Annotated in this window: 97 protein-coding genes, 1 tRNA gene and 2 pseudogenes; 44 read left to right on the forward strand and 56 right to left on the reverse strand. The window is 58.3% G+C overall.

What is annotated here, in order from left to right; translation table 11 throughout:
- Window positions 1-3: 3 nt before the first annotated feature.
- Both EN738_RS00005 and EN738_RS00010 read right to left on the reverse strand, forming a co-directional pair.
- On the reverse strand, window positions 4-357 hold the full coding sequence (locus tag EN738_RS00005; RefSeq protein ID WP_127281895.1) for a DUF6499 domain-containing protein: 354 nt from the start codon (window positions 355-357) through the stop codon (window positions 4-6).
- A 141-nt stretch (window positions 358-498) separates the two neighbouring features.
- Complete coding sequence (locus EN738_RS00010) at window positions 499-777, reverse strand: DUF2285 domain-containing protein (protein ID WP_127281896.1); 279 nt, start codon at window positions 775-777, stop codon at window positions 499-501.
- A gap of 119 nt (window positions 778-896) precedes the next feature.
- On the opposite strand from EN738_RS00010, the gene EN738_RS00015 reads away from it, so the two are divergent.
- Entirely contained in the window at window positions 897-1,157 is a 261-nt protein-coding gene (locus tag EN738_RS00015; RefSeq protein WP_127281897.1) for a helix-turn-helix transcriptional regulator, read from the forward strand.
- 169 nt (window positions 1,158-1,326) lie between these two features.
- Here EN738_RS00015 and EN738_RS00020 read toward each other — a convergent pair whose 3' ends face one another.
- Entirely contained in the window at window positions 1,327-2,535 is a 1,209-nt protein-coding gene (locus tag EN738_RS00020; protein WP_127281898.1) for a DUF932 domain-containing protein, read from the reverse strand.
- 407 nt (window positions 2,536-2,942) lie between these two features.
- Here EN738_RS00020 and EN738_RS00025 point away from each other — a divergent pair, with 407 nt between their 5' ends.
- Complete coding sequence (locus EN738_RS00025; protein WP_127281983.1) at window positions 2,943-3,470, forward strand: MucR family transcriptional regulator; 528 nt, start codon at window positions 2,943-2,945, stop codon at window positions 3,468-3,470.
- Window positions 3,471-3,564: 94 nt separating this feature from the next.
- Here EN738_RS00025 and EN738_RS00030 read toward each other — a convergent pair whose 3' ends face one another.
- Window positions 3,565-3,876 (reverse strand): DUF736 domain-containing protein, encoded by a 312-nt coding sequence (locus tag EN738_RS00030; protein WP_127281899.1) that lies wholly within the window; start codon window positions 3,874-3,876, stop codon window positions 3,565-3,567.
- A gap of 832 nt (window positions 3,877-4,708) precedes the next feature.
- Between EN738_RS00030 and EN738_RS00035 the strand changes: the two genes are divergently transcribed.
- Window positions 4,709-4,993 carry an HU family DNA-binding protein gene (locus tag EN738_RS00035; protein ID WP_127281900.1) on the forward strand — a complete coding sequence of 95 codons (285 nt, stop codon included), beginning with the start codon at window positions 4,709-4,711 and terminating at the stop codon, window positions 4,991-4,993.
- 234 nt (window positions 4,994-5,227) lie between these two features.
- Here the strand turns inward: EN738_RS00035 and EN738_RS00040 are convergent, their stop codons facing one another.
- Window positions 5,228-7,396, reverse strand: a complete 2,169-nt coding sequence (locus tag EN738_RS00040) for a ParB/RepB/Spo0J family partition protein (RefSeq protein WP_127281901.1) — start codon at window positions 7,394-7,396, stop codon at window positions 5,228-5,230.
- Window positions 7,397-7,755: 359 nt separating this feature from the next.
- Window positions 7,756-8,154, reverse strand: coding sequence for a hypothetical protein (locus EN738_RS00045; protein WP_127281902.1), 399 nt, complete (start codon window positions 8,152-8,154; stop codon window positions 7,756-7,758).
- Window positions 8,155-8,503: 349 nt separating this feature from the next.
- Between EN738_RS00045 and EN738_RS00050 the strand changes: the two genes are divergently transcribed.
- From EN738_RS00050 to EN738_RS00100, 11 genes are all read left to right on the forward strand, one after another.
- Window positions 8,504-9,640, forward strand: coding sequence for a cysteine desulfurase family protein (locus EN738_RS00050; protein ID WP_189605665.1), 1,137 nt, complete (start codon window positions 8,504-8,506; stop codon window positions 9,638-9,640).
- Window positions 9,641-9,677: 37 nt separating this feature from the next.
- Window positions 9,678-10,607 (forward strand): DUF4007 family protein, encoded by a 930-nt coding sequence (locus EN738_RS00055; RefSeq protein ID WP_127281904.1) that lies wholly within the window; start codon window positions 9,678-9,680, stop codon window positions 10,605-10,607.
- Window positions 10,604-13,933 (forward strand): ATP-binding protein, encoded by a 3,330-nt coding sequence (locus tag EN738_RS00060; RefSeq protein ID WP_127281905.1) that lies wholly within the window; start codon window positions 10,604-10,606, stop codon window positions 13,931-13,933. The genes EN738_RS00055 and EN738_RS00060 overlap by 4 nt, the downstream gene beginning before the upstream one ends.
- Window positions 13,930-14,775, forward strand: coding sequence for a phosphoadenosine phosphosulfate reductase family protein (locus tag EN738_RS00065; protein WP_127281906.1), 846 nt, complete (start codon window positions 13,930-13,932; stop codon window positions 14,773-14,775). The genes EN738_RS00060 and EN738_RS00065 overlap by 4 nt, the downstream gene beginning before the upstream one ends.
- A 168-nt stretch (window positions 14,776-14,943) precedes the next feature.
- Window positions 14,944-17,091 carry a DEAD/DEAH box helicase family protein gene (locus EN738_RS00070; RefSeq protein WP_127281907.1) on the forward strand — a complete coding sequence of 716 codons (2,148 nt, stop codon included), beginning with the start codon at window positions 14,944-14,946 and terminating at the stop codon, window positions 17,089-17,091.
- A 52-nt stretch (window positions 17,092-17,143) separates the two neighbouring features.
- Window positions 17,144-17,332, forward strand: coding sequence for a hypothetical protein (locus EN738_RS00075; RefSeq protein WP_127281908.1), 189 nt, complete (start codon window positions 17,144-17,146; stop codon window positions 17,330-17,332).
- Window positions 17,329-19,458 carry an AAA family ATPase gene (locus EN738_RS00080; protein WP_127281909.1) on the forward strand — a complete coding sequence of 710 codons (2,130 nt, stop codon included), beginning with the start codon at window positions 17,329-17,331 and terminating at the stop codon, window positions 19,456-19,458. Before EN738_RS00075 ends, EN738_RS00080 begins: the two co-directional genes overlap by 4 nt.
- A gap of 2 nt (window positions 19,459-19,460) precedes the next feature.
- A complete protein-coding gene (locus tag EN738_RS00085; RefSeq protein WP_127281910.1) occupies window positions 19,461-19,916 on the forward strand; it encodes a hypothetical protein in 456 nt (151 codons plus the stop codon).
- Between the two features lie 51 nt (window positions 19,917-19,967).
- Entirely contained in the window at window positions 19,968-20,474 is a 507-nt protein-coding gene (locus EN738_RS00090) for a hypothetical protein (protein WP_127281911.1), read from the forward strand.
- Window positions 20,474-21,727, forward strand: coding sequence for a DGQHR domain-containing protein (locus EN738_RS00095; RefSeq protein ID WP_127281912.1), 1,254 nt, complete (start codon window positions 20,474-20,476; stop codon window positions 21,725-21,727). The genes EN738_RS00090 and EN738_RS00095 overlap by 1 nt, the downstream gene beginning before the upstream one ends.
- Window positions 21,728-22,099: 372 nt before the next feature.
- Window positions 22,100-22,390 carry a hypothetical protein gene (locus EN738_RS00100; RefSeq protein WP_127281913.1) on the forward strand — a complete coding sequence of 97 codons (291 nt, stop codon included), beginning with the start codon at window positions 22,100-22,102 and terminating at the stop codon, window positions 22,388-22,390.
- A 735-nt stretch (window positions 22,391-23,125) separates the two neighbouring features.
- Here EN738_RS00100 and EN738_RS00105 read toward each other — a convergent pair.
- Entirely contained in the window at window positions 23,126-23,425 is a 300-nt protein-coding gene (locus EN738_RS00105) for a hypothetical protein (RefSeq protein WP_127281914.1), read from the reverse strand.
- Between the two features lie 192 nt (window positions 23,426-23,617).
- Between EN738_RS00105 and EN738_RS00110 the strand changes: the two genes are divergently transcribed.
- Both EN738_RS00110 and EN738_RS00115 read left to right on the forward strand, forming a co-directional pair.
- The gene (locus EN738_RS00110; protein ID WP_127281915.1) at window positions 23,618-24,106 is read left to right on the forward strand and encodes a hypothetical protein; all 489 of its coding nucleotides are present in this window, start codon (window positions 23,618-23,620) and stop codon (window positions 24,104-24,106) included.
- Complete coding sequence (locus EN738_RS00115; RefSeq protein ID WP_127281916.1) at window positions 24,103-24,543, forward strand: hypothetical protein; 441 nt, start codon at window positions 24,103-24,105, stop codon at window positions 24,541-24,543. Before EN738_RS00110 ends, EN738_RS00115 begins: the two co-directional genes overlap by 4 nt.
- A gap of 168 nt (window positions 24,544-24,711) precedes the next feature.
- On the opposite strand, the gene EN738_RS00120 is transcribed toward EN738_RS00115, so the two are convergent.
- The gene (locus EN738_RS00120) at window positions 24,712-28,077 is read right to left on the reverse strand and encodes a TM0106 family RecB-like putative nuclease (protein WP_348629066.1); all 3,366 of its coding nucleotides are present in this window, start codon (window positions 28,075-28,077) and stop codon (window positions 24,712-24,714) included.
- Window positions 28,078-28,434: 357 nt separating this feature from the next.
- Here EN738_RS00120 and EN738_RS00125 point away from each other — a divergent pair, with 357 nt between their 5' ends.
- A complete protein-coding gene (locus EN738_RS00125) occupies window positions 28,435-31,140 on the forward strand; it encodes an ATP-binding domain-containing protein (protein WP_127281918.1) in 2,706 nt (901 codons plus the stop codon).
- A gap of 231 nt (window positions 31,141-31,371) precedes the next feature.
- On the opposite strand, the gene EN738_RS00130 is transcribed toward EN738_RS00125, so the two are convergent.
- From EN738_RS00130 to EN738_RS00145, 3 genes are all read right to left on the reverse strand, one after another.
- Window positions 31,372-33,963 (reverse strand): UvrD-helicase domain-containing protein, encoded by a 2,592-nt coding sequence (locus EN738_RS00130; protein WP_189605667.1) that lies wholly within the window; start codon window positions 33,961-33,963, stop codon window positions 31,372-31,374.
- 446 nt (window positions 33,964-34,409) lie between these two features.
- Window positions 34,410-35,156 carry a hypothetical protein gene (locus EN738_RS00135; RefSeq protein WP_127281920.1) on the reverse strand — a complete coding sequence of 249 codons (747 nt, stop codon included), beginning with the start codon at window positions 35,154-35,156 and terminating at the stop codon, window positions 34,410-34,412.
- A 1,256-nt stretch (window positions 35,157-36,412) separates the two neighbouring features.
- Window positions 36,413-36,850, reverse strand: coding sequence for a hypothetical protein (locus tag EN738_RS00145; RefSeq protein ID WP_127281921.1), 438 nt, complete (start codon window positions 36,848-36,850; stop codon window positions 36,413-36,415).
- Between the two features lie 1,179 nt (window positions 36,851-38,029).
- On the opposite strand from EN738_RS00145, the gene EN738_RS35245 reads away from it, so the two are divergent.
- Window positions 38,030-38,182: a hypothetical protein gene (locus EN738_RS35245; protein ID WP_189605671.1), complete on the forward strand. Its 153-nt coding sequence runs from the start codon at window positions 38,030-38,032 to the stop codon at window positions 38,180-38,182.
- A 675-nt stretch (window positions 38,183-38,857) separates the two neighbouring features.
- On the opposite strand, the gene EN738_RS00150 is transcribed toward EN738_RS35245, so the two are convergent.
- The 8 genes from EN738_RS00150 to EN738_RS00185 all read right to left on the reverse strand — a co-directional run bounded on the left by EN738_RS00150 (window position 38,858) and on the right by EN738_RS00185 (window position 46,283).
- On the reverse strand, window positions 38,858-39,949 hold the full coding sequence (locus EN738_RS00150; protein ID WP_127281922.1) for a S1/P1 nuclease: 1,092 nt from the start codon (window positions 39,947-39,949) through the stop codon (window positions 38,858-38,860).
- A gap of 123 nt (window positions 39,950-40,072) precedes the next feature.
- Window positions 40,073-40,264 (reverse strand): hypothetical protein, encoded by a 192-nt coding sequence (locus EN738_RS00155; protein ID WP_127281923.1) that lies wholly within the window; start codon window positions 40,262-40,264, stop codon window positions 40,073-40,075.
- 66 nt (window positions 40,265-40,330) lie between these two features.
- Window positions 40,331-40,846, reverse strand: coding sequence for an SRPBCC family protein (locus EN738_RS00160; RefSeq protein WP_127281924.1), 516 nt, complete (start codon window positions 40,844-40,846; stop codon window positions 40,331-40,333).
- Window positions 40,847-40,894: 48 nt separating this feature from the next.
- Window positions 40,895-41,911 (reverse strand): ferritin-like protein, encoded by a 1,017-nt coding sequence (locus EN738_RS00165; protein ID WP_127281925.1) that lies wholly within the window; start codon window positions 41,909-41,911, stop codon window positions 40,895-40,897.
- Window positions 41,908-43,887 (reverse strand): GMC family oxidoreductase, encoded by a 1,980-nt coding sequence (locus EN738_RS00170; protein WP_127281926.1) that lies wholly within the window; start codon window positions 43,885-43,887, stop codon window positions 41,908-41,910. The genes EN738_RS00165 and EN738_RS00170 overlap by 4 nt, the downstream gene beginning before the upstream one ends.
- On the reverse strand, window positions 43,887-44,396 hold the full coding sequence (locus EN738_RS00175; protein WP_127281927.1) for a hypothetical protein: 510 nt from the start codon (window positions 44,394-44,396) through the stop codon (window positions 43,887-43,889). Before EN738_RS00175 ends, EN738_RS00170 begins: the two co-directional genes overlap by 1 nt.
- A 46-nt stretch (window positions 44,397-44,442) precedes the next feature.
- Complete coding sequence (locus EN738_RS00180; RefSeq protein ID WP_127281928.1) at window positions 44,443-45,888, reverse strand: FAD-binding oxidoreductase; 1,446 nt, start codon at window positions 45,886-45,888, stop codon at window positions 44,443-44,445.
- Window positions 45,889-45,944: 56 nt separating this feature from the next.
- On the reverse strand, window positions 45,945-46,283 hold the full coding sequence (locus tag EN738_RS00185; RefSeq protein ID WP_127281929.1) for a Dabb family protein: 339 nt from the start codon (window positions 46,281-46,283) through the stop codon (window positions 45,945-45,947).
- A gap of 330 nt (window positions 46,284-46,613) precedes the next feature.
- Between EN738_RS00185 and EN738_RS00190 the strand changes: the two genes are divergently transcribed.
- The 3 genes from EN738_RS00190 to EN738_RS00200 all read left to right on the forward strand — a co-directional run bounded on the left by EN738_RS00190 (window position 46,614) and on the right by EN738_RS00200 (window position 50,513).
- Window positions 46,614-47,759, forward strand: a complete 1,146-nt coding sequence (locus EN738_RS00190; RefSeq protein WP_127281930.1) for a heme-binding protein — start codon at window positions 46,614-46,616, stop codon at window positions 47,757-47,759.
- 466 nt (window positions 47,760-48,225) lie between these two features.
- Window positions 48,226-48,918 carry a histidine phosphatase family protein gene (locus EN738_RS00195; protein WP_127281931.1) on the forward strand — a complete coding sequence of 231 codons (693 nt, stop codon included), beginning with the start codon at window positions 48,226-48,228 and terminating at the stop codon, window positions 48,916-48,918.
- A 758-nt stretch (window positions 48,919-49,676) separates the two neighbouring features.
- Complete coding sequence (locus EN738_RS00200; RefSeq protein WP_127281932.1) at window positions 49,677-50,513, forward strand: S1/P1 nuclease; 837 nt, start codon at window positions 49,677-49,679, stop codon at window positions 50,511-50,513.
- A 138-nt stretch (window positions 50,514-50,651) separates the two neighbouring features.
- Here the strand turns inward: EN738_RS00200 and EN738_RS00205 are convergent, their stop codons facing one another.
- Both EN738_RS00205 and EN738_RS00210 read right to left on the reverse strand, forming a co-directional pair.
- The gene (locus EN738_RS00205) at window positions 50,652-52,391 is read right to left on the reverse strand and encodes a phospholipase D-like domain-containing protein (RefSeq protein ID WP_127281933.1); all 1,740 of its coding nucleotides are present in this window, start codon (window positions 52,389-52,391) and stop codon (window positions 50,652-50,654) included.
- A gap of 597 nt (window positions 52,392-52,988) precedes the next feature.
- On the reverse strand, window positions 52,989-54,314 hold the full coding sequence (locus EN738_RS00210; RefSeq protein WP_127281934.1) for an integrase family protein: 1,326 nt from the start codon (window positions 54,312-54,314) through the stop codon (window positions 52,989-52,991).
- A 132-nt stretch (window positions 54,315-54,446) separates the two neighbouring features.
- On the opposite strand from EN738_RS00210, the gene EN738_RS35235 reads away from it, so the two are divergent.
- Window positions 54,447-54,538, forward strand: a tRNA-OTHER gene (locus EN738_RS35235).
- Window positions 54,539-54,787: 249 nt separating this feature from the next.
- Here the strand turns inward: EN738_RS35235 and EN738_RS00215 are convergent.
- The 7 genes from EN738_RS00215 to EN738_RS00245 form a co-directional block, all read right to left on the reverse strand.
- Window positions 54,788-55,873: an ABC transporter ATP-binding protein gene (locus EN738_RS00215; protein WP_189605673.1), complete on the reverse strand. Its 1,086-nt coding sequence runs from the start codon at window positions 55,871-55,873 to the stop codon at window positions 54,788-54,790.
- Between the two features lie 56 nt (window positions 55,874-55,929).
- Entirely contained in the window at window positions 55,930-56,745 is an 816-nt protein-coding gene (locus tag EN738_RS00220) for an ABC transporter permease (RefSeq protein WP_189605675.1), read from the reverse strand.
- Window positions 56,742-57,593 (reverse strand): ABC transporter permease, encoded by an 852-nt coding sequence (locus tag EN738_RS00225; protein WP_127281937.1) that lies wholly within the window; start codon window positions 57,591-57,593, stop codon window positions 56,742-56,744. Before EN738_RS00225 ends, EN738_RS00220 begins: the two co-directional genes overlap by 4 nt.
- Window positions 57,594-57,713: 120 nt before the next feature.
- On the reverse strand, window positions 57,714-58,787 hold the full coding sequence (locus EN738_RS00230) for an extracellular solute-binding protein (RefSeq protein WP_127281938.1): 1,074 nt from the start codon (window positions 58,785-58,787) through the stop codon (window positions 57,714-57,716).
- A 151-nt stretch (window positions 58,788-58,938) separates the two neighbouring features.
- Window positions 58,939-59,547, reverse strand: coding sequence for a malonic semialdehyde reductase (locus tag EN738_RS00235; protein WP_245494262.1), 609 nt, complete (start codon window positions 59,545-59,547; stop codon window positions 58,939-58,941).
- A 39-nt stretch (window positions 59,548-59,586) separates the two neighbouring features.
- Complete coding sequence (locus EN738_RS00240; RefSeq protein WP_210214057.1) at window positions 59,587-60,123, reverse strand: flavin reductase family protein; 537 nt, start codon at window positions 60,121-60,123, stop codon at window positions 59,587-59,589.
- Window positions 60,124-60,134: 11 nt separating this feature from the next.
- The gene (locus tag EN738_RS00245; RefSeq protein WP_127281941.1) at window positions 60,135-61,448 is read right to left on the reverse strand and encodes an LLM class flavin-dependent oxidoreductase; all 1,314 of its coding nucleotides are present in this window, start codon (window positions 61,446-61,448) and stop codon (window positions 60,135-60,137) included.
- A gap of 326 nt (window positions 61,449-61,774) precedes the next feature.
- Here EN738_RS00245 and EN738_RS00250 point away from each other — a divergent pair, with 326 nt between their 5' ends.
- The 3 genes and pseudogenes from EN738_RS00250 (at window position 61,775) to EN738_RS00260 (ending at window position 64,295) form a co-directional block, all read left to right on the forward strand.
- Window positions 61,775-62,488 (forward strand): TetR/AcrR family transcriptional regulator, encoded by a 714-nt coding sequence (locus tag EN738_RS00250; RefSeq protein WP_127281942.1) that lies wholly within the window; start codon window positions 61,775-61,777, stop codon window positions 62,486-62,488.
- 188 nt (window positions 62,489-62,676) lie between these two features.
- Window positions 62,677-62,808: pseudogene (locus EN738_RS00255) on the forward strand (IS256 family transposase); the annotation flags it as partial.
- A gap of 233 nt (window positions 62,809-63,041) precedes the next feature.
- Complete coding sequence (locus EN738_RS00260) at window positions 63,042-64,295, forward strand: CaiB/BaiF CoA-transferase family protein (RefSeq protein WP_245494263.1); 1,254 nt, start codon at window positions 63,042-63,044, stop codon at window positions 64,293-64,295.
- 65 nt (window positions 64,296-64,360) lie between these two features.
- On the opposite strand, the gene EN738_RS00265 is transcribed toward EN738_RS00260, so the two are convergent.
- The 11 genes from EN738_RS00265 to EN738_RS00315 form a co-directional block, all read right to left on the reverse strand.
- Entirely contained in the window at window positions 64,361-65,665 is a 1,305-nt protein-coding gene (locus tag EN738_RS00265; RefSeq protein ID WP_127281943.1) for a D-serine ammonia-lyase, read from the reverse strand.
- Between the two features lie 302 nt (window positions 65,666-65,967).
- Window positions 65,968-66,927, reverse strand: coding sequence for a 2-hydroxyacid dehydrogenase (locus EN738_RS00270; RefSeq protein WP_127281986.1), 960 nt, complete (start codon window positions 66,925-66,927; stop codon window positions 65,968-65,970).
- Window positions 66,928-67,038: 111 nt separating this feature from the next.
- Window positions 67,039-67,791 (reverse strand): SDR family oxidoreductase, encoded by a 753-nt coding sequence (locus EN738_RS00275; RefSeq protein ID WP_127281944.1) that lies wholly within the window; start codon window positions 67,789-67,791, stop codon window positions 67,039-67,041.
- Window positions 67,792-67,801: 10 nt separating this feature from the next.
- Window positions 67,802-68,788: a D-erythronate dehydrogenase gene (gene denD, locus EN738_RS00280; RefSeq protein WP_127281945.1), complete on the reverse strand. Its 987-nt coding sequence runs from the start codon at window positions 68,786-68,788 to the stop codon at window positions 67,802-67,804.
- Window positions 68,789-68,801: 13 nt separating this feature from the next.
- Entirely contained in the window at window positions 68,802-69,677 is an 876-nt protein-coding gene (locus EN738_RS00285) for an alpha/beta hydrolase (protein ID WP_127281946.1), read from the reverse strand.
- Window positions 69,678-69,809: 132 nt separating this feature from the next.
- Entirely contained in the window at window positions 69,810-70,085 is a 276-nt protein-coding gene (locus EN738_RS00290; RefSeq protein ID WP_127281947.1) for a hypothetical protein, read from the reverse strand.
- Between the two features lie 25 nt (window positions 70,086-70,110).
- Window positions 70,111-70,683: a cupin domain-containing protein gene (locus EN738_RS00295; protein ID WP_127281948.1), complete on the reverse strand. Its 573-nt coding sequence runs from the start codon at window positions 70,681-70,683 to the stop codon at window positions 70,111-70,113.
- A gap of 169 nt (window positions 70,684-70,852) precedes the next feature.
- Complete coding sequence (locus EN738_RS00300) at window positions 70,853-71,392, reverse strand: VOC family protein (protein ID WP_127281949.1); 540 nt, start codon at window positions 71,390-71,392, stop codon at window positions 70,853-70,855.
- Between the two features lie 43 nt (window positions 71,393-71,435).
- Window positions 71,436-73,160 (reverse strand): L-arabinonate dehydratase, encoded by a 1,725-nt coding sequence (gene araD, locus EN738_RS00305; RefSeq protein WP_127281950.1) that lies wholly within the window; start codon window positions 73,158-73,160, stop codon window positions 71,436-71,438.
- Window positions 73,161-73,194: 34 nt separating this feature from the next.
- Window positions 73,195-74,763 (reverse strand): acetolactate synthase large subunit, encoded by a 1,569-nt coding sequence (locus EN738_RS00310; RefSeq protein ID WP_245494265.1) that lies wholly within the window; start codon window positions 74,761-74,763, stop codon window positions 73,195-73,197.
- Between the two features lie 86 nt (window positions 74,764-74,849).
- On the reverse strand, window positions 74,850-75,989 hold the full coding sequence (locus EN738_RS00315; RefSeq protein ID WP_127281951.1) for an acyl-CoA dehydrogenase family protein: 1,140 nt from the start codon (window positions 75,987-75,989) through the stop codon (window positions 74,850-74,852).
- 277 nt (window positions 75,990-76,266) lie between these two features.
- Between EN738_RS00315 and EN738_RS00320 the strand changes: the two genes are divergently transcribed.
- From EN738_RS00320 to EN738_RS00340, 5 genes are all read left to right on the forward strand, one after another.
- Window positions 76,267-77,085 carry an IclR family transcriptional regulator gene (locus EN738_RS00320; protein ID WP_127281952.1) on the forward strand — a complete coding sequence of 273 codons (819 nt, stop codon included), beginning with the start codon at window positions 76,267-76,269 and terminating at the stop codon, window positions 77,083-77,085.
- Window positions 77,086-77,430: 345 nt separating this feature from the next.
- A complete protein-coding gene (locus EN738_RS00325) occupies window positions 77,431-78,735 on the forward strand; it encodes an FAD-dependent oxidoreductase (protein WP_189605677.1) in 1,305 nt (434 codons plus the stop codon).
- A gap of 44 nt (window positions 78,736-78,779) precedes the next feature.
- Window positions 78,780-80,375, forward strand: a complete 1,596-nt coding sequence (locus tag EN738_RS00330; protein WP_127281954.1) for a GMC family oxidoreductase N-terminal domain-containing protein — start codon at window positions 78,780-78,782, stop codon at window positions 80,373-80,375.
- 70 nt (window positions 80,376-80,445) lie between these two features.
- Entirely contained in the window at window positions 80,446-82,398 is a 1,953-nt protein-coding gene (locus tag EN738_RS00335; RefSeq protein ID WP_245494266.1) for a 3-hydroxyacyl-CoA dehydrogenase NAD-binding domain-containing protein, read from the forward strand.
- Between the two features lie 218 nt (window positions 82,399-82,616).
- Window positions 82,617-84,053, forward strand: coding sequence for an NAD-dependent succinate-semialdehyde dehydrogenase (locus tag EN738_RS00340; protein ID WP_127281955.1), 1,437 nt, complete (start codon window positions 82,617-82,619; stop codon window positions 84,051-84,053).
- A gap of 434 nt (window positions 84,054-84,487) precedes the next feature.
- Here the strand turns inward: EN738_RS00340 and EN738_RS00345 are convergent, their stop codons facing one another.
- Window positions 84,488-85,747 carry an FAD-dependent oxidoreductase gene (locus tag EN738_RS00345; protein WP_127281956.1) on the reverse strand — a complete coding sequence of 420 codons (1,260 nt, stop codon included), beginning with the start codon at window positions 85,745-85,747 and terminating at the stop codon, window positions 84,488-84,490.
- 304 nt (window positions 85,748-86,051) lie between these two features.
- Here EN738_RS00345 and EN738_RS00350 point away from each other — a divergent pair, with 304 nt between their 5' ends.
- Window positions 86,052-87,356 (forward strand): NAD(P)/FAD-dependent oxidoreductase, encoded by a 1,305-nt coding sequence (locus tag EN738_RS00350; protein WP_189605679.1) that lies wholly within the window; start codon window positions 86,052-86,054, stop codon window positions 87,354-87,356.
- A 334-nt stretch (window positions 87,357-87,690) separates the two neighbouring features.
- Here EN738_RS00350 and EN738_RS36730 read toward each other — a convergent pair whose 3' ends face one another.
- Entirely contained in the window at window positions 87,691-89,061 is a 1,371-nt protein-coding gene (locus EN738_RS36730) for a GMC family oxidoreductase N-terminal domain-containing protein (RefSeq protein WP_127281958.1), read from the reverse strand.
- A 741-nt stretch (window positions 89,062-89,802) separates the two neighbouring features.
- On the opposite strand from EN738_RS36730, the gene EN738_RS00365 reads away from it, so the two are divergent.
- The 6 genes and pseudogenes from EN738_RS00365 to EN738_RS00390 all read left to right on the forward strand — a co-directional run.
- Window positions 89,803-90,933, forward strand: a complete 1,131-nt coding sequence (locus EN738_RS00365) for an extracellular solute-binding protein (protein ID WP_189605683.1) — start codon at window positions 89,803-89,805, stop codon at window positions 90,931-90,933.
- 75 nt (window positions 90,934-91,008) lie between these two features.
- Window positions 91,009-92,097: an ABC transporter ATP-binding protein gene (locus EN738_RS00370; protein ID WP_348629067.1), complete on the forward strand. Its 1,089-nt coding sequence runs from the start codon at window positions 91,009-91,011 to the stop codon at window positions 92,095-92,097.
- Window positions 92,098-92,121: 24 nt separating this feature from the next.
- Window positions 92,122-93,033 carry an ABC transporter permease gene (locus EN738_RS00375; RefSeq protein WP_127281960.1) on the forward strand — a complete coding sequence of 304 codons (912 nt, stop codon included), beginning with the start codon at window positions 92,122-92,124 and terminating at the stop codon, window positions 93,031-93,033.
- An 8-nt stretch (window positions 93,034-93,041) separates the two neighbouring features.
- Window positions 93,042-93,896 (forward strand): ABC transporter permease, encoded by an 855-nt coding sequence (locus EN738_RS00380; protein WP_127281961.1) that lies wholly within the window; start codon window positions 93,042-93,044, stop codon window positions 93,894-93,896.
- Between the two features lie 478 nt (window positions 93,897-94,374).
- On the forward strand, window positions 94,375-95,682 hold the full coding sequence (locus EN738_RS00385) for an LLM class flavin-dependent oxidoreductase (protein ID WP_127281962.1): 1,308 nt from the start codon (window positions 94,375-94,377) through the stop codon (window positions 95,680-95,682).
- Window positions 95,683-95,957: 275 nt separating this feature from the next.
- Window positions 95,958-97,043: pseudogene (locus EN738_RS00390) on the forward strand (sorbosone dehydrogenase family protein); the annotation flags it as partial.
- Here EN738_RS00390 and EN738_RS00395 read toward each other — a convergent pair.
- On the reverse strand, window positions 97,040-97,297 hold the full coding sequence (locus EN738_RS00395) for a hypothetical protein (protein ID WP_127281963.1): 258 nt from the start codon (window positions 97,295-97,297) through the stop codon (window positions 97,040-97,042). The pseudogene EN738_RS00390 and the gene EN738_RS00395 overlap by 4 nt on opposite strands.
- A 147-nt stretch (window positions 97,298-97,444) precedes the next feature.
- Here EN738_RS00395 and EN738_RS00400 point away from each other — a divergent pair, with 147 nt between their 5' ends.
- The gene (locus EN738_RS00400; protein WP_245494267.1) at window positions 97,445-97,708 is read left to right on the forward strand and encodes an XRE family transcriptional regulator; all 264 of its coding nucleotides are present in this window, start codon (window positions 97,445-97,447) and stop codon (window positions 97,706-97,708) included.
- A 229-nt stretch (window positions 97,709-97,937) separates the two neighbouring features.
- Here EN738_RS00400 and EN738_RS00405 read toward each other — a convergent pair whose 3' ends face one another.
- Window positions 97,938-98,795: a universal stress protein gene (locus EN738_RS00405; RefSeq protein WP_127281965.1), complete on the reverse strand. Its 858-nt coding sequence runs from the start codon at window positions 98,793-98,795 to the stop codon at window positions 97,938-97,940.
- A 456-nt stretch (window positions 98,796-99,251) separates the two neighbouring features.
- Here EN738_RS00405 and rnk point away from each other — a divergent pair, with 456 nt between their 5' ends.
- Window positions 99,252-99,716: a nucleoside diphosphate kinase regulator gene (gene rnk, locus EN738_RS00410; RefSeq protein WP_127281966.1), complete on the forward strand. Its 465-nt coding sequence runs from the start codon at window positions 99,252-99,254 to the stop codon at window positions 99,714-99,716.
- A 159-nt stretch (window positions 99,717-99,875) separates the two neighbouring features.
- Complete coding sequence (locus tag EN738_RS00415; protein ID WP_127281967.1) at window positions 99,876-100,439, forward strand: nucleoside-diphosphate kinase; 564 nt, start codon at window positions 99,876-99,878, stop codon at window positions 100,437-100,439.
- An 8-nt stretch (window positions 100,440-100,447) separates the two neighbouring features.
- Here EN738_RS00415 and EN738_RS00420 read toward each other — a convergent pair whose 3' ends face one another.
- Window positions 100,448-100,993 (reverse strand): DUF488 domain-containing protein, encoded by a 546-nt coding sequence (locus tag EN738_RS00420; RefSeq protein ID WP_127281968.1) that lies wholly within the window; start codon window positions 100,991-100,993, stop codon window positions 100,448-100,450.
- Window positions 100,994-101,346: 353 nt separating this feature from the next.
- Between EN738_RS00420 and ctaD the strand changes: the two genes are divergently transcribed.
- Window positions 101,347-102,942 carry a cytochrome c oxidase subunit I gene (gene ctaD, locus EN738_RS00425; protein WP_127281969.1) on the forward strand — a complete coding sequence of 532 codons (1,596 nt, stop codon included), beginning with the start codon at window positions 101,347-101,349 and terminating at the stop codon, window positions 102,940-102,942.
- A 40-nt stretch (window positions 102,943-102,982) separates the two neighbouring features.
- Window positions 102,983-103,603, forward strand: a complete 621-nt coding sequence (locus EN738_RS00430) for a Tim44/TimA family putative adaptor protein (protein WP_127281970.1) — start codon at window positions 102,983-102,985, stop codon at window positions 103,601-103,603.
- Window positions 103,604-103,728: 125 nt separating this feature from the next.
- Here EN738_RS00430 and EN738_RS00435 read toward each other — a convergent pair whose 3' ends face one another.
- From EN738_RS00435 to EN738_RS00475, 9 genes are all read right to left on the reverse strand, one after another.
- Complete coding sequence (locus EN738_RS00435) at window positions 103,729-104,709, reverse strand: universal stress protein (RefSeq protein WP_245494268.1); 981 nt, start codon at window positions 104,707-104,709, stop codon at window positions 103,729-103,731.
- 19 nt (window positions 104,710-104,728) lie between these two features.
- Window positions 104,729-105,025, reverse strand: coding sequence for a hypothetical protein (locus EN738_RS00440; protein WP_127281971.1), 297 nt, complete (start codon window positions 105,023-105,025; stop codon window positions 104,729-104,731).
- An 85-nt stretch (window positions 105,026-105,110) separates the two neighbouring features.
- Entirely contained in the window at window positions 105,111-106,637 is a 1,527-nt protein-coding gene (locus tag EN738_RS00445) for an FAD-dependent oxidoreductase (RefSeq protein WP_127281972.1), read from the reverse strand.
- 238 nt (window positions 106,638-106,875) lie between these two features.
- Window positions 106,876-107,532, reverse strand: coding sequence for a fructose-6-phosphate aldolase (gene fsa, locus EN738_RS00450; RefSeq protein WP_127281973.1), 657 nt, complete (start codon window positions 107,530-107,532; stop codon window positions 106,876-106,878).
- Between the two features lie 126 nt (window positions 107,533-107,658).
- Window positions 107,659-108,030, reverse strand: coding sequence for a DUF488 domain-containing protein (locus EN738_RS00455; protein WP_127281974.1), 372 nt, complete (start codon window positions 108,028-108,030; stop codon window positions 107,659-107,661).
- Complete coding sequence (locus EN738_RS00460; protein ID WP_127281975.1) at window positions 108,027-108,248, reverse strand: hypothetical protein; 222 nt, start codon at window positions 108,246-108,248, stop codon at window positions 108,027-108,029. Before EN738_RS00460 ends, EN738_RS00455 begins: the two co-directional genes overlap by 4 nt.
- A 39-nt stretch (window positions 108,249-108,287) precedes the next feature.
- Window positions 108,288-108,689: a cytochrome c family protein gene (locus EN738_RS00465; protein WP_127281976.1), complete on the reverse strand. Its 402-nt coding sequence runs from the start codon at window positions 108,687-108,689 to the stop codon at window positions 108,288-108,290.
- A gap of 117 nt (window positions 108,690-108,806) precedes the next feature.
- Window positions 108,807-110,576: a GMC family oxidoreductase gene (locus EN738_RS00470; protein ID WP_127281977.1), complete on the reverse strand. Its 1,770-nt coding sequence runs from the start codon at window positions 110,574-110,576 to the stop codon at window positions 108,807-108,809.
- 27 nt (window positions 110,577-110,603) lie between these two features.
- Window positions 110,604-111,365, reverse strand: a complete 762-nt coding sequence (locus EN738_RS00475; RefSeq protein ID WP_127281978.1) for a gluconate 2-dehydrogenase subunit 3 family protein — start codon at window positions 111,363-111,365, stop codon at window positions 110,604-110,606.
- A gap of 189 nt (window positions 111,366-111,554) precedes the next feature.
- On the opposite strand from EN738_RS00475, the gene EN738_RS00480 reads away from it, so the two are divergent.
- Complete coding sequence (locus EN738_RS00480; RefSeq protein ID WP_127281979.1) at window positions 111,555-112,403, forward strand: LysR family transcriptional regulator; 849 nt, start codon at window positions 111,555-111,557, stop codon at window positions 112,401-112,403.
- 20 nt (window positions 112,404-112,423) lie between these two features.
- Here the strand turns inward: EN738_RS00480 and EN738_RS00485 are convergent, their stop codons facing one another.
- The 3 genes from EN738_RS00485 to EN738_RS00495 all read right to left on the reverse strand — a co-directional run bounded on the left by EN738_RS00485 (window position 112,424) and on the right by EN738_RS00495 (window position 114,293).
- The gene (locus EN738_RS00485; RefSeq protein WP_127281980.1) at window positions 112,424-113,248 is read right to left on the reverse strand and encodes an ATP-binding protein; all 825 of its coding nucleotides are present in this window, start codon (window positions 113,246-113,248) and stop codon (window positions 112,424-112,426) included.
- A 110-nt stretch (window positions 113,249-113,358) separates the two neighbouring features.
- Window positions 113,359-113,883 carry a plastocyanin/azurin family copper-binding protein gene (locus EN738_RS00490; RefSeq protein ID WP_189605685.1) on the reverse strand — a complete coding sequence of 175 codons (525 nt, stop codon included), beginning with the start codon at window positions 113,881-113,883 and terminating at the stop codon, window positions 113,359-113,361.
- The gene (locus EN738_RS00495) at window positions 113,880-114,293 is read right to left on the reverse strand and encodes a DUF5602 domain-containing protein (RefSeq protein ID WP_127281993.1); all 414 of its coding nucleotides are present in this window, start codon (window positions 114,291-114,293) and stop codon (window positions 113,880-113,882) included. The genes EN738_RS00490 and EN738_RS00495 overlap by 4 nt, the downstream gene beginning before the upstream one ends.
- A 430-nt stretch (window positions 114,294-114,723) precedes the next feature.
- Between EN738_RS00495 and EN738_RS00500 the strand changes: the two genes are divergently transcribed.
- On the forward strand, window positions 114,724-115,311 hold the full coding sequence (locus EN738_RS00500; protein WP_127281981.1) for a PTS sugar transporter subunit IIA: 588 nt from the start codon (window positions 114,724-114,726) through the stop codon (window positions 115,309-115,311).
- Window positions 115,312-115,343: the final 32 nt, after the last annotated feature.

Consider the following 115,343-nt stretch of genomic DNA (forward strand, 5'->3'; position numbering starts at 1 on the left):
GTCTCAGCCCATATGCGAGCGGCATCGAGATTGGCAAGTTGGATGACCGGCCGCGAAGTGTCCGTCGAAGCGCGGAGCTTTGTCGCGCGAAGAACCCGAGGCGAAGCTTGTTCGGTCCAGGCGATGTGCTTGGATGACAGAGGTTCGTCGCCAGCCCCGATGAAATCGCGCGCCCCATCGAGCGGCGAAATCTGGCGAGCCGATCAATTCTCCAGGCACGGCTTCACCCGCCGCGAACCGGTCAGCTTCGGCAACGAAACCGTCGTTGCGGATCAGATATTCGGCGGCGAATTCCGCGGCTTGATAGCCACGCATGTGCCCGTACGCCGCCGGATCGGTCCAATCGCTTCGCGACATGGCAACGGTCCTTCATCCGATGCCCGCAGTTGGTCGCGAGCCTCGGAGTCAGCATCCGAAGCGGCGGTTGGCTTGGGTAGTCAGAGATTCGCCAAACCGGTTTGCTGATCCAGCACAGCCCCGAAACGCCGGCGGTGCCGCTCAGTGTGGGGCGCCGCCGGCCAGGAGATATTTGTAACCGTTGGTCGTCATCCATCGGGCGCGGGCAAGATGGGTTTCCCATGCCTTGAAAGCCCGCTCTGGTTCTTTCGCAGGATCAATGTGGAGGACGATCCTCGCGACCTCGCGCCAATCAGCGTTTTCGGCTGCCGCGTCGAGAAGGCGAATGTAAGTGAGCAGGCGCTCCTCGTCGTAGCCGGTCAGGACCGTGGAATCCGGCGCAACGTCGGCCACACCAGGATCGAGCAACGGTTTGAGCATAGCGATTGACCTTCAGACTAAGAGCTAGCGACGCTCAACTTAAACCAGATTATCAGTTTTTCTGGTTATCGGAATTTCCATTTAATTGATCTGCCGGCTTCGTCAAGGACCGGCAAATCATGCAGAAAACGCTTCGCTCGCCTCGACATGTGCGTCTTGTCCAATTGATCGTCGACAAGCGTAAGGAAGCTGGTTTGAGCCAGGCCGATTTGGCTAAAGCGATAGATCGTTATCAGTCAGTCGTCGCAGCCATCGAATCCGGAGGCAGACGAATTGACGTTGTCGAGTTCCTCGATCTCGCTGAAACGATCGACTTCGATCCGCATGAGGTACTGAGTCAGGTCATGTCGGTTCGAAACACGAAGGCAAGGAACCGGTGACGTTGCAAATCTTGCTTTCTTCGTAAACCTGACTGAAGTCGCATCGCGAGCCGGGCGGAGCCCGGCGAGCGGCGGCCATATGCGCGAACGGGTTGGTCGGGTGCACGAGTCTATGAAAATTCCGGGGACATCTGCACGGCCGGATGTCCGGCCGTGCAGTTCGTGGCGGTCAAGCCGCCTTTTCAAGCAACGCTTTCGCCTTTCCCTCAAGCTCAAGACGGCTGTCCTGATGGGACTTGGTTCGCGCATGGGCAGTCATGCCTTGCACGAAATCGAAGATGCTTTCTGGCGGCCTGCCCTCCTCCTGCAAGACGGCCTCGATGATCTTGCCGGTCTCGGCCTTGGAGAAACCACGCTTGCGCAGGAAGGTTTCGCGGTCGTCATCGCTGTGGGCGACGATCCTTTCACGGGCGGCCTTGATGCCGGCGATGAACGGCGCCGGCGAGGAGTTGGCAAAACTCGTCAATGCGGGTGCGGCCTCATGGGCGAAACGCTGCGCGGCGAACTTCGAATGCCGGATGCTGATTTCCTCAAAACCTTCGACACCCCAGAGGTTGCGGTTCATGCACACGGCGCGGAGATAGAAACTCGCAATGCCCAGCGTCTTTGAGCCGACTTCCGAATTCCAGCAATAGAACCCACGGAAATACAAATCCGGCTCCCCATTCGGCAGGCGCCCGGCCTCGATTGGATGTGTGTCGTCGACCAGAAACAGGAACACGTCTCGGTCGCTGGCGTAAAGGGTGGTGGTGTCCTTCGTGATGTCCACAAATGGATTATGCGTCATTGTCGCCCAATCCAGCACACCTGGGACTTTCCACATGGCGTCGCCGGTACCATTGCCGGCGATCTTCATGACGGCGGCCACAAGTTCGTGGTCCCAGATGCGGCCATAGTCCGGCCCGGTCACGGCGCGAAGTTCGATGCGTCCGTCTTCCGCCTCCAGCGTTTTGAGCAGCTCGGCGCGATGCGACAGCAGGCCATGCTGCAGATTGATGCCGGCGAGGGGCGCGGGAAGCTGGCGCATGTAGGTGGCAGGCGCACCGACAAGGCTGCACAGCTGGCCAAAGCTCCAATGCGTGGGCGCAATCGGCTGCTCCTGACCTGTGACGAGAAGCGAAAGCCGCTCCGCGTTTTCCCGGCTTGCCTCCACGCGGACGGCGCGGGTTTCAACGGTGCGGGTTGCCGCACGATCAGCGCGTGCGCGCACGGCGTCGTAAAGCTCGGTCAGGGACAGATAGCGCTCATCGTCGGGACGCGAAAACCATTCCGACGAAACCCGGCCAATGCGCTTGCCGCGCGAGATGTCGACGCGGAAGCCGGCGGAAGCGGTCTGCTGGTCGTTGTCGGCGCTGTTGATTGTCGTGGTGATGTTCATTGCGGTCACTCCTTTTGTCAAAGCCGAAGGCATGTCCTGCGGCATGCCTTCCGGGGGCGCGCGAGCGCGCGGGAGTGATGGGGGCCAATGCCGACGCGCGGAGCCGGGCTGCACGGTCGAGCGGGGCGGATGGAATGATCGTGAGGTTTGCCTTAGTCGCCCGCCTTGCGAGCCGGCGGCCCTGCTCTGCAAAGACGGCATTGGCGGGGAAGCGAGGGGAAAGTCTCCTCGCTTCCCTGGAAAAGATCGGAACTTGTGCGCTGTCGATCAGAACATTGATGGGGCACTAATTGCACAAACATTCGTGCTGGTTCAGAAAAGAATTCATTATTTTCTTGATCTATCGCTCAATCTGCACAAATAGCAGGTCCATGCACAAATCAATCAAGAGGGAAAGCACCAACACCATGTCTGATCAGCCTCAGGATAACGCCGATCTTGTGTCACTCGCAGCTGATATCGTTTCCGCCTATGTGTCGAACAATCCGGTGCCGGTGGCAGAACTGCCGAAGCTGATCGGGGACACCCATGCGGCTCTTCGGGGGATTGGCACCGCTGCAGCAGAACCTGTGGTCAAGCAGGAGCCGGCAGTGTCGATCAGGAGATCTGTGACGGCGGACTACATCATCTGCCTGGAGGACGGGAAGAAGTTCAAATCGTTGAAGCGGCATCTCACCACGCACTACAATCTAAGCCCTGATGAATATCGGCAGAAGTGGAACCTGCCAGCCGACTATCCCATGGTCGCGCCGAACTACGCCGCCACCCGCTCCGCCTTGGCGAAGGCGGCTGGGCTCGGTCGCAAGCCAACGACAGCAAAGCCCGCTCGGGTCACGGCGCCGAAACGGACGCCTCGCGTTGCCGCGGCGGCAACAGCTGCAGCGACCACGAAGTCTCCGGCGAAGAAAACGCGCAAAGTTGCCGCCAAGGCCTGACCCCGCATCCAGCGGTTTGCTGTTCGGCGCGGCGGCAGACATGAGCAAACGAAAGCCCCGTCGGCGGACGGGGCTTCTGCTTTTTGGACCGAGCTCACTCGGCGGCGCGGCGGGACCAGATGAGCGAGAACTCGCCCTCGGTTTCGGTCTCGACCAGGCTGGCGTAGATCGGAGCGGGGAAGCTCGGATCGTCAAGCTTGACGGAGTGGTAGTCGCGGCCTTCGCGCGAGGTCTTCTTCCATGCCGCACCGAACTCGGTTGCGCCGGCGAAGATGCGGTAGTCCGGACCCTTTTCGTTGTCGCCCTCGGCGGGGACGAAGTCGACGGCCTTGACGTTGAGGTTGAGGGTCTTGACGGAGCCCTTGAAGCCCTTGGCGGTGCGGGAGAAAGTGCCGATCGTAGCCATTGCGGTGTTTCCTTCTGCTGATCGGGCCGCGCCCATCGCGGCCTCGATGGTGGTCGTGAGACCGGAGACGATCGGTCCGCACCCGAAGGTGCCGAAACGAAGTGGAGGACGGCCGACGGCTGGCTTTTTTGTCTCGCGATGCAAAGTCGGCCGCAGGCCGGCGGCGGAAAAAAGCCTGCGGCGGACGTTGCGAGAAGACGATCGAGGCGAAGCTGGTCTTCGGTCAGACCCAATCCATCCGAGGCCGCAGTGGCGGGCCTGCCAGACGAAAAGGATGACCGCATGGCGATCGGTCAAAGAGCTTTTCGACCGAGCTAAATGGCCTCTGACGGCCTGCCAGACAGTCGACGCGCCAACCGAGGGAGAACCACCGCCCACCTGCACGCGACCAACAAAATCGGTCAGGCTTCCTTGCTTCTCGCCTCGAACCGCCGCCGAGTTCGGGCGACATGGAAAATGCGCACAAGGTGAGTCGTCCGCACTCACCTACCATGCCGAAAAAGGTCAATTTCCCGGCGGTACATCGCAGGCACAGTCGAAACCGCAGGCGGAAGATCCACTGAAAATCCTGATCTCTTGTCGCGCTGCCAGATGCTACGGCGCCATCACATGCCTCGTTGCCTTGCGGGGCTCTTTGGCGAAGGTCTGGCGCCGGTAGCATCATCGGATTCAAGCGTGACATGGGTGAGAATCCCGGCTCCTGTCGTCGCCGTATCCAAAGGACGACCATCGAGAGCCAAAGTCAAAAATAACCCGCAAAAGCGGTATTCCTGACTTCCCTAGAGCTGTGCAATAAGGCGAACGTTCCAATCAACAACGGAGGGGATGGAAGATGGCTGTAAACACCAATGACCTGGCGGAGCGTCTTGCTACTGCGCACGGCCTGTCGAAGGCACAGGCTAAGACTGCGGTCGAGGACGTGCTGAAAGGAATTACCGAGGCTGCCGCCAAGGGCGAGGAAGTGTCTCTGAATGGCTTCGGCAAATTCAAGGTTCAGAACAAGCCGGCGCGCGAGGGACGCAATCCGTCGACCGGCGCCACAATCAAGATCGCCGCATCGAAGAAGCTGGTGTTCCAGCCCGCCAAGGCTCTCAAGGACACTGTGAACAACGGCTGACGCGCGCCCCAAGGGCGGGGGACCGTCGGCCATAGCGACATGCAACCAGTCAGGTTTTCGTCGGGCGGCGACAAGTCAAAAATGGGGGTGCATCGAGCCTGCGGCTCTCCACGCTTGCGTTGAATTGCCGATGTCGTGCTCTCGAGGTCTCGGCCGCGCTGATCAGCGCGGCCGAAAATTTTAGTCGATCAATGGAAGAAGTGCCAGAGCCGTCGAAACGACTCCGGCTGCAACTTATTCGGCTGCAATATGGAGTTGTTCGCCTTCGTCGGCCGCATCACCAGCATCGGACAAGTCCGCTTCTCCGGAGGGCGCAACCGCCTCGCCCTGTTCCATTATCGGGTCGGCGGCCTCGTCCTGCGATCTCGCCTGTGCTTGAGGCTCCGAGGTTCGCAACAGGCTCGGGAGCCAGCCAGTCCCGGCAAGCAGTTGCTCGGCGGCTTCCGCCATCGGCTGCTTCTTCATCGTAAGAAGCCGCTCGGCTGCCTCATCGCTGACGGCCTCCCGCACGGCGCCAGCGATATGCGCCTTGGTGATCCGCCCGAAATAGGTGCGCGCCGTGGGCCGCCAATGCGCTGTCATGTCGAGTGCGACCGCCGTTGCCAGCCTGTCCGCTGTCTCATGGGCGCGCGGCTTGCGCTCCCAAGGCTGTTTCACGGCGTTGACCGTGAGCGAGGCGCAATGTGCGAACAGCGCCATGATGCTGGCGTGGTCGAGCGAGGCAATAAAGTCCCACAGGTCGGCCACGTCGCCCGGCATGTCCGCTGCCCATCCCGCATGACGATCCGCCAGCGCCTTGCCTGCTGCTGTATCCTCGATGCCATCCGCGTGACCGGCAAGGTAGGCGCTGGTCGGCCGGATTTCGAGGCAGTGTGCTTCCGCGCCCTGATAGAAGGTCTGCGCGGCAAGCGCATGCGCCACTGCAAGCAATGCAGTGTCGGGCTGCTCCCCAAGGGCAAGGCGAAGGCCGAGCGTACGGTGAGCGGTCAGGTCGCGGATGAGAAGATCAGACAGTGGTTTGCCGTCGTCTTCCGCATCTTCGTCGCCTCCGATATCAGGGGCCGCCCCTGCGCCAACTTCGATGATCTCGCCATCTTCGTTGACGTCATTGCCAACGCCGTCGGCGCCGGTTTCCGCTTCCTTCTCGGGTAGCTCGTCCTCGGCGCGGATGAAACCGCGCTCGATGCGGGGGGCTCCATCATGAGACAGGACGACGAACATGCCGCCACGCGCGATATCGCAGGAATCGTAGGCATTGCGTAGCGCGTCGTTGCGCTCGATCTCGGCCTCAAGCTCACCGAAGCGCCGGGCGGTGTCGTCGGGCAATTCCTCGGCGCCGTCCCATTCCGCCGTCAGCCGGTCGAGCGCTTCGGACGCCGCCGCGTAGGCGGCTTCGTCTTCCTCGGACAAGGCGACCGGCCGCGAATAGGTTCGGCGTAGGCCATGGGCATGCGGATAGTCGATGTGAACGTCCGCCCATTTCCAGCCTTCGCTTTGCCTGACGCTCTCCGCGATCCCTTCCAGCTTCTCAATGACCATGCGGTCAAGCAAGGCCGGGTCGTCATAGAAGCCGCCTCGATCATCGGTGAACAGGTCGCGGATGATCATGCCGCCGGCCTCGACATAGGCCTCCGCGCCGATGAACATGGCGCGGCGGTCGGTCGCCGCAACATGCGTCCGCGTCAATTCACGTCGAATGATGTAGGGTTCGCGATTGTAAGTCAGGTGTTCATAGACCTGTTCCTGGCGCGCGTGATCCTCAGTGATGGCGAAGGCCATCAACTGGTCGAGCGTCAGATCGCCATCGCGATAAACCTGAACAAGCTTCGGGCTGACCGAGCCCAGCCGCAGACGCTGCCGCACGACGTGAGGGGTGACGCCGAAGCGGGCGGCGATTTCCTCTGCACCCCATCCGTTTTCCTCGTTGAGGCGACGGAACGCCTCGAACTGATCGGCGGGGTGCATGTCCTCGCGGGGGATGTTCTCGTCAAGGCTGATTTCGAAGGGATCGTTCCTGGCGTCGATGACGCAGCGGATCGGTTCGGTCTTCTTGATTTCCTTGCGTTTTACCCGGAGCAATTGCGCCAGCCTGCGGCCTTCGCCAATGCTGACGAAATAGAAGCCGGTTTCCGCTCCGTCGCCGTCAAGCTCTGGTTCCACCACGAGGTTTTGCAGGATGCCCTTGGCGGCGATGCTTGCCGCATAGGCTTCGATGATCGCCTCGCTGTGCGGCGTTTTCCGCGCATTGCGGGGCGACTTCTTCAGCTTGTCGAGCGGAATGAAAACCTCCGTGCCGCTCTCCGGAACCGCAGCCGTCTCAGCGTTCGCGGAAGCGCCAACCGCTTCCACCTGATCCGCCACCGGCACCGTGGCGATCTTCGTCCTCTTCGATGTCCTTGCCATTGTCCTGATCCTTTCTCTCGTAAATGCCGGAGGCATGTCCCCGACATGCCTCCCGGGGGCGCGTGAGCGCGCGGCAGAGAGGGGGGCCATTGCCGGCGAGCAGGGCTGGGCTGCGCGTCGAGCGGGGTGGATGGTTCAGGACCGAAGATGACGGCTATAAGCCGCCTTGCGAGCGGGCGGCCCCGCTCTCGCGCAGGCGGCATTGGCGGGGGGAGAGATGGCCAAGACCATCTCTCCCCTTTTTGAAGCGTGTACGTTCTATAGGCTGGTTTGCTATCGCCCGATCCTCACCCTTCGAAGTTGACGCCGAGGAGGGTTGCTTGAGCCTGGACGGCCGTAACCGCGCGGAAACGACAGTCTCAGGGCGGACCGGCCGGGGCCAGAGCATGGGCAGTTGGAATTGGCGGCGCTTGAGGGATCGCGGAACTCGACGCGGCTGCATAACCAGCGCCAACTAGCGATATCACGGTGCCTACCCAGAGAAGATGCTGGATTGTCTTTACAGTTGATGGGAATTTCGATGGCTTGATTGTGACTTTGTAGTCTCCATCGAGTCGGTTTAGGTTATCAAGGTATCCATTAAAGGCGCGCCCAAACCGCCCCATAATATTTATAAATGCCAGGCTCAGAATTGCGCTGAAGACAAAGACGCCAATAGCGATCGCTTTGTCAGCCCGCATTTGCGAAGTGGCGAAATACCACAATCCACCGAGTGCCACGGTGAAAAGCGGCGGAATTTTATAGAGGATGTCATTCATCGACCGGAAATGTGCGTATTGCTCCCGGTAAATGTCGGATAGCTTTACACTACCCTCTGCGACTCGAGATACTGGTTCGCCTCGCTCGTTCATGGACCTTCCATCGACATTGTTCGTTGAGCCAGCAGGTCGCTCGACCCATCTGGGACCGCAAGTGATAGCTGCCTCTTTGTCTCCTCGATTGTTTGGGTTCGTTTTCACTGAGTGACTGAGGTATTTTACTAAATAACCCGCACTCCCGCTCTAATTGCCTATTGTCTACGGTAGCGAGGTCCTCTTGTGTGTGGCGCTTCGAATCCGAACCGATTCGGGCTACCGTTATCCGCTATTCTGAAAATGAGCTGGGATTGTGAACCAAATCTACCTCGACGGCCACTCCACCACGCCGCTTGCGCCAGAGGCACTAGAGGCGATGACGCCGTGGTGGCACGCGCAGACTGGCAATCCGCATTCGCCTCATTTTCGCGGAATGCTGGCATCGCAAGCCGTAGAGTCAGCCCGGGCCGAACTTGCCGAGTTGATATCAGCCGATTCACAAGAACTCGTCTTCACGTCTGGCGCAACCGAGGCCAATAACATCGCGATCCGCGGCACCGCCTTTGCAGCCCTTGAAAGCGGGTTCGATCGGCGACGGATCATCGTGTCGGCAATCGAGCACAAGAGCGTATTGGCGTCAGCCGCGTCGCTCAAGGGCCTTGGCTTCCAGGTGGTCGAGGCGCCGGTTACTCGGCAAGGCCTAGTCGATTTGGAGCGGCTTGCCGGACTTATTGACGATCAGACCCTTATGGTTTCGGTCATGGCGGTCAACAATGAGGTCGGCTCAATCCAGCCGATTGCTCGCGTGGTTGAGCTTGCCCGCGCCGCCGGCGCCCTCGTCCACGTCGACGCGGCCCAAGCCGTCGGCAAGCTGCCGCTCGGCTTTACCGATTTTGACCTAGCCAGCATTTCGTCGCATAAGGTGTACGGCCCAATGGGTATCGGGGCGCTGTTCATATCGTCGGCATCGTCGCTGCGGCCCCTGCCCGTGCAATTCGGCGGCGGCCAAGAGAGCGGACTTCGGCCGGGGACCGTACCGACCCCATTGGTGGTGGGATTCGGAGTGGCGGCAAGGGTTGCCAGGGAACGTCTCATCGTGGACTGTGCGCACGCGGCCGGACTGGCGGCCTCACTCTTGGACGAACTGCGGCTCCTACAGACGAAGTTTCTTGAGAATGTACCCGAAACCATCCGAGTCCCCGGCAGCATCAGCATAAGGTTCCCGGGACAAAACGCCATGTCAATTATTGGAAGGGCTGGTCATCGACTGGCCATTTCTGAAGGATCTGCTTGCAATAGTGGCCAGATCAACGAGTCGCATGTGCTGTCAGCAATGGGGTATACGACCCAAGAGGCGTCCGAAACTGTCAGAATCTACTGCTCACGCTTCAACACGCAGCACGAAGTGATTGAAGCCGCTAGAATCTTATCGGAGAGTATCCGTGATTGAGGTTGCCACTGGCGGAGGTCTCCAGTAGCATCCCGTTATGACGAACGACCTGTTTGATCCCGCAATTCAGATTCGTGTCTCCGGCCATGAGACGTTCCCCTTACGCTTGCTTTGGCTCAAGAAGGCGTTCGACGTTGCTTCGGGGCTCGATGGCGTTGACCGTAGAACATTTCACGAACAAAGCGCAATTGCTCGCTTCGGCGTGGGAAAGAATATGGCTTTGGCCATGCGCCATTGGGCGCTCGCCACCGCCATCATTGTGGATGATGAAACCCGCCTAAAAGCGACGGAATTCGGTCGGCTAATCTTTGAGGATGCCGGGCTTGACCCCTATCTCGAGCAGCACTCGACGCTGTGGCTAGTCCATGCTCAGCTCGTTTCTGCACCAGACGTGGCGACCACGTTCTATTATGCGTTCAACCGCATCAATCAGATCGCTTTCACGCGTGATGACCTTGTTCAGGCAATGGCTTCGATTGTCAACGCCCGCGGCGGCCGTGCAACGGCTGAAACTCTGAAGCGCGACGTTGAGGTCTTTGTTCGTAGTTATGCTGTTCGCGGCAGTGACAGCGGCGAGGATGCGTCCGAGCCGCTCCTCGTCGAACTCGGCCTGCTGCGCGAACTCAAGTCGAGTGGTCAGCTCGAATTTGTTCGCGGACCGAAGAATACGCTGTCGGACGGTGTTTTCGCACTCGTCCTGAAGCGCTATTGGGAGCGCAATCACGCGCTGTCGCCGACGCTATCTGTGGAGCAAGCTCAGTATGGACCCGGCTCCCCTGGCCGTATCTTCAAGCTCGATGAGGATAGTCTGGTCATCCGACTCATGCGAATTGGCGATGTTACCGATGGTAAGATGGTCTGGACTGACACCGCCGGCCTTCGGCAGGTGGCGTTGAACGGGGATTTCGCCACAATCGACGAAACTAAACTGATCACGTCAAGCTACGATAGACGAAGGGCTGCATGAGCAAACTCTCCGAAATCGTCAGGGTCGAGCGTCGGTTTGCGCTATCTGCACGACTGGATACGGATCTCAACGGTACTCCGCCGCTGACGGGTTACGTCTTGCAGTCAAGCGTTCGCAAATCGCTCGAGGCTATGCTGGACGGAATTGCCGAGGGCTCACAGTATGCATTCACGTGGACTGGCCCCTACGGTGGGGGAAAGTCTTGCGCTGCCTTACTTGTCGCGAACCTGGTGGGGGGCAACAAGAAACAGCGAGCGCTGGCGGAAGAAATTGTCGGAGAGGAGTTAGCTGGTGAATTTTCTGCGGCCTTCGTTGGTCGCGGAAAGTCTTGGGGCATTTTGGCCCTGACCGGCCGTCGCACCAGCCTTTCGAACGCCCTAGCCGATGCGGCCGCTGAAACCTTCGACTGGTCAGAAGAAATCAAGGGGGCCGCTGTCGCCGACGATAGAATCCTGATCGACGAGCTGGAAAGCCGTGCGCGTTCGAAAGGCGGGCTGCTGATCGTCATTGACGAACTTGGAAAATTTCTTGAGCACGCGATGGGCGATGGAGGCGACGTCCACATTCTGCAGGATCTTGCCGAGCGCGCCGCTCGGTCTGAAGGTCGGCTGGTGGTCGTCGGCATTTTACATCAATCATTTGAGCAGTATGCCGGCCGTCTGAACCGTAGTGCTCGCGATGAGTGGGCCAAGGTCCAAGGACGCTTTCAAAATGTGCCGTTCGTGGCTCAAGCAGACGAAGTGGCGGCCCTGCTCGCTCGAGCGATCCACGCCGATGAGACCCCCGCAGAAGCACGCGGCCTTGCATCGAAAACTGCGCTGGCGATATCGAAACGACGGCCTGTCGATATCGCCTTACTGACCAACGTGCTGGCGGACGCATGGCCCCTACATCCAGTGTCGGCGCTACTGCTTGGACCTATGTCGCGTCAGCGTTTCGCGCAGAACGAGCGCAGCGTCTTCGGATTTCTGTCATCGGCGGAGCCGCATGGTTTCCAAGCCCACTTGGCACAGACCGATGTCGGAGACGCATCCCTCTATGGTCCCGACCAACTGTGGGACTATCTCGTTGCCAACTTTGGCACGGCACTGTCCGTCGGACCTGATGGCAACCGGATGACCTTAGCCATCGAAGCGGTGGAGCGCGCTACGCTGCAGGGCTCTGTGGCTGCGCGACTGACGAAGTCGGCGGCGATCATCGAACTTTTCCGAAACGGATCGGGCCTGGCTGTTGCCGACGACATTCTTGCGCTTTGCGCGCCAGCCGTCAGCATCGGCCAAATCACTAAGACGCTCGATGACCTGGTCAACCGAGCAATCTTGATCCGCCAGCCACGTCTCGGTGGTTACGCGCTATTTGCCGGCAGTGATTTCGACCTTGATGATGCCATGGCCAAGATTGGACTTAAGCTCGACGCTGAAGTTCTGGCCGATCTACCATCCCGCCTAGGTGTTGGTCCGATTGCGGCGAAAAGCCATTACTTCGAGACTGGTGCCCTCCGGGTCTTCGACGTCCTTTTGCAATTCGCCGGCGAAGTGCCGGTCAATCCTGCGGCGTGGGCCAAAAAAACAGCTGCTGCGTTGGCGAAACGAAAGCGTAGCTCTTCAGGAATCCTTGTCTTGTTGATGCCGGACGCACGATCGTTTGACGCGAAGCTCGAGCTAGCAGCCAGAATCCTGAGCCGCGAATTGAAAGACGCAGGTGTGCTCGGCGCTGTGGCAGCAACAAACCGCGTCTATTTGCTGCGCGATCACGCGACCGATCTCTGTGCGATCGATCAGATCGAAGCATCGCATCCTCGGCTCGAAGGCGATCGCATCGCTCGTCGCGAATTAACAGCTCGGCGCGCGCAGATCACTGACGCCGTTCGCAGCGAGCTGATGGAGGCGTTCTTCTCTTCGCGTTGGTGGGCGTTCGACAAGCGGGAACAGGCGCTCGATGGAAAAGGCCTTACTGTGGTTGCTTCGGCGCTCTGCGCGAGCGCTTATCATAGTGCGCCGGTGATCCAGTCAGAACTTCTCTATCGCGACAAACCATCATCGAGTGCAATGGCGGGGCTTCGAGCAATCCTCCATGCCATGGTGGCTAAGTCCAACATCGAAGATCTTGGTATCGAGAACTACCCGGTCGAGCGCGGCCATTATCTGACGGTCTTGGCGCCGCTAGGACTGCATCGCAAGGATGATAACGGCGAATGGCGGTTCACGGACCCTGATGAAGAAGGCGCCGGCAAGAGCTTACAGCCCGCTTGGAGACTGTTGAAAGAAGAGAGGGTAAACCTCGGCGAATTGTTCGACCTGTGGGCCGCTCGGCCGTTCGGCATCAAGCGCGGCGTCATGCCGATGCTGGCGTTAGCTTACCTGCTGGCAAACCGTACACTCGTAGCTGTCTATGTCGACGGGCTTTATCAGGCCCTGATTGATGATGTGGTTGCCGATCGTTTGTTGCAGGACGCATCGGCTGTCGAGTTCCGCCGTATCTCCCGCTCGAAGCGCGATGAGCAATTCATCCATCAGCTGGCGGCATTGCTGTCCACCAATGATAAAGTCGTCGAAGCGAACGCTCTTCCCGTCGCGTCCGCTCTCTTCCAGCGCTTCCATGCGCTACCACTCTGGTCGCAGCGTACTGCTCACCTCGAAGAGAAGGTCCGGAAAGTCCGCGATGTGGTTCTCAAAGCGAGTGATCCGGAAGTCCTGTTGTTCTCTGACCTCAAATCGGTGCTGCAGGGCGAAACCGACCCCGCAGTCGCAGTTACCGCGTCGCTGCTTAAAGCCGAGACGGTCTATCCGGCAATGCTACACGAGATCAAGTGCCGGCTCGCCGAGCATCTGAGTGTAGATCCTGCGACCTTTGAAGGCATCGGTTTTCGAGCTTCAACCGCAGCCGGTATTTCGGGCGAACTGCGGCTTGAGGCGTTTATTATGCGGGCCGGTGGTTTCGAGGGCGGAGATGGCGATATTGAGGGTCTTGCAAGTCTGCTCGTGCACAAGCCGCCGCGTAACTGGTCGGATCGAGAACAGGAACAGGCCATGTTTGAGATGGCGAAACTAGCTCATCGGTTCCGGGATGCTGAGGCGTATGCCCGCATTAAAGGACGGGCTCCCACGGCCAAGGCCATTTCGGTGATGATCGGCTTGGATCCAACTGAGAAGCCGCTCTTCCATGCCTTCCACGTATCCGAGGAAGAATTCGCTCACGCCGACGACATAGCGACAGAGCTATTCGAGCAGCTGAAAAAGAAGGAACTGCGATCTGCAGTGTCACTCACCGCTTTGGCGAGGATCGTCGAGCGGCTGTCGGCGGGACAGGAATTGGAGCAGATATGACCCAAGTTCGCGAGCGTCATATTCTTGGAATTTCAGGAGGGCGCGATAGCGCTGCCCTCGCTGTACACATGCGCCAGACCCGTCCCAACATCGATTTAGAGTACTTCTTCACCGATACCGGGAAGGAATTGGCGGAAGTCTATTCGTTCCTCGACAAGCTAGAGGGCTTTCTGGGCAAGCCCATTACGCGGCTCAATCCCGATCGAGATTTCGATTTCTGGCTCAAAGAATACAATCACTTCTTACCTTCCCCGAAGACGCGGTGGTGCACTCGTCAGTTGAAGCTACGACCACTAGAACAATGGTTGCGCAAAGATCTCGATGATGGCGTCATCATCCATTCATACGTGGCTATTCGTGCCGACGAGCCTAGTCGTGAGGGTTACCAGGCAACCCATGGCAACATGCAGGTCCACTTTCCGCTACGCGAAGATGGCGTCAATCGCGCTGGGGTGATCGAAACCTTAGAAAGTGCGGGATTGGGTGAACCTGAATATTATCGGTGGCGAACCCGCTCTGGCTGCACGTTCTGCTTTTTTCAGCAGAAGATCGAATGGGTCCGACTTATGCGTGTCCACCCAGAGGCATTCGAAGATGCCAAGGGGTATGAAAAGACTGCGCGGGACCATGGCTCACCTTTTACGTGGAGCCAAGGCGAAGATTTGGACGAACTCAGCCGGCCTGAAAGAGTTGACCAGATCGAAAGGGAATTCGAGGTCCGACGTGCCCGGCTATTGTCTCGGCGTCGTGCGAATCCTTTGGCCGGCGATCAGGCTCCCTCGATTGATGACGTGTACGGCATTGATGAGGCGTCAGCCGGCTGCGTGATCTGCCATAAGTAGGGCTGCCGGTCATGCATTCCGTCGGCCCACGTGGTGTCGCACGCGGTGGAGTGTTTTCTTCATACTTATCGATTTGATTGTTCTGCGACGACGAATTGACGGCAGCTTTAGTTGCATCATTGTAAGAGAGCCGAACCGCAACATTCCCCCGACGAGGGACCTTACTAGGTGAGCAAGACAGACGTATCGTCGGTAATCCGGCTTCTCGAAAAGGCGGACCCAATTTTTTTCCTCCCGGGTGATGACTTGCTAGGGGCCTTGGTACCCGCCATCGCACAAAGTGACTATTTCGACTGCATGATGGGGTTCTTCGCAAGTTCCTCCCTCGCCGAGATAGGTCCTGGCTTGGCTTCCTTTCTCCGCAATTCCGACAAGCCGGTGAGGCTTCTTGTGAGCCCATACGTTTCCGAACGCGACCAACAGGCGTTGCGGGAGGGCTTGCTGTCTGCCGAGAGTGTAGCCGAGCGGTTATTCCAGGACGGTGTGCCGGAAGCAGACGACCTTGCTCGCCATACGCTAGCCTGCCTCGCCTGGCTGATCAGACAGAAACGGCTCGATTTCAGAGTGGCGATCCAAAAGGACGGGCTATTCCATCCCAAGGTCTGGTTGCTCGGTGTCGACCAGTTGCGGATCGTATTCCACGGATCGAGCAATCTGACAGGTGCCGCGCTACGACGAAATCGTGAGCAGGTCGCTCTCGCTCGCGCTTGGATGGATGATACCCAGGACAAGACCGAACAGCGCGTCAGGCGCGAATTCGAAGCCGTTTGGCGCGGTGATGACCCAGATTGTCTCGTGGTCCGCTTGCCGGCCGCCATTGAGGAGAAGTTGCTGTCTGATTACGGCAACGGTCGGCAGCCAACGGAGGAAGATGCAGAAGACCTGTGGGCTAGGGCCAAGCGGGTGGTCGATATTGCCATTCCGCCGAACGGACGGATTGCCGTCGCACAGAAGGTTGGGTTCCACATCCCGGATTGGCTGGAATACGAAACTGGTGCTTTCAAGCACCAAGGTGAGGCCGTGAGAGCGTGGAGAGGTGCCGATAACCGTGGTATTCTTGCAATGGCCACGGGTTCGGGCAAGACGCTGACCTCGCTCATAGCGTGTTACAAACTGCACGAAGTCGTGGGGCAACTACTCATCGTCATCGCAGCTCCATACGTTCCTCTCGTAATGCAATGGTGCGATGAGGTTGCGCTTTTTGGCGTGACCTCGCGCAATCTTTCGGACGGAAGCGGCCCGGCCGAGCGACGGCGGCAAATTGGCGAAGCAGGCCGTAGCCTAAAGCTCAAGCTCTCGCAGGTAGAGGTCTTGGTTGTCAGTCATGACATTCTGACTGATCCTGAGTTCCAGTCGCAGATCGCCCGTATACCCGCCGGCAGAGTACTAGTCGCCGATGAAGTGCATAACCTTGGCAGCGCGGGCTTCCTAGCCCATCAACCTACATTCTTTGACTATCGCCTTGGCCTCTCAGCAACTCCAGTCCGCCAATACGACCCTGACGGAACAGACAAGCTCTTCGACTACTTCGGGCGACCCTGCTTCGAATTCACGTTGGAGCAGGCGATCGGGGTTTGCCTCGTGCCATACGACTACTACGTTCACCGCGTCTCATTGACAGACGACGAAATGAACGATTTCGCAGCCCTTTCTGATCAGATAAGAAGGTTGGCGTGGAAGCTCAGCGCCGGCATCAGTGATCCGCAACTCGACAATCTCATCCGAAAACGGCGTTTGATCGTGGAGGTTGCATCGAACAAATTAGCCGAACTAGAGGAACTTCTGGATCGGACCCGTCCGGGTGATCTGAACTACGAGCTAATCTATGCCACCGACAAGGCCCCCAGGCAACTACAAGATGTCAATCGCATCCTGCGCGATCGAGGAGTGCTATTCCATCAACTGACCTCGGAGGAAACCCGCGACCGCAAGCGCACAGCCACGATACTTGCCGACTTCCAGTCCGGTGGTTTGCAGGTCTTGACTGCAAAGCGAGTCCTGGACGAGGGTGTAAATGTTCCTCAGATTAAGCGCGCCTATATTTTGGCGAGTAATACTGTCGAACGACAATGGGTCCAACGCCGCGGTAGACTTCTTCGAAAATGTGATGCCGTCGGCAAAAGTCACGCTATTATTCACGATTTCGTAGCGATGCCGCCCGCGGACCTATTGGGGGATGACGATGCCAAGCAGCTGGCACGAGGAGAATTGAAACGGGTGCAGGAGTTTGCCCGATTGGCCAGGAATTTCGGAGCCGCCGATGGCCCAATTCCAGCATTGGAGCAACTCCAAGAATATGCGTTCGACTTATCTTAAGGGGGGAAATTTGGATTCGAAGCGGGTAATCGATATCATCTTAGAAGAGGCGATGAAGGTCGAAGAGCGGTTCTCGGGATACCGGGAAGAACTGCGAACCTTGGTTGCCGAGATCGTCAGCATCGAACGGAAGCACCGTTTTGTGCATCGAAACGTCCGCAAGGACATCGCCGATCAGATTAACAATCTGGGCAATGAACTCGCCGAAAAATTGGCACAGCAGTCAGGAGAAGCCAAATGAAGCTTCTGCGTGCACGTTTCGAGAATTTTCGACTACTCAGAGACCTCGAGCTTGAGTTCTCAACTCGGCCCGACAAGAACCTGACAGTGATCCGCGCCGAAAACGAGACCGGCAAGACCACGATTTTGACGGCGATGCAGTGGGCGTTCTTTGGCGACGAGGCCCTTCCAGGGGATGCCAAGAGTTATCGGTTGGGGCCGATCGACTGGTCCGCACGCAACTGCTCCATCGAAGTCCATGTCGACTTCGAGGTCACGATCACCAAGCGTGCGGGCTTCGCTCCGGAGCAGCGACGCTATCGTGTAATTCGACGCGCCGTCGAAACTCTCGACCAAACCAAATGGACGCGCAGCGACTCCGTGTTGGAAATGTATGAGCTTACCGGCGCCGGCGGGACCAAGAAGGAAAACCACCCTGACAACAGGCTTAGGACCGAATTGCCACCTGAGCTTCGAGAGATTTTCTTCACAGACGGAGATCGCGCCCTGAGCTTCATCGAAGCCGACAGCATGACTATCAAGAGAAAGCGCGTCGAGAACGCCATCAAGGCCCTACTAGGGCTGTCGGTGGTGGAGGAAGCCGGCAAGCATGTGAAGGCCGCTGGCGCCGACATCAATAAACAGGTGAAGGAGACAAACGCCAGCGAACGTGTCCGAAAGGCTTCCAAGCGTATCGAGGAGCTCGATGAGGAGATTGCAGGTTACGAAGCGACAATTGCTAAAGCGACTGATGAGCAGGGGCGAGCCGAGGAGTATTTCGAGAAGTTGACCCGGCAGATCGAGAACGCTCTTCGCGCAGGGAATAGGTCGGAGCTAGTCGAGGAACTGCACAACGTACAGATACAGCTGAAGCGCGAGAAACAGCAGGAATTGTCGCTGGCACGGGATCTCGGAGAATTGATCAAGGACCAACTCCTCGCGCGACAACTCCTGGCCGGACACATCGAGTTGGCGACAGCGCAACTCGATAAATTGCGGGAACAGGGCGACATCCCGAATCAAGCCATACCGGTCCTCCTGGAACGCCTTAAGGAAGGCACTTGCATATGCGGCGAGCCACTTTCGTCGCATGACAATGATGCGGAACGCCGTCGCAAGCATATCGAAGACCTCGTCGAGCAGAGTAGGAGCGCCGATGCGGCGAAAATGCTCATCACAGAACTCTACTTTGGCGCGAAGACTCTGATGGAGCCCCTGCCTAAAAACGGTTGGAAGTCGCGCTACATCGCTCACTTGGACAATCGGAAGGGCGTGGCGGCTAGCATTGCTCAGTTGAACGGCCGCGAGGCACAAATTGAAGCTAAAATGGCCTCCATCCCCGACGTCGATGTTCAATCGCTTCAGACCGATCGCAAAACCGCTCGCCGTGCCGCCGATGAGCAAGGCGAGATTGCCTCCCGCGCTCGCGTTAAGCTCGAGCGGGCCAAGGTCGAGAAAAGCGACGCCGAGCAGGATCGGGACAAGGGTTTGAAAGAGGGGCAGAAGGGCGACCGGCTTCGCGGAGAGCTCATCGTCTCGCAAGATCTCTGGATCGTTTTTGATCGTGCGTTAGCACGGCTCAAATCTGACGAGCTGCAGCGGGTTAGCGGCCTGATGAACGATATCTTTCTGGAGATGATCGGTGCGGACCCAGATCAGGGTGCCATTATCCGCCAAGCGGCTATCAGCCCCGCATTCGACATTATTGTGCTGGGGCCGGATGATCGAGAGCTAAACCCCGACAGAGACCTCAATGGTGCATCGAGGCGCGCACTGACCTTGGCGTTCATCCTTGCCCTCACACAGGTAAGTGAGGTCGAGGCACCCAACATCATCGATACGCCCTTGGGCATGATGAGCGGCTACGTCAAAGCATCCGTGTTGCGAGCCGCAATCCAACATAGTGCGCAGTTAGTCCTTTTCCTCACGCGATCCGAAATCGCCGGTACGGAATCGATCCTTAAGCAGTATGCAGGCGCAGTGGTGACGCTCACCAACCCTGCTCACTACCCCACCATGCTTATGCATCCGCCAGTGTCTAACACAAGACAGATCGTGAAGTGTGATTGCTCGTACGACGAGGAGTGCGAAATCTGCGCCCGTCGAATGGACGTAGCCGCCGAAACCCCAGAAATGGAACCCGCTTGATCATGAGCGCCATAAGCAACCCATTTTTGAATGCGGAAATCAACGCACCGAATGAGTTTCAGGAGTTCTTCCAGAGGTACTCTCAATCGACAGGTGCAAGCTCAGTTGATGAGCTGGATCGAAAGCCCTTTCCTCGTATGGTTGACTTCTGGTTCCTCGCGATCGGCGTGGCGGTGAAGAAGAAACTGAAGGCAGTCGATCTTACGGGTATGGCCACTTACAAAGCCGCTGAAGGCGCGGCAGTTTCCTCGCCTGAATGGCGGATACACGCACTGAAGCTGATCGCCATTGGAGAGACCGGCGACCCGACGATCGTGACGGACGGTAGGGCCATGATGCGGATCGCAAACAGCCTTGCATTTGCCGGCATGCCGCACCTAGTCGAAATCCTTGAAGAGCATCTCGACGACGAGGCCTTTGGCCTCTGCGACGCTCTGATAGACCTGCTCGACAATTAGACGGACCTTGAAATATTCGGACCAGACAATGGCTTCGGTGCGGGAGGGATCGTGGCTAAAAGCCCTGTTGACCTTGTTAGCCAAACAAAATGGCTGAAAGGCGAAATGCAGCATTTTTTCCTCGACTTTCGGCGGTGGAGGAGATTCAGCACGCGTTACAAACTTGAATGGAAGAAGGAGCGGTTCGGCGAGGCTACTCGACCAAGCATCCCGAACGAACGTGGAGTTTACGTGTTTACCGCCGAATTGTCGCCCGGAAAGCTGCCTTCACATGGCTATATTCTGTATATGGGGATCACTGGTGACGTCTCAAATGCGACGTTGAGGAGCCGCTACACTCAATATCTCCGACAACACAACACCCAGAGGGGACGCCCCGCTATTACCTATATGCTATCGAATTGGAAAGATGATCTCTTTTTCAACTTCGCCACATTTTCCAACAAGGCGGTTGATCTGTCGAAACTGGAGAATGCCTTTCTGGACGCAGTCAATCCTCCTATGAACAAGCGCGATCTCGGCGCGACGATCACGAACGCGAAGGCGGCAGCATTCTGATGGCTACCAAACCCCTCATCCTCCCCGCACTGAGAGGCTATTTCGGCGACTGGGTTTACTATTCTTGCCTCATACCAGTCCCAGAGATCGCCGCGCGCGTTAAGTTTGCGACAGAAATTCACCAAAACAAGGCCTTGTCAGACCTCATTCAGCGCACTCTTCAAGGCACTAGAGCGAAACACATTGCCGCGTACCTAGCCAATAACGACGAACGTTTCTTCAACTCGTTGGTTCTGGCGACTTATGGAGGCAAGCCAAAATGGTTAGAGCTTGGCGACTTCAAGTCCGAGGCTTACCCCGAGCTGGTCAAGAACGTAAATCAGAGTGCCATGGACAACGTCGGCTTCCTAAATTTGACAGGCTCGGAAAAAATCTTCGCCGTCGACGGACAACATCGGCTTGCGGGTATCAAGAAAGCAATAGAAGAGAAGGTTGACCTTAGTGACCAGCAACTGCCGATAATAATGGTCGGTCACAAGCCTGGTAAGGAAGGAATGGTTCGAACTCGCCGTCTATTTACCACGCTGAATAAGACTGCCGTCCCGGTCTTGAAAAACGAGATCATCGCCCTCGACGAGGACGACGTTATGGCGATCGTGGCTCGCAGGATGGTTGAGACCGATCCGCGCTTCATGAATCCCAAGATTGCGGTGATTTCGAGCGCCAACATACCGCCAACCAATTTCGAGTCGCTCACGACGATTGCCAATCTTTATGACGTCCTTCGCTTGATATTCCAGCTTGAGGTCGGCAAGGCGTCGGACGAGCGGCTCCGGTTTAATAGGCCCTCCGACGAACGGCTCGATAAACACTACGCCTACGCAATGGAGTTCTTCAATCAGCTCGCAACCGCTTATCCTGCGGTGAAATCCCTTTTCGACACCACCGATCCAGAAGCAGTCACCAAGAAGCAACGCGGTAACCATGGTGGTCATCTGCTATTTCGACCGATCGGACTCGAAATGATGACCAGGGTCGCAATTGACCTCGTAACGAAAAAGAAAATTACGTTCGAGGAAGCGTTCACCATCATGAAGGGACTGCCGGTAGACCTTGCAGGCGCTCCTTATGTTGGAGTTATTTGGGAGCCTACAAAGCGCATTATTGTGGCCCGTGGGAAGCGCGTCGCGCGTGACATTTTGAAGTACATGGTTGGGCTGCCAGTCGGGAAGCAACTCGTGAGAGAATATCGCGAGCTGTTGGGGCACGACGCGGCTGATGAGAGCGTTCAGCTGCCGTCCAAGGTGATTTGACAGTTCTGGGATCCTATTGGTCTCTTCGCTCAATTGGCCAGCCTCCTGCGAGAGAACCATCCCCCTTGGCGTCCCAGCACCGCTTGCGCTTGCATACGGTTTCCGCAATCCTGGCAAGATGCGACATTCGCCTCTTGGATTTGTGCTGGCGCTAGCAAAAGTGCGGTGGGCTCAAAAGCCGTCCGCCGGTGCGGAGGAATGGAAACCGCTTTCGACGGCCGCTTCAGGCTGCATTACTGAGGCATACTACCTGCAAGTGGAGTTAGCAGGGCAGCGTGAGAGCACGAGACGAGCGATTGAGCACTCCGCCGCCTACATCGCAACTGAATTGGAAAAAGCGAAGAGGCGCAGAGAACGGCGCCGCAGCCAACAATGACCCGCCTGTCCTTTGCAGAAGAGCTTGAAAGCGCGGCGGATCGCATAGCAGGCATGTCGCGGCCGGATCTGCAGATCATTCTTCGCCGCGCGGCGTTGATGCTCAGGAATGTTGCCGGCGTGCCCCTCGAGGCGGCGACTGAGGATGCACTTGACGCCATGGCTGCCGAGATGAAGCTGGGCCGATCCGACCTCATACAGATTGTATTGCGCGATTGGCTGGAGGCGAACGCCTGTCTCCCGGTACATACCATCGACGAGGAGAGCGAAACCGAAGGGAGCGCATAGTTGCGATGACGGCGCCCTGGTTCTGTTTCCAAATGACGCGTTCCTGCCTCGTTGATCTCTGCGCCGGCGACCATCGGCGCTCCTAGCAAGAACGGCGTATAAACCGCAATCCTGCGCGCGTCCGCAACGGTTGACGAATGCCGTGCGTAGGACGGAGGAAATTCGCCTCCGCCGCGGACGGTGAACAGGACAGCCGTAGGAGCGTCAGCATGGCGCCGGCCGCAGGACGGGACGCGGGACCGACTGTCCCCGTCCGCGGCGGTCCGCATGTTCTTGCCTCAGGATGGCAGCTGACCGGCCGAAATCGCGCGAAGTTCCACCTCTAATCCGGCGGCTGATCAGCGACGTGCGCTAGGATTGGCCACCGCAGCGCCGAGTTTGCCTGGAAGAAATCGATGAGGTGTTGCGCCCTTGAGGCTCCCCTCAATTGCGTGGCAGCTTGCAAATTTCCACGCGACAGGCCCGCACTCTTGGGTCGTCCTGCTCCGGGTGCCGTCACAAGCTCACGCTTTTGCGTACCGGCAACTGCTGCGCTGCCATCTCAGGGGTTGGAAAGCACGACAGATACGCGGTCGTGCTCGTGCTGTGTGTTGGGGGCCAGAGCAGGCTCGTTTCGCTGCCGTCTGGAATGATAGAGGTTGGTATGTGACGCCTCCGGTGTGAACACAAGGAAGGTCGCGGTTCCGGAGACGCTTCAGGCCGACGCCTCTGGCCTCTAGTCCGCCCGGTAGGCATTCAACGATCTTCCTTTCGCGCCTCACGCAGTCGGAACGCGGCGCATTCGAGATCATCGCCAGTAAACTCATCAGGGAACTTCTCGACGGCTGCCTCAATCGTCCAATCAAGCAGGTTGAGCTTGTGAAGGCGTTTGAAGCCGCTCTGGATGTCGCCGCTTCGGACGAGCCTCGATATAGTAGGGATAGTGCCTAGCTGTTGACGCATCCCTATGAAGACTGTCGGGATGTATCGTTTCTCCCGCCCTTTTTGGATCGTTTCGTCAATGAACGCTTCAAGTGCCAGGCTCGCTTTGCGCATACCGCATTCCCGTGCTTTCCTGTAAGCATATATGTTCAAACGCATGGTCGATCAAAGCCGTATGCCCACGGGCATATTATAAGCCGGGCCACTTGATCTTGCCGGATCGCGTCTTGCAAGCTACCCCGGATCCCTCGCAGTCACTGCGGTAGGCAAAAAGGTGTGCGGGTCAGGGGCTAAAGGGAGGACCGCATGAGCGACGTGGCGAAGATCCTGGGACTGATCGAGAACTGCAACGATCCCGAAAAACTGAGATCTTGGATCAGGAACGCGCGGGACAAGGGTGAGCCGGGCGTCGCCGACGCAGCTTTCCGCAAGTTGGTTTCGGTCCTGCCCAAAGAGAAGCCGGGAACCGTGGAGCATGATTTCTGGCAGACGATACATGCCTTCGAGCATGTCCTGTCCGAAGAGCGGGGAAAGACGACCCGGCTCGCGCGCACAAGGCAGAAAGTCGCAAGGGCGGGAGTGGTCCAGACGCTTCAAGACTGGGCCATGAGCGCCAAGAGCACCGACGGCTTTGACATGCTGCTGGAGCGGAACATGCCGGAGCTGACCGGCGAAGCCATTGTCCTGCGGCACGCGCCACAGTTTGACGCGGAGGTCGTCGCGGCGGCCAGGCGCAGGCTGGAGGCAGCGGATATCGATATTGCCACGCTTGCTGGCGCCACGCCTACCGGATGACCGTCCGCAAGAAGGGCGACCGTCTCAGGCTGCCGCCGATCGTGGCGGGCGAGTGGCGCGGCGAGATCGTAGCCCCGGCCAGTGTCAACTTCGGCCAGGTGGTCCAGCCAGGCCCGCCCCGCCAGTCGGTCGAGTTCACCTATGTCATACTCCCAGCCACTCTCATCATGCCGGACGCGGCGTTCCGCTGGCCGGGCATTGTCATGATCATGGCGCCCACCCCCTTGAAGACGGATTTCCCTGACGCGGGCACGCTCTTCCCGGCCGATCGCCTGCCGTCGCTGAGCCTCTCCCTCCAGGTCACCAGGGCGCAGTTTTCAGACATGCTGCCACTCATCGAAGCGCGGCGATTCAAGGACTTCTATTTCACCGTGGACGAGGCAAGGGAAGGTTCCTGGCCTGTGCGGAGCTGGGGCATGGGAGCCACGATGGCCTAGCGCGCCGGCCCGCCTCCATTCTATCCGTCACGACGATGGCAGGGTGCGCCTGCAACGTCCCGGCCATGATCGTCATCCGAGCCGCCTTGGCATGTGCGGCGTCGCGCGCACGGGCACTCTTCCTCGTCGCTACCGTTCAACGGCCGTGGCTGCGCGCTTGCGGGACGGCTATGGATCGACCACATCGGCCATTTCCAGGTAGCGGCAGAAGCCGTTGGCGAGCTGCATCTGGCGCGGCGTCCGGCATTCCGGCTCGAACACATCCGGGTTGGCCACGAGGATGCACAGTGCCTTGGCGCGGGAGGTGGCCACGTTGAGCCGATTCGCGCTGTAGAGGAACTCCATGCCACGCGGGGCGTCTGCATGGCTGGAGGTCGTGATGGAATAGATCACGACGGGCGCCTCCTGCCCCTGGAACTTGTCAACCGTCCCGACCCTCGCGCCGGGGAGGCGCGCCTGGATTTCAAAGACCTGCGCGTTGTAGGGCGCGATAACCAGGATGTCGTTCGGGGTAAGCGGCGCCTCATTACCCTCGCGGTCGCGCCAACGTGCGCCCGAAGCGAGGATCCCGGTCACAATATTGCGAATACAGTCGGCCTCCTCCGGGCTGGAATTCTGGTTGCCGCTGTGCTGCACCGCGACATAGCGCAGGCCGCTCCCGCCAAGCGGGCCGTCCGTCAGGATGGCCTGGTTCTCTAGACCGGGACGGGGAAGGAGGCGGCTTTCGTAGAACAGCTCGGAGGTGAACCGGCAGATATCGGGGTGGAGGCGCCAGGTCTGGTCGAGGAACAGGCCCTCGTCCTCGGCGATGGTCTGCCGTCCGCCGAGAAGGTGGTCGAGGGCCGAGACCTCCGTCCCCTCGGGGTGCGAGCCCTGCATTGGCTGCTCAAGCTGCCGGGGATCGCCAAGCAGGACAAGGCTGGATGCGGCCGGCGATATGGCAAGCACGTTGGCGAGCGACATCTGCGCGGCCTCGTCCACGAACAGCACGTCGACGAGGCGGGCTGCATCGGGCCGGGCCCACAGGAACCCCGTGCCGCCGAGGACGTGGTAGCCGCTCGCAAAGGCGCCGAGGGCCTCGGGGTTCTTCGTCGTGAAGGTGAGGTGCGGGACATTGTCTTCCGCATCCGTGACCTTGTGCAGGCACTGCAGGTCGAAGTCTTCCTTCGCTGCTTCCTCGGCGGCCTTCGCGAGCAGGTTGCGAATGACCTTGTGGCTGTTGGCAGTCACTCCGACGCGAAGGCCGGCCCTGACGAGCGCAAGGATCGCGTAGGCGCCGGCATGGGTCTTGCCCGCGCCAGGCGGTCCCTGGATGGCGAGCACGCCCTGCAATGCAGGGACGAGGCGGCAGGCCGCATCGACCGGGCTCTCGCCCGGCTGGCGCAGCGCCGCGCCGCCGGCATCGGGCGGCCGCCGCAGCAGCAGATCGCGCGCCGCCTTGTAGGCACCGGGACCGCCAATGCCATGATCGGCCACGTACTCCCCGATCTGCACCAGGGATTCGGCCAGGACAGCCGTGTCGATGTAGGTATGGGCGAAGATCGCTTCGGGGTGAACACCGGCAGTGTCGCCCCGCTTCTTGATGTCGATGAAGCGATGTTCCAGGTCGACGCCCTCGACCTTGCCGAAGCGCTCGCCGCCGACGCTGCGCAAATCCTCCCCGCCGCGAAACTCCGCGTCCTGCGGGGGAAATCGATAGCGGTGGATAGGGACCTTGGCGGTGCCCCCCACGGTATCCACGAACTCGAGGCCGGCGATGCCTGCCCGCTCGTCCTCCAGCTCGTCCGCAGACAGCGCCGCCAGCCGGAAATATTCCCACCAGCTCGCCTTCTCTTCCCGGCGATGCCAGTCGAGCACGTTCGCCAGCACGTAGAGCGCCTGCTGCTCTGCGCTACGCTCCGCGGCGTCCACCGGAATGCCATCGATCAATTTGGCCACGACTGCATCGATCCGCGCCTGCCAGGCTGTAATATCCGGCGGAGCATCCTGTCCAGGCGGAGCCGGCCGGGGAATCTCCACGCCTGAGGCGACCGCCCCAGTCCGCAGGCCCTCCAGCCAGTCCCGAAGCCGCTCCGTCGAGACACAGTCATCTTGGTTGTAGCCCGTAACGACGGCCCGATCTTCCGCATTGATGCCGCCTGCATCCCCGAGCTCCAGGCGGGCCTGGACCCTGCTCAAGGAGTAGTTGGCATCGGACAGCGAGACCGCGCGTGCGAATTCGTAGAGCGGCTCCAGCTTCTTGATGGAATAGCTCTCGACGCTGGCGCGGATAGCGTGGCGAGCCACCGCGTAGAGATCGACCAGGACCTGGCCGCGCAGCAGAGTGTCGATCTCTTCCTCACGCGTGGCGTAGCGCCCCATCAGGCGTTTGAGCGCGCCCACCTCATAGGCCGCGTAGTGATAAATGTGCATGCCGGGATGGTGCGCTCGTCGCTCGATCACGAAATCGACGAAGCGCTCAAACGCTGCCTTTTCATCGGCCGGCGTAAGACACCAGTCAGCGACGTAAGTGAGCACGCCCGCTGGGTGCTTGAAGGCATAGCCGAAGAGATATTCGAGGCCACCATCGCCGACGAAGGGGTCGCCCTCGAGATCGAAGAAGATGTCGCCGTCGTCCGGTTCCGGCAGGAGGCACAGGCCAAAGCCCGGTTCGATCGGCAGCGCTTCATGCAGCAACTGCCCGGCCGCGCGACCCTCGACCTGGATCCGGGCCTGCTCCCGGATGCGATTGTAGGACGAAGCGGCGCCGCGCTCCGGCTTCCAAGGCAGCGGAAGGGGGAGCGCGGCCAGCGCAGCCATGGTGGGCACGTCGTGGCTGGCGAGCTCGCCGCGCTGCGCGGCCGTGATCCCGGCCACAAGGGAGAGGTGATCGTCCTGGTGGCGCTGGTCGTCGCATCGGCCGCGCCAGCGGCAGATATCGCAATGAGCGACCGGCTCCGGATAGGTGCCGTCGTTTCCGTTCAAGGACGCGACGAAGCGTTTCCGGACATTGCGGTAGTAGGCGGCATAGTCGCGGACCCGAAAGGCCTCCGGCTCGAAGCCGGTAAGGGGCGCGACAACGTAGGCGTATTCTGGCACGAGGCCCTGCACCTGCCCGACGAGGTCAGAATAGAGGCAGAGCTGCAGCACCGTTCCGCCCTTGGTTTCGCGGGCGAGCTTGGTGTCGATGACTTCATAGGACCAGGCGCCGAGATCGCTTGGCGTCTCGACGCGCCGGAGGATGTCGGCCCGGCCCGTGAAGGGCGGCACGCGCAGCGCCGCCTGCACTACGATCTGCGCGCCGGCGCGCATCGCCTCGATGGTGGTGGCCACTGAGCGATCACCGATGCCCTTGCCTTCGATGACCGTGACCATAAGGCCGGACGCGCGCAGGTGATCGACATAGGCCGCCTCGTGCGCGGCCCCGCGGTGCTGCAGGATCTCAAGCAGCGGGTCCCAGATCTTCGGCTTCTCAAGCGCGCCATCCGCTACCTGGAGATCAAGCGCCGTCAGGTGGCCGCAGTTCAAGTAGCCGACCAGGTCGGATGCGCTCAACTGTAATTCGGACCTAATTCTCAGCATAAACAAAGTCTACGCAGATTGGTGACGGCCGCCAATTCGGTTGATATCGCCGCCTTGTGCCGACGGCGTCGGTCTGCGGTATTGCCTTCCGCCGTTTGCCGCGATCGCCGCACCGTTCCCCGGCCGGCGATTCTGGGCTGAGCATCGCGTCTAGGAAGATACTGCCAGCGAAGACCGCGAAGCGGCCTCTGTTCACGACAGCCTAGTCCGCAAAGCCGATGCAATACCGCCAAGGCTTGCACTCCTAAAATACCTTCAATCTCCGGGGAATATTTGTCTAAGATGCTTTAAGTCCGGGAAGGAAGACCGATTGGAGAAGGACGCAAGATCTTGCACAAGAAAAAGACGGTTTCCGTGGTGACGCCCCCCAGCCAGGCGGAACGCGCTGTGCCGATTGCAGAACATACGCTGCGGCACTTTGAGGAGACGGCAGACCGGGTTCGGGAGAAACTTGCTGAGGGCAGTCCGTCACCGGCCAACGCCTTGGCTTCACTAAACGCCTTTACAGATGGCCCTGCGGTTCGCCGCGTGAGCCAGAACTCTGATCAACTGCGGCGCGCGCTTGTTGCGTTGTTGGCAGAGCCAGCTTTTTCCCGTGTGGTGGCGCAGGACGAAGACGGCGCGCGCAGGTCCGTCTTTGTTTCCCGGGCGGTCCCGCATCGGACGCCTTCGGACGGAAGCATTGCTGTCGGCTACCATCTCCCCTTTGGTCGAATCGCTGCACTTCCCATCGGAGGAAGCATCCTAGGTCCCGGATCTCAAACATTCACGGTGCTTGAGAAGTCAACGCTGTACGCCAAGGAGGTGGGCGGTATCTGGGACTCGCTCAACACCTTCGTTGAAGGCGAGGATTTTGCGGCGTTTACGGTCGTCTCGCTTCGCGAGTTGCTACGGGGCCTGGATGTCGCCGAAGAAGAGCTTGATATCCTTGAGGCCGCATTGGCGAGCGACAGGGCTGCGGCAGTCGTTTTTGAGGGTCGCAAACGCGATGTCATTACCAGGATGGCGCTCCGCGACCTTAAGGTTCTAGACGAGTATCAGGATGAGATATTCCGTCTCCCCCTGGATACGCGCCTCGTGATCCTTGGGCCGCCCGGCACTGGGAAAACGACCACGCTTATCAAGCGTCTTGGACAGAAGATCGATTTGGAAAGCCTTCCTGAGGAAGAGCGGGATGTGATCGGCGCGACAACGTCGGGCGAAGCCCAACACGAGACGAGCTGGCTGATGTTCACCCCAACGACGTTGTTGCGGCGATATGTGAAGGAAGCCTTCGCGAAGGAACTTATCCCGGCACCTGATGAGCGTATTCAGACTTGGGACGACTACCGGCGCGAGCTTGCCCGGAACCGCTTCGGTGTCTTGCGCTCCGCTGCCGGGGCCGGCTCGTTCGTGATGAAGGATGCGTTGCCTTCGCTGTTGCCGGAGACAGTAGCGGAGCAGCGGGCGTGGTTCGAGGATTTTGAGGCTTGGCAGCTTGGCCTGTTTTGGAGGGAGCTGAAAACGAACGCCGACATTCTGGCCGTCGAGGGCTCGGCAGATGTAAAGCGTCTTGGCGCGCGTCTCCGGGAAGCACTTCCCTCGTCCGTTTATGGCCCCCATCCGGGCGCGTTGATTTCCATGGCGGCCATGGCGGACGAGCTTCAGGCACTGATCGGCGGATTGAAGAGGAAAACCGACGAGGCGCTAAACGCTGCCGCCAGGCAGGCGCTGAGGGCAGATGCTGGTTTTCTTGATACACTTGTAGCGTTCGTCGGAACGCTGACAGAAAGCGATGATAACGAAGATCCCGACGAGGAGGATGAAGAAGAGACCCGCCAGATCAAGCTTGGCCGCGAAGCTGCTGTGGAAGCATTGTACCGCGCCTTGCGTGCCAAAGCGCGCGCAGCGGCCAGTGGACGATCGCTCGGAAAGCAATCGCGAAACGGCCGACTTGCCGATTGGTTTGGCGACCGTAGCCTGACGCAGGACGCTTTGCGCACAATCGGGACCGATCTCCTTCTGCAAACGGCAGCGCGGCGTTTCCTGAATACCGAACGGCGTCTTGTTGACGGGGTCGGCGCACGGTATCGACGCTTTCGTCGCGAACGTCAGACAGAAGGCCGCTGGTATCGCCGTGATCCGATTGCGGCGACCGACCTGCACCCGCTGGAGGTCGATCTAATTTTGCTGGCCATCCTCAACTCCGCCCGCACATTGCTTGCGGATCGGCGGATTGCACGCGGGCACGCCCAGGGCCGCCATGCCGCGTTGGCGCCCGTCCTGTCGCTGAACCGCACGCAAATCCTAGTGGATGAAGCGACAGATTTCTCGCCGGTGCAACTTGCCTGCATGGCGGCATTGTGCGATCCGGCGGCCCGTTCCTTTGTCGCCTGTGGCGATTTCAATCAGCGCATCACGGAATGGGGAAGCCGTTCGGATGACGACCTGAAGTGGGTCTTCCCAGATTTCGAGGTTCGTTCCGTCAACATCACTTATCGCCACAGCCGGCAGTTGAATGAGTTGGCGCGGGCCATTGCGCAGCTTTCATCGCCCGATGTCCCTGAGGCGCAGTTGCCGCAGCGGGTCAACAATGACGGATTCGATCCTGTTCTGGGCGTCAGACTGGGGGATCGCCTCGCCTGCGCGTCTTGGCTGAAGGACCGAATAGTCGAGCTTGAACGCCTGAGCGGTCAAGTGCCGAGCATCGCAATCCTGGTCAGCGATGAAGAGGAGGTTATCCCGATGGCTGCGGCGCTGAACGATGCGCTTGCGTCAAGCAACATTCGCGCTGTTCCTTGTCCATTCGGCGAAATGGCCGGGCAGGAGAACGATGTACGCGTGTTCGACGTGCGTCACATCAAGGGTTTGGAATTTGAGGCGGTCTTTTTCCTGGGCATCGACCGGCTCGCGCAGCGCCAACCCGATCTGTTCGAAAAGTACCTTTATGTAGGAGCGACGCGGGCCGCGATGTATCTCGGTCTGACCACCGGAGATGACCATCTTCCGACCAAATTGGCTACACTCGAGGGACGGTTTGGCAAGCAATGGCTTTAGAATTTGGAGGCAGGACGCATTGGATCGCCTGACGGAGTCGGTACCACGAGCGGACACGGAATGGGACCTGACTGTTAGGACGTTTCCGACGGAACAACAGATTACCCGGAAAGAAAGGGCCGTCATCCAAACCCGAATACTGACCACGCGCGATAAGCGAGAAGGCGTGGCGCTCCATTTCATCCTGTCCGGGGTTGAGCGTCGCGGAAGAGACGGCCTTCAGACTCACGCTCAAGGTAGGAGGCTTCCGAGTTGTCGGAGTTCGGCTGCCACATTCGGGCCAAACTGCAAATCATGAAGCCGGCTTTCATTCAAATCCGTGACCAGTGATCGCATGTTTTGCCATCTCAACCGTCGAAGGCCGCCTGCGGCACGCAAGCCACGACCATCTACAAGGTCGATCAGTTTGTCCTGCGCCTCCAGCGATAGTCCCAATCCCTTTGCCGTATAAAGGAACTGCAGGCCCGTCAGCTTCCCGACATCATCAATTTCCTTGTCCGGCTCTATCTCGGGAAGAAGTTCAGGGAGTCCCTGCAGGAGAGCCGGATCCAAAATCTCGAACTCGCTCCACAGAGCTGTTCCGATGGTGTCCCTCACCTCCGCGATCCATGGACTGGCCTCGCCATTGAACGACAGGATCAGTTCCCGCCTTGCTCGCGTCATGGCCACGTACAGCTTGCAGGAAGCCCGATAAGCTTCTTCTTCCGGAACATCGTGTGGCGGGAGGACACCCTTTCTGCAGTTCAGGATAATGAGAGAATCGAACTCGTAGCCCTTGGTCTGCTCAAGATCGCAAAATACCAAGCGATCAGAACTAGGATCATATGCACCGTCGAGCGAGGTGACACCGCACTTCTCTGCAAAACCCTTGACGTCCCGGCTCGAGAATCCTGCAAATGCAATACAAGCCGTTTTGGCATAACTCTGGAGTGCCGTGGCGGCGTATGCACGTGCGTAGGCGACCTCCTGCTCCAGCGTATCTGCCGCCAGAGCCATTGGCACGGGGCCACTGAAATTTGCGAACTGTGGATCAAGTATCTCCAGATCCTCGCTGTCGAGCATTTCATCATTAAGATTATTGCTCAGCACCTCGTAGGCGGCTTTCAGAATTTCCCGACTGTTTCGGTAATTCTTCTTAATTCGCTCACGCGTAATGCCGACCAGGCCTAAATCCGGCAGGGACCGGTGCTTTGGCAGAATGGTCTGTGCGATATCGCCGCAAAGAAAGATGTCATTCGGCCCTTTCTCGACGAGCCTTCTGACAATCTGAAGCTCGGTGCTGCCGAAATCCTGGGCTTCGTCGACAAGGATATTCGTATAACGCGGCCGGATGTGCTCCAGATGCCTCGCCAGAGCCGAGGTAAGACCCAGATAGTCGACGACACCTACGTCGCGCATCTTCTGCTCCCACCCGTCCAGACCCTTAAGGATATCGGAACGACGATCAGCCGCGATCGGGAACTTGCGACCCTTCCGTTCCAGGCCGAGGTATGACGAGCGGGCATGCGGCGTGACGGCACTACGAATCCAGTCAAACTCGTCCCGAAGATAGGCCTCACCGCCAACGCCCCGAGCGGTCATCGACTTGTGCAGAGGCACAAGCACCCTGGCAGATTCATTGTTCAGCCACTGACGATAGTATTCCCGGAATATAAGGTCGACATGTTCATTGGACTTCCAGGTTACATCTACATAGTGACGATCGTTGTGCGGCTCGAAGTGATGGAGAAGACGCTGGGCGAGTTCGAAGAAGGACGTGACCTCAATACGACCCCGGGCAGCATTATTGCTGCAAGCAGCGTCAACAAGCTGACGTAGGAGACCGGCAAGGCTGCGGTTAAGCGTTAGAAGCAGCACGTTCGAATCCGCCGCCTCTGCCAGACGAAGTGCACGGCGAACGGCGACGCAGGTCTTTCCTGATCCTGAAACTCCGGAGAGCTGGGAGACGCCAGCATAGTCAGCCATCACGACCCTCTCCTGTTCCGGATGGAGATACAGGAACCATTCGTGCCAGCTGGAGCGCTTCTCAAACGATGCCAGCCAGGCCTCGTACTCCGGCGAGCCAATGCGCAGACGTCGAATATCCTCGCCGTCGGCCACCTCGAGCATATCGGCTTCATCGACGTCGCCCAACAGTCCGATGCGGCCCATGCTCAGATCGACATGAGCCTGTGCGCCCTCATAGTTGCCTGAGAGAAGCAGGTTGAAAACAGCGTGGACGAGTTCGCCTTTCCGCAGGTCTGGAATCTCGGCGACCAATCCTTCAAGATCGCTGGTGCTTGAACGCGCGTCTAGTGCCTCCAGCTTCCTCGCGATGCTGCGCTGAAGCCCGTCCAGAACGTGGTCCATCGCGTCGACATCGAGTCGCTCGACAAGAGGCTTGTCGTGATGATCGGCGCGATATGCATTTGCATGAACGACCTGCCTGCCGGAACCGGGCAGAAGAACAGCCCTGAGGCCCCTGACAGCAGGCTTCATCCCCTTCTGCCCGTCCAGCCATTTATCGGCATCTTCATGATCTCCGACAAAAAGGAAAAGGCATGTCTTGTCCGTTTGCTGTGTGATCAGTCGCCAGCCATCGCCAAGATCGTACTTGACAGCATTCTGGACGCGGGTTTCCCCATGATTGGTAACTGAAACGCTGATAAAAGGATTCGGATCACGCAGGCTACCGAGGATCGCTTTGACCTTCGTTGCTTTCTTTTGTTGTTGTCCACCCCCAAAAAAAGCGCTGCTCAATGATTTGTCGAATTCCTTCGTAGTGAAGTAGGCGACTTGCCCGATGACGCCGTTAGGATCGTCGATGCCCGATTGAATATTCACGTCCCCCCCAAGATCTCTCTGCCAGTTCTGCCGTCGAGACATATCCTCAACTACATACAAGGTGCAACAGAATAGAGAGCCGACTTCACATCATCTGCTGATTCAGAATGTCTCATCGGGGACTCGTGGCCTGGCCCGCAACCAGTTCTTCGCTTCGGGCTCATCAAGCGGTCGGCCGGGCGGCGCTGGCGCGGTCACGGATTGCTGGACAAGGGGGTCGCGCGCCTTTCTCCCACAAAGCAATCAAGGTCGTACAAGGCGGAAGTGCCGAAATAGGACCAAGCCATTTTGGGTACTAGAGAAAGATCGTGGGCCTGAAACCGGTTCACCATTGCGGTCCGAGAACCCGACGAAGGGCGCCGTTTCAGATGTTCCTAGCTCGGCCGGAAGGCGACCTGAGGCATTCGCGCAATGGGCCTACCGTCCGCAGCGCGATGAAACCCGCGTCATATCTGGGGGGGACGACGCCCCGTTTGGATAGCGATGCGCCAACCACGATTGATATAGCCCTTGCTCTCCTTGGGTCGGCGCTTAACAGCCACTGGCTCGCGTGCGAAGTCGATTTCAATCAGGCCTGGGCTAAACTCCCTTACAGGCGCCCCGTGTTGCGCCGCTGCAAAGCGAGCCAACAGGTCATCGCGAGTCAAAAGGTGCTCCCCGCCGGCAATTGCCGTTGCAAGGATCATCATGTCGTTCACCGAGTTGCGGAAGTTGGACTTGACGTTGTGACGCTGGACAAAATTCCACAGGAGGTCGATCCCCAACTCAGCTGTCTGAGAAGCCAATGGTACGCATTCTTCGACATGCTCGCAGAGGAACACGAAGCGCGGCCGGAGCTTTTTCTGCAGGGATTTGTCGAGTGAAGAAACGAGATGGTTGAAGGCGGGGCTGTTGCGGTCGTTGATGATCGCTGCCGTGGCTCGGCTGTTAAATTCGACAAGCGTTGGGTAGTCGCTTCCGAAGTCGAATACCAAGCGTTCTAAACCACCGCTCTTCCACTGCGCTGGCGCTTCGGATGGCAGGCCGAGATGCCGGCCGGAACGATACTTGATGTAATAGCGAAAGCTCGTTGGCGAACTGGGCTCGTACAGCTCCAGGAACTCGTGGGCGGCTACCGAGGAAATCCGCGCGCCAGCGAGGCTAACTTGTTGGCCTTTGTAGGCGTAGGAAAGAACTTGCGTGTCGACCATCATGCCTGTCGGGCGCCTCGTTTGTCCGTCATCCGGTCCCGCTCCAGCACATCGGATCACGCGTTGTTGAGGCCTCGCCTGCGTGCTCTTCGCTTTCACCTTTGCCTTCGCCCTGCGTTGATAGGCGACTGCATCACAGAGGGCAACGAACTTCGCAGCAGGCGCTACGCCCCAGCACAGGTATTGAGTGTATCCTGGTAACAGGACTTGGCTTCCATGCCGCTTTCAGATGCAAACAGATAGAAGCGCGTTCGTCACAGCTGGCCAACACGTGCTTGTCGGCGCGATCCGCCAGCTATAGGCCTGTCGCAACCTGTAGCGGTGGCTCGTGTTAGCGTCTCTGGCAAAAATAAGCTGGAGGCGTGCCGGGCCCAGGCCGACCCTACTGGCTTTCCGATCAACCTCGAGATACCTCATAGCCCCTTCAGTTCTAATTGTATTTCGACTTAGATCGCTCCTCGGGAGCCAGCCAGCCTTCAAGATAGTCCAGGGGATCCATCGTACCGAACATAGCTCTCGCCAAAGCGATGCGCTCCATTAGTTGGGAACGTCGTTCGCTATCCACGTGCTCTACCCGCCGCTCCGCATCCTGAAAGAACCGTTCAACCGACATCGCGGAAGCTCTAAAAGCGGCTACGGCGACTCGCAGCCGCCGTGCCGACTATGGAACTGCACCCGCTGGTTACCTAAGGTGCAGGCCCGACAGTCACTTGTTGGCGCCGCAGAGGGCCCTCAAAGTCGGCGCAACGGCACGCCAGATCTTTCTTGTTAGCTCAGGGGATTTCAACGTCTTCATGCCGGCACCAGAAAATACGGGGACTAAACATCTAGGGCTGCGGTTCTTTGTTAAACTCCTTGATGGCCCGGTCGATAGGCCCGCCCCGTCGTGTTTGCCTCATCTGGTAGGGCCTACCCAACACTTCGTATTTATCCGTTACAGAAAGCGCTTGGCTTCTGACAAGTTTGTTGAGTCGAACGCACCTTGGATCGCCCGGCATCGCGAAATTTTGCCGCCAAAAGGTGTCGAGTGCGGCGGCCTCACTCCTAGCTTGCCGCATATGGAAGTCGACTGGCTGCATCATCACTGCCGTTAGCTCGTTCCAGCGCTTTTGGAGCTTGGGAGACGCTCCGTAAGCCAACACAGGATATCGCACAGTGGCATAAACCACGGGCTCGACGGCCTGCGGACCGACCTTGGCGACTCGCAAACGCCGGAAAGGGAGCACGCAGATGAACTACTTAGGCATCCGTTCCATCCATCAATCCTCATATTCGGAAGTTCTCGGTGGCTCTTTGCCAGGATTGGACGGCGTCTCGGACACGCTCGTACCCTGCTTCTTGGTGCGCATCGTCTGTATTGTCACATAGAGATCCCGAGGGGATGCTTTGTCGAGGTCCTGCAGATCTCGATAATTGGCTAGGAAATCCAAGATGCTCGGCCTTACTGGGCGCGTGTCCGACGGCGATCGCGTCTTCAACTTTCGGTCGAGATCCAACTTCGTGAGTTCGATGGCATGTTTGCGCCACTCTGCTTCCTTATCTTGCCTATCGCGCGCGCTTACAACGAATTTGGTTACCACACCCGTTATGACTCCGACGATCACCGCGCCGGTAGCGCCTGCCAAGGCAGTAACTGCTGCCAACGTCGTCGGCTGCAGTCTCGACAGTTGCTGAAAGAAATCTTGCAACGTGCTCATGGAGCAACTCTCAGGCTGACCGGGCGCCGCCAGCCTGGTCTTCCGCTCTTCCGACGATGAATTTGCGCTCCAAGACCCTTCCGGCGGAATCGTTGGCTATCACGACCAATTCGGCTCCGCCTACCCCTGGAGGCATACGCATCTCCTCGTGACAGGGTGGATCGGGGCAATCGCTGTCATGAACCACTTTTCCGTTCAGCCGGACGATGATGCGAGTTCTGCCTATGCCACCGAAGATCGTGAACTGAAAATTCCTGCCCTCGACGGGCGGTTTTGCATCCAATTCCATGTTTCAAGCCATCCGTTTAGTGCGGGACACCGTGCCAACCCAGATTATCAGACAATTTCTAAAAGACATCAGCCCGAGCCAGTTCGGATTTGCGAATTCCAAAACAGCAGACAATGCTTGAAAGTCATTTCATTCTCCCGTGTTCCGGTCTCTAGTCATTCCCCGTTTGAGGTTGTCACACAGACCGGCCGCAAGATCATGACGGCCTCACAGCAGCAGCCATCACGCTTGCCGGCCCTGCGCGTCGTGGCGTGTGGCCACACGCTCCGAAGGTACCCCCAACGGTAATCGCAGTCGCCACCACCCACAGCACCCTTCGCGGACACGCCAAATGGCCCGTTGGACTTTGCGCCGGACGATGCGACTTCAGCTTTAGTTTAGCACTTACTAAAACTGGATCAAATAGAGGGAAGCCTGATTTGAGTTTAGCCTGCGTGGAGGATGGGTCGCTCTCTAATGGAGAAAGTGGTCGAGACCCTGAATGCATATCCGTTGCAGGTCTTGAACAACAAATCGGATGACTAAGGCGCGAAGTGCGAGGCGCTGCGCCGTAAACTGCTGAAATCCTTAACACGATTTTCATTCCCCTGCCCTACCACTATGCCATGACAAGGCGTTACGAGCTGCCGGTTGCAGGCCCCACTCCCCAGGGAACAAAGCGAAGCCGTAGAAGCCGGGATCCTCCGAGATCAGTTCGCTGATCTGAGGAAGGGATTTTCATTTCCATGCCTATCGGCACGATCCTCTCGGCCCTGATCCTGGCTATCCAGATGCTTTCGGGCGGCAGTTTCGCGGTGCTGTGGTTAGCAGCGGTCAGCAGAATAAATGGCGCACGCACAGTACTTGCCTCGCCCAGCCAGACATTCCCGACAGTGGGCTGAAGCCGGTCGGTGCTCGACTTTCTTTATGGGATATTAGCTCTGGCGTCGGGCGCCGCGTGGTCCTTTCTGGCCGTGCTGACGCTTGGCTGCACCAATGCGCAAGCCCCACTTTACCTGATCGTTCTGGCAGCTCTCTCGGCCGGTTCGGTCACCTACGTCTAATGTCCAAATATGTCCCATAAGCACACGCAATTCGGGCTGAGGCGCGACCCAGAAAGTTCGATAGGCTTTCAGGAACCCAACCAACTGGACACCGAAGCGGACCGGCGAACATTTGCACAGTAGCGGCGTCTGAAAAGGGCTGTCGGCAGTTTCCCTCGTGGGAACGGAAAAAGAAGAGAAGTAGAACTTTCGTGTTCGATTTTTGCACACGACATATCATAACTAACTGATTTTCTTTATGTATGTGTCTTATCCATCAAAAGCAGCCTTGCCCTCAGCGTACGGCTTAGTGAGCAGGGGCCTCGGGACTGGCATCAGATTGCTACGGCAGTCGCAACCGTTGCCAAGGGCCCTTGTCCCCTGCCATAGCACTTCGCGATAGCGCTCCCGAGCGGTAAGGCACCGCCTCCACTGGTCGAAGGGTATCGTACAGCAATGCTTACTGCCATAGCCGCCCTGCCATATGAGACCGTTTAGCATTTTTGCGGCTAGGGCCGCGCCGACGTACGCAGGCGGCTGTCTACTCGTTTCGCGGTCGCGGGCAATCGCGCCACGCGCGCTTTTCCGTGCCCAGTCGCATGCACGAACGCGAAGGAAAAGGTGGGCTGCGTTGTACAGAATTTGGATGTGATCCCGCCTAACGTATTGAACTACCTATTAAATATATTAGCCCCATCACTGCTTAACTCGGCCCCCCGCGAGTGCAATTTCGAGGACACGGACCCGCGTCATCAGTTCATCGACTTTTGCTTGAAGCGAACTGTTGGTGCTAATGTCCGTACCGGCAATAGGTTGAAGCGCCTCAATGTTGGCAGGCGGAGCGGCCGGCATCGTTCCACGAGCCGCTAAGACCCTCTCAAGAGAGAAGTTTGGAGCGTTGAGAGCCGCAACGTTTTCGGTCGTCGAGAAAATCTGGTTGATGATGTAGCCGAGGCGCACACCAGCCATCTGAAGCTGTCTCTTGACCAACGGCGCTTGCCGTTCGATGTAGGCTTGGTCGGTCGTGACGGTCTTCTCATTATGTCCGTCATAAGACACAGCATCGGATGTGTAGCGGCATTCATGGCCGACCTCCACACAGTATTCTGTATTTGGCGCGAGCGATATCGCCAGCGAGGCATTTGCCCACCCCAAGACCGCGTTCTCATCTATGTCGCCGTGGGTCCAGTCAGAACGATCGGCAAATGTAATTTCAGACCTCACTTCAATCGCGGCGGTCTCGGCGTCGTCTCCGAGTGTCTGCTCGATGATACAGGTGTCCCAAACGCTGTGAAGATCGCCGCTGCAGGGTGAGCTCCCTTTGATAAGACCAGCACCGTGGTCATCCCCGAAAGAAACGTGCAACGGCTGATGGATGTCGCCAAGCCAGTGGCCGAGGCTCTTAATTAAAGACAGTTGATCCTCATCCCGAGTTGTGAGTGCCAGATCTCTGATGTCGTTTAGGATCGCTGTAACGATGCATTTTTCAGCACCTGGACATAAATCGGTCGCGGTAATTTGGTTCGCGTTGCGGGGAACATTTACATAATGCTCGATCCTTCGTTTCTTCGGGTGATCCATCCAAGTACAGGCTTGGGGAAAGGCTCGAAAATCGCGATCTTGAGCGATCAGACCATCGACTTTCTGTCGAGCCGAAGGGGTGAGCTCCTTGTAGGCGATGCTGCAGACGATCTGGTGTCCTTCGTCACCCCAGGCAAAAGCCTTTTCCTGCCCAAGAAAGGCAGCAATGATTAGAAGAAAGATCTGCAAAAGATAACGCGATATCATGCTCGCCTCCCCTTCTCTCAGTTTTTCATGCTATACTCTCTGGCACAGCCCTATCGTTTCTGACGAAGGATGCCGTGGCGCTGTGCCCTCGATGCCTTCGCATGGTTTCTCATTGTGTATTGGTCAACCTTTTTCGGATTGACCGCAGGCGCTCGCGCTCGTCCGGCGAATGGCGTTGGTCGACGGATGTTGGACGATGCTGAATTCACTCAGGCGATCAGACAGGCCTGAAACTGGCACCGGGTTGTTCCGCACATAGGCAGGAACGATTTCCGTTGTCAGTTTGATGAGATCACTGGGCTTTTCGTCGACCAATGGTCGGCATCCTTCACTATGACGGTCCGATCAACGAAGGTCAGCTTTGCACGACTGGAGTTGTCCTCAATCGATGCCAAGATGCGTGGCGATTTGGTTTGCGCCGCTCGCCAAAATCCCGGCCAGTATCTCAAGAAAATCGCCCGCCCCCTCGATCGGGCGGCAAGTCGATATCCAGCTAAGTTCGCACACATCGTCGCCGCTCACCGTCATTACCGAGCGGTAGCCAGACACCGGCATCCCTAGCACCGAGATATAGGCTAGGGTGCGTGAACTATGGTCGACGCTCTCGAGCTGCTCGATGCCTAGATTCAACTTCCCGCCGCCGGGCCCCGGATCGAATGCCATGTCGCGAATTGTACCGACATCCCCGTCGGCAGCGTTGGGATATGAAATATACACGCGTACCAGCGAGGGGAAGATCACCTTCAGTCCGCCGAAATCGGCCACGATCCGCCACACCTGATCCGCCGCAGGCGAAGCGGGGCCACCGACATAGGAACGACGGACGCTAACTCGCGATTGGCCGTCGCTAAGCTGTTCGATCCGCACGTGCGCTGGTCCTATCATTTTTTCGTGCATGCGCTGACCTCCCCGATCCTCGTCTTTCGGCTGTCTCCGCAGCACGGATTAGGACTGCATGAACCAGAAAGGCGGTACGCAGGTCTTGCCGCCGCCGATCTCGATCCGCATGATCTCGATCGATTGGATCTTCAGTCGCTGCATCAGCGGAATCGCCTGGACCAACGCGGGTTTGTCGCCGTTGAAGGCCCTGTGCAGTGCCGTGAGCAAACCTGCGTAGGTTGCCATGAAAGCCTCGAAAACCGCGTCGAAACCGACTGGCATGCGCTCCCTGCTCGGACGGCCGATCGGCCGTACGGCATCCCAGTCGACCGCTAGCCGCGCGCCGGTCGGCGCGCCAATGTCGTCGTCGCGGTCATATACGCGCTCGAAGAGCAATTCCTGGAATCGGAAATAGTGTGCCACCTCCTTTGGCTGTCCGAAGCGCACGTCGTCGCCAGTTAGGTTGGTAAGATTGACGCGCCCCTCACCCTGCTCCGCGATGATGTCGATCGCGGTGATCGCTTCGGCAAGGCAGTTGATCGGCGCCAGCCGCCCGCCCCCACCATAATAGTCGCTCGAACTTAGTTGCCGCGCCGGATCGCCCGCGAACAGCTTTGCCTCGCCCAATTCTTCGCTGGCCGCAATCAGCGCGTTGCGGAGTGTGGCATAGAGCTGCCCGATCGTCGCGATACCGCCGTTCGTGCTCCAATGTTCAGCGGGGATGTCGGGCCTCTCGATCGCTATGAAGACCTTCACTGCGGCCTGCGAAAACGGCAGAAGATCGACGATCAGCTCATTGGCGATATGCGGGGCCTGCGCAGGATAGGCAGTCCTTCGCGGTCCGGTGTCGTCCTCTCCCGTCACCAACCGCGGTGTCGCGCCAACCGCATTCATGATATTCGAGACCAAAGCAGCGTGGAGCATCTCCTCCATCACGACGCTTTGGACAATCTCGACTGGTGCAGCGTTGGTGCCGTCGATGATCGAATAGATCGCGGTCAGATAGGGCGGGATGGTGAACAGTTCGACCTCGAGCGCCTGTTGCAGCAGACCGTATAGTCTAGCAATTTGGGGATAGGTCATCGGCCCGCGAGCTCCAAATTGTCGAAGAGATGCTCCGCGCTGCGAATCGAGAGTGCGGTCGCGGTGAGCGTGGGGTTGGAGGTCCCGACCGTCGGCATGCTGCCGCAGCCGATCACGTAGAGATTGGGATGATCCCACGATTGCTGATAGCTGTTAACCACCGAATCTGCGGCACTGCTGCCCATACGGTGAGTGCCCATGATGTGCCCCGCCCCGATATACTTGAATGTCCGGTTGCCGACCTTAACCTTGTCGCCCAAGAGCGAGTCGTGATCGGTGAATTCGACCGCACCGACACGCTCATAGAATTTAGAAGCGAAGCGGTAGGCAGCCGCCATGCCACTGCGCGTATAGCTGTCGATATCGTAGTGGATCACGGGCTTATGCAGCCCAAGTGGATCCCGGTGCTGCGGGTCTATCGTGACATAGTTTTTGGGGTCCGGCAGCTGCTCCATCAGAAAGCCAAGTGTAATCTGACGGCGAAGCTGCATTCCCAGCTGCGTGCGCAACTCAGTACCACTGAGGGGCGCGTTGGGGACGATTTGGTCGACCTTGTCCTTCGGATATTTGTCTCTGTAGGAACTCGGATCGATCATCCGCTCGAGATCGAGATAGGGGGCGGTGTCGGCCAGGCTCCAGCCAGTATTACCGACATCGGTTCGGAAGGCGGCATGTTCGCCACGGAAATTGCCTTCGCGCATAGGCAGGTCAGAGGTGACCAGCGGGCCACGAAAGCCATCGACCGCATCGTCGCTCGACATCAATCCCCAGGACAGGATGAAAGGATGGTCCATCAGATTTCGCCCGACGCAGGCGCTGCTGTTGGCTACCGCTTTGCCAGTATTGTTGTCACGTGAGGCCAGCAAGAGTTTGGCATTCTCGATCGCGCTGGCTGCAAGAACAAATCGGCGGCCCTTAGCGCGGCACGTAGTCGTATAGGGGACGTTGGGTTCGTCATAGGCGAGATATTCGATTGCAGAGACGTTGCCATCATTGCCGAGGAGGACTTCGGACGCGACTGCCCGGGTTACAATGTCAACATGGATCCCTGCCAGCTTCGCCAACTGGCCCAGCTCCTCTATGGTCTTGAGAGCATTATATTTGGCGCGCGACGGGCAAATCGGAATGCAGCTGGAATTGCCCTCGCAGCGTTGCCCTGCCCCGGTATATAGATCCTCGGGCGCGCCACTGGGCTGATAGTACCTGTCACGGCGGTGGCGGGAGACGGCAATATAGTCGCGAGGATCCCTCGCGGCTGGTTGCGGAATAGAGTTGCGAGCCTGCGGGATAGGGACCAATCGAACTGGGTACTCTTCTCCTTCCATCTCGAACGTGAAATCGGCGCCAATCTTGTCCTCAAGCACTTGGTCGAGATAGCTGACCGGAATGCGCTGCATGGGGTATTCATAGTCGCCGAAATCCTCCTCGGCGCCGGGGTAGACCTTGTACTGGTCCGCCGCGCAAGCCGAGATGCCCAACTCCCATTCGGCCTTTTCATAAAAGGGCCGCATATCCGAGTACGAGATTGGCCAGTTTACCCCAACGCCGTGCCGCTTCTTAAGTTCAAAATCTGCCGGCAGCATTCTGAGGGAAATGCCCATCCAATGGTGCGTCGTCCCTCCGAGCATGCGCAGATTGTTGCTGCCAAAGGTCAGAGGCCCATTCTGGATAATGTAGCGATCATTAGGCGCCTTGAGGAAGGCCAGGTCTTCGGGCGACGGCGCGTTGGCCGATATTGGATAGGGTGCGTTGGGGGTCTTGATCAACGCGCCGTAATAGGTGTTGAGATAGGCATTGTGCGCCACATCGCCCCCTGCAATGCCCGTCCCCGCCTCGAGGATGAGGATCGATAGCGACTTGCGCTCGCGATAGGCCAGCTCGGCCAGCACCTTGGCGAGCACAGTGCCGGTGACGCCGCTGCCGACGACGACCACATCATAGACGCGATCGGAGATGTCGGGAGTTCCGCTAGCCATCACAGCCTCCGTGTCCAACTGGCGAAACCGGGTTGCTTGGCACCAGGCGGATTGACCCCGATCGCGCGCCAGACTAGCCCCTCCTGATATGCAAGCGGCGAGATGACACGGTCGAGGTCGCGGCCGAACTCGTTATATCCCTCGGGCACTTTGCCTTCGAAACTGTCGCGAGCCCAAGTGGCGGGAAGGCGCTTCCATTGGCCGAGGTACCACATGCGGATGAGGTTCTGAGCCAGCGGCCGCCAAATAGCAGAGGCTAGCGCGGCGGCGGGTTGGTTCGCGGTTGCCTCCAGAAAGGCGCCGCGGATCGCGCGGCCCAAGATCAGGGCAAGTTCCTCGAAATACGTCTGCACAAGCCCAGTCGAATGCAGTTCGGCTTCACTAAATCCTGTTAGGCCGACCGAGATCGCGACGAACATATCAAAATCACCGGCCTGGTCCTTACCCGTGTCGTAGCAGGTCGGCTGCCCGACGGCGGCGGCAAAATTCTGTATTTTCCAATAGGCCATAATCTTCATCCTGGTGAGTGGTGTGGCTGCACGCCAGGCGGGCCGTTCAGGTGACTCCAAGAGGATCCAGATTGAGCGGACGGACGCCGTCGGGCTCGAAATCAGAGGTCAGCCCCTGCTGGAAGCTAAACACGTCGTCCGGATCGACCCTGCTCTTGACGCCGACCAGGCGGTCAAGATTGCCGCCATAATATTTCGACTTCCAGTCACGCTGCAGCGGGTCGATATAGTTGAGGTATGCGCCGTCTGCATGCATTGCCACATCCTCAAAAAAGGAATAGGCCCATTCGATGACCTGCCGTGCGTCCTGCGGGCGATTGGCGTCCCAGATTGCCTTGACCTCAGGCATAAATAGGCTCTTGCGGTGCCAATAGGCGGATGCTCCGGGTGCAATTTCAGCGATTCGGCCGCCGGCATGGGTCCACACCACAAACGAGTCGGAGCCTGGCATTCGCGACATGTGGTATTTAAAGATCTTCGCCAATTCTTGGGTCATTCCACCCGGCGGCAACAGCGCCGAGCGAATATAGGCCGCACGACCCGAAACTGAGGTCGAGCCCCCCGCCATCAGCTCGAATTCAGGTAGGGTCATCGAATAGAGCGAAACGTTCGAAGGGCCCAGTTTAAACAAGGGCTCGAGCGCTTTCATGCCATCATCGAACCTGCCGTTGAAAATCGGGGTGAAGCGCAAGAAAAGCGCCGGCGCGCCGCCGTTCCGGGGGTCGGGCTGGTAGCCGAGAAAGCCGTAGATGGCGAGCGAAGCCGGGCAAGTTTTCGCCAGTTCGTTATAGACCGGCAAGATTTCATCGATGCGGTAAAAGGGAAATAGTACTTGCCCGGCCAACACCGTCGGCGCCGCGAGATGATGGGTCTTTATATCGACATCGATCGCGACCCCGAAATTGCCGCCGCCGCCGCCGCACGCCGCCCAGAATAAGTCGGCATCCTGGCCAGTTGATGCCCGCGCGACCCGCCTCACGGAGCCGTCGGCCAATACGATCGTCAGCGCCTCAATATTATCGATGCCCAGACCATAGGATCGCGAGACGAAGCTGTATCCGCCGCCCAACAGGAAGCCGCCTGCACCGACTCCGAGACAGCCGCCGGCAATAGGCACCAGACCAGTACGGCTGACGCGCAGAAAATTATAGACGTCGCGCCAGATCGAACCCATGCCGACCGTAAGCACATTCGTATTCGGATCCAGCGACAGCCCGGAAAGGCCGCGAATGTCGAGCACGATTCCGCCATCGTTGAGGCTGTAGCCGGCAGCACTGTGCCCACCCGAACGAACCGTTAGCTTCAGGCCTTCGTCACGGGCGAATCGGATAGCTGCAGCAACGTCTTCGGCGTCAGACGGCAGCGCAACCGCAGCCGGCTGGCGGTTGATCCGGCCATTGTCGATGCGAATGCAATTCATATAGTCACTGTCGCCAGATCCTGCGACCCGGCCGCGCATCGCTTTGGCCAATTGCTGGACGATATCTCGCATCTTGCCCCCCCGACCAATTTCGTCTGCGAAAAAACGCGCTGGATAGTCCGAGGCGATCAGGGCAACCCGGTGATCCTGCGCTCGATATAGGAGTCGAGCACGCGTCGCCCTGTCGACATGCCCGCAGTTTCGGTGATGAAATCTTGGTGCGGCTGGCTAGCGGCATAATCGTCGTACTTGCCGCGATTCTCGAAGATGATGTGCATCGCGACATCGAAGCTGGAATCGCTCACGTCACGATGAATATCGACCGCGCGCAGCCCAAGTGAAAAATGAACTTGCCCGTCATGGTTGGATAGATACTTGACGCAATAGTCGAGAAACGCATCGACTGCCGGGTCGGAAAAGTCCAGAAGTTGAAAGAATACCATATGGGCAAAGTATTTGCCCGGCACGCCCGCCCCGCTTCCCACCTCGCCCCCCTCGTCTACGATCGCTGAGTTAAATCACACCATCTGACGAATTTAATGATACGTGCTACCAAGCCAGAAGGCAATTGGTTTTTGCCTCGGGTAAGTATCCATCCAATATTGACTTCCCTTGGCTGAATTGTATGGTTGCTCCGTTCGAGCAGCTTTGTCCAGGATTTCAGTTGTTTATAGTTGTCCTTTCTTCTCCAGTTTCATCGGTGACGTTTACTGCAGATGGCTAGGCGGAATGGAAGGGTGACGGAAGCCGTGCGCGACAGGTGATCTAGCGTCGCGCGATGTCAGGGGAGGGGTGACATGGCCGATCCAGTGCAGACAAAATCATTGTGGCTAGTCGGTCGAAGTTTTTCGCATCTCGACGAGGACATTAGAAATGATCCTCGGCTCGGGCTGCTCGGTCAGTTAAAAGGCACATGGCTCAACGCGGAGCCCTTCGAGCGCCGCATGTGGAACTTGATCGCCCTACCGTTCGGGCCGGCGGATAAATTTCCGTTCCGTTATCGCCTACTGCTCAACCAAGGCAATGAGCGTCTCCGCTTTTCGCTCGGCGATCTTGGCGCCCCCAATCGCAGCGACAGCGGGCGGGACCAGCATGTCGCGGCGCTGATGTACTTGCAGGAAATCGACCAGCTAAAGGCGATCGACGCGACAACGGACGCAAGGGGCGTGGTGGCGAGCCCGGCGACGCCCGATGTGAACGACACACCGAAGGGAAGCGTGCTCGTGCCCGGGGAAGGAGTGATGACCCCAGACAAGGTCGGCATCCATGCGGAATCGGGCATATTCTTCAATCTCTCCGGACTGACTGGCCCATGCGACGACCTCGACAAGCAGGGCCCCAAGATTGGCCGGATGGCGAACATCCCGCATGGCGACACTGTTCTAGCCATGGGCTTTGACGGTCCTCAATTCGTCACGCAGGGCCCTCCCAACTTCAAGGACCCAGTGCTACTCGCAGCATTCGATGCGTTGCCGATCGGGCTCGATCCCATGAAGGAAGAGCAATTGACGAAGGACTATCTCGCGCCTTACCAGCTATTCATTGACCATCCGTTCCTAGGAGTCGAGACCAAGCCCGGTTTCCCTGGTTTTTCACCTGCCCATCCACTGGCGTTGCTTGACGGTGCCATCGAGCGGGCTTTCGAAGGAAAAGGAAAGGTTATCAAGACGACGACGATCGTCGTCGACAGCGATACAGCTGGCAATGTTTCCAACATCCCGTTCGTAAACTGCGAAGCCAAGGCCATAAAGGTGAACGCGGCATTCTGGATTCAAGAAGTCGAAGTCGAAGGCAGTCCGAACCGCTTCGTCCTGCAATATGCACAACGGGTGATGCTTGAGTTTCATGACAGGCGCGACGGCGTTAAGGGCAGGATACGCTGGCCACATATCACCATTAACACGCTAATTCGCTCGCTCGACGATGACGCTAAGGCTTTCTGAGGGCGTATCGTGCATAAGCAATGAGTCGCAGGTCGGCAGTAGGGCGAGCACGACCTACCTGCGGCGGTGCCACAACTGAAGATGGCTGCAGCCAGTCGAGCGAGGACGGAGATGCTGGCAACTGGTATAGATCGCCTCTCCCTCAGCGTTGGTCGACTCGCCATCGCCACAGCCGCGATCAATCTACAGATCACACCAAATCTTCCCCCCCGCTGGAATGTCGCGGCGTCAGTGCCTTCTCGTGGTATTCCCGACGCGCCCCTAGCGGCTAGCCGGGTTATCTAGCAGACAAACGTCAGTGGATGGGGCCGCGGAGATCAAGTAGCCCATTTGCACTCGTGGAGGATAAGGATGCTAGCATGCCCGTCCGCCCTCAAATGTGGGTCCTGAATTTCGAAGAAATATACTCGCGTCCCTGAATGAATCGACAAGGACAGGTAATCGGTCAACCAAGCGGAGAGGATCCATGAATCGGTTTATCATTGTTCGCCATGGGGGAAGCACGGGCAATGAAGATCCGGCCTTCTACGCCTATAATGACAGCGCGCTTTGCCTGACGACGAACGGCATAAGGCAAGCGCTCGCAACAGCGGGCATATTGGCCCAATTGGAGCCGCGTTGGGGTAAGCCCGGAAATTTCGCCCTGGAGGTTTTCGTTTCAGAGTATAATCGCGCGCAGCAGACCGCGCGTATCACGCTTGACCAGATGAACTTGCTATCGATCCGACCGCAGATCGCGGCGCTTCTAAACGAGCGCGACTATGGCCTTGTCTACGACAAGCGGATGGACGAGGAAGCGAGCAACGCTGGTCAGGGTGGCGAAAGCGCATTGCAGGCAAAGCGAAGGGTGGTAGGTTTCTTGAACGAAATATCCCACCTCCTCGATAGAGCAGATGTGCTTGCCTTCTCGCATTTCGGAACTATCCGGGCGATTGTTGCAAACCTTCTGGATCTCACGGATACCGAGATGATGACCCTTGAGGTTCCAAACGGGCGTGCCTTTGCGTTTCAACGCGTCTTTTTACCCGACGGGAGCTACCGGTTCGAAAAGGCAGATTTGCCGGACCATATCCTCGTCAAGGAAGCCAAATTTATTACGGAGCCGCCGACCGTGCTACCGCCGCCTGCAGTACTCACCTCGGCTGCTTTGCGAAAGTAAAACATCTTGGCTCGGGACTGCCTTTTCTCGCTTTCAATGTGTTTGTGACAGCCAAAGGATGTTTGGCGAGGTTCCAATTATCCCGCTCGTCAGGCTTGGTCCGGGCCGCCAAGCCTGACGGTTGCTTTGCCGCAGACAGCATAGCTCGCACCACCAATCCAAATATGACCTAACCCAGACTCGTTATAGCCATCTGACGAATTGGATGAAACCTGATCTCATAATCTCTATCGTTTCTCATCCAGAGCTAAGCGAACTATTGATTCTGATAGCGATTTCGCATTTCTGACGCCCGGTTCGGCATCTGGATGGCGCCCCCTCGCCAACTCTTCGAAAACCACCGACAGCCGTTCCATCTATGCGTCTGGACGCGACGCGACCGACATTGGGACCACAATCCCAGTACCATTGGCGTCAACAGCACGGGTGGCTTGATCTGCCACGCTGCCCACCGGAGGCAAGAAATGCTGCTTTTCCTGTACTTCATTGTACTTTCGGGTATTCTGCCCGACATTTTTGTGAGGACTTCGCTAATACCTTTGAGACCACCTCTTAGTCCTCTTGTCAAGCTTGCGTCGTCATGGGTAATTCTTTTATTTTCTTCTCTATCGGCAATAGTTGACTAAGTCTTCGCATCTCGCGACATCCAACCAATCACCCTGGTCCGCTCAACAAATACCGATACCTCGATCGAATAATTCGCCTCGCATTTCTTGGAGAATACGCTATTGTTGAGGTGTTGGATTTTGGGGGATGCAATGAAGTCGCTTGCCTTTGCCTGTGCTTTGTCCATTGCAAGTGCTGGCCCATGCTTTGCGTGGGGAGACCGGGGCCACTCGATCGTCGCAGAAATTGCGCTGCATCATCTCTCCGAGCCTGCACTGAAAGAGGTTCAGAGGCTACTTGGTAAGGAGTCACTGGCTGGAGTTGCGAGTTGGGCCGATGACTACAAATTCACCGAAGAGGGAAAACACACCTATGACTGGCATTTCGCCGATGTCGACGTCACTCGCGACAAATTCGACAAGTCGAAGGATTGCATCGGGCCGAATGGATGCCTTGTCACCGCACTGGCGGCCCAGGTCGATGTACTTGGCAACAAGAGCAAGACCGACGCCGAGCGAAGACAAGCTCTTCTAATGCTGGTGCACCTGGTTGGAGATTCCACGCAGCCTTTCCACTGCACCGAACGAAATCATGACCAGGGTGGCAACAAGGTGAAGGCGGATTTCGAGGGCAAACGCCCCGATGGTAAGCTTCGCCCTGTGCCCGACACTAACCTTCATGCCGTTTGGGATGACAGTCTCATCGACAACCGCGCTTATGCGTGGGGCAACTATGCAGCCGAGCTCGAAGCAAAAGTCGTGCCTCTGGTGACCGACGTGACATACAACGCCGGATTCGCTGAAGCCTGGATCAATGAGTGCCATACTGTCGGGCAGAAGCTCTACAAAGAGCTCCCGGCGCCGAATGCTGATAACATCATCGTGCTGGGTGATGCATATCAAACTGCTGTAGCAGAGACGCTTGATCGTCAACTCGCGACCGGCGGGTTGCGATTGGCAGTGATGCTAAACACAGTGCTGGAAAAGTGATCTCACAGGGCTGCATCGAATCCATTCCCCGTCTCACTGGTCGAGGCTCCGGCTGACGTCCGAGTGCGGGCTCGTCGCACAGGATCTGAGCGTTTCGGCAATCGAACCTTTTCCCCAACCGGTGGGAAGACCGAGACGTTAGACATCTACCGCCGCAAAGAGCTGTCGATCCCGGGCCCGAACGGGGTCGCTCCAGTCGCGATCAAACCAGGGAGCCTTGCCATCCTTAGGCGGCAATTTGAGAGCCAAGGGTTCATCACTATGGGAAGCGAGTCGGAAGACATAGTGGTCGTACATGCGAAGGGCTTCGATCATATAGCTCGTCGCGACCGTACGATCGCGAACGAGAACGAGATTCTCACCATTGTCTTGGTCAGCGGGTACCGAAAAGTTGTATGAGCCTAGGTAGACCCGCGCGCTGGGCTTGTTGAAGTCCAGAACGACAAATTTGTGGTGCATACGTACCCCCCCATTGTGTCCATCCAGCCCAGAGGGCTCCTGGACGAAGGGCGGCGGGACGTCTTTCATAAGGGCGTCGGGACGCACTAGATGTCGCTTTTTGTCGGGCGTCAGGACTTCCAAGCCAAGATTTTTGGCGTGGATCTCACCGTCCGCAATACCTAGCACATGCAGATTCGGCTTATCGAGTGAACGACCCAAGGCAGGCCCTATCGGCCCCTTTGTCGTCTGCCCGAGAAAGGCGAGGGAGAAGAATACGGTCGAGGTTGCGCTGTCGATATCCGCGCCGATTTCGTCGAGGCGGCCATTCGCTTGTGAATGTGGAGAAAACGCGACCTTTGCGTCAACGCCATCGACCTTCAAGTCGAGCCACCCGCTTGAGCTCTCAGAGTCCTCAAAGTCGCTCGCTTGTTTAGCCGCAAAATAGGTATCGAAGGCTGTGAAATAATCTTTCACCGCGTCGGCGCTGTGGACTGCGAGCGCGTTGTTGGACTGAACATAGAACCCGCGCCAGCTCAAATTTGTCGACCCATAGATCACAGTGTCGATGCCACCACCACGAACGGCGATGGACTTATGATGCTGGATGTTGCCCATATGTTGTCGCTTCACATGGTCGCCCCCGGCCGAAGTCTCGATGCGTCCGGCAGCGGTGCTCTCTGGGGACTTTGGACGTCCGTGGCCTTCGGTCCGATCACTGTTGTCAATGATGATCTTCAGCTTAGGCCCGAGAGCCTCAAATCCTTCAACGATTTCGGGCAGATTTAGATCATAGCCAATCGCACGCACTTCGACATCGGCGTCGCGCGCCAGATTGAGAAGGGAGCGGATGGTCTTACGCGCCTCGAAGCCCATCCAGGCGTAGGCTGTTTCGGCGTCACCCCGGTTTGACTTAAATGTGAGGCCATCGTCACCGAAGGGCGGCACAAGCGTCTCGACCGATCCGTCGGCGCCGAAGTTGCGCACAAAGGCCTGCGAGGAGACAAAGCCTCGCGTAAAGGCGACATTGATCTTCCCGGGGAGTGTCTCGCGCATTAGAGGCAGTTCTGCCTCCTGCGCCTCGCCCCGACGAAGCGAACCATCCTCATTCATGAACATGGCCGTTACCCTGTAGAGGAAGTCTCCCTCAAGCCCGGCATCGAAGGGGAAATGCACCCAGCGGAATTTCTGTATGGGCGCCTCGGTGCTTCGGATACCGTCGTCAGGCACCTCCTGGCCGGGGAAACCAATGCGGTTGTGAACCGCAAACAGACGAGGATCTCCCGGGATGCGGTATTGTATGGCAAAGCCGACGAAGTCCCGTGGTGGTTGCCCGGCCCTCCAGTCCATGGAGAGGAGCACCATTCCATCGCCGCGATGGATCGTCAGTGAGAACGGCGCGGCAGCGTTCTTGCCGACAACCCGGTAGCTCGTGTCCATGACAATCCCCCAACTGGCCTGATCCGGTCAACTATGAAAAAGAAATAAAAATAAGCACGATGATTGAAGCAAGAAAAATTTGGGCCGTCACGGAAAATTGACTTTAGGCGCGGAAACAAGTCCCAATTGGTTGGAGATCAACTACAATTTCAAACGTTTGTTGCCGTCACATGCTGTAAACTCGTTTGCCTCTCAGAGCCAATGGAGTTGTCGGTACCGCATTGACCATTTTTTCCATACTTGGGAAGCGCGTTGTCGCGAACGCAAACGGTTCGCGTATCCATGTACGAGGCATCGGCGGCAATCGGTATAAATGCGGCCGCGGTGCCGTTGCCTTTGCGGCCACCCTCAACCGACGCTTTAGCCACGAGAGAGACAGCGCGGTCGCCAAAGATCTGGGTGAGCCAGCGAGATCGTTCTCGACGGTCAATACGTTCGGCGGCATGCGGGAGAGATCGCCCGAAACGATCCACACACGCTTGGGTAATTCGGGCAGACCCAAGCCCGTCTTCGCAGCTTTGAAAGCCTCGGAACTCAGACCGGAGTTCTGGCTGCCGCGCTGGCTCCGGATTATGCCGGGCGGGGATGGGGAACGTGTTAAAGCCGTTGATCCTCGCCAATCATTAGATCGGTAAGCATTCGCCTGCTTGGAAGTGCGTGCCACGCAGATGTGCGGCGCTTCGTTTCTTTCTGTCGCGATCGTCCGGCCTCGAGCATGCGACGTGAGATGGCCTCTTGCTGTTGGCGCAGGTGGTCGCTCAGCAACTTGTTGCGTGTGATGTATCCAGCGTTAACCCCTGGGATCGAGTGGTTCATCAGAAGGTGAACGTCCAGCTCCGCAACGCCCGCGGTTTGCGCGATTGTACGGAAAGTCTGCCGCAGGTCATTCCCCCATTTCGACAGATCGCTGCGCTTCTCCTTGTGCTCAATCATGTGACCGCTTTGGCTCTCGGCCGGGAACAGCCAGTCGCGCGATTGCTCGCCGTAGAGAGCCCGGCCTATGCGCAATACGCGAACCAGGCAGCGGATCATGGCGTTCGACAGCGGTATGTCGAAAGCCTTGACCTCGCCGCCCTTGGGCCTAGGTATGTGCAAAACCCGCCCGCGAAAATCGACATGCTCGACACGAGCCTTCCTGATCGCTTCAGGACGATGGCCCGAAAGCAGCATGAACAGATGGAACTCCCGCCGGATTGGGTTCTTCAAAGCCGCGAGCTGGGTGAACCAGTCCTCGAGATCCGAAAGCCCCAGTGCGGTGTTGCGCCTATGTTCGGCATTCCAGTCTATGGCTGAGACGGGGTTGTCCGCTGGCAGCGTGCGGGCGGCCTTGCGAGCATGATTGTAGACGGCCCGTAGCGTCCGCATGCAGCCGTTGGCTATATAGGCGCCGTTCTCCTTGGTGAGCTTCTCGTGCCTCACGGTCACGAGAGAAGGATCGTTGCCGAATTTGGAGAGCGGGTAGTCAAGCCAGTCTGCCAAGAGCCGCTCGATGTGATCGCGATAGTTGTTGATCGTTCCATCGCTTCGGCCTTTGTTCCTCATATGCCCATCGCGATAGCGTTCCCAGGCAATGCGCAGCGTCGGGTTCGCAATCGATGGCAAATCAACCTCGGCAGGCTCGCCGTCCTGCTTCCGCGGCGATGCCCGAGGGTCAACGCCGTTGGCGATCTTCCCGAGAATGTCCTTGGCCTTCGCCCGCGCCGCGCGCGTTGTTAGTTCTCCAACTTCGGCAACCTTCATTCGGACGGAAAGACGCTTCCCCGCCTTCCTTCGCTCACCCTGGACGACGAATGTCTTTTGCCGTTTTCCGACAAGCACCATGAAGCCGGGCAGATCGGTGTCTCGGGCAAAATATTGACCCGAAGACGCCGGCCGGAGGCTTGCAACGGCGCGGTCGGTAAGGGCGAGTCGGAGGTCTGTCATGAGATTAGTACGGCATTAGTACGGCAATTGCGTCGTGTTCGATTCTGGCTCGATCTGTCGGTTCGTCTACGCTATCGTAGCCGCACAGTACGAAAATAACAACAACTTGAATATGTTAGAACCGACGCAATCGTACAATGACCGGCATTGGGAAACAACGAGAAAGGCAGTCTGACAAATTCCTAATCTGTAGGTCACAGGTTCGATTCCTGTCGGGACCACCAATCTTTTCAATGACTTGGCGAGGGAGCAGCCGTACCATTTTTACGAATTAAGTACGGCGAAGTTTCGCAAACCTTCAAACTTTGGGCCACAAGCCGCCGCACCCGGGTAATATTGAACGACCGAAACGGGGCCGTAACCGGACTGCCAGGTTTTGGCGGCAGTTGCGCAGATAGCTGCCGTTCTGGTGCCGACCGCATTGCCGGCGTCTAACTGAGCCTCAGATCTGTCGATCGGAACTTAAGCCTCTCTTACTCCATATTGATAACCAGGCTGTCGCCCGCGCTCCACTCGACAAATACCTGCTCACCTACACCTGCGGCATATCTGTCGCGGTTGATGTGCTGCTGCTGTTCCACGACGGCACCGGTGCTTAACCGCACCCAGTGCCTTTGGATTCCGTTTGAGAAGGTTGTGTCGATGACCTCGCCTTCAAGCGCGTTATCGCGGTCGATTCTCACTGGTGTGACTACGATCGCCTCTGGGCGGACGCACACGCAGGCCTTTCGCTGAACGTCCCCCGAGAGGACCCCGTTGAGGGTGAGGCCGCCTTCGCAATGCGCTATTGCAGTTGACCCACGCCGTTCCAACGTTTCAACCGGAAAAATGTTGGCACTTCCCAAGAACGACGCAACAAAGCGATTGCGGGGGCGACTGTAAAGCTCTTTCGCCGAGCCTATCTGCACGATCTCGCCCGCACTCATGATCGCGATGCGGTTGGCCATCGCCGCGGCCTCACCTTGGTCGTGCGTCACATAAAGGACCGTTGAACCAAACTTCGCGTGCAGCTGCTTGATCTCGAACTGGAGTCCCTCTCGTAGGTTCTTGTCAAGCGCGCTCAGCGGCTCGTCCATGACTAGGAGTGACGGATTGTAGACCGCGGCACGGGCAAAGGCGACACGTTGCTGCTGACCGCCCGAGAGAGCAGTCGGAAGGCGGCCGGCATAGTCGGCGAGCCTCACCTGAGCGAGCGCGTCGGCAACCCGTGCCTCAATTTCTCGAGCTGCCACTCCCCGCATTTTCAGCGGAAAGGCGATGTTTTCAGCGACTGTTTTATGCAGGAAAAGTGAATAGTTTTGAAAGACCATCCCGATATTGCGCTTGAACGGCGGGACGCCTCCGATCGACCGCCCATCGATGAGAATGTCTCCTCCAGACGGCGCTACAAATCCCGCAGTTAGACCCAGCAAGGTTGTCTTGCCCGATCCACTCGGTCCGATAATAGCGAAAAACTCTCCCGCTTCGATCGTGAGATCCGTTGGCCTTAAAGCAACATGCTTGCCATAGGCCTTTGTGATGCCTCGATAGTCGATGCGCTTTCCGATTGCAGGATTCATGGCATTCCGGCCTCCGGTCTGCGTGCGAAAAAAACTGATACCCATTGAGCGCTGACCTATCTCTGCTCGCGGAACTTCTTGTGACCTGCTCGCTGCAGCAGTGCCACCGCCGAAAGAAGGCTCAAGGACACGACAATGGCGAGCGTCGAGGCGGCCGCAATGGTTGGCTCCATTTGGAACCGCAACTCGTTCCACATGTATACTGGCAATGTCACCGAAGACGCGTCCGTCAGGAACAGCGCGATGATAATCTCGTCGAAGGAGGCAGCGAAGGCAAAGATCGCTCCAACAATCACTCCAAGCCGGATCATCGGCCAGGTTACGTGAACGAAAGTGTGCCAGTCATTGGCGCCGAGTGTCATAGCTGCCAATTCCATATTCGGGGAGTAGCTGCGAAGAGAACTCGATACGGTAATGAAAACCAGTGGTAGTGCGATCGCTGAATGGACCAGGATAACCCCAAGCTTTGTTCCGATAAGCCCGACTGACGCCACAATCGGATATGCTCCAATGGCCACTATGATTTGGGGCATGATCAATGGAGCAACTGCCAAACCCGTCAGGGCGCGACCAAAACGAACCTTGCCCCGGACGATCGAAAGCGCAGCAAGCGTGCCAAAGATGGCAGCGATTGCCGCAACAGACGTGCCGGTTATCAACGTATTCCAGATTGCCAATCGGTAGCCTTCGCTCCCGAGCATTTTTTCGTACCACTGCAGCGAATAACCTGGAACCGGAAAACTGATGTAGCGGTCCGAGCTGAAGGACACCGGAACGATGACCAGAATCGGCGTCAGCATGTAAATCATGCTCACTGCCGTCACTGCCAATGACAGGGCTTTAACCAATCGATTAAACAGCGGCCACATCATGACACACCGATCTTGATGCCGCGCCATTTGGCTATGAGTGAAATCGCCCAAAGCGTGGTTATCACGACGAGCAAAAGCACCGTGGCCAGTGCGGAGGCAAGAGGCCAATTCAGTGTCTTCGTCACCTGCTGCTCGATGAGAACGGCAATCATTGTGTTTTGGTCGCCCCCCAGCAGTGCGGGCGTCACGTAGAACCCGAGCGCGGTGATAAAGACCAGAACGGAACCGGACACGATGCCCGGAAGGCACATTGGAACGTAAATGTGAACAAATGCCCGGATCGGATTAGCACCTAAAATCTCGGCTGCCATTAGCTTGGTGCGATCAATCTGCCGCATTGTACTAACTAAAGGGAGTATCATCATAGGCATCATGACTTGGACCATGCCTATCTGCACAGAGATCTGGTTGTGGATCAGAGTCAGAGGCTGATCGATCAAACCAATGTTCTGCAGAGCAGAATTCAGAACTCCACCCCTGCCAAGTATCGCGAGCCACGCGTAGGTTCGTGTAACTACACTGGTCCAGAGCGGCACCATGACACAGGCGAACAGCAAGTTCGCGACGACGGGAGGTGCGGTGGCAATCACTTGAGCTATTGGAAACCCAATGAGAAGCGCGACGATGGTCGAAATCAGGGCAGTTTTGAATGTAATATAGAGCACTTTAAGATAGACAGTGTTGCCGAGAATTTCGTGAAACTGGCTGAAGTCAAAGGAGCTCCCGCTAACGCTTCGCGATAGCACAACCGCCAACGGTAAAACGAACGTTGGGACCAGCAGCAGCGCAGGCGGAATGATCATGAACTGGAGGGCCCTCTCGGGCGTCCATGCCTTCTGAAGGCTCATATCGCCAATTCCCTGAAAATGTCGCGTGACCGATCTGCAACGCCGGTTTGCACATTGATCACTAAAGCGGTGCCGCCGATCAAGCTCTGACCGGCGGCACCTGACCAGCCTGGGAGGCAATCAACCCAAAAGCCACTTATTCCATTCACTGTTCAGCTTGTCGGCGTTCGCCGCTAACCATTTGAAATCCTGGAACCGGTTGGTCGAGGCATACTTCGGATCCATTGCCGTCCTCGCAAGGCGCGCCGGATCGCAGAGAGGTACAGCCTTGGTGTTCGAGGGTCCCAGAGCCACCAGGTTGGTGAGCCGCGCCTGCGGTTCTGGACTGGCCATGTAGGCAGCAAACTTCATAGCTGCATCCTTATTGGGATGGCCTTTCGGGATGATAATAGCGTCGCCGTCGAGCACCGTGTTGGTCGGAGTATAGTTCACGGGCCTCTTGTCTTGGACGAGCGTGTCGGCCCGGTTTATCCAGAGCATTGCAAGGTCGACCTCGCGACTGCTGATCATCTGCTGTGACTGAGCGCCGCCTTCATACCAGGAGATCGAATCGCGCACTTTCTGCAGCACGTCCAGCGCCTTTGTGATGTCGAAAGGATAGAGATCCTTGATTGCGATTCCGCGGCTAAGCGTGGCGATCTCCAATGTCTGGTTCGAGCCTTTGAAGAGAGCGCGAGGAGATTTCAGATCGGGGCTGAAAAATTCCGTCCAGTTCTTCGGCTCTTTGCCGGATGGAAAGGCATCGGTGTTCCAAGCGAGCACGGAGGCAGCGACATCAACAATAATGTAATTATCGTCGAAGGTGCCGGGCAAAAGCGAAGACTTGTCCACGATGCTGTAGTCGATCGGTTCCGACAAGCCCATAGCCTGTGCCATCGCTGCGTCGCCGGCGGAGCCCAGAACAATGTCTGCCTGGCCCCAAGCCTTGGCTTCTACCATGGCTTTCAGCTCTGCTAGGCCCTTGTATGGCTGAGGATTGATCGGAATGCCAACCTTGGCATAGTCGTTGAACCAGGCCTTCTTCAAAAGCTCCAGCCAGTCCCCGCCCCCGCAGGTCACCATAAGTTCTTTCGGCTGGCTCCTGGCGATCTGTGGGGCCGCGAGACCCGCAATCGTAAACACCGCCGACCCTGCGACTGCCGTCTTCAGCAGTTGCCGGCGCGACAACGTGTGAAGTGAACTCTCGCCTTTCATTTTGAACTCCCATTGTTCCGTTTGTTGGTTTCAGTCGGCCAATCCTGGTGGCCCTTATTTTTTCTTGGTTCCGCCGCAACTCCCCATAGCCATCATATGCCGGAGAAGCCGCGTGTCAAACAAAATGAAATTTAATTTTGTTTTTGCCGCCTCACTCAAACCTGCAGGCGTCATCCATTGTCAGACGGGGTAGCCGTCCGAACAGTCTCTCCGGGTCGCCATGGCCGAGATTCACGAGAAAATTTGATCGCCAGGTCGTTCCCTTAAAAAACGCTTCGTCTATCACGTCGTTTTTGAAGCCTGACATTGGTCCCGTATCGAGCCCGAGCGCACGGGCTGCCAAAATTAGGTAAGCTCCTTGCAAGGTGCCATTTCGGAAAGCGGTCTCTTGCGCCAGGGCCGGGCTTGAAGTGAACCATGGTCTGGCGTCCCTATGCGGGAAGAGTTCGGGCAATTTTTCGTAGAATGCCATGTCGTGCGCCACTATCGCGGTCACCGGGGCAGACATGGTCTTTTCCATGTTGCCTGAAGACAGCGCCGGCCGTAGCCGCTCCTTGCCCTCGGCCGTGCGGACAAAAACAAAACGACCCGGACAGCAATTGCCGGAAGTCGGTCCCATTTTGACCAACTCGTAGAGCCGTCTCAGCGTCGCGTCCGTCACCTGCCCATCGAGCCAACCATTGTGGGTTCGCGCCTCTCGGAAAAGCCGATCCAATGCCCATTCCGGCAGCTCAGCCGAATGGGTCTCGAGTTCAGTCACTTCGGGCCTCAAAGCACCTCCCATGATTATGCTGCGCCTTCAGACGGCTAGTTCGCGAAAGCGTCGATCATGAAAGACCAGCGGCTGAACAGGCTGCGGCACGGAATGAGCTGATAACTCCAGAAGGGCCAAGATGTGATCGCCGGCGTCGACAGTTTTGTAGAAGCGACATTCCAGGCAAGCGATCGCGCCATTTATGAAAACGGCGCCGCGGGGAGAACTACTCCATTCGACATTGGCGAATCGATCACCCGTCTTTTGAGAAAGCTGACGACACGTTTCGGCTTGCGAAGCCCCCAGAATCGATAACCCCGTCCAATCACAGCGCTCCAGCTTTTGCCAAGTTGAGGAGCTCTTCTGGATGCAGATAGAGACCAGCGCCGGCTCAAGCGACACCGACGTAAATGAGCTGATTGCCATTCCGGTTGGCACCCCATCGATCAGGGCGCAGAGCGCAACCACACCTGAGGGGAAACACGCAAAAACCGATCGCAAGCTGCTGCCATCGATTTGAGAAATCGAAACCCATTCCATCGAGAGACTTTCCTGAAAATCAACGGCGTGAGCGTGTTGCATAGTCGTGGTCCTCACAGCGCTTGGCGCAGATGTTCGCGAAAGGTTCGCCCTTGGTATTCTTTCCGGTAGACACCGCGCCTCTGAAGCTCAGGCACGACCATATCGACGAATTGGCTATAGGAAGTGGGTGTCAGCGAGGGGCAAATAATGAAGCCGTCACAGGCCTGGGCTTCGAACATTTCACATAGGGAATCGGCTACAGTGGTGGGGGAACCAATGAGCTGTGGCGCCATTTGTCTGACACCCCAGATATAGCCCACGTCGCGAAGGGTTCGGCCCTCAGAACCTTGCAGGATGATGTCCATCATTCCGCGGGCCCCTTGCGTGATCTCCATATCTTCCAACGGTTTATCCAGTGAATAGGTCGACAGATCGACACCAATCGCGTTCGAGACTTCTGCGACACCTAGTTCAGCGCTGACCAAGGAGTTGATGTAATCGGCCTTCTCCTGCGCGATCGAATCCGTCTCGCCAATAACGACATCGACCGACGGAAGGATCGCACAGTGGTTTGGGTCCCGGCGTACGTTTGAGACCCTATCTTTCACGTCATCGTAGAATTTCTTCATGTGCGCCTTGTCGGAATGCAGCGTGAAGATGACCTCGGCCCATCGGGCTGCAAACTCGCGACCGCGATCCGAAGCCCCAGCTTGCATAATCACGGGTGACCCCTGTGGTGAGCGAGGCGTTGTTAGAGGTCCGCGCGTTTTGACGTACTTGCCCTGATAATTAGCGTAGTGAACTTTCGACGGGTCGGCGAAGATGCCGTTCTTTTGATCGATGACCAACGCGCCATCCTCCCACGTATTCCAGAGCGCGTGGCAGGCTTCGACAACCTCGTCGGCGTAGTCGTATCGCAGCCCCTTCTCCATTAGCCTGTCGCCGCCGAAGTTCTGAATCTCTCGGTCGTTGGTTGAAGTCACGCAATTCCATCCAGCGCGGCCACCACTCAGATGGTCCAGCGTCGCGAAGGCGCGAGCTATGTGGAAAGGCGGATAGAGAGATGTCGACATTGTCGCTGCCAGACCTAGGCGCGAAGTAACGCGCGCAACCCCAGCCAAGACCTGCAACGGTTCGAGCATCCAAGTCTGACCCGGCTGTCGAAGATTTGGTTCGAAGGTGCCGCCGTAGGTATCGTGCAGCATCATGAGGTCGACGATAAACATCCCATCGAATTTCCCCCGCTCCAGGATCCGGGCCATATTCTCATAGCGCTCAGGATCGAGCGGACGGACCGCATCACTCTCAGGATGCCGCCAAGCGCCGTTGTGGTGCCAAGTCGGAGCGATGCAGCAGTATCCTACAAGATGCATCTGACGCGTCATTCAAATCTCCCGGCATGGCGAACTCTAGGTCACACGGACCGTCACTGCCTTTTATGAACTTTAATTCCACCAAAGATATCTGGCCCGCCTTTTCCCCTCCAGCAACGGCTGCATTGTTAGGGTCATGCTGTGCGTGAGCGTCGCCGCGTCAAAGCCTGAGGGCCAGTTCCGCAGCGGACACCGTCATCTAACCAAATTCGAGTCGCTTCGTAAAGAGAGAAAATCGAATTTATTCGACTTTCCAAACCAGAGGATCGATGGAATGCCCGTCCCATTGACTCAGGCGGTTGACATTATAGAATTTAATTCGATTATATGGAGAAGCTTTGCAGGCGGAGTTTCGCCTGTTCCCTCGCAAATCAGCCTCACTGGCGAATGAGCTTGGCGCGAACACCTTGGACAAGGAAATCCCCGATAGGCCAAAAGCCCGACGCGAGCGCGGGAAAGCGCGACTTCAGCTCTTAATGGCTGCAACCGACGAGCTTGTATCCGAACGAGAGCTGGACGAAATCAGCCTGCAACACATAGCCGAGCGGGCGCGTGTACCTATCAGCTCTGTCTACCACTTCTTTCCGAATCGGGAGGCAGCTTTTTTCCAGCTGGCTCGTAAATATTTGCAGGATTTCGAGCGACTTTCAGAAGCTACTCTAAATAGGCAACCGGACAGCTGGCAATCATATATTTCCGAGCGAGTCATGGCTTCTGCAGACTATTGCAATGCAAAGCCTGGTGTAATGAGGCTTTTGCTCGGCCCGTACTTCTCTGAGCTCCGTCGCGATAATGTCGCCGGAATATTCAGCGTGGCAAACGCTCGTGTTAGCGCACTTAATCACTTTTTTCGGATGCCAGAAGTCGATGACCTGGCTGACAAGGTCGCTACCGCCATCGCACTAGTGGATGGCATCCAATCCCTCTCGTACGCTATGCACGGTAAGGTCACGACACACTACGCAGAGGAGTCGGCTCGTGCGGCGGTATTGTACCTGCGCTCTTTCCTACCGGACGTGATCCCAGTGCAAGGAACGGATAATGGGTACTGATCTGGTTCACCGCCTTCTGCGTCCCCTAGATTCAGATGACCTTAGTCTTGGTCGCTAGCGACCTTCAGTGCGTTAGCTGCCGCATAGTGGGTAAGGTTCGGCAGCTCGCAACAAGTGCCAGCTCGTGGTCGAGTAGCTCCAGCCATTCGGCTTTCGCCCTCCCAGATCCAGGCGGGACGGTTTTCCCGCAGCTCGGCGGCGTAATCCTGCTCGAACAGAACGATGAATGGGCAGTGCAGCGGGCTAGATATATGACACTGGAAACGATCAGCCAGATCAGCGATGATCCGCCGCTCAGCCTGCCAGCCGTGGTGCGCTGATCAGTCTGGCCCACGCCGGAGAGCACGGCGACGAATGCCGCCAGCTACACCACCTCTCGGGACATGATCGAGTACCAGGCAGGTCCCCTCCGAAGAACGGACGCGCCACCTATCAAAGTTGCCTTTGAATGACGGACCCTATTGAACCGCCCCGCCATTGCTTATATTGGTGACAAAACGGAATTTAATTTCATTTGTCGCTGCATCTGCAACGCCGCCCCGGGAGGACTCACGTGACTACGCAAGACAAGCCGAAAGGTCGTCTTCCATTAGAAGGCATAAAGGTGCTCGATCTTTCCCGAGTGCTGGCGGGTCCCTGGGCAACTATGAGCCTAAGCGATTTGGGCGCCGAGGTCTGGAAGATCGAAAACGTCGATGGAGGAGACGACACGCGTGCTTGGTCGGTGCCCAGCTATAGGGGTGTCAGTACATACTATCTGTGTGCCAACCGAGGCAAAAGATCCTTGGCCCTGGACATAAAATCACCCGAGGGACTGGCGATCGTGCGGAGCCTAGCAGAGCAGTGCGATGTGGTCGTCGAGAATTTCCGAGTCGGTACGGCCGAGCGCCTCGGGGTCGGCTATAAGCAGTTGCGAGCGATAAGGCCGGATGTGGTCTATTGCTCGATTTCCGGTTACGGGCGCGACACTTCCGAGGCACGGCGCCCCGGCTATGATTTCATCGCGCAGGCCGAAAGCGGTCTCATGGCCATCACTGGCGAGAAGGGCGGCCAGCCTCTCCGCTTTGGAATTGCCATCACCGACGTTGCGTGCGGGATGGTCGCGACACAGTCCATTCTCGGAGCGCTTTTTCATCGGGAGCGGACTGGGGAGGGACAACACATAGACGTTTCGCTGATGGATTGTGCCCTCAATCTTCTTATTAACGTCGGAACCGGCTTTCTGAACAGCGATACTGAGGTGGAACGCTATGGAAATGCCCACCCGACTGTCGTTCCCTATCAGATATTTGACTGCTCAGACGGTTCGTTTGCACTCGCCGTCGGAAATGACCGCCAATTCAAGGCGTTGTGCGAGTCGGTGATCGGGAAACCCGACCTTTGCCAGGATCCGAGGTTTAAAACTGCCAACGCTAGAGCGAAGAACCGGCAGACGCTCGTTCCGATTCTCGAAGAAAGTTTCCGCCAGAGAAGCCGACAAGATTGGATGGATGAATTCAGCGCGGCTGAAGTGCCTGCAGGTATCGTCAAGACAGTTGAAGAAGCGCTGACCAGCAAGGGGGTTGGTGAACGATCAGTGGTGCAGACGCTGCAAAATCCGCACCTTGGCCCCGTCAGGCTTATCCGCCCAGCACAGGGATTGGCGGCCCAGAAAGAAGCGGACTATTTGGCACCGCCACTGCTGGGCCAACATACCGAAGCGATCCTGAAGGATGTACTCGGCTATTCGGAGGAGGCCATCCTTTCGCTTGAGGCCGCTGGCGTCATTTCCACGTTCAAAAAGCCCGCTGAGCGCGAAGGCGCCTGAAATGATTGCCGGTCGGGGCCGGCGGCAGCGAGGCTGGGACAGCGGCGGCCGGCGACTTCTGCGGTTTAGCCGGCTTTGGCACGTGCCCGTGCGAGAAAACGCTCCCGCTCGGGCCTAGGAACGAGCGCACCGCCGGTCGTCCATACCACATGGGTTGATCCATCGAACTCGTGCTCTATGCCATGCCGGGACAGATAAGCGAGGCCCATCTCGCTTTGCGTCAACCTCACCGGCCCGGCGAAGGCCGATGCTGCCGATGGTTCGACGTCAAGCCCCATGACATCATGGGCGCGCCCAAGGAGGCGAAACGCCTCGTCGTCGGATACGGTAAAGATGCCGCTCAACCGAGTCTTCATCAGCGGCGCGACCAACATGGAAGCTTGGCCAACTGCCAGGCCGTCCAACTCGGTTTTATTGTCCAGGCCCATGTCATACACCGAAACTGGCTCGTCGGAGCCTGAAAGCAGCTGGACCAACATGCACGGCGATGCCACCGGCTCCGCAAAAAAGCAGTGTACGTGTCGGCCAAAGATTTGCTTCAGACCAAACGTAATTCCGCCCGGTGCTCCGCCCACCCCGCAAGGTATATAGACGAACAGCGGGTGGTTCGAATTAACGGCAACGCCAGCTGTCTCGAGCTGGTTCGCGAGCTCGCGCGCCGCGGCCGCATACCCGACAAAAAGGTCGATCGAACGTTCGTCATCTACGAAATGAGCCCGCGGGTCCTGCTCAGCGAGTTCGCGGCCCTTCGCCACCGCTTGCGCGTAGTCGCCTAAGTGCTCAACGACCTCGACGCCGCGGTTGCGCAACCTATCCTTCTTCCACTCCTTCGCATCGCTCGACATGTGCACGACTGCGCGGAACCCCAGTGCGGACGCCATCATACCGATGCTCAAGCCAAGGTTGCCCGTGCTGCCCACGGCGACCGTGTATGACGAGAAAAGCGATCTTGCCGATGGCGTATCGAGTGCGATGAGATCGGTGCCTTCACTGATCAGATTGTTGCGGATGGCAAGACGCTCGGCTAAAGCGATCACCTCGTGGAAGCCACCGCGCGCCTTGACCGAACCGGCCACCGGTAAACCGTGATCCGCCTTTACCATCCAGGAACCGGGAATGCCCACCGACTGCCCATAATGGCCCGCATCGAGCAGCGCGGATGATATCACCGGCTCGTCCCCCTGCGGAATACCGAACCTAGCCGATAACAGCCGATCGGCGCGCCTCAAACGGTCGGCTGCGTCGTCGGCTCGGCGGAGAAGACGTGCCTCAGGATTGGTCGGCCCTGCCACGCACGAGTTAGTCCACAGGCAAGGCTCCCTGCTGCGCAACGCCTGGTCAACCGGGAGATTGGATAGGAGATTGGGCATTGGCGCGGCCTCCGCTATTGAGCGATTGACATTTACCGTCGCCGCCGGCGTTGAGCAATGGAATTTTATTTCGATTATTGACTTCGTGCATTGCTTACCTGGCCGCGTTTTGTCCCGGAGGTCTTGCGCTGTTTGGCGAGATTCCCAGCCCGGGTGCTGTGTTCGGGTCCGCGACGATCGCCACCGGAAGTCCTTTGCTCGCAGCTGCTAAAGGAAAACCCACGCCAGCCATGACGAGTGACGTTTCAGGAGAGAGTGGAACGATGGCGCGGCGGCCCTGATCATCGCGGCGCGGCCTGAGTTCACCTAGGGCCGGCGCATTCCGGAATCGGCGTGACCGCCCTCCCCTCAGTGAACCAGTTGACCAGGTTCCGCGCCACTAACTCCCCCATCAGGTGTCGCGTGTGGATTGTCGACGATCCGACGTGAGGCAGCAGGCAAGCGTTCGGCAGGTCGAGCAATTCGGCCGGCACGCGCGGCTCATGCTCGAACACATCGAGCCCGGCCGCCAGAATCACACCGCTGCGCAGTGCGTGCGACAATGCGGCCTCATCGACTGTCGAGCCACGCCCGATATTGATCAACACACCGTTCGTGCCGAGCGCCGAGAGGATCTCCGCGTTAACGGCATGTTCCGTACCTGGTCCGCCCGGAACCACGCATACAAGCGTATCCACGCTGCGTGCCAGACCGAGCAGCGTCGGCTCCCAATGCCAGGAGACGTCAGGCACCGGCTTGCGATTGTGGTAGGATACAGCGACGCCGAAGGCGTCGAGACGCCGGGCAATTGCCTGGCCAATGCGCCCGAGCCCGTATATTCCGACCTTGCGCCCCCGTAATGTTCCCCGCGTCAATGGAAACGCACCCTGCAGCCAACGGCCCTCCCGCAGGAACGCCTCCGCTCGCGGCAGCTCCCGCAGCGTGTTGAGGAGCAGGCCAATTGCAGTATCGGCGACCTCCTCATTCAGGATGTCCGGCGTATGCGTAACGACGATGTTTTTCGCCAGTGCCGCGTCGACATCGACTTTGTCGTAGCCGACACCTAGGCTCGAAATGATTTCAAGCTGCGGCAGGGCCTCGATGAACGGAGCTCCGGCGCCCCCCATCACCGCGGCCCCTCGCGCCGCCCCAGCTATTTCGCGAGTCACTAAGCCGGCGTCAGGCCGAGGCAGGACGAAAAGGTCGAATTGCGGTTCGAGGATGGCCTTCACGCATTGAGGCAGCGCCCCAGCCACAATGAGAGCAGCCCGCCCGCCAGCCATTGATCCGCTTTCATTTCCCATAAGATCCATCCATCTAGGCGGCTTCAGCTCGCACCTGGGGAGGGGCTCGTGGCCAACTGCGCTGCCTTCGGGCAACATCGAAAGATAGGGTTAGCCTCGCCCGACAAACGGCATGCCGCTCGCCATCACAGTCATGAACAGGACATTTGCGTCAAGGCTCATACCTGCCATGTACGCCACCTCTCTCGCCACGTTACGGACGTCCATAACCGGCTCAGGTCGCATTTGACCGTCGGGCTGACGCACACCATTGGACATCCGTTGCGTCATATCCGTCTCGGCATTGCCGATGTCGATCTGTCCGCAAGCGATAGAATAGGCCCGCCCATCCAATGCGAGCGACCTGGTGAGCCCGCTGATAGCGTGCTTCGTTGTCGTGTAGGGCACGGAGCCCGGCCGCGGCGCGTGGGCCGAGATGGAGCCGTTATTGATGATCCTGCCACCCATTGGTCTCTGATTGCGCATGACGCGGAAAGCCTCTCGCGCGCACAAGAACGCTCCAGTTAGATTTACGGACACGATCCTCTCCCACGCATCAACAGGCACCTCGTCGATCATGGCATAGGGGTGGCTTGATCCAGCATTGTTGAAGAGCAGGTCGACCCGGCCGAAGGTCTCGACCGTCGCAGCGAACAGCTCCGCGACCTCGGCCGAATTCGACACATCGCAGGTCTTCGCAAGCGCCCGACTGGGAGACATGGCAGATTCCGCGATCGCGGCGCTCAGTCGATCAAGCCGCCGGCCGCAAAACGTGACGTTCCATTCCTCTGCGAGGAGAGCGTGCGCGACTGCCTTTCCGATCCCGGTTCCCGCGCCAGTGACAATTGCAGTGCCTCTTGCCATGACAGTTTCTCTACCGATTGCTCACGGGCGGCAGACGGTCCGGCATTTCCTCCTCGATGTAGATGCGAATGATCTCATCGAAGTTGGCCTCGGCAGTAAAGCCGAGATCCTTAGCACGCGTGGCCCGGTAACCCTTTGGCCATGTACTCACGATGCGCTCGATCGCGGGATCGATCTCGTCGCGCAGCAAGCGGAGATACTGAGGTCCGGCGACGCGCGCCATCGCCTCGATCTGTTCGCCGACGGTGCAGAAGACGCCAGGCATATTAAGGCTGCGTCGATGTCCGATGCGGTCGCTGTCGATTTCTGCTGCATGGATCAGGAACCCCACAGCCGATCGCGGACTGGCGCTGCTGTGCACAATGTCCCGTGATACCGGAACGACAGCCTCGACGCCGTTGAGCGGCTCCCGGATGATGCCGGAGTAAAACCCGGACGCAGCTTTGTTGGGCTTGCCCGGACGGATGCATATCGCAGGGAGGCGGATCGAAACGCCATCGATGAAGCCCTTACGGGTATAATCCTGGACAAGAGCTTCAACGATCAGTTTTTGCGAACCGTAGGAGGTCAGGGGCGTCGGCGCGAAGTCGTCGTCAATGAGGTCCGGTACCGGACCGCCGAAAACCGCACCCGAAGAGGAAAAGACGAAGCGCGGTCGATTGCCGTGAGCCCGCAACCCCTCCAAAAGCGCGAGTCCCCCTTGCAGATTGACGCGATAGCCAAGGTCGAAGTTCGTCTCGGCTTCGCCCGAAACGATACTCGCCAGATGGAACACGAAATCAGGCTTCGACGCGGCGAGACGTTCGGAAATTGCGGCGTCGGCTATATCGCCCTGGAACGTGCGAATCTCGACGCTCGGAGCGTCGGGCGGCGCGCAAGGAAAGGCGTCGAAAAGATCCATCGCCGTTACGGCACGGCCACCGACGCCCTGCTCGAGCAGCCGCTTCACTAACCTGCTTCCAAGCATGCCGGCCGCACCGGTTACGAGAACGCGCATTTTACCTCTCCGATTATGCCGAGTGGCCGTCCGCCAGCGCGAGAACTTTGCGGATGGCGACGAGAGAAGCAGGTTCGTCGAGAAGCAGCGGATGGGCGCGGCCCTGCACGTTCACGACCCAGGACGACGGCAGCGCCGCAGCCATCTTCTCGGCATGTTCGCGGGTCAGGAATTGTGAGTTCTCTCCCCGGCAAATCGCCACAGGTATATCACCGACCTTCACGAACTCATCCCATAAGCTCGGAGTCTCCGTCTTGACGCGCTCCCACTCCACATGAATTCCCGGGTCGAAGTCGCGCACCCATTTGCCGGGGGAGATTTCCCCGTAGACCAGCCGCGCGTACGTGCGCCAATCGTCGACACCGAAGTCGGGAAATCCCTTCTCGTTCGGTACCCGCAGTTTCTCCGCAGCTTCGTCGAGGCTGTACTCGTTGTGATCGGCAAGAGCGACCATCTTCTTGCCCAGCGGGTTGGAAGTCTCGGTTCCGGTATCGTTCGCGATAATGCCCCTGATGCGCCCTGGCCGGCTCGCCGCCATGCGCCAGGACATGAAAACGCCAATTGCCAGACCCGCCAACACCATTTGCTGGATCCCTAGAGCCTCGGTCAGCCTCCAAACGTCGTCGATGAGCGCGTCGAAGCGATAGTCAGCAGGGTTCGTTGATCGTCCGCCTCTTCCCCGCCCCCGCGTGTCGATGGTGATGACCCGCCTTTCGGCGGCAAACCGCGGTGCAACGCGATCGAAATCGCGCGCGGTGCGCATTAAGCCCGGGAGATAGACAAGGGGTACGGCGTCCGAATGCGTGCGGGGCGCGTAATCCTTATAGAAAACACTCATCCCACCGCCGACCTCGAAATGATTTTCCGTTACCGTGAATGATTGTTCCATTGCTTTCTGTCCCGTTCTGGCAGCGCGTCGCGAGCGCCAGCCATTGTCGCGCAATGAGGTTCAAAGCACGCGTCAGCACGATGGTTCCGGCGCGAGGCGACCGAAGCGTGGCTTCGGCAGTTCTCAAAGAAATCAGGTCGCGGAGCGACGCTCTTCGTCGGCAATGGCACGCTCGACAGCCTCGATGACCGGCTGCAGCTTGCCAATATCAAGCCCGCGCCCCATGTAGGCGATTGGATAATGCATGGCGTCTTGGGCCAAATTTCGTCTTCTCTGGACGAGCTTGGAATGAAGGTGTCGTAGGTTCTCGACGTGGTTGGGATGCTCTCCTCCTCCGCTCGCCTTGGCGTATTCGGCCTGATGGGCGAGAGTGTCGAGATCCTCGGGATTTGCCCTCTTCATTGCCATTTGTAAGTTCCGATCATCTTGAGTGTTAAAGGAGCGTCGACAGTAGGTCCGCCGAGTAGGTCTCTGGCTCGGTATCTCGTATACCGACGTCGGCGCGTTTCCATATCTGAGCGAGGGGTCCCGCTACGCCGAAGAACGGATCGTAATCGATCACCGGTATTTCACGCGCGCGCTGACATAGTTCGTAGTATTCATCCGGAAACCCCATCCGGAAATCGACAACACCAAAGCCCTCATGAAAACCGCCGGTGAGATCAAGGTCGTCGCTGAATTCGAAGCCGCAGTGCCCGACGCCAGCAGGAATGACGACGACGTCGCCTGCATTGAGCTGCGATTTTACACCATTGTGGCCGCCGAATTTTCCAATGTGCACTCCCTTGGTCACACAGATGAATTCGTGGGCCTCAGTGTGGAAGTGGTGTCGCGGCCACATTCCATCATGGGCGTGCCAAGCAGGTATCCACTTGTTCTGCCGCATGATGGCTTCCATCGTCGTGACATCCCAGCGGATAACATTCCGGTAAATTAGCAGCGGAAGCCGGGAATTCGGAACGCGCCCATTTCCTTCAAAGAAGTATTTTTCGATCGTCACCGTCATGGGAGCATGTCGCCTTCTTCAAAGATCACCAATCGTGCTGCCGAGGTCGGAAATGGCTTGCCCTGCAGGCATAGCACAAAGATCACCGACGCGGCAGGATCGAACTTTAATTCCAATTACACCTAGGAGCCGACGTGGACAAGCTCAAATGAAGCTGGGAACAAATATGTCACGGCAGGACCGGATCGTTGCCGTCCCATGTCAGGGCGGCCTGCTTGAGCCTCTCAGCGTGCGGGCTTCCTTCGGGCACAGCGATCAGTTCGACCAGGCCGAGCGGCCCCTCGAAGAACATCGTCTCGGTTCCAGTTGACGAGACATTCCGTTGCAACCGACGCATTCCCGCTGCGACGAGCCTGCGCTCATCGTTGATGATATTCGAAGTCCGCATCCCGACATGGTGCACGCCTCCAGAAACTGGCGCGTGATCGATGATGCTGGGGCCCTTTGAGTGCAACTGCATCAGCTCGATCTCGACCCCTTCCCGCCACGCAAGGGCGATGCTCAGATCGAACTCAGTGAACGCCCCCCGATATTCGCTCTCCACGAAACGGATGTGCGGGATTACGCGAAACGGGCCGACGCGCATGTGCCTGGCCCAGAACAGCACGGCCAGTTCGAGGTTATCCACCACATAGGCAATTTGCGAAATCGGAGGAAGAAACCCGTCCAGCGGCGGAGGCGTGCTCAGACTGCGGTCCAGTGTCGTCAATCTCGTTCTCCCTTGTCAATCTTGGGGACGTGCCACGAACGACTCAATGGATCTCCGGCTCCGCCGTCGGCGCATTACCGGTCAAGAAATCGAAGTCGCAGCCAAGATTCGCCTGTGTGACATGACGGCCGTACATAGCCCCGTAGCCCCGTTCATACTTGCGGCCAGGAGCGACCCAGGCCTGGCGGCGCGCCTCCATCTCCTCCGCTGATAGTAGAACGTCGATGCGCCGGCCATCGACATCGATCTCTATGATGTCGCCGTCGCGCAGCAGGCCGATCGGCCCCCCGACGAAAGACTCCGGCGCAACGTGCAGCACGCAGGCGCCGTAGCTCGTTCCGCTCATGCGGGCGTCGGAAATGCGGATCATGTCCCGTATGCCTTTTTCCAAAAGCTTCTTTGGAATCGGCAATTGCCCCCATTCCGGCATTCCGGGTCCGCCATTTGGGCCACTGTTTTGGAGCACAAGCACCGAATTTTCATCGACATCAAGACCCGGATCGTCGATGCGCGCAGTCATGTCGTTGTAGTCTTTGAAGACCAAGGCCGGGCCACGATGCTTCAGAAGCCTCCGCTCGGCGGCGGTACGCTTGATGACCGCCCCATCGGGAGCCAGGCTGCCCTTGAGGACGACCAGAGCACCGGCCGGCTCGACAGGGTTGTCGAGTGGCCTGATTACATCAGGCAGATAGACCTCGAATGGCGCGATCGCCTCACCCAGCGAGATCCCGCCGACGGTGCGTGTTGTCAAATCTAGGCGGTCTGCAAGCACCTTGAGCGCTGCCCCAACGCCCCCTGCAAAATGGAAATCCTCCATCAGGTATTTCCCCGAAGGGCGCACGTTCACGATGAACGGCGTCTCGGCGGAAAATTCGTCAAAGCGCTCCGGATCGAGCTTGATCCCCATTCGCCCGGCAAGTGCCACGACATGAATCACCGCGTTCGTGGAGCCGCCCATCGCGAGCGCAATCTTGATTGCATTGTCAAAGCTCGCCGGCGAGATGATGTCGGATGGTTTGAGGTCCTCCCAAACCATGTCGACGATCCGTCGCCCAGACGCAGACGCCATCCTGGTATGCGCCGCGTCGACCGCAGGGATAGTGGCGGCGCCAGGCAGCGACATGCCGAGCGTTTCGGTGATCGCAGCCATAGTCGAGGCGGTGCCCATCGTCATGCAGGTTCCGGGCGAGCGGGCGATGCCGCTCTCAATGCCCTCCTGCATCGATTTGTCCCCGCTGCCCGCGCGACGATCAGCCCAGAATTTCCAGATGTCACTTCCACTGCCGAGCCGCTCGCCCCGCCAGTTACCGCTAAGCATCGGTCCCGCAGGCACGAAGATCGTTGGCAGGTTCATGCTGAAAGCACCCATCAGCAGCCCCGGAACCGTCTTGTCGCACCCGCCCATGAGCACCACTCCATCCACCGGATTGGCACGCAGTTGCTCTTCGGCCTGCATCGAAAGGAGGTTTCGATAAAGCATGGTCGAAGGCTTCATGAACACCTCCCCGAGCGCCATCGCCGGCAGCTCGACCGGGAAGCCGCCGGCCTGGACGATGCCCCGCTTGACGTCGTCGACGCGAGTCTTGAAATGCGCGTGGCACGGGTTGAGGTCGCTCCATGTGTTTAGGATAGCTATGACGGGCTTGCCGTCGAAATCATCGCTCGCATAGCCCATCTGCTTCATCCGGGCGCGATGGCTAAGGGTCCGCATATCGTCCGGTCCAAACCAACGCGCGCTTCGCAGGTTAGAAGGATCACGTGCGGCCATGGGCACCTCCAATGGGATTAGTTCGCGCCAATCGTCACCCGATCGACAGCTCGATCACGAACGGCGCGTCGCTCTTGAAGCTCTGCTTCATCAGGTCACCGCAACGCTCCAGTGTGTCGGCGCGGGCTCCGTCAACACCCATGCCATTGGCGATCTTGATCCAGTCGATCTCAGGGTTGGACAGATCAAGCATGTTCATGGCTGTAGGCCCGGGTGTTGCGCCGACGCCCTGATATTCGTCGATGAGGATTTTGTACTTACGATTGGATAGGATGATGGTTGTTACCGGCAGCCGCTGACGGGCCTGCGTCCAAAGTGATTGCAGCGAGTACATTGCCGAACCATCCGCCTGCAATCCAATCACACGCCTGCCGCCCCCTGCGACCGCGGCCCCGGTGCCCACTGGCAGGCCATCGCCGATCGCACCACCCGTCAGGTGCAGCCACTCGTGAGCTGGCCCGGCGAAAGTCTCTTTGTAAAACCCGCGCCCGAAGGAAACGCTTTCGTCGGCCACGATTGAGTCGTCCGGCATCAGAGCCGCAACGGTGCGCGCAAGGCCCTCCGGAGTCACGGCGCCTCTCGCAGCCTCCGGCCGCGGGCCAGGATCGGGTATGCCGATCTTCGGTGCGTGCAAAATTGCTGCAAGTTGGGAGAGCGCATCCAGCGCCCTCTGGTCGTAGCGCGACAGATGATGGAAAATCGTCTCCGGATTGTGATGGATCGACGGCTTGCCCGGATAGCCGAAAAAGCCAACTGGCGGCCTCGCCCCAACCAATATGATATGGCTAAATCGCCAGAGCCCTCTCTTTGCCGCCTCCGCGGTGTAGCCGACACGGTCGAGCTGCAACCGTCCGCGGCCGCGCGAAATGCGGGCGCAGACATATTCCGCCAACAGCGAGGCGCCGGTGGCGTGGGCGACGCGGAAGGCAGCTTCCTGCGCATCGGCAAGGGTCGCGCGCGCGCCGAGCAGTATGAGCGTGTCCTTGCCGTGCTCGCGAAGAATCTTTGCAGCCGTGTGAAGAGCGTGCGGATCTACCTCGGTTGGCTCTTCATCCGGCAGCGGTTGTGAGGTCGCCCCGCCCTCGTCCCAGGAGGCATCCGACGGCAAGATCAGAGTCGCGACTCCGCCGCCGTATCGGCGAGCGATCTGCACAGCGCGCGCGCCGTCGCGTGCGACATCGCCGGACTTAGTGCAGGTGAAGACCCAATCTGAGCAGGCACGCGCGATCGCTTCTGTGTCCGTTGTCAAAGGCGCGTCGAATGACCTATGCCAAGTCGCCTGGTCGCCGACGACATTGACCATCCCGCTTCGCCCGCGGCGCGCATTATGGACGTTAGAGAAGCCATTGGCCAAACCGGGACCGCAGTGCAGAAGGCTCGCGGCGGGACGCTCGGCAATTCGATAATAGCCGTCGGCCATGCCTGTCACGACGTTTTCCTGAAGGCCAAGGATGCAGCGGATTCCGGGGATTTGATCAAGTGCGGCAACGAAATGCATTTCGCTCGTCCCAGGATTGGCGAAACAGGTGTCGATTCCGCAATCGATCATCGTATGAACAAGGCTTTGCGCGCCGTTCATGTTACCCTTTGCCGCTGCGGCCATGCACTGATCTCCTGTCTATATTCGTCTTGCTTCACCAAGTGCCATGATGAGGCAAAGGGTCTACCGGCAGTTGCGATGGCGAGCAGTTAGTCGGCCGTCATCTCGCGCGCTATGATGATCTGCTGTATCTGGGATGTCCCCTCATAAAGACGGAAAAGTCTGACATCCCTGTAAAAGTGCTCGACGGCCGACGCTTGCATGTAGCCGGCACCGCCGTGAACCTGCACCGCGCGATCGGCAACGCGGCCCACCATCTCCGAGCAGAAGAGCTTGGAGGCTGCGGTCTCTTTGATGACCCGCTCGCCGCTGTCATACCGCTTGGCCGTGTGCACCACCATGCAACGCCCCGCGTAAGTCTCGGTCAAGCTATCGGCGAGCATTGCCTGCACCAGCTGGTGTTCCGCGATTGGTTTGCCGAACTGGATACGCGTCCTTGCAAAGCCGCTCGCCTCATCGCACAGCCGCTCCGCAGCGCCCACACAAACGGCCGAGATATGAAGTCGCCCGCGAGTTAGCACCTTCATCGCCGTCTTAAAGCCGCGGCCTTCCACCCCGCCGATAACGGCGTCGGCAGGAACCCGACAGTCCTCCAGAATCACGTCGCAGGTCCGCGTGCCGCGCTGCCCCATTTTCCCATCCACCGAGCCCAGGGACAGACCGGGCGCGTCGCTCCGAACCAGAAAGGCGGTGACACCTCTCGGCCCAGGGCCGCCGGTGCGCGCCATTAGCGTGAAGACATCCGCAAGTGGCGCGTTTGTAATATAACGCTTCGTGCCATTCAGGACGTAATGATCGCCGTCGCGAACCGCACTGGTCTTGACCGAACCAGCGTCGGAGCCAACGTCCGGCTCGGTAAGCGCGAATGAACCTATAGCTTCTCCAGACGCGAGGCGAGGCAACCAGTAGGCCTTTTGGGCGTCCGTTCCGTCGACAATGATGCCCTGTGAGCCAATGCCATTATTCGTACCGATCACTGAGCGGAAAGCCGGCGACGCGTAGCCAAGTTCGAAGGCAAGGGCCACTTCTTCTTCCATGGTCAGACCCAGCCCGCCATACTCCTCCGGGATGGACAGACCAAACAGACCGAGTTCTCGCATCTCCTGGATGATAGTGGGCGGCACGGCGTTTGATGCCTCAACCTCGTTCTCGGCCGGGATCAGCCGATCCCGCACGAACCTTCGAACCGTTTCCACCAGACCACTGAGAAGTTGTTCGTCTCTTATCACAGCACTCTACCGCCAGACCCGGGGGATGCGCATTGCGCGATGCGAACGTCGTTGTGCCACATCAGACTGATGACATCAACACCAACGAAACTAAATTCCATTTTTGAACTGATCTGACCCAAGATCAGTCGCGATCGCACTTTCGGATGCGTGGTGCCTCCTCTTCGGACGCCGGGTAGCTCGCCAAGCCACGCTAAACGGCCGTTGTGGATTTATATTTCATTTCCTTATAGAGGTGACATTGGAATCGCCCCACACCCCAGCTGGAGCTTGAGGCATGAGAAAACGAACCAAGACACCCGACGAAGTGGCGGCGGACGACAGTGTGGCCGCAAGTTCTCTGGTGCGCGGACTTGATATCCTTCGGGCATTCAAGGCTACCGACTCGACGTTGGGCAACCAGGACTTGATCGACAGAACCGGGCTCGCCAAAGCCACCGTTTCCCGCCTCACTTACGCCTTGGTGAGTATGGGCTATCTGAACTACGACGAGGCCATGGGGCGCTACAGCATCGGTCCGTCGACCGTTTCGCTCGGTTATTCCGCCCTGAGCTCTTCACCGGTGGTACGCGTCGTGCAGCCTTTGTTGCGACGCCTCGCAGATAGGACCGGGGTAGCTGCAGCTTTGGGCACCCGAAACGGGCTGGAGATGATATACCTTGCAAATAGCCGCGCCTATGGACCAGTGACGTTGCAACTGAATGTCGGGTCGCAACTGCCCATCTGGCGCACCGCAATGGGTCTCGCCTACATCGCGGGGATGGTACCAGAACAGCGCAGCGATCTCATAAAGCAGTTGACCGCGAGCGAACCAAAGAGCCGCCGTGCGATACGGCAAGCCGTTGACGAAGCCATGGATATGTACCGAGAACGGGGTTATGTCTGCTCTTTCGGCGCTTGGTACAGCTACATTAATGCAGTCGGAGTACCATTCCGCCCTACCGACGGATCGCCTCTTGTAGCATTAACCTGCGGCGGCATATCCGACATTCTTTCCAGAGACGCCTGCCTCTCAACTGTCGGAAATGAGCTTGTCGCGGCGGCGCGACAGCTTCGTGAGCGTCTAGAGGATCCAACCCCTGGTCAAAGCAAATAGAATAGTTGGTCGCGCCGTGATGGCTCATCGCGGCGGCTTGCCGGTCTGCTGACCAGCTGTGCAGGACTGGTGGGCTTCCAGCGCCGCGAGCACTCCGTCTCGGCTGTACCCGCAGTCGCCTTATGGCGCCCCTCCCCTTGACCTGCTTCGCCACGACTGCAGCATTGGTTCGGGCCGCGGTGTGAAATGTTTCGGCGTGTGCGTGACCGGTTCGGCACGCGGCCTGGCATCATCGTCACCACAAAGGTGGATTTAATGGTGCGAGTTGCAATTTCCACCAACATAAGCGATTATCGAAATTAAGTTTCTTTTTTGAGTGGTGCGTTTCGTTGGGAGGCGTAGATAGTGTCGACGTTCGATACGGTCATTGTCGGAGCCGGAATTGGCGGGCTGACAGCAGCTGAAGCACTGCAGCGGGGTGGCCAGAAGGTTCTCGTGCTGGAGGCGACCAACCGGCCCGGCGGCCGCATCGTGAAGATAACGAGGAAGAACGGCGACTCGGCCGAAGCCGGGGCGCAAGGTATCCATTCCAACTATACTGAAATGCTCGGGATGCTCGACCGGTTCGGCATGAAAGGCGACCTACGGCCGTCCTTTGGCAAAGTCCAGTATCTCGACCATTCCGGCGCGCCCCGAATATCCGGCGGGAATTCGGACCTTGCAAAGATCGTCGGAACACGTGGAAGGCTCGACCTCGCCTACTTCTGGACGCGATACTTCACTTTTGCCAAGAAATTCCCCCAGTTCGAGGCGGTCAAGGACATTCCGCAATACGACAATGTCAGTGCCGCCGAAGAACTGCGCTGGGCCGGAAGAAATTTCACCGACTTCGTGCTGCGTCCAATGTCCTGGGCCATGGCAAATTCCACCCCGGATAAAATCGGCATGTACTACATCGTCAACGGGCTGCGCCTTCGGATGACGACGAAGATCATGAGCCTGTTGCATGGCAATGAATCTCTCCTGACCAAGCTCGCGAGCAGTGTGCCGGTGCAATATGGTGCGCCGGTCAAAACCGTGCTCACCACGGAGGGCGTGGTCGACGGCGTTGAGCTCGAGGACGGGACGGCCATCAAGGCGAACCACGTCATTTTGTCTTGCACCGCTGCGATCGCCGGCCAACTGCTCACGGAAGAGTTCGGTCAAGCAAAGCGGTTCCTGACGAACTACACGCACACGCCGCTCTCGCTTGTCTTCTTCTTCCTTGATCGGCCGCTTGGTAAGGAAGCCTATTCGTTTATGGGCCATCCTTTTCGCGATGCCATGTTCAATATGGCGCTGGATCATTCCAAGAAGACGCCCTTTCTCGCCCCCTCCGGCAAGGCGATCATTTCCGCTTGGCCGGCCTTCCCTAGGTCGGTAGATCTCATGAAGCGCACCGATGCCGAAATCATCGAACAGGCGCGAACAGACCTGGAGGGCTTTTTCCCCGGGTTTTCGTCTTGGATCGAAGAGGCTCGGGTCGTCCGCCACCATCGCGCCGCGGCACGCTATGAGCCAGGAATGTACCGCAAGGTGCTCGATTTCAAGAAGCAAGCCGACACGTTTCGCGGCGTTTCTTTCGCTGGGACGGATTACGACAGCATCCACATGGAAAGTGGCGTGCGCAGTGGGCAGCGCGCCGCCGCCCGCGCCCTGCGCGGCGCATGATCCCCGGGACCGGAAAATCAGCCGCCGGGAGGACTTGAGCTCACATGGCCGAAACGTTCGATACCGTCATCGTCGGCGCAGGCACCGCCGGCTGTGTCCTTGCCGACCGGCTTTCGCTCGATCAGGGTCGGCGCGTGCTGCTGCTGGAGGCGGGCAGATGGGACTGGAATCCGCTGATCCATATCCCATACGGCGCCCGCAAGATGTTCGACCATTCTATGTTCCAGTGGGGCGACATCTCTGATCCTGACCCGACCCTTGACGACCACCGCCAGAGCGTCCCCCACGGCAAGGTTATAGGCGGAACCGGTTCGCTGAACTTCATGGCTCATGTGAGGGGCCATCCAAACGATTACAGACGCTGGGTCGAACAGGGCGCCAAGGGGTGGAGCTACGGCGAGGTGCTCCCCTTCTTCAAGCAATGCGAGACCTGGGAAGGCGGCGAGAACGAGTGGCGTGGCGGCTCCGGCCCCCTCGGGGCGTCCAAAGCCAAATTTGTTGATCCGCTCCCTTGGGCTTGGTTCGCTGCAGCCAAGGAGCTCGGTCATCCACTGACTGACGATTACAATGGCCAACAGAACGAAGGCTTCGGCGCGATCCAGTACACTATCCGGAACGGTCGGCGCTCTTCACCGGCAAGGGCCTTCCTGCGGCCGGCGATGAGCCGCAGGAATCTCACCCTGCGGACCGGCGCGCACGTAACGAAGGTCATCTTCGAGGGACGGCGCGCCGTCGGTGTGGAATATGTCAAAAGCGGCCAGCGCCACGTCGTGCGGGCGTCGGAGCGCGTTGCATTGTGCCTCGGCGCGATCAACACGCCCCACCTCCTCCTGCTCTCCGGTGTCGGACCTGCCGATCATCTGCTGGCGTCCGGTATCGCGCCGCTTGCCGATCTGCCCGTCGGAAAGTCGCTTGAGGACCATCTGGCCTTCCCCTTGCTCTGGCGCCGCAAGCAGCCTGATCCGTTTCACAAGTCGCTGCGGCTCGATCGCATCGCTGTGAACATGCTGCGTGCCCACTTCCTTGGAACCGGCCCAGCCGCGCATTTGCCTGGCGCCATCATGGCTTTCCTTAAGTCCGAGGCAGGCCTCGCCCAGCCCGACATCCAACTTGTCATTTCGATGATCTCGCCGGAAGCCAATCTCTGGTACCCTTTCATCAACCGTCCCGGAACCGGCTCTTTCGGTTTGAAGGTCAATCTGCTCAGTCAGAGGAGCCGGGGCGAGGTGCTTTTGCGGTCCACAAATCCCTTGGAGCGCCCGCGCATCGTCTATAGGTCACTCGAGGCGCCGGAAGATCCGGCGACTATGCGCCGGGGCTATCATCTTGCCATGGCCCTCGGGGAGGCCACCGCAATGGCCCCAATGAGGGCGGAAACAATCCTTCCGCCCAAGCCTCTCAAGACCGATGATGAGATCGACGCTTTCGTCCGCGCCAATTCGTTCCAGCAGTACCACCCCGCCTGCACCTGTCGGATGGGCAATGACGAACGCAGCGTCCTGAATGCCGATCTGAGCGTCAAGGGGTTTGACGCACTCAATGTCGTCGATGCCTCGGCAATGCCTCACCTTATCGGCGGCAACCCGAATGTGGTGATCATGATGATGGCCGCGAGGGTGGCGGCTATGTGGCAGCACTGACAACTTTTCACCTCCCGCAACCGGGCCTGGGTCGACCAATAACCTCTATTCGAATGTTCCTGGAGTTAGGATGTCCGATATGCCGGTGAAGCTTGAACGCCGCGGTGCAATCGCTTTGGTGACGATCGACAATCCGCCCGTCAACGCGCTCGGGTTGGGCGTGCGTCAGCGGCTACTCGAGCTGGTTCCCGAGCTGCAAGCCGACGCAGCCGTTGCCGGGGTCGTGTTAACCGGAGCCGGATCGCTGTTCGTAGGGGGCGCCGATATCACGGAGTTCGATCGCCCGCCGCAATCGCCGCACCTTCCGGAGTTGCTGGAAAGGATTGAGCGTTCGGGCAAGCCTTGGTTGGCAGCGGTCAACGGGCTGGCGCTTGGGGGCGGCGCAGAACTGGCGCTGGCTTGCCACTACCGTCTGGTCTCGCCTAAGGCGCGGTTCGGGTTGCCTGAGATAAACCTCGGCATCATTCCGGGAGCAGGCGGTACGCAGCGTCTTCCGCGGCTGGTTGGTGTGGAGGCCGCTCTGCCAGTTATTGCGGAAAACGCTCAGATCGATGGTCAGCGCGCGGTCGAGCTGCACCTCGCCGCCGAGCTGGTCGAGGGTGACTTCCTCGCGGGTGCCATCGCGGCCGCGGCCGAGATGGCGATGCTCCCTTTGCCTTTTCCTGCAGCCGAGCTGTCAATCGCCGATCCCGGCGAGGATTTCTGGACTGAAGCCGCCGCCCGAATTCGCAAGTCTACCAAAGGCGCCAAGGCGCCTCTCGCGGCCCTCGAGTCGCTGCGCTTGGGCGTCCAGAAAGGCGTAGTGGAGGGGTTGAGGTTCGAGCGTGAGACATTTCTGCGCCTGCGTGGTTCGGACGAGGCGGCAGCCCTGCGCTATCTGTTCTTCGCCGAGCGATCTGCGTCCCGCTCAGCGTCGCTTGGCGGCGTCGAGCCGCGCCGTATCGACCTGGCCGGGGTCGTCGGTGGCGGAACGATGGGGGTAGGCATCGCCGCTGCACTCCTCAACGCTGGATTGACTGTCGTGATTTCCGAGCGGGATGCGGCGAGCCTGGAGCGCGCAAGGACGGCGCTGGAGGCTGTGTTCGCCGCCCAGGCCAAGCGCAAGATACACTCCGACCAGGAAGGCCGAGAGAGGTTGGCGCGTCTCAGCGGGACGATCGGTCTCGACGAACTGGCCGGCTGCGACTTGGTCATTGAGGCCGTCTTTGAAGACCTCGAAGTAAAGCGGGACGTGTTCGCCAGGCTCTCACAAATCTGCCGTGCCGATGCGATCTTGGCCACGAACACGTCTTATATCGATCCCCGGCTTATCGTGGCGGGATTTGGCAACCAGGAACGCTTCATCGGCTTACATTTCTTCAGCCCCGCGCAGGTCATGAAGCTGCTCGAAATCATCCCCCTGCCCCAAACCGCGGCGGACGTGAAGGCAACGGGGTTCGACCTGGCAAAACGGCTGGGGAAGGTCCCCGTCCGTGCCGGCATTTGCGACGGGTTCATCGGTAACCGCATCCTCAAGCGCTATCGCGGCGAGGCGGAGCAGATGGTGGCCGAGGGGGTTGATTTCGCGGCTATTGACGCCGCTCTTAGGGATTTCGGATACGCGATGGGTCCGTTTGAGATGCAGGATTTGGCGGGACTCGACATTTCGTTCATGAACCGCGAAGCGGCCCGCAGCAGGGGCGAGAACGTTCCGGAGACGCTTGGCGATATCTTGGTACGCGCAGGGCGCAAGGGGCAGAAGACCGGCGGTGGCTGGTACGATTATGAACCCGGCGAGCGCAAACCGCAGCCCTCACCCACGACGGCGCGCCTGCTCGCGTCCTTAGTGGGCGCACCGAAGCAGGTCGACCCTTGCGAGATCATCGACCGGTTGATTAAGGCGATGGCCGACGAGGGTCACAAGATCTTGGAAGAAGCGATCGCCGACAGTCCAGAAGCCATCGACCTCGTCGAGGTGCACGGCTACGGGTTCCCGCGGGGTAAGGGCGGCCCTATGTTCCTGTCGGCCCGCGACGCAATCTAAGCGACGCATCGGCCAAACCGACACGTGCAGTGTCTGAGAATGGAAAATTGAAATTTAATTTCATCTCTCATTGACGATCGGGAACCTGGCTGTCATTAGTACTCCCGCTGAATGTCCGCCGCGCTCTAGCCTAACCGTCTGCCAAAGCGCGTGCGTGTCGAACGCGAACGGGGCAAAGGCGCAACTCTGAGCAGTCACACAAAGTTTTGGGGACCGGGATGACCAGCTATCCTGACGTTAACCTTTACATCAACGGAACCTGGCGTCCGGCCGAAGGTAATCGCTGGATTCCGGTGACCGATCCCTCGACCAATCTTGAAATCGGACGTGTCGCGCATGCTTCCGAGCGCGATCTCGATGATGCGCTGGGTGCCGTAGAAGCCGGGTTCAAGGCTTGGGCTGCCACTTCGCCCTTCGAGCGCGCCAAACTCATGCGACGTGCTGCAGAAAATGTTCGTGCTGACGTCGAGGAGATCAGCCGGTGGATGACCCTGGAACAGGGCAAGCCGCTCTCGCAGTCTCGCCTCGAGACGTTGGCCGCTGCGGATATCATCGATTGGTTCGCGGGAGAAGCACAACGTACCTATGGCCAGGTTATTCCGGCCCGATCATCAGACGTTCTGCAGTTCACAATGAAAGTGCCGGTGGGCCCTGTGGCGGCGTTCACCCCCTGGAACTTCCCCCTGAATCAGATTATCCGCAAACTTTCAGCCGCCTTAGCCGCCGGGTGTTCAATTATTGTCAAGGCGCCGGTGGAAACTCCCGCTAGCCCGGGCGGTCTTATTCAGGCGTTCGCGCGCGCTGGCATTCCGGCGGGAGTAGTCAATCTCGTCAATGGCCGATCAACTGAAATCTCGCGCTACCTCATCCCCAGTCCGGTCATTCGCAAGATCAGCTTCACGGGATCAACACCCGTCGGGAAAGAGCTTGCTGCACTCGCAGGCCTGCACATGAAGCGCGCCACCATGGAGCTTGGTGGTCATGCCCCGGTAATCATCGCCAAGGACGCCGATCTGGACGACGCACTTTCGTCGTTGGTGCCGTTCAAGTTCCGCAATGCAGGACAGGTATGCATTTCACCGACGCGTTTTTTGGTGCAGGACGAGTTGGCCGACAGCTTCGCGGAGCGCTTCGGAGCTGCGGCGAAGAAAATCAAGGTCGGTAGTGGCCTTGATCCGGCAACCGAAATGGGTCCGCTCATCAACGAGAAGCGCGTAAACGCGATCGATGAGTTGGTTGCGGATGCTGTTAGACAAGGCGCCAAATTGGTGGTTGGCGGAACGCGGATCGGTAACCAGGGCTGTTTTTACGAACCGACAGTACTGGCCGACGTACCCACGTCGGCTCGAATTATGAACGAGGAACCTTTTGGACCGGTGGCGGTAATCAATCGATTCTCGGCGATCGACGAGGCTATCGCGGAGGCAAACCGACTTCCGTATGGGCTGGCTGCCTATGCCTATACTCGTGATACAGCGTTGGCGACCCGTCTCGCCAACGAAGTCGAAGCTGGCATGACCACGATCAACCACTTGGGCTTGGCGCTCCCTGAGGTTCCCTTTGGAGGCATCCAGGATTCTGGTTATGGCACTGAAGGAGGCTCTCAGGCCGTTGAACCGTATCTCGAGACCCGGTTCGTGACTCGGAAAGGGTGACGATCGCTCACAGGTCCGCGGAAAGAAGAGCACTGCAGACCCAGTTCTTGAGAGGGGTGACGGCCAGCGTTCGCTCCGCGGTCAGACGACCAAAGCTCCAAGGCAGTCCGATGTTGCTACCAGTTTCGGTTCTAAGGACAGCTTGCTGTCAGCAACTATTGCGACTTACCGAAAAAGACCTTTGCGAAAGCCCACGCGACCTTCGGTCGAAGCATAGATCGGACGAAGTTGCGCATATCCTCCCGAGACAGCTCGGTTGTCGCGTTATAGGAACCGATCCGGCACGTGATGACCGGGCGCTGTTCCCGAATCTCGACACCGCACAGAAGCATATCTAGCTTCATAGACGGCGCATTGATCTTCATCGGCGGAGCTCATGAGCTTTAATTGACATGGCACTTGTGGCTTGAGCGGATGGTGGGATGCGGACGCATTCAGTTCCCGTTCAGATACCGGCGAACTCGTTCCGCATCTGGATCCGAATGGCCACTGCCCAGAACCTGCCCAACGACCATCTTACCCGACAGACTGCCGGCGAAGAGCCCCTCCCCGTTGAAACCGAAATTTGCGACGACGTTCGGCATTCCGGCCATGGGCCTGATGATTGGCGCGAAGTTTTCCGTGATGTCGATCGGACCGGACCATACAGCTTCAAGCGAAACTCCCTTGAGTTGCGGAAAACGGCGCTGCATTTCCTCGTAGACACGTTCATACTCGATCGGGTCTGTGTCTGCCGCCCTGTCCACGGTGGATGGTGAAAACAAGCCCTTGGTTGGCATGCCGCCTCCAAAAAGCAGGCGATTTTTATAGGCCCTGGCATAATAGAACGTCATTCCGACGTCCTCGATGTAAGTGAATTCTTTCAGGCCAAGGCTCTGGAAAACGTCATCCTGCAACGGAACGGTCGCGACCACATAGGATTGACGCGGAAACAGGAGCTCATTGAATGGCTTCATGTGGTATGTGTAAGCATTAGTCGCAAGCACCACCTTGCTCGCCTTGATTGTGCCCCCGTCCGTTGTGGTCACAAAAACCCTGGACCCGTCATCATTGATATCGGAGACTTTCGTGGCTTCGTGGATCGCCACGCCCATGCCGCGAAGCTGGTCAGCGAGACCTCGCACAAGTTTAAAAGGCTGAACCGAGCGCCAAGCCGTGAGCACCATTCCGCCATATATCTCATAAGGTACCGGAAGGGCCTGCCGAACTTCATCGCCGCTCAAGAGCTTGTTTGGAGTGCCACGCTGGTGGAGTAGCTCCGATTCATGCTGCAACGTCTGCCAGGCTTCGGCGTCGAGAGCGTGCATGAGGATTGGTTCGTCACGATACTCACACTCGACTGCGCCGTCCGCGATGCGCTTCTCGAATTCGTCGCGGCTCCTAAGGAAGTACCTAGCCGCAAAACGTTCCTCCTCGAGATCGAAGCCGGTGATAAACGAGGTACGCAGTTCACGCATTCCGGTCGTCACCCCACCGAAATTGCGACCGCTTGGACCGAAGCCAACATATTCGGCCTCCACAACTGCGATGTTCAGGTCGGGTGCCGCCTTCTTGAGGTAGTAAGCGGAAGAGATGCCGGCAAATCCCGCGCCGACGACTAAGATATCCACGCTGATGTCGCTATCACCAAGCGGATTGGTCGGCTCGAAATCACCAGTAGCCCAGAAGCTCACCTGGTATGGAAAGTTCGTCACGGGGGTTCATCGTCCAGAGTGGTTGACGCACTGTTGGATTATGCCAGGGCGACTAGATCGTCAAGCGAGGCGTTTCAAAAATGGAACTTTGTTTTGTTATTGAAGTCACGGGAATTTGCGTACGAGCGGTCGCGATCAGACATGCGGAGCCCGTCCAAGCTCTCCCGGGCCCATGCTGTAGCCGCAACGTCACGGGGAACGCAACTAAGTCTGTTTCAAACTCGTTGGGGCCATATAAACAGTTGCATCTTTCATGGATTTCTGGAACTAAATTCCACTTCATGTCGTAGGTGAGGCCTTCCGAGTGTCCGGTTTCGATACCATCGTCGTTGGTTCAGGGATTGCTGGTCTAACCGCCGCAATCAAATTGCAGCGCGCGGGGCAAAAGGTTCTCGTGTTGGAAGCTACTGAACGACCGGGCGGCCGCATCACCCGTATCATCCGCAGAAATGGTGACCGAGCAGAGGCTGGAGCGCAAGGCCTCCATTCAAACTATACGGAGATGCTGGGCCTCATTGCCAACTATGGAATGACCGGGGATGTCATGCCCACAGGCCGCAAGTTGCAATATCTGGATCGCCGAGGGCGCCCACGCATATCAGGCAGCAACATGGATCTCGCTCGAATCATCGGCGTTCGTGGCAGCTTGGATCTCGCTCGATTCTGGACCCAATACTTCACCTACGCAAAGCCCTTTTCTCAGTTTGAGCTCAGTGCGGATATCCCGGAATACGATAATGTCAGCGCCGCCGAGGAGCTGCGCTGGGCCGGACGGAATTTCACCGATTTCGTGCTGCGACCGATGTCTTGGGCCATGGCGAATTCCAAACCCGACAAGATCAGCATGTACTACATCGTCAACGGGCTGCGCCTTCGGATGACGACCAAAATTCTAGGGCTGCGGGGAGGCATTGCGTCGCTTCCGCAGCGCATGGCGCAGGACTTGCGGATTGAATACGGAAGCCGCGTCCAGTCTGTTCTGACAACCTCAGGGTCGGTCGACGGCGTCCTCCTCGAGGACGGCAGGGCCTTGAAAGCAAAGCACGTGATCTTGGCATGCACGGCCGGAGGAGCGGGTTCCGCTTTGCCGGAGGAATTTCAGTATCAAAAGAGTTTCCTATCTAATTTCACGCACACGCCGATGCCACTGGTTTTCTTCTTCTTGGACCGACCAGTGAAAAGTGAGGCCTACGCCTATATGGGCCATGGGTATCGCGAGGCGACCTTCAACATGGCGGTGAATCACGCTGCTAAGACGCCCTATCTTGTGCCGAGCGGCAAAGGCCTCATCTCAGCGTGGCCGGCATTTCCTGCAGTCGTCGAGCTGTTTGGCCGCTCCGACACCGAGTTGATCGAACTGGCGAGGAAAGACCTGGAGGATTTCTTCCCCGAATTCCCGGCCGCGATCGAAGAGGCGCAGGTGGTTCGGCACCACTGGGGCCTCGCCCGTTATGAACCTGGAATGCACCGCAAGGTGCTGGATTTTAAAGCAAGCGCGGAACGGCTGAGAGGGGTCTCTTTCGCCGGTACCGACTACGACAGCATTCACATGGAAAGTGGCATCCGCAGCGGCCAGCGGGCCGCTGACCGAGCTCTGCGAGGCGCTTAGCTCACCCGCTCAGGGAAAGCTTCCCTCCCCTGCCACAATCGTACAACCGGGTGCAGGACACGTTAGTCGCATCGTCCGTCCAATTTGCAGTCCGTAACCCGCCAGCTGCTGGATATGGGTTGCCTGCCTCATTGGGGTTGCTCACAACACATCAGACAGTCGCTGGCCATTCCTGTTCGAGCTGGCCTGCAGGACCACTCCGCAGGGTACGAGTCGTAGGCGACACGTGTCTTCGCTTCAGCGTCACAGGGGCGATCGACTGGAGCCCGGGCGTCACAGCTGGTGCGACAACCGCTGCCCGCGTGGCGGGTCTCCATCAAGCAGTCCTTCTCCCCTAAGTGGGCATCTGTTTCCAAAGGTCGACAGCACGCGCGGCCATCATAATGATCACAATGTTGGGATTGCCAGAAATGAGACGGGGCATGGCAGAGGCATCAACTACGAACAGGTTGGCCGTTCCGCGGACCTTCAATTCATTCGTAAGGACAGCTTGACTGTCACCTCCCATCGCGCACGTGCTGGCTGGATGATACTGCTGAATTGCCGTGGATCGAATGAAGCTGTCGATGTCCTTGTCCTGCTCAAGCACCCGGTTAGGGTTTCTCGGGGCTTTTCTAAAGGCTGCCAGCGCTGGGGAGTTACCAAGATCTTGGGCGATCCTGAAGCCCGCTCGCAGCACCTTTAAATCGTGATCATCCGAAAGCGAATTGTAGACGATCTGAGGCCGAGTACGGAAATCGGCAGAAGCGAGTTTGACCTCTCCCCTGCTCCGTTGCGATGTCAGTTGGACCTTGACGGCAAACCCAGCCTGTGTCCGCACATTTTGGAACGGCAGCCAAACATTCGCACTAGGGCTAATGAACGGAATGAGAAACTGAAGATCGGGCGCGACAAGGTCGGGGGATGATCGAATGAAGCCGCCAATCGACCCTGGGAGATGCGCCGCAGGCCCTGTGCGAAACAGGTATGCCCGCATCATATTGATGGCTATTCGATCGAGCCTAAGCGATGCGTGAAACGGATCGAGGTCGCGCCTTTCCCATTCTAGGAAGTAGCCGAGATGATCCTCCAGATTCTTGCCAACCGGGAGATCGAGAACCGGATCGATCCCAACCTCCTTCAAATGATTGGCGGGCCCGACCCCGGACAGCATAAGGACTTGCGGGGTATTGATCGCCCCCATCGAGAGAACGAGGCGGTCGGAACATAATGCTTGCACATTCCGGCCGGCCCGCATGTATTCCACGCCCACAGCCCGCCGCCCGTCGAACAACACTCGAGTGACGGTAGCCCGTTTTATCAACCGCAAGTTTGGACGGGATAGCGCCGGTTTCAGGTATGCCGAGGCAGCAGAACTTCTGCGACCGTGATCTACAGAGTATTGCATTGGACCGAAACCCTCAGGGCTCTCTCCATTGTAGTCGGTCGTTCTGCCCTGGCCGGAGGCGTCGATTGCCGCGAACCAGCTTTGTGCGATGGGGTCACGCAATGCCGACGGCTCCACGCTGACGTGTCCTTCGGCTCCACGCCACGCATCCGCCCCGAGTAGCCAGCGCTCGCTTCGACGGAAAAATGGCAGCACGGCCTCGTAGCTCCAGCTCGTTGCGCCGCACCTAACCCAGTTGGCGTAGTCGTGGGGGTGCCCGCGCACATGCGCCATGAAGTTGATCGAAGAGGTTCCACCTATGAGCTTGCCGTGCGGCACCTGTTGCCGACGCCCTCAAGCCCGGATCCGGTTCTGACTGGTCGTTCCATTGATACCAACCCCAGTCGAGCAGCTTGCGTGCGCCAAGGGGAACTGACACCAGCGGGTTCCAATCGCTCCCACCGGCCTCAAGAAGCAGCACTCTGGTGCCGGGATTCTCGGAGAGCAAGTTTGCAAGCACGCAACCGGCCGAGCCAGCGCCAGCGACTATAATGTCGTATGTTTCGTTTATGACGGCATCCTCCGAAGGCCATTTAACAGCAGCCAGTCATGGCCGCAGTAGAATGGGCGATTAACACCATCGATGCGGTTGTAGCTGGTGACGCCCCGCGATCTGCCTCACTGCATCCGACAGCGCCCTGACTGCAGGTAGTCTCACGCTATCAGCACTCCAAATACGAGGCCGATCGAAGTGCCGGACGCTGTCGCAGCATCACAATCGCTCGAGAATTTATAGAATTATATTCCGAAAACGGTTGCCACGATCTCGCGCTTGTGGCAAGCATTAGGTGCTGCACAATAACGAAACAGAACGCAGCGGGGTCGCAACAATGGGATCGAGTTCCAGACAATCCTGCCGCGGCGCGCGATCAATGACGGTCGGTTTAATCTAGAAGCCGATCGTTGTGGTTCCACCGCCAGTCGATGCCAACCCGGTCCGACCAGTCCACGAAAGCTGCGCGAGGGCAAAGTGCCGATCAGCGAGCAAACGGAATGAACTCAACAGAGGATGGAGCAACAATGAAGAACCTAATCGTAAACAGACGCAGCGTACTCAAAGGCGCGGCAGCGACGGGCGCGTTTCTCGCCGCCCCCGCTATCATTTCTTCCAAAGCGCTGGCGTCCTCAGGTGAGCTCAATCTTCTCACCTATGCCGGTTTTCCCCTGCACAAGGACGTCTTTGACGCGTTCAAGGCAGACACCGGCATCACGGTGAATGAAATCGGCCAACCTGACTCCGACAGCATCCTCGCGCAGGCGAAGCTGGCCAACCCCGGCGAACTGGACCTGGTCGAGGCCACCATAACCAATCTGCCGGTCTATCCCGCCAGTGGGATCGTGCAGCCGCTCGATCCTGCCAAATTGGAACTCACCAACACTTCCAAAGGCATGCCCGGGACTGTCGAAGGCGATAGCGCCTATGTGGGCGGCAAGCTCTACTATATGTCGGCGCTATGGGGCGGCGAGGGCATGGCTTACGCGAGCGACGTCGAGGACCATGAATTCGGTTCGGCAAGCCTTGCAGATCTTTTCGACCCGAAGTTCGAAGGCCAGGTCACCCTGCGGCCCTACTCCGGCCTTGCAGCGCTGGGTCGGGTGATGGAAGCTGAGGGCAAGTTGCCCAAACCCTATCTCGACGCCTACAAGGATGAGGCCTCGATGAGGGCTATATACGACGTCATCCTCGCAGAAGCGGTCAAGCACAAAAAGAACGTCGCGCAGTTCTGGACGAACGACAACGAGGGCATCGGCGCCTTCGCCACCAACGGCTGCCGGGTGGGTCTGGTTTGGGAGTCGATCGGACGTTCGCTTGCCGACCAAGGCACCAACGTACGCTGGGTCACTCCGAAGGAGGGGGCTTTCGGATGGAACCAAGGCTACGTCCTTAGCAAGAGCGCCAAGAATGTCGACCAGGCCTACGAGTATCTAAGGTGGATTTCCCGGCCGAAAAACGGTGTGCGCTGGGGCGTTGCGAACCAAGGACTTTCTAGCGCCGCTGGATCGATCGACCTGCTAACGGGTCCGTTCAAGGACTTCAGCGTCAAGGCCTACCCGCCAGAGGCAGTTGCCAAGATGTGGTGGTGGCCGGCTCAGGAGCCCTGGTTCATCAAACTGCGCGGCGAATATTCTGATCGCTTCCGTTCCGCCTGAAAGACGGCATGATGAGCTATTGGGCACCCAACTCCACGGGTGCCCATATTTTGTTAATTCAGACGCGATGGCGGCATGAAGTTCGGACAAGAAGATATGAGTGAGGGGGTCGAGATCAGCCGCGTCAGCGTGGACTTTGGGCGATTCAGGGCAGTGGATAACGTGTCGGTTGATATTCGCCCAGGAGAATTCTTCTCCTTCCTCGGCCCCTCCGGATGCGGCAAGACGACAATTCTCCGCGCGATTTCCGGCTTCCTCGAACCGACTGAGGGGAGCATCAATATTGGCGGGCGTCCCATGAGAGGAATTGGTCCGAACAAGCGTCCAACTGCTCTTATCTTCCAGAATCTCGCGCTGTTTCCGCTGATGAATGTTTGGGAAAACATCTCATTCGGTCTCAAAGTGAGAGGGATCGACAAGGCCGAACGTCGACGCCGCGCGGAAGAGTTGCTCCGGATAGTCGACCTGCCGGATGCAGGCGAGAAGATGATTGCGCAATTGTCTGGCGGTCAGAAACAAAGGATTGCGATCGCGCGAGCCCTGGCTGTCGAGCCCAAGGTGATGTTGCTGGACGAGCCTCTATCGGCGCTTGACCTGAAGCTTCGTCAACACATGCGTAGCGAACTGCGCGCAATTCAGGAGCGCACGAAGGTCACATTCATCTACATCACTCACGACCAGAATGAAGCCTTGGCAATGTCGGATCGCGTTGGTGTGATGTCCAAGGGACGGCTGCAGCAGGTGGACACTCCCGAACGAATCTACAACGATCCAGTCAACGGATTTGTCGCGTCGTTTGTGGGCGAGAATTCCATTCTGGAGGGACGTATTGAGCAGCTCGACGCGAGCCAGCCATGCTTCATGACCGCGGACGGCCCGATTGCCTGCGTGGCAGGTCCGGATCTGGCCGACGCAGCTCGAACGAAAGTCTACATCCGCCCAGAGTGTATCAAGATAGGCGATGAGCAGACCAACACTCTGCCTGTCGTCGTCAACAGCGTGATATTCGAAGGCAATGTGGTCAGTGTCATCGGGCGAACGGAACGCGGCGCCCATCTGACATCCCAGTTCACGAACCGACCAGGCCTAATGCTGCCGGCGGTTGGCGAGCAGATCAAATTCACCTTCGCTGCCGATGCTGCGAAGGTTCTGAAGGTCGAGTGAGCCTCGCCAACAGGAGTTCGGAGCATGATTGATTTCGTCCGCCGTTACGGATGGGGGCTGTCCGCGATTCTGGTGACTTTGACGGCGTTCTGGCTGCTCGCCCTGGTGTGGGTGCCGTACTCCGTAATGATTGAGAAGTCCTTCCGTCTCTACCTGCCTGTGAGCGAAATCGGCGGAACTTCCGACAAATATACGTTATCGAACTACCTTTCATTGTTTGATATGAGCGCGAGCAGCGAGTTCCTGGGCCTAATGGTTCCCATCGCTGTTCAAGTGTTTCTTATCACGGTATTTTACAGCTGCGGCGTGACTATTATTTGTTTCGCCCTGGCGTACCCGGCAGCCTATTTTTTGGCAAAGAAGGCGTCGCCCGGGCATGTTCCCACCCTTTTCTTGCTGCTGGCCATCCCACTTTTCGTCAGCGAGATGCTCAGGACCTTTGCATGGTTCATTATCCTGGCTTACCAGGGGCCGTTGAACGCATTGCTTGATGCCGTGGGCATATCTAAAGTGCGTTGGCTCTCTGGCTACAATGGCATAATTATAGGGATGGTGTACACATATATACTTTTTATGTTTTTCCCTATCTACAATAGCTTGACGGCCCTGGATAACAATCAGATAGAGGCAGCGAAGGATCTAGGCGCGCGCAGTTGGCAAGTTCATCTCAATGTCATCATACCGCACGCCAAACCAGGGATAAGTTCCGGTGCAACAATGGTCTTCATGTTTGCCGTCGGCTCCGTTCTTGTACCAACCCTGCTTGGGTCACCGAATTCTCGGTGGTTTACGGAGATAATTATCCGATCGATGTTCGAAGGGCAGGACTGGAATTCTGCGGCTGCTTACGCATTCCTCCTTCTGCTTGTCTGTCTTTTGTTTGTGTCGTTGGTGATGAAACTCTTCCGCGTTAATCTCGCCGACATTACCCGGTAGGCTCTGGAATGAAGCGCTCCTACTCGCACTATTTGATGGTAGGGTATGTCGCCCTATTCATGGGTTTCTTGCTGCTTCCCCTGCTGATTGCCGGAGGGGCGGCGTTCAATGACACGCGATTTCCGTCTGTGTGGCCCTGGAAGGCATCGACCCTTCACTGGTTTACGCAAATGGCGGAGAATCACCAGCTCCTCATCGCCGTCTGGAATACACTCATGCTCGCGGTCGGAGTGACTTTGCTCTCCGTCCCGATCGGCACGGCCGCAGCGATTGTTCTGAATAACACGAAGGGGAAGTCCCGAGCGTTGCTGTATGCGCTCATGACCGCTCCGATCCTGACGCCAGCAGCGGTGGTAGGTATCTCGACACTGATCTTCTGGCGAGGTGTGAACGTGCCGGCTGGCATCTTCATGACCACGCTCGGAGTGTCTTCGATCATATCAGCCTTCGTCATGCTGCTAGTGTTGGCGCGCCTGCAAAGCTTCGATCGCGCACTCGAAGACGCTGCGCTCGATTTGGGGGCGACCAACTGGCAAGTCTTGACCATGGTTATGCTCCCACATCTTCGTCCTGCGATTGCCGTCGGCGCCATGATCGCATTCCTGCAGGCCTTGGAGGCATTTAACGTGCCACTGTTCGCCCGAGGCAATGCCGAGACCGTCACGATTTACATTGCGTCTCAGGTGCGAATTGGGGTGACGCCTCAGATAAACGCCCTAGCCGTTATCATGATCCTGATAGCCGTCGCGGGCGGCGTCACATACGAGATCGTTCGGCGTCGCGAACACGACACACGACTGAAATTGGAAGGTCTAGCGCAGGCCGCGGAGCAGGCGGAAGAGCGGCGCGAGCCAATCTATTAATGCCTCGCCCGCGGCGGTGGTCCGAAGCGCTGTGCTCCTGGGGTTCAGGCGCCATGAGCTAGGCGGGGCTTAACCGGCGGCCCAAATGTGTGACAGTCGCAACATGGGCAGGTGTGCGGGCCCGATCTACGCGTCAATGAAGCGGAAGTCCGGGCTTCTGTCCGAAGACTTTCAACGCACGATCCGCCATCCTTTATGCCGAGTGTTCGGCCCCGGCGTCGGCCAGTCGCTGGTAGAGCCCACCTGATATTCCATCCGCCTGCGCAACTCCTACAGCAGCGTTCGGCCCTAGGGTTACCCGAACGAATGTGGTTGGCACGAAGCAAATTCGACTAGCTTCTGCCTATGGGGCACAGCCGAGCGCCGTGGCCGATAACCAGATCATGAAATTGAAATTAAATTTTGATTTTTCCTTGCCTTATTCGTGCTTGCCGGTACGGTGGCATAATCGCTGTCCGTGTTGGAATGGAGGAGAGCCATGGCGAAAGAGATGCATCTGATCGGCTATTGCTGCGCTACGCCAACGTGGCACCACAACGGGTCATGGCGGCACTTCGAAAGTGATGCTTTGGATGCGCTAGACCCCCAGCGCTATGAAAACATAGCGCGCATCCTGGAGAGGGGAAAATTTGACGGCATGTTTTTCGTTGACGTCCAGATGATCGAGGAAGTTTTTGGCGGGAATTTCAACGCGAATTTGCGCCAGCCTGGGCAAACCTGGCTACTCGATCCAATGCAACTGTTAGCCACGATCGCACGTGTCACCTCGCGACTGGGCCTCGCTGCAACAATGTCGACGTCCTTGTACCCGTCGTTCCATATTGCAAAGGCGTTCGCGAGCCTGGACCATATCAGCGGTGGCAGGGCGGGATGGAATGTTGTGACCTCCGCCAACGACAATGAAGCCAAGAATTTTGGCTTCGAAAGGCTTCTGGAAAAGTCTCTTAGGTACGACCAAGGAGACGAGGTACTCGAAGCGACTCATGCTCTCTGGGACAGTTGGGAGGCTGATGCCTTCATCCTGGACCGAGAAAAGGCAATCTACGCCGATCCCTCAAAAGTTCATCACGTAAATTATCGCGGGAAGTACGTCAGCACGCGCGGGCCACTCACCACACCACGTTGCCCGCAGGGTTCGCCGGTGATTATGCAAGCCGGCGCATCGGACCGCGGTCGGGAATTTGCGGGTAGATGGGCAGAAGTCATTTTCGCCATACACTCCAGCAAGAAGCACATGAAGGCGTTTTACGACGACGTTAAGGGCAGAGTTGTTAACCATGGCCGGGATCCTTCCCATTGCGCCATCCTCCCCTCGGTTGACGTTGTCATCGGGGAAACCGAGGCGATTGCGCACGAAAAGGCAGATTATCTCAATTCTCTGGTCAGCCCGGAGCTTGGCGTCGCCGGGATCTCGAACTCTATCGGCGTCGATCTGTCTAATTATCCTCTCGACAAACCGCTGGAGGACATGGAGATCACACAGGGCCCGAGAGGAATGCTAGACGTGATCCTACAGGGATCAGAAGGCAAGACGCTGCGCGATGCTGGCCGAGCCTGGGGTGTCAGCCAAATGAACCCACAGCTTGTGGGAACACCAAAGACGGTTGCGGACCATATGCAGAATTTGTTCGAAAGCGAAGCCTGTGACGGTTTTATCGTATGTCCTTCACTTACCCCCTCGTCCTATGTGCAGTTCGTGGACGGCGTCGTCCCGGAACTTCAACGCCGAGGAATCTTCCGAACGGACTACAGGGGTCTCACATTCCGGGATCATTTGCGGAGTTGATGAGACGAGGCCCCTATCCGCTTCCTCGAACCGAGGATAAAGGCGTTTGCCTACGCCTTATCAGCTCAAACGCAGTTCAACGCTCAACCCCTGTCATCCCCTCGACCAATGACGGTTACCAGCCTGCCCGAACCAGCGGCCAGAAGGCGCGACCAGCACGTTCCAACACTTGCGGCTAGGGTGTGACCGCGCCCATGGATGTGCACCTTCGGCAACCAGGCCGTTGCGCCGCCTGAGATGTCTCACTGGCAATATTGAGAGCGGCGCTATCTCACCATCCGCGCTGGCTGCACGTGCTCCCCAACGGAGATGTGCTTGTTGCCGAAACCAATGCACCTGCGAAGCATGACGACGGGTTCAGCCTCAGAAAGCTCTTCATGAACCAGGCCATGAAGCGAGCCGGCGCTGCGACCATCAGCGCTAACCGCATCACGCTCCTGCGCGACACCAATGGCGACCGCGTCGCGGATGTGCGCAGAATTTTTGTGGAAGGCCTCAATTCGCCCTTCGGCATGACGCTTTCCAAAGGCAAGCTCTATGTCGCGGAGACCGACGCGCTCGTCGCTTTCCCCTACTCCAATGGCCAGACCCGAATAACCGCGCCGCCGGAAAAAATCATCGACTTGCCGGCCGGAGACATCAACCATCATTGGACTAAGGACGTGATCGCAAGTCCCGACGGACGCAAACTCTATGTCACCGTTGGCTCCAACAGCAACGCTGGAGAAAATGGCATCGCCGCGGAGAAGAACCGCGCCGCCGTCCTTGAGGTGGATCGGTCTAGCCGCAGCACCCGGGTTTTCGCGTCCGGGCTGCGCAACCCGAACGGGCTCTCCTGGAATCCTGAAACCGGCGAGCTTTGGGTCGCCGTAAACGAGCGTGACGAGATTGGCGATGATCTCGTGCCAGATTACATCACTTCTGTTCGCAGCGGTGCTTTCTATGGCTGGCCCTATAGCTATTATGGGCAGAACGTCGACGAACGCGTCAAGCCGCAGCGCCCTGATCTTGTGGCGGAGGCGGTCAAGCCCGACTATGCGCTCGGCTCCCATACCGCCTCTCTAGGACTGGCCTTCTCCAGCCGCACGTCGCTCGGCACGGCCTATGGCAACGGCGCTTTCGTTGGCCAGCATGGCTCACGGAATAGAAGGGTACACAGCGGCTATAAGGTGATCTACGTGCCGTTCCGCGACGGTAGACCGAGCGGGCCGCCGAAGGATGTGCTGACCGGCTTCCTCGGACATGATGGCAAGGCGATGGGCCGTCCGGTCGGCGTTGCTGTCGATCGGGCCGGCGCACTTCTCGTCGCCGACGATGTTGGTAACGTCATCTGGCGGGTCAGCCGAGCGAAGGGGCGTTAGCGCAGTGCCTTTCTGACCGCTTTTTCTGTAAGCGCGATCTCGAGCGCCTTCGAATACAATGACTGCTTTCGGGCATAGCAAATCTTACCTGTACCGCCGAGATGAGGCGCAAAGCAGTCGTGAGCCCGGATCCGGTCCGCCAGGATGCGAAAAATCTCGAAACCGTTAAGCCGTCTTGCTGATGAGCAGCTCAGAAAGTAGGTGTCTGCTTGGAAGTCCCGTCCAGACAGTAGCGCAACATCGGCGAACGGCATCCGCCCTTCCCTTTTTCGGACTCGATATCCATTTTTGACGGGTCGAGCCATCGCGCCGGAGCGTAACCGGCTTTCGGCAGACAGCGATGTCGCTCCCTAAAGCGTCTGAAAGGGGATCTTGGTGTTCAATGCCGCGCTGCTCGCGCGTTGGTCGAATGGACCCGCGAAAAGCTCGCCAGCAATTCAGGCGTGGATGCGTTGGCCATCGAGGAATTCGAACGTCGGATCACCCTCCCCGACTCCGAAGTCTGTAACAGTCTCCAAATCGCGCTCGAAGGCGCCGGCGCCTTTTTCATTGCTGAGAACGGCGGCGGTATCGGGGTTCGCCTGAAACTCAACCGCTCCGAAGTCAGGCGGATCAGCGTTCTCGAGAATGAGGGGGGCATCGTCGGGACGGATGCGGTTCCATAGATCCCGGGTTGGGTCCCGACGGTACCGCGCGAGGCGATGTAAACGAAATCAGCGAGCCCGCAGCTATTTCCAGGTCCAACAGTCTTCCGCGCAACGTGGGTGGTTTGGAGGAAACGCATGGCGCGACCCTTCACCGGGACCGCAGCGAGGGCAACGATGGCGTCCCGCCCCTTCGTGGCGACCCCGGACTCCCAAGACGAACACCGACGATCATCCACGCAGACCTTGATCAATTTCGGATAGGCGGTACCGCAAAGACATCCACGTCGACCGAACGCAGAACGCTTTCTGTCACGCTTCCCAGAAGTACCTTGATGACGCCCGAACGGCCATGCGTTCCGATCACCAGAAGATCGGGCGCCACCTCGTTAATTGCCTCCATGATCGCTTCGACCGGGCCGCCTTCCCTAATATTCAGCGACCAGTTGTCGACGCCAAAGTCGTTCGCTTCCAGAAACGCGACCAGTTCCCTCCCTACCTGCAAACGTTCGGTCGCCACGTAGCGCGCTAGCTCGTCCTTGCCTATTCCAGCATTTGACATTTTTCCCTTGGCGAAGGCATCGAACCCATGGACCAGCGAAAGACTGGCGTCGCCTATCAGCCCCGTTTCCTTCGCCGTGCTTATTGCGCGCGCGGATGGCTCGGACATATCCACGGCGGCCATTACTTTCTTGTAGGAATGCTTTACCTCCGCATTCACCATCAGCACCGGGAATGGTCCGGTACGGATCACACGTTCGATCGTCGTTCCCACAAAAACATCGCGGAGCAACTGCTTACGGTGCGCGCCCATGACAATGAGATCAACCGCGCGCGCCTCGGCCGCATTCAAAATTCCGCTGAACGGATTCCCGGTCACGACTGCGGAATCACATTGGAGTCCCTTCAACTCGGCGATCGAGGTCATTTGTTCTGCAAGATATCTTTGGGCCTCCCGGCTTTCGAGCCCGACTATAGCTGAGGGTTGGTCGTCGTCGACGACATGGACGAGCGTGAGTTCCGCAGCAACGTTCCGGGCCAGAAGGCCGGCCCGCCGCAAGGCCCGTTGTGAACGGGTGGAAAAATCTGTCGCCGCAAGGATTTTCATGGCAGCTCCGTGTTCCTCGTCCGTCCGATCACAACGGCCTTCCTTCGGGAGACTTGGGGCAATGATCTTAGTTGACGATGGTCTCGCTTGTCCGGCGAGTCATCCAAGGCGCCGGCTCCACAATGCTGCAAGGTGCCGCTTCAGAAATCCTTGGACGGCAGGTTTTGCGGCTGAGCCTGTCATTGTCCGCCTTGACTTCACGCATTGCTTCACCAACTATACCTCTATGAACACCGCAGCCAAAATCCGTCGTGATTTTCTTTTCCGGGTTTGCCCCATCGCGGGATCGTAACCCCCGGCCCGGCTGCCAATGCGCCCCGAGCCGAGGGGGCAAAACTAAATCGACATGTGAGGATCAGCAGGGCTCCAAGGCTTTGGCGCACCTGGGATCAATTTCCGAACTCGCCTGTCCGCCATTTTGATGGCGGCTGAGCCAGCAGAAATATGAGCATTAGAATGCAGAACAATTCGAAAATCCGGCGCAAGCCAAATATCCGCATTTCGCAATCGGATCATGCGCGCTTATCGGTGCTCGCGAACACTTTCGCCGCACGACATCCGGAGGCTTCCGATGAGCTGCTCGCCGAGCTCGAGCGCGCGCGCATCGTCGCCGATGGTTGGGTCTCCGCCGGTACTGTCCGGATGGGTTCAACTGTGACGTTCAAGCCCGACACCGGTGATCGGAAAACGGTAACGCTGGTTTTTCCTGGCGATGCCGACATCTCCGAAGGCAAGGTTTCAATTCTCACGCCCATTGGCACGGCCTTGATCGGCCTCTCGGCTGGACAGTCGATCATGTGGACCGCCCGAGACGGACGTCGGCACGAATTGTTGGTGCTTGGCGTGAACCAGCCTGCGCCGGAAGCCGATGGAGCCGAGCGGCTCGCATCTGCGTCTCCGACGATTGCGGCGAGCGTCTGACATGGGCGTCTCCGTCCGTCTCCTCAATCATGCGGGCAGCTTGATCGCGGGAGTCTGACCCCTGCGCCGGCTCATCTCGGTCCGGCACAGGGGTACTTCCTCACATCCGATCAATTGCTGTTGCCGGATCCCTTTGCGCGGGCCGGCTGGAGACGCACCATGCCCAATATCGACACCTGTCAGCTGACGACGAAGGACTACACCATTCTGGAAGTGATGCGGGAGCGTCACCCTGCTCGCACCGAAACGTTATTGAATATCCTCGAGCGGAAGATTTCTGGCGCACTCGTGATGTTTCGGGACGACATCCCGCCAAGCGTCGTGACGCTCAGCAGCCGCGTGTCGTACCGGGTAAACGACGGTCCTGCGGAAACGCGTATCGTCGCTCATGGCGAGATGCATGGTCTGGTTGGCATGCTTTTGCCCATCACCAATCCGCGCGGCTTGGCGTTGCTTGGTTTGGCCGAAGGTCAGTCTATGTCCATTCCGACCGATGCTGGCGGCCTTGAAACGCTCACCGTGCACCAAGTGGTCTATCAGCCCGAAGCCGCAAGGCGCGAGAGACTGAAGCTGGCGGGAGTTGCCGCATCGGACTCGCGGCGACTAGGCGGGCCGGCCCTGCGGGTCGTCCATCGTTCCGATGAACCGCACGACGAAGCTCAGAACAAGGTTGCGGCGGCCTTCGACGTCGGGTTCGACGACCCGGGTCCGTCGGCCGCCTGAGGGCTCAACTATGCCGAAGGCTGTGAAGGCGGGTAGACAAGCGTTCCGTCGGCTCTTGCTCTCACGCCGTCGGTGAGTTTCGCCGGCACGGCCTTGTCATGGCCCATCAGATGAAAAACGGTTTCGCCGCGGCTGACCAGGTAGTCCGCGACGATCCTTCGGTGACAGCGCCACCACAGCGCTTCCGAGCACATGACGGCACACCGCCGCTGCCTGCCCAGGGACACAAGCCGGTCCAAGCCGCCATGAAACTCCGCCGACAACGCGTAGTCGGCGTAGTTGTGGAAACTCTGGTTGATCCAGAATGCATTTAGCGTTGGTGGAATGTCGTGCGCCTTGCCGCGCAGACCGCCGAGTTCAGGAATGGGTTCATATCCGACCCCGAACGCTGCCAGGCTCTGCGGAAGCACCTCGCTGTTAAACTGTGGGTTCGTCCGCGATCGTCGGACGGTCCTGATGTCGACCACCAGAGTGATGTCTCCCAGCCGCAGGAGGTCGGCGAATTCGGCAATCGACCGGTTCGAATGACCGATGGTGTGGAACGGGTAAGCCATGCTCGATCAATCCGTGGCGTTCCATCCTTCTAGGTCTTTTGGAGAGAGGATCATCTCGCAACTTTCTTCAAGCCGCGTAGCGCCTCCCGTACATGGTTCGACCCTTGAATGTTGCCGGATCGACGCAGAGCCAGCTAGGTGGATCCCGGCGCGTTCCGGAACTTGAGCTGCCCGCCTCGAGCTCAATGTCCATCATCACAGCATCCCACTTCAGTGCAATAATCTTGCATTAATACAGCATTTAATTCCGTTTGCCTTCCAGTTTGAGCAGCGCAACCGTAAGGAAGCGGGCCCTGCGGGTCATCGATTGTAACCCGCGCCGCCTGCTGGCGCTGAAGAGCAGGAAGCACAACATGTCCAATCCAGCCACGACCTTGGATGATCAAAAGCCCCGGTTTCTTGTCCGGTGGCTCTTCTCCACCAATCACAAGGATATCGGGACGCTTTACCTGCTGTTCTCTATCATGGCGGGGGTCTTCGGAACCGTTCTTTCGGTGTTGATCCGCATGGAGTTGCAGGAACCAGGCTTGCAGATATTTGGCGATCCGGGCGCCTACAACGTTATCGTCAGCGCCCACGGGCTGGTCATGATCTTTTTCGTTCTCATGCCGGCGCTGATCGGTGGCTTCGGCAATTGGATGGTGCCGATCATGATCGGCGCACCTGACATGGCATTTCCGCGCCTGAACAACATCTCGTTCTGGCTGCTGGTGATGGCGTTTGTCCTCTTCATCGCCTCGATGTTCGTTCCGGGAGCGCCAGGCGCGCTCGGTCATGGCGGCGGCTGGACGCTCTATCCGCCCTATTCGACAGACGGCCAGCCGGGGCCTGCTGTCGACCTCGTCATCCTGTCGATCCACCTTTCGGGTGCCTCGTCGATCCTCGGTGCAATCAACTTCATCACCACCATCTTCAACATGCGCGCACCCGGCATGACGATGCACAAGATGCCTCTGTTCGGTTGGTCGATGCTGGTCACCGCGTTCATGCTTCTCTTGTCGCTGCCGGTGCTCGCCGGTGCAATCACGATGCTTTTGACCGACCGCAATTTCGGAACCACATTCTTCGCGCCTTCCGGCGGTGGTGATCCGATCCTCTATCAGCATCTGTTCTGGTTCTTCGGCCATCCCGAAGTCTACATCATGATTCTGCCTGGCTTCGGCATCATTAGCCACGTCATCTCGACATTCGCCAAGAAGCCGATCTTCGGCTATCTCGGCATGGCGTATGCAATGGTGGCAATCGGCGCCATCGGCTTTGTCGTCTGGGCACACCATATGTATACGACCGGCCTGTCCGTAGACGCGCAGCGCTACTTCGCCTTCGCTTCGATGGTGATTGCCGTTCCAACCGGCGTAAAGGTGTTTTCGTGGTTGGCGACTACGTGGGGAGGATCGATAGAGTTCAAGACACCGATGCTCTGGGCTCTCGGTTTCGTCTTGCTCTTCACCATTGGCGGCGTCACCGGGATCATGGTCGCCAGCCCAGGTATCGACCGCTTGTATCACGACACTTATTTCGTGATCGCTCACTTCCACTATGTGCTGTCCTTGGGCGCGGTCTTCGCCATCTTCGCCGGCTTCTACTACTGGTTCCCGAAGATGACTGGCTACATGTACAGCGAAACGCTCGGCAAGCTGCATTTCTGGCTCACGTTCGCAGGCGTCAATCTCGTCTTCTTCCCGCAGCATTTTCTTGGGATGGCCGGCATGCCCCGGCGCTACGCCGACTACCCGGACGCGTTCGCCGGGTGGAATTTCGTCTCTTCGATCGGCTCCTATATTTCCACGGGAGGACTGGTCGTCTTCTTCATAGTGGTTGCAGAGGCCTTCAGCCGCAAACGTCAGGCCGGCGACAATCCCTGGGGCGAAGGGGCGACCACGCTCGAATGGTTGCTGCCCTCGCCACCGCCCTTCCATCAGTGGGAGAGGCTGCCGCGCATTCTCTAGCAACCGATTTAGGCGGTTAGAGATCTTGTCGGAGAACGTCATGAACGAAACCACAGATCCAAACAGCCAGACTCTGATCGTGGTGATTATCGCGTTCTATTGGGCATTGCTGGGCAGTTGGAGCCAACTGCTGCCGCGCTCACGCGAAGATACGACCAAGCGGGACGATATGCCGACAGAGCAACGAACCGGCAGTCGCGAAAACACTTCTTCTGCGGACACGCCCTTGGATGTGATCCGAGAGATCGACCCGAATTTCGACCTCGCCGCATTTCTGGCCGGCGCCAAGACAGCTTATGAAATTGTCCTGCTGGCCTATGCTGACGGTGACCTCCAAACGTTGAAGCGCCTGGTCGGGCCGGAAGTGCTTGATACTTTCGAACAAGCGATTGTCGAACGCCGGGATCGAGAAGAGATGCTACAGCTCACCTTCATCGGCACGAGCGAAGCAAAGGTCGTCGACGCCCTCGAGCAGGAGGGTACCGCTGAGATTGCCGTTCGCTTCGTTTCCGACTTGGTCAGCGTTACACGCGCTGCCAACGATGCGATCGTCGCCGGCCATCCCCGGCAGATCGTTGAGGTGGTCGACACGTGGACGTTCGCCTGTGAAATCCCCTCAACGAAGCGCAACTGGATGTTGATCGCCACGGAAGGCGAGTAACGAGTATATGCTCTTCCGGCAAGCCTGTCGGACAGCTTTGTCACAAATCGGTCGACCAGCAGCGCTGGAGGCGGCCCGGCCTTTGCGGCCTATGACAATGCGCATCGGCTATTTGTGTATCATGCTCAATTCGACATGACCCGGTTCAGTCGATCGTTTTCAAGCAGCGAGCGGGTAGCACCGCCGAAGATCCACTCCCTGAATCTGCTGTGTCCGTAGGCGCCGGATACGATCAAATCCGCATGCATCGCTTCGGCTACATCAGCGATCGATCCACCATCGGATTTTTCCGGAAACACGTCCGCCTTCGCCTTTACGCCGTGGCTCGAAAGGAAGGCGACGACATCGTTCAGGCTGTTCCAGGTTTCATCGGTCGCGTCATCGTCGATCGTGATTGCGCGAACCTCCTGAGCTATTTGCAGAAACGGCATGGCATCAGTAACCGCACGCCTGGCTTCACGCGTGTCCTTCCACCCGACAAGAACCTTGTTGATCCGGAAATTTTCCTGGTTGGTCGAGGCGACCAATACAGGCCGTCCCGACTGAAGGATCAGATTGCCGAGATCGGTGGAACGATAAACGTTGCCAGAAGAGGCGCCCTCGGGCGACGCTGTGAGGATAAGATCGGCCAGGCGCGCGGAGTCGATCAGCAAGCGGGTCGGATTGCCCACAGCCCCGCGCCATTCCGTATCAACCGAAGCGCCGGCAAGCTCTTCGAACTCAATGCGGAGGTCCTCAATTCGCCGCTCGATGTTCTTGCGCTGGCGCATCATGCTCTCTCCTTCGAATACCACCCCTCCTTCCATCACAGCGGGCGGAGGAACGTCGGCAGCCGAAAGACCGATCAGGCGCGCGTCGAAGCGCTGGGCCAGATCGACAGCTAGCTTGATCACGGGTGCGACCATACCGTCGATGTCGAGATTGAGAACGATTGACTTGTAGCTCATTGGGCTTTCTTCCATGGGTTGGAGATGATGCCGGGCCGCAAAGGGGGCGCCGACAACATCCTGCCGCGAGGCGCGGCTTCGCAATGCGGCAACCGTCAGGTCTGCCCGCAACGTTTCAGAAAAGTCGATGACGAACGACCATATGGTCCGCCGGCCCACGTGATCGTGAGGTCCTCGTTTACTCGAAGATGATTCGAGAGGTTCCGCTTTTCGCGATCGACAGTCTCCGAGCCTCCTGGATCCGCTCGGCCTGTTGTTTGGTGTAGGGGCCCATCGGCCGGGTCTTTTCATCGCCGCGTCGAACGCGGCAATACCAGTGGCCGCTGTGCGAGAAGATTTCGACCGACGTCGGTGCATCGTTAGCTGCCTGCTTGGCAACCTCGTCGATGAATTTCACGACCTTTGAATAACGCTGACCGGGCGCAACAGTGCGCAAACCATTGGTGATGCCAAGTTCCTGCTGCACTGTGGACATAGTCGAACTCCTTTCAGTCACAACCACATTCCGCTTTCGCCATTCTGACTGCGCCCCTTCGGATCGAAGTGTCAGTGCGTGCTTGCTAGGCCGTCTGGCGCTCTATCTCGACCTCGGCCTCCAAGCTCTCGATGTCGCGGAAGATCGAAACGACAGCCAGCGTTCGCCCTTCGCGCTTGAAGCGCAGCAGGCAGTCCTTGGCACTTATGTCGCCATCGATCGCGATCTCGTCCCATTTTTCGGCATGACCGACATAATTGATGGGAACGTCGTAATGCTGGCTCCAGAAGAACGGCACTGCTTCGAATTTCTCGCGATGGCCGAGCATGTTGAGCGCCGCGGTTCGACCGTGCCGCTCGGCAACCACCCAATGCTCGACCCTAATGCTCTCGCCGCTGTGGGGATCTGGCCATCGTGCAATGTCGCCGACTGCAAAGATCCCGGGGGCACTTGTCTCCAGAAAGGCGTCCACCACGACACCGCGATCGACATTAAGCCCAGCTTTTTCGGCGAGCCCGATCCGTGGCTTCACGCCGATGCCGGCGACAACAAGGTCCGCCGTCAGCGTCTTGCCGCTGCCGAGTTTCACCGTGCCGCCATCGATGCCGCTTGGCGTGTCCTCGAGATGGAACACGACGCCATGCTCCTCATGGAGGGTACGGATGAAGTCGCCCAGTTGCGGGCCGAGGACCCGCTCCATGGGCCGTTTATCGGGCGCCACGACATGAACGTCGATATCGCGTGAGCGCAGGGCCGCGGCGACCTCCAGGCCAATGAAACTGGCGCCAAGCACGACAGCGCGTCGCGCGGTCGCGGCTTGTTCGATGATCGCCTTGCAATCCGCAAGCGAGCGCAGCGTGTGGACGTTCGGCTGGTCGGCGCCGGGAATGGTGAGGCGCACCGGTTCGGCTCCGGTCGCAAGCAGCAGCCTGTCGTACGGGATCCGGTCGCCGTCCGCGAGCACGACCTCGCCGGAACCTGCGTCGATGCTGGCAACATCCGTATTGAGACGCAGGTCGATACCGTTCTTCGAGTAGAAGTTTTCGCCGCGCAGTGGAACCCAGTCTTCCGGTGCCTTCCCGGCGAGGTAGTCCTTGGAAAGATTGGGCCGATCGACCGGCGGCGCTGCGTCGTTGCTGAGCATGACGATGCTGCCTTGATACTGTTCGCGCCGCAGCGTTTCGGCTGCCGCGAAACCGGCCGCGCCGCCGCCGACAATGACGATCTTCGCCGGGTCGCGGGCTCCATCGCGCGGCTTCGCTGCCGTCCGTTTGCGCTTCTCGCCCACGAATATCCTGTTATCGCGCAGTTCAACCGACCAGCAGGAGAGTGGACTGAGGGCTGGCGCGCGCAGAGCCTCGCCAGTGCGCAGATCGAAGCACGCATGATGCCAGGGACAGCGGACGGTATCCCCCACCACGAGACCGTCGACGAGCGGTCCGCCGTAATGTGTGCAGGACGCCGCGACGGCGAAGACTTCGGCCCCGCGCCGCACCAGCAGCACCTGTTCGTCGCCGTAGTAGCCGACAAGCTTGCCGCCATCGGGAAGATCGGAGAACGCTATACCTTGAGCCAGATCCGGCCCGCTTGGTTTGGTATGGCCTTCAGCCATTTTCTTCCTCCTTGGCGATACAGAATCGGCCCTGGGGAACGGTAATTGGTTCGCCGGCCTCTGAACGCCGTCAGCCAACGCGCCTTCAGATTCTCGATCCCGCTTTCGCCAACTTGCGACTAGAGCGGAACCGGCTCCCACCCCTCAACTTCCCGCCAATTCGGGCACCATGCAAACGAATTTAATCGGCAATTGTGTGCAATTTTTATGATAGCTGCCTGCACCGCCGCCCAAGTGACTACAGGATCGCTTGCCTCGTCTTTGCCCAGTCGGCAAGAAAGGACTCGAGACCCCTGTCCGTGAGCGGGTGTTTGGCGAGGTTTCTCAGCACCGCGGGTGGCACAGTGGCGATATCGGCGCCTGCGATCGCCGCCTGTTTGACATGGAGAGGCGTGCGAATTGAAGACGCGAGGATTTCCGTGGTGAAGGATTTGTCGTTGTCGTAGATCGTGCGGATCTCTCGGATCACCTCCATGCCATCCAGGCCTAGATCATCCAGTCTGCCAACGAACGGCGAAATAAAGGTGGCGCCCGCCTTGGCGGCAAGTAGGGCCTGATTGGCAGAAAAGCAGAGCGTGACATTGACCTTCAGTCCGAGCTGATTGAGCGCCCGGCAAGCTCTGAATCCATCCCAGGTCGATGGCACCTTGACGGCCACATTTGGGGCAATGCCGGCCAAACGCTCTCCCTCGGCGATCATGCCATCGAAGTCAGTCGCGGTGACTTCCGCTGAAACCGGGCCCTCGATCGTCTGGCAAATCTCCTTGATCACATCCCTGATCGGTCGGCCGGTCTTTGCGATAAGCGACGGGTTTGTAGTCACCCCGTCGAGAACGCCAGCGGCAGCAAGCTCGCGGATCTCAGATATATCGGCGGTATCGACAAAGAATTTCATTGTCATTCTCCTTAAGGCGAACGCGCCTCCCGCCGATTGGATGGGTTTTCACCGGTTTGGTTCCCGATGGATTTGTTCCCGGTGTCGTGATCGCAAGTGCCTGTGAACAGAAGCGACCTGACGTCTCTATCGGTGTTTCAGCAGAATCTCTCTGAGGACGACGGCATCGTTATGGGCCTCGTCATGGGCCGAGTAGACGAGTGTGACGGGGCCCGCCCGTATCTGGTCGCGCAGCCGGTCGAGTTCATCGCGATGCTTGAGGATTTCCGCCGCATATCGCCGGCGGAATTCCTCCCAGCGGGCTGGATCGTGTCCGAACCATTTCCGAAGCTCGGTGCTTGGCGCGAGTTCTTTCATCCAATAGTCGAGGGCAGCGTCGGCTTTCCTGACCCCGCGCGGCCAAAGCCGGTCAATCAACACCCGCGTGCCATCGTCGGCAGCAGGGCTTTCATATGCCCGTTTCAACTTAACTCTTTGGTGGAAGTTTTTTCCGCTCATCGCCTTGGTGTCCCGTCCGTCTCAGTGTCGTTTACGGCATCGAGAAGCCCGGAGAATTCTTTTCTGAGGATTACCTTGTCGGCTTGATCAGATACGAACACGAAGATGTCGCCGCGGTATCGCTCGATCCAGTGGCGGCCGGTGCCATGGCTGCGCAGGTAGTCACCGATCTGATGAACCGTGGAATACCCCAGACCCTGGTGCAGGACGAACTTCATAAGGTTGAGCTTTGCGACCGGGACAGGTCGCCCCTTGACTCAGGGAGCGACCTTCCGGGCGTTGAACTGTTTCAGATAGGCGATCACGTCGGCGATCTCCTGGTCCTTGTTGAGACCGGCGAATGTCATCTTTGTGCCGGGCACCAGCTTGCGAGGCGCACGCAGATAGGTCGTCAGCGTCGATTCATCCCAAGTCAGGCCCGAGTTCTTATTCGCTGGGGAATAGCTGTAATCCGGATACGCACCAGCCGCTCGGCCGACGACCCCATTCAGGACCGGACCCACTCCGTTCTTTGCGTCGGGACCGACCTGGTGGCAGGCCATGCACCTCTTGAAGACGACGGCGCCGGCTTCGGCATTGCCGGAAGATGCGTCCTGTGCATGGGCCGAACCGACTGCAGTGAGAATCGCGGTCGTCAATCCAAGGAACGTCGATTTCATCTTTGCTGCTTTCAATGAGCGGCGGCTTGGGTTTCGCCAAGCCGCCCTGGCAACATCGTTATTCGAAACACGCAGCCTGCCGGATCCGAGCGTGGATCCGGACCCGGCAGGCTTGCCTCAGGAGGGAACCAATGGGCCAGGGTTCTTCAGATATTGGTTCTTGATCGCGTCCACTGCCCAGTAGGCAAGAGCGCCTACCGGTCCAGTCGGGTTCTTCCCGGCGTTTTGGGGAAACACGCAAGCGCCGGTGACGAACACGTTCGGAACATCCCAGACCTGAAGATATTTGTTCAGAACGCTGGTGCTTGGGTCGGCTCCGAACACTGCCCCGCCTGTGTTGTGCGTGCTCTGATAAGGGACGATCGAATATGGGATGGGCGGCACGCTTCGATCGACCCTGGTCGCACCCATCTCCTTTGCGATTGTCACGCAGATGTCGGCCTGAGCGTTCATCTGCTTTATCTCGTTGTCCTGGAAGTCGAATGTCATTCTCATCAGCGGACGTCCAAAAACGTCAGTGTAGGTCGGATCAAGGCTGAGATAGTTCTGCCGGTAGGCCATCACCGCGCCTTGATTGCCAACACTGGCAGCGTGGTCATAATTGTCGACCACTGCCTTCTTCCACTCGGAGCCCCAACGCGGCGTGCCGCGCGGAGTTGGATGCGACTGGATGGGCCGGGCGCCCGAGTTGCTGCAGCTGATGCCGCCGCCGCCGATGTAGCCGGCCTTGACGAAATCGTAGTTGTCGCCGTTGAAATCATCCATGCAGGTACCGAGCGCGCCTGCGCCCATGAAGCGATTGAGGATGGTTTTCTTGTCGAAGAAGGCGGTAGCTCCGCCACCGCACTGGTAGGCATAGTTGCGGCCGACCACGCCCTTGCCCGTTGCCGGATCATAGGGCACGCCAATGCCGGACTGCAGCAACAGATTGACATTGCCTAGCGCGTAAGCCGACAGGATGATCAGGTCGGCGGGCTGTTCGAATTCACGCCCGCGTGCGTCGAGATAAGTGACGCTGACCGCCTTCTTGCGGGTCGAGTCGAGATTGACCTTCAGTACGATCGAGTTGGTGCGCAGCTCGAAATTCGGGTTCTTCAGCGCCAAGGGAATGACGGTGAAATGCGGGCTCGCTTTGGCATTCGCCTCGCAGCCGAAGCGCTCGCAGAATCCACAGTAGTGACACTGGCCGAAGGCCACGCCGTCGGGATTGACGTAATCCCGCGACGCGTTCGACGATGGGTTGGGGAAAGGGTGGTAGCCGAGATTGCGGGCCGCCTTTTCGAACATCACCATGCTCTGCGCGGCAATCATCGGCGGATTGGGGTACTCGTCCTTTCGCGCTCCCTCGAAGATATTGCCGCCATCGATCTTCCGACCGTTGATATTGCCGGCCTTGCCGGAGGTGCCGCAGGTTTTTTCGAATTTGTCGTAATAGGGCTCGAGATCCTCATAGGTGATCGGCCAGTCCTGCAGGTTCATGTCCGAAGGAATGATCTTCGCGCCGTACTTGTCGACCGTCCGGGTGCGCGCCTGATGATCCCATTCAAGCCAGCGCCAGGTGACGCCGTTCCAATGCACGCCGGCGCCGCCGACGCCCTGGCCGGGCAGGAACGAGCCGAGTTGACGCATCGGCAGCGCCGTTTGCGATTCGCTGTTGCGGAAGGTGATGGTTTCCCGCCGCACGTTTTGCATGAGGTCGTGTCGGGCGGCGTAACGCAGCTCGTCATGGATCTGCGGGTCGATAAAGTTCGGATTGGTGTCGCGCGGACCTCCCCGCTCAAGGGCGACGATTTTCAGCTTGGTCGATGCAAGCTCCTTGGCGATGATGCCCCCCGTCCACCCAAGGCCGACAATCAGGACATCAACCGCGTTGAGTTTGGTGGCCATGTTATAGTCTCCTTCTTCTTCCGCCGATTAAGTGAGATCCTGGATGCCCTTCGGATCAGCTGTATAGGGCTTGTTCCGAAACGGTTCGATCTTGTCCATGTACATGGCATCAGCACCAGGGAAGCCGATCATCTTCCAGGCCGCTCCGTCCTTGTTTCCGCCGTACATCGGGTCAGCGAAGTAGCCCTCGATCGTGACCTGGAGCAGAAGGCCGAAGAAGGTCGCGGTCGGCACTGTCGCAAGTTCGACCTTCTTGCCATCGAGGTCGGTCATCACCGAGGCACGATCTTTTGGCGAAAGGCTGTCGAAGGTGGTCTTGTTGCTTTTCTGTACGTAGGCTCTGACATCGGCGATGCCGGCTCGGATCACTTCCGATGGCGTCATCGGCAATTGATAGCCCTGCTCGGGCGTACCCTCGCCAAACGGCCCTTCCAGATACAGACGGTCGCCCTTGCCGTATCCACCCGCCATCTGCCGATCGATATAGATCGCGACGCCGAGTTCCTTGGCGCCAGGGCCTGTTGAATCGCTTGGAATGAGCGTATCGACCGCCGCCTCGATGAAGGCGGATTCGTCGACATTGAAGAATTCATAGGCCGGGTCCCCGGCGCGGGCTTTCGCGGCGCCGGCTTCGTGATGTTGCGGTTTGCCGGTTGCCGCGGCCACCATTTCGTCCGCCGATGCGGATCCGCCAAGCGGCAGTGTACCCGCTGCCGCCCCTGCCGCGCCGAACAGCTTCAGGAAGTCGCGACGCCCTACACCGCCATGGCTCTTTTCTCTCGTCGACATGGATCTCTCCCGTGACGCTGCAGGCAAATGATGTGTGAGGATGGAGGAGAGCTTGCGCCCCACTCCAACCGGCGCTGCGCAGCATCCAGCGCTAAGCTTGGTGGATTTCCACAAAGCCTATTGCCGATGCGATCTATCTAGCAAACGAAATTGATTGACATTTAAACGCAACTTTTATGCTATCCCCTTATGGACATTGAGCTTGCCCGCACTTTTATTGAGATCGTTTCAACCGGGAGTTTCATTCGGGCGTCGGAGCGCTTGAATGTCGCCCAGACGACCGTAAGCGCGCGAATCCGCAACCTCGAGCAGCAATTGGGCCGCCCGCTTTTTGTTCGCCACAAAGGCGGGGCTTCGCTCACCCCGGCCGGTGAGCAATTTCTTCGCCACGCCCCGATGTTCGTCCAACTATGGCAACGCACCCTGCACCAGGTTGCCGTACCGCCGGGCCGCCGGGGTGTTCTGACGGTCGGCAGCGAAGTTAGCCTTGCGCAACCTCTTCTGCTCGATTGGGTCCGATGGATGCGCCGCTCGCTTCAGGATATTGCACTTAGGGTACACGTCGACGTGCCGCAGGATTTGATCAATCAGGTCGCGTCGGGGCTGGTCGACTTGGCTATCATGTACGCGCCCCCGCACCGACCGGGTTTGAAGATCGATCTGCTTCTGGAGGAAAAACTCGTCCTTGTGACTACCAATTCCGATGCGCGTCTCCTGGACGAATCCGATTATGTTTATATGGATTGGGGCCCGGATTTTGGACTTCACCACGGGATGAATTTCCCAAGTGCTGCGCCGGATCTTTCTTTCGATCTCGGTCCGCTCGCACTGAGCTATGTTCTTGCGACCGGCGGATCCGGATATTTCAGAATGAGTTCAGTGCAGCCTCATATAGAGGCCGGCCGACTGCATCTTGTGCCTGAAATGCCGCAGTTCTCCTATCCGGTTTACGCGGTGCAATCCGCAAGTGCGGACGAGAGCGTAGTAGGTCCTGCCCTGGCAGGATTGCATTCCGTCGCGAGCGCAGAGACCAGTTAGCAGCAACACTTGTTGGATGTCTAAGAGTCCGCATGGATTGACGGGAACAGAAGGTCGACCGTTGTTCCAATCCCTCGTTCACTCCTTATCCGGATCCGACCATTAACCATCTGCGCCAATGCCTGCACTTGCAACATCCCTATCCCGGTGCCCTTCTCACCCTTCGTCGTGAAGAAAGGATCGAACACCCTTCGCAAGACTCCCGGAGCCATGCCGCAACCATGGTCGGCGACGCTAACGCATGCGTAGATTCCGGGCCCGGGCGGATCAGGTGTCGGGGCCGTCTGCACCAATCGCTCGGTGGTGACGCGGATCTCCCCGCCACTTGGCATTGCATCTCGTGCGTTCATGACGAGATTAAGCACCGCAGTGTCGAACAGCGCCGGGTCGATCAAGCAATCCGGAATATCGGAACCAAGCTCCAGCATGACGCGGACATCGGGACCGGCGCCATACTGCAGGAAAGGCTCGAAAGACCTGAGGAACTCATTCAAATTGCCAGCGTGGATATCGAGTTCCTGATGTTTTGCGAAGGCAAGGAGCTGTGACGTCAGGTCGATCCCTCGATCGATTCCTTCCCGTGCAGCCGCAATGCAGGCCCGCACGCTTTCGGGCTCGTCGGCTCTTCTCGCGGCAGACCTCAAGCCCGATTCGATTACTGCAAGGAGGTTTCTGAAATCGTGGGCAATACCACCAGTCATCTCGCCTAAGGCGGCAAGCCGATGTGTGGCACGCTCACGTTGTTGGGCAGCGGTCGCGGCACCGAGAGGCCTATCCGATACCTGGCAGCCCTCGTCGCGCTTCGCTCGAGGCTTATTGTCGTATGGAAACGTGCTGCCGGTCATGATGGTCGCCCCTATCGATCACTGACGACAAACAGGAAGCCCGGGCTCCCATTCGCATCGTTGTCCTTGGGTTCTCCTTGTTGCTGGCCGTCAGCTTCCTGAACGCATATCTAGGCACGTCGGACGATCGTTTTCGCCATGATGTCTTCGACGGTCGGAAACGCCTTGAGGGCCTCCTCCGGGACGTCGCCATTCGTGCCAGCCAGCTCTGTCCAGCCATGCGTTTCGGGTTCGCCGACGATGATACGGCCGACCATTCCGGCATGCTCATGCGGGATGCAAAAATAGTCATAGACCCCCTGTTCGGTGAAGGTGACCGAAAAGCTCTCATTAGGCAGGAGATAGTCGGAATCCCAGGATTTTGCGCTCTTGGGCATGCGCAGTGATCGCTCGAAGTTTGCGGGATTGTAGGCCGTCGTCGTGTGGGAATTGCCGGGATTGAGATTGACCCAGCGGATCGTCTGTCCTGGTTTGATCAGAATGCCTATCGGGTCGAACCAAACGTGTGAACCGTCGTCGCGGCCTTGCATCTTGATTTCGACCATCTCGCCGCCCCACACGGCCAGAGGCGTGAGGGAAAGGGCGGCGGCGAGCCCGCCACCCGCGCCCAGTATCTCACGACGCGTCAGAGTCATTTCGCGACCCGTGCCTCGTCGGCCGCCGAAACATGCCACAGCACGACGTGGACATGCGGCTCTTCGACGCCCGGATGGCCGGCGTTGTAGTAGACGTCGACATGGTCGACATTGCCTCCAGGTGAAGCCAGGTCGTCAAAACGTTTGTCCGGATTGAGATCCTTGATCGGCAGCATGTAGATGGTGCTGGCAAGCTTGCCGTCGTGGTCATAGGCAAGGAACGGGCCGGCAGGCAATGTCGTCGGATCGACGAAAAGTTGGCCCATGCCCGGCAGGAAGTCGGGCAGCTTCACAAGCTTGCTGACTTGTTCGTAAGGCGCCGCTGGCGGGGCTTTGGTGACCTCATCCGCAGCCATGGCGCAAAGCGAACTGCCCGTTGTCAGGGCAACTGCGAGGATGAGTTTTTTCATCACGGTATCTCCTTGTTGAACTAAAAAAAGCGATGGCCGATGATCTGGAAGAAGGTTCAAAAGACCGATTTTCATTGGCGACACGGCCCGCTCGCGTCCGACCAGCCAAGCAGGAGACTGTTCTGGTCGTCAAACGAAATTAACTGGCATTTCAGTGCATTATTTCTGCTCGTCAGGCGCGCACTGTTTGCTTGATTTCGAAAAATCTTTCACTACCTCTGAATTGCTATGAACATCTTCAGCCTCAATTGTCGGCGAGAGCCGAAACGCCTCAAAAAGGGCTATTAGCCCGGACGCGAGAAGGCCTGGCTTCGCGTCCGGGACGGCCAGGATCTCAACTTCATTCGACAGTGATTTCTGCTCTGCTTAAGCAGTGCAGCTGAACGCTCATTTGCGGTCGCGTTTGGATCGCCGCGGAGGTTCGACCCTGATGATCTCCCCCATCTTGTTGGAAGAAGACATCTCGCTGGACCTTGTGACAAAGGGAAAGCAATCAGCCTTGTCAAAAATCGCGATCAGGATTGCGCGGAGAAGTGGGCTCGACGAGCAAGTGGTTCTCCGCGGTCTTTTCGACCGCGAGCGCCTCGACTCGACTGGCATCGGTCGTGGCATGGCGATCCCGCACGCTCTATTGGAGAACATCTCCTCGCCTGCCGCGTCTTTGACACGCTTGGCTCAGGCTGTGGATTTCGACGGTCCCGACGACGATCCAGTCGATCTCATTTACACTATACTTTGGCCACGCTCAGCCTCTTCCGCCTTTCTCCCTGCCCTTTCCCAAATTTGCCGGCTGCTTCGGGCATCCCAGGTTCGAGAGCGACTCCGCCTTGCTGAATCCGCCGATGGGGCGTTGGCGGTTCTCGAAACTCAGCTGCTTCCGAGAATTTCCACCAATCTGCACACTTCCCTGGAGGGCATGGAGTTGTGTCGTCTAGGTGATGCAGCGCTGCCTCGCGGGGCGCGCGTGGCAGTTGACGACCTCCTTTCAGAGCACCCTAACCGCTACACATCGCGGTGACGCCCGAAACTTCCTCGTAGGGACGCCGTACC

The sequence above is a fragment of the Mesorhizobium sp. M4B.F.Ca.ET.017.02.2.1 genome, from assembly GCF_003998955.1.
Classification (GTDB): domain Bacteria; phylum Pseudomonadota; class Alphaproteobacteria; order Rhizobiales; family Rhizobiaceae; genus Mesorhizobium; species Mesorhizobium abyssinicae.

What these genes read in the sequence shown, in the direction of transcription:
- EN738_RS00005 (WP_127281895.1), bottom strand. Translation starts at nt 357, where the DNA reads ATGTCGCGAAGCGATTGGACCGATCCGGCGGCGTACGGGCACATGCGT.
- EN738_RS00010 (WP_127281896.1), bottom strand. Translation starts at nt 777, where the DNA reads ATGCTCAAACCGTTGCTCGATCCTGGTGTGGCCGACGTTGCGCCGGAT.
- EN738_RS00015 (WP_127281897.1), top strand. Translation starts at nt 897, where the DNA reads ATGCAGAAAACGCTTCGCTCGCCTCGACATGTGCGTCTTGTCCAATTG.
- EN738_RS00020 (WP_127281898.1), bottom strand. Translation starts at nt 2,535, where the DNA reads ATGAACATCACCACGACAATCAACAGCGCCGACAACGACCAGCAGACC.
- EN738_RS00025 (WP_127281983.1), top strand. Translation starts at nt 2,943, where the DNA reads ATGTCTGATCAGCCTCAGGATAACGCCGATCTTGTGTCACTCGCAGCT.
- EN738_RS00030 (WP_127281899.1), bottom strand. Translation starts at nt 3,876, where the DNA reads ATGGCTACGATCGGCACTTTCTCCCGCACCGCCAAGGGCTTCAAGGGC.
- EN738_RS00035 (WP_127281900.1), top strand. Translation starts at nt 4,709, where the DNA reads ATGGCTGTAAACACCAATGACCTGGCGGAGCGTCTTGCTACTGCGCAC.
- EN738_RS00040 (WP_127281901.1), bottom strand. Translation starts at nt 7,396, where the DNA reads ATGGCAAGGACATCGAAGAGGACGAAGATCGCCACGGTGCCGGTGGCG.
- EN738_RS00045 (WP_127281902.1), bottom strand. Translation starts at nt 8,154, where the DNA reads ATGAATGACATCCTCTATAAAATTCCGCCGCTTTTCACCGTGGCACTC.
- EN738_RS00055 (WP_127281904.1), top strand. Translation starts at nt 9,678, where the DNA reads ATGACGAACGACCTGTTTGATCCCGCAATTCAGATTCGTGTCTCCGGC.
- EN738_RS00060 (WP_127281905.1), top strand. Translation starts at nt 10,604, where the DNA reads ATGAGCAAACTCTCCGAAATCGTCAGGGTCGAGCGTCGGTTTGCGCTA.
- EN738_RS00065 (WP_127281906.1), top strand. Translation starts at nt 13,930, where the DNA reads ATGACCCAAGTTCGCGAGCGTCATATTCTTGGAATTTCAGGAGGGCGC.
- EN738_RS00075 (WP_127281908.1), top strand. Translation starts at nt 17,144, where the DNA reads ATGAAGGTCGAAGAGCGGTTCTCGGGATACCGGGAAGAACTGCGAACC.
- EN738_RS00080 (WP_127281909.1), top strand. Translation starts at nt 17,329, where the DNA reads ATGAAGCTTCTGCGTGCACGTTTCGAGAATTTTCGACTACTCAGAGAC.
- EN738_RS00085 (WP_127281910.1), top strand. Translation starts at nt 19,461, where the DNA reads ATGAGCGCCATAAGCAACCCATTTTTGAATGCGGAAATCAACGCACCG.
- EN738_RS00095 (WP_127281912.1), top strand. Translation starts at nt 20,474, where the DNA reads ATGGCTACCAAACCCCTCATCCTCCCCGCACTGAGAGGCTATTTCGGC.
- EN738_RS00100 (WP_127281913.1), top strand. Translation starts at nt 22,100, where the DNA reads ATGACCCGCCTGTCCTTTGCAGAAGAGCTTGAAAGCGCGGCGGATCGC.
- EN738_RS00105 (WP_127281914.1), bottom strand. Translation starts at nt 23,425, where the DNA reads ATGCGCAAAGCGAGCCTGGCACTTGAAGCGTTCATTGACGAAACGATC.
- EN738_RS00110 (WP_127281915.1), top strand. Translation starts at nt 23,618, where the DNA reads ATGAGCGACGTGGCGAAGATCCTGGGACTGATCGAGAACTGCAACGAT.
- EN738_RS00115 (WP_127281916.1), top strand. Translation starts at nt 24,103, where the DNA reads ATGACCGTCCGCAAGAAGGGCGACCGTCTCAGGCTGCCGCCGATCGTG.
- EN738_RS00135 (WP_127281920.1), bottom strand. Translation starts at nt 35,156, where the DNA reads ATGATGGTCGACACGCAAGTTCTTTCCTACGCCTACAAAGGCCAACAA.
- EN738_RS00145 (WP_127281921.1), bottom strand. Translation starts at nt 36,850, where the DNA reads ATGAGCACGTTGCAAGATTTCTTTCAGCAACTGTCGAGACTGCAGCCG.
- EN738_RS00150 (WP_127281922.1), bottom strand. Translation starts at nt 39,949, where the DNA reads ATGATATCGCGTTATCTTTTGCAGATCTTTCTTCTAATCATTGCTGCC.
- EN738_RS00160 (WP_127281924.1), bottom strand. Translation starts at nt 40,846, where the DNA reads ATGCACGAAAAAATGATAGGACCAGCGCACGTGCGGATCGAACAGCTT.
- EN738_RS00165 (WP_127281925.1), bottom strand. Translation starts at nt 41,911, where the DNA reads ATGACCTATCCCCAAATTGCTAGACTATACGGTCTGCTGCAACAGGCG.
- EN738_RS00170 (WP_127281926.1), bottom strand. Translation starts at nt 43,887, where the DNA reads ATGGCTAGCGGAACTCCCGACATCTCCGATCGCGTCTATGATGTGGTC.
- EN738_RS00175 (WP_127281927.1), bottom strand. Translation starts at nt 44,396, where the DNA reads ATGGCCTATTGGAAAATACAGAATTTTGCCGCCGCCGTCGGGCAGCCG.
- EN738_RS00180 (WP_127281928.1), bottom strand. Translation starts at nt 45,888, where the DNA reads ATGCGAGATATCGTCCAGCAATTGGCCAAAGCGATGCGCGGCCGGGTC.
- EN738_RS00190 (WP_127281930.1), top strand. Translation starts at nt 46,614, where the DNA reads ATGGCCGATCCAGTGCAGACAAAATCATTGTGGCTAGTCGGTCGAAGT.
- EN738_RS00195 (WP_127281931.1), top strand. Translation starts at nt 48,226, where the DNA reads ATGAATCGGTTTATCATTGTTCGCCATGGGGGAAGCACGGGCAATGAA.
- EN738_RS00200 (WP_127281932.1), top strand. Translation starts at nt 49,677, where the DNA reads ATGAAGTCGCTTGCCTTTGCCTGTGCTTTGTCCATTGCAAGTGCTGGC.
- EN738_RS00205 (WP_127281933.1), bottom strand. Translation starts at nt 52,391, where the DNA reads ATGGACACGAGCTACCGGGTTGTCGGCAAGAACGCTGCCGCGCCGTTC.
- EN738_RS00210 (WP_127281934.1), bottom strand. Translation starts at nt 54,314, where the DNA reads ATGACAGACCTCCGACTCGCCCTTACCGACCGCGCCGTTGCAAGCCTC.
- EN738_RS00215 (WP_189605673.1), bottom strand. Translation starts at nt 55,873, where the DNA reads ATGAATCCTGCAATCGGAAAGCGCATCGACTATCGAGGCATCACAAAG.
- EN738_RS00220 (WP_189605675.1), bottom strand. Translation starts at nt 56,745, where the DNA reads ATGATGTGGCCGCTGTTTAATCGATTGGTTAAAGCCCTGTCATTGGCA.
- EN738_RS00225 (WP_127281937.1), bottom strand. Translation starts at nt 57,593, where the DNA reads ATGAGCCTTCAGAAGGCATGGACGCCCGAGAGGGCCCTCCAGTTCATG.
- EN738_RS00230 (WP_127281938.1), bottom strand. Translation starts at nt 58,787, where the DNA reads ATGAAAGGCGAGAGTTCACTTCACACGTTGTCGCGCCGGCAACTGCTG.
- EN738_RS00240 (WP_210214057.1), bottom strand. Translation starts at nt 60,123, where the DNA reads ATGCAACACGCTCACGCCGTTGATTTTCAGGAAAGTCTCTCGATGGAA.
- EN738_RS00245 (WP_127281941.1), bottom strand. Translation starts at nt 61,448, where the DNA reads ATGACGCGTCAGATGCATCTTGTAGGATACTGCTGCATCGCTCCGACT.
- EN738_RS00265 (WP_127281943.1), bottom strand. Translation starts at nt 65,665, where the DNA reads ATGCCCAATCTCCTATCCAATCTCCCGGTTGACCAGGCGTTGCGCAGC.
- EN738_RS00270 (WP_127281986.1), bottom strand. Translation starts at nt 66,927, where the DNA reads ATGGCTGGCGGGCGGGCTGCTCTCATTGTGGCTGGGGCGCTGCCTCAA.
- EN738_RS00275 (WP_127281944.1), bottom strand. Translation starts at nt 67,791, where the DNA reads ATGGCAAGAGGCACTGCAATTGTCACTGGCGCGGGAACCGGGATCGGA.
- denD (WP_127281945.1), bottom strand. Translation starts at nt 68,788, where the DNA reads ATGCGCGTTCTCGTAACCGGTGCGGCCGGCATGCTTGGAAGCAGGTTA.
- EN738_RS00285 (WP_127281946.1), bottom strand. Translation starts at nt 69,677, where the DNA reads ATGGAACAATCATTCACGGTAACGGAAAATCATTTCGAGGTCGGCGGT.
- EN738_RS00290 (WP_127281947.1), bottom strand. Translation starts at nt 70,085, where the DNA reads ATGGCAATGAAGAGGGCAAATCCCGAGGATCTCGACACTCTCGCCCAT.
- EN738_RS00295 (WP_127281948.1), bottom strand. Translation starts at nt 70,683, where the DNA reads ATGACGGTGACGATCGAAAAATACTTCTTTGAAGGAAATGGGCGCGTT.
- araD (WP_127281950.1), bottom strand. Translation starts at nt 73,160, where the DNA reads ATGGCCGCACGTGATCCTTCTAACCTGCGAAGCGCGCGTTGGTTTGGA.
- EN738_RS00310 (WP_245494265.1), bottom strand. Translation starts at nt 74,763, where the DNA reads ATGGCCGCAGCGGCAAAGGGTAACATGAACGGCGCGCAAAGCCTTGTT.
- EN738_RS00320 (WP_127281952.1), top strand. Translation starts at nt 76,267, where the DNA reads ATGAGAAAACGAACCAAGACACCCGACGAAGTGGCGGCGGACGACAGT.
- EN738_RS00330 (WP_127281954.1), top strand. Translation starts at nt 78,780, where the DNA reads ATGGCCGAAACGTTCGATACCGTCATCGTCGGCGCAGGCACCGCCGGC.
- EN738_RS00335 (WP_245494266.1), top strand. Translation starts at nt 80,446, where the DNA reads ATGTCCGATATGCCGGTGAAGCTTGAACGCCGCGGTGCAATCGCTTTG.
- EN738_RS00340 (WP_127281955.1), top strand. Translation starts at nt 82,617, where the DNA reads ATGACCAGCTATCCTGACGTTAACCTTTACATCAACGGAACCTGGCGT.
- EN738_RS00365 (WP_189605683.1), top strand. Translation starts at nt 89,803, where the DNA reads ATGAAGAACCTAATCGTAAACAGACGCAGCGTACTCAAAGGCGCGGCA.
- EN738_RS00370 (WP_348629067.1), top strand. Translation starts at nt 91,009, where the DNA reads ATGAAGTTCGGACAAGAAGATATGAGTGAGGGGGTCGAGATCAGCCGC.
- EN738_RS00375 (WP_127281960.1), top strand. Translation starts at nt 92,122, where the DNA reads ATGATTGATTTCGTCCGCCGTTACGGATGGGGGCTGTCCGCGATTCTG.
- EN738_RS00380 (WP_127281961.1), top strand. Translation starts at nt 93,042, where the DNA reads ATGAAGCGCTCCTACTCGCACTATTTGATGGTAGGGTATGTCGCCCTA.
- EN738_RS00385 (WP_127281962.1), top strand. Translation starts at nt 94,375, where the DNA reads ATGGCGAAAGAGATGCATCTGATCGGCTATTGCTGCGCTACGCCAACG.
- EN738_RS00395 (WP_127281963.1), bottom strand. Translation starts at nt 97,297, where the DNA reads ATGCCGTTCGCCGATGTTGCGCTACTGTCTGGACGGGACTTCCAAGCA.
- EN738_RS00405 (WP_127281965.1), bottom strand. Translation starts at nt 98,795, where the DNA reads ATGAAAATCCTTGCGGCGACAGATTTTTCCACCCGTTCACAACGGGCC.
- rnk (WP_127281966.1), top strand. Translation starts at nt 99,252, where the DNA reads ATGCAGAACAATTCGAAAATCCGGCGCAAGCCAAATATCCGCATTTCG.
- EN738_RS00415 (WP_127281967.1), top strand. Translation starts at nt 99,876, where the DNA reads ATGCCCAATATCGACACCTGTCAGCTGACGACGAAGGACTACACCATT.
- EN738_RS00420 (WP_127281968.1), bottom strand. Translation starts at nt 100,993, where the DNA reads ATGGCTTACCCGTTCCACACCATCGGTCATTCGAACCGGTCGATTGCC.
- ctaD (WP_127281969.1), top strand. Translation starts at nt 101,347, where the DNA reads ATGTCCAATCCAGCCACGACCTTGGATGATCAAAAGCCCCGGTTTCTT.
- EN738_RS00430 (WP_127281970.1), top strand. Translation starts at nt 102,983, where the DNA reads ATGAACGAAACCACAGATCCAAACAGCCAGACTCTGATCGTGGTGATT.
- EN738_RS00440 (WP_127281971.1), bottom strand. Translation starts at nt 105,025, where the DNA reads ATGTCCACAGTGCAGCAGGAACTTGGCATCACCAATGGTTTGCGCACT.
- EN738_RS00445 (WP_127281972.1), bottom strand. Translation starts at nt 106,637, where the DNA reads ATGGCTGAAGGCCATACCAAACCAAGCGGGCCGGATCTGGCTCAAGGT.
- fsa (WP_127281973.1), bottom strand. Translation starts at nt 107,532, where the DNA reads ATGAAATTCTTTGTCGATACCGCCGATATATCTGAGATCCGCGAGCTT.
- EN738_RS00455 (WP_127281974.1), bottom strand. Translation starts at nt 108,030, where the DNA reads ATGAGCGGAAAAAACTTCCACCAAAGAGTTAAGTTGAAACGGGCATAT.
- EN738_RS00460 (WP_127281975.1), bottom strand. Translation starts at nt 108,248, where the DNA reads ATGAAGTTCGTCCTGCACCAGGGTCTGGGGTATTCCACGGTTCATCAG.
- EN738_RS00465 (WP_127281976.1), bottom strand. Translation starts at nt 108,689, where the DNA reads ATGAAATCGACGTTCCTTGGATTGACGACCGCGATTCTCACTGCAGTC.
- EN738_RS00470 (WP_127281977.1), bottom strand. Translation starts at nt 110,576, where the DNA reads ATGGCCACCAAACTCAACGCGGTTGATGTCCTGATTGTCGGCCTTGGG.
- EN738_RS00475 (WP_127281978.1), bottom strand. Translation starts at nt 111,365, where the DNA reads ATGTCGACGAGAGAAAAGAGCCATGGCGGTGTAGGGCGTCGCGACTTC.
- EN738_RS00480 (WP_127281979.1), top strand. Translation starts at nt 111,555, where the DNA reads ATGGACATTGAGCTTGCCCGCACTTTTATTGAGATCGTTTCAACCGGG.
- EN738_RS00485 (WP_127281980.1), bottom strand. Translation starts at nt 113,248, where the DNA reads ATGACCGGCAGCACGTTTCCATACGACAATAAGCCTCGAGCGAAGCGC.
- EN738_RS00490 (WP_189605685.1), bottom strand. Translation starts at nt 113,883, where the DNA reads ATGACTCTGACGCGTCGTGAGATACTGGGCGCGGGTGGCGGGCTCGCC.
- EN738_RS00495 (WP_127281993.1), bottom strand. Translation starts at nt 114,293, where the DNA reads ATGAAAAAACTCATCCTCGCAGTTGCCCTGACAACGGGCAGTTCGCTT.
- EN738_RS00500 (WP_127281981.1), top strand. Translation starts at nt 114,724, where the DNA reads ATGATCTCCCCCATCTTGTTGGAAGAAGACATCTCGCTGGACCTTGTG.